The sequence below is a fragment of the Holophaga foetida DSM 6591 genome, assembly GCF_000242615.2.
Classification (GTDB): Bacteria; Acidobacteriota; Holophagae; order Holophagales; family Holophagaceae; genus Holophaga; species Holophaga foetida.
In genome coordinates this window covers 2,851,766-2,962,807 of the sequence record NZ_KI912268.1, presented here as the reverse complement: position 1 = coordinate 2,962,807, position 111,042 = coordinate 2,851,766, and the positions used below count along the sequence as shown (strand labels likewise).

The window sequence follows — 111,042 nt, the reverse complement described above, 5'->3', positions numbered from 1 at the left end:
ATGAGTCTATTCCAACTCCAATAGATTTTGGGTGCCCTTGAGGCGATTCTGTTCCAGGGGACCGTGGAACGATTACACTGGATGTTCCACACCGAGGTGCCCCCGTGAATCCCCTGCCCGCCAGATCAGCCATTCTTTTGCCGGAGTCCTGATATGACGGCAAAGATCCTGGTGCTGGCCAATCAGAAGGGGGGCGTGGGGAAGACCACCACGGCCATCAACCTGGCCGCATCCCTGGCCATGATGGAGAAGATGGTCCTCCTGGTGGACTTCGACCCCCAGGGGCACAGCACCACCGGCCTAGGCTTTCCCAAGCCCGATCGGCGGGCGGGTTCCTACGCCCTCATGAAGGGCGCCCCCGCCGAGGCCCTGATCCTGAGCACGGAAGTCCCCATGCTCCAGGTGATCCCCACGGGCAAGGATCTGGCCCAGCTGGAGTTCGAACTCTTCGAGATGCCCCAGCTCCAGGAACTGCGCAAGGCCCTGGAACCGGTCATGGAGCGCTTCGACTACATCCTCATCGACTCGCCCCCGGCCCTGGGCATGATCACCCTCAACGCCCTCACCGCCGCCGACGAGGTGCTGATCCCGATGCCCTGCGAGTTCTTCGCCCTGGACGGCCTGGCGGAACTCATGGAAACCATCCGACGCATCCAGGGCGGCCCCAACCCGGCCCTCAAGCTGGGGGGCATCATCCTGACCATGGCCGAAGAGCGCACCAACCTGGGTTCCGCCGTGGCCCACGAAGTCCGTCAGGCCTTTCCCGGCAAGGTCTTCCAGACCACCATCCCCCGCAACATCCGCCTGGCGGAAGCCCCCAGCCACGGCAAGCCCGTCGCCTTCTACGACCTCCGCTCCAAGGGAGCCCAGGCCTACCTGAACCTGGCCCGGGAAGCGGTGGGAGTGATGGAACCGACCCCAGCGAGAGAGAACTGATATGAACCTCAAGCGCCCCGCCCTCGGCCGAGGACTCACTTCCCTCATGAGCCAGATCAGCCCTGAGGACGCTCCCCAGCGGGAGCTGCCCATCGGCTCCCTGGTTCCCAACCGCCACCAGCCCCGCACCCACTTCGACGAGGAGGCCCTGGAGAACCTGGCCGCCAGCCTTTCGGTGCACGGCATGGTCCAGCCCATCGTGGCCCGCAAGGTGGGGAACCAGTACGAGATCATCGCCGGCGAACGCCGCTGGCGGGCCGCCCGCCGCGCGGGCCTGGCCATGGTCCCGGTGGTGCTCAAGGAGGTCGCGGACGACCGCCTGCTGGAGTTCGCCCTGGTGGAGAACATCCAGCGCCAAGAGCTGAATCCCATCGAGGAGGCCAAGGCCTACTGGCAGCTCGGCGAACACCTGCGCCTCACCCAGGAGCAGGTGGCGGACCGGGTGGGCAAGAGCCGTCCCCAGGTGGCCAACACTCTGCGGCTCCTCCGCCTTCCCTCCCCCATCCAGGACCACGTGGCCATGGGCAAGCTTTCCGCAGGTCACGCCAAGGTCCTCCTGGGCCTGGAGGATGCCCGGGTCCAGGAGCAGCTGGCCGAAGAAGTCATAAACAACCAATTGAGCGTCCGAGCCCTGGAGGCCCGCATCCTCCAGCTCACCCGAGCCCGGAAGATCAAGCGCAAGCATCCCCAGGCCCTCTTCCTCAAGGCCGCCTCCGAGGAACTGACCCAGGCCTGGGGCACCCGGGTGGAGATCAAGCCCAAGGGCAAGGGGGGTGCCCTCACCCTCCACTACGGCAGCGAGGCTGAGCTGGACCGCCTCTTCGAGGCCATGAAGCAGGGCCCCCGGAAGGGTTGAAGTCATGAACATCTACCAGAAGATCCAGAACGTCGAAGCCCGGGGCCACTGGGGCATCAAGCCCAGCCTGGCCAACCCGGTGGCTCTGCTCGAAGGGCTGGGCCACCCGGAGCGGGACTTCCCGGCGGTACTCATCGCGGGCACCAATGGCAAGGGCTCCACCGGGGCCTTCATGGCCAACGCCCTGAGGAGCGCGGGGCTCAAGGTGGGCTGGACGACCTCGCCCCACCTCGTCTCCCCCACGGAGCGCATCTGGCTCGACGGCGCCCCCATCACCCTGGAAGCCCTGGACCGCCTGCTGGATGAGGTCCTCGCCGTCGAGGCTCGGCTCGGGATCGAGGCCACCTACTTCGAGATCCTCATGGCCTGCGCCATCCTCGCCTTCCGGGAGGCCAAGGTGGACCTCGCCCTGGTGGAGGTGGGCATGGGAGGGCGCTGGGACGCCGCCAACGCCCTGGATCCTATCCTCTCCGTGCTCACCAACATCGCCCTGGAACACACCGCCTTCCTGGGGGATACCCGGGAGGCCATCGCCCGGGAGAAGCTCTGCACGGCCCGCACGGGCAGGCCCCTGGTGCTGGGCCCGACCCTGAGCCCCGACTGGATCCGCCCCCTCCTGGAGTGTGAGCCCCGGGTGTTCCAGGCATCAGGCCAGGGCGCCGATGCCATGGCCTGGGACCACAGCATCGTCCAGGGCCACCGCGTCGGCCTGGCGGGTCCTCACCAGCTCAGCAACCTCGGCACCGCCCTCTGTGCCCTGGAGCAACTCAAGACCCTCGGGTTCCAGCTTTCCAGCGAAGCCCTCTGGCGCGGCATCGAGACCACCCAGTGGCCCGGACGCTTCTGGCTGGTCCCGGGCCTTGACCGGGTCTGGATGGACGGAGCCCACAACCCCGACGGCGCCGCCGTGCTGGCCCGCCACGCCCGGGACTGCGGCATCAAGCCCCACCTCTACTTCGGATCCATGGGAGACAAGGACCTGGAGGGCGTGGCCAGGGAACTGCGCAGCATCCAGCCCCTCTCCGTCACCCTGGCCAAGGGCGAAAACGAGCGCTACGCGACAGCCGAGGCCCTGCGCGCCATCTGGGGCCAGGAGCTCCGGGTGCTGGACATCGAGACCCTGGGACAGGAGCTCCGACGCCCCTGCGAGGGCATCCGCCTAGTGACGGGCTCCCTCTACCTCATCGGAGACATCCTCCGCACCATGGGTATCGCCCCTTACGGTTCCCCCGCCGGAAACCGGTAAGGCCCCATGCGCTGGCCCTTCCTCCTCCCCCTGCTGCTGAGTCTGGCCTGCGCCGGTTCCCCCCTGCGGATTGCCTCCGTGGAGCGCTCGGGGGAGCCCCCTTACGACAGCGGCGATCGGCTCTACCGGGTAACCGGGGATGGATGGGAGGACCTCAAGGTCGGAGGCAATCTGGACCTCCGGCGTCCAGGGGATCGCCGCTCCCTCGGACGACTGGAGGTTGTCTCCGTGGGCAGGGGTTTTGTCCTGGCGAGGATGGCCGACCGGGGCGACACCTACCCCCTCGTGGGGGATCTGGCCGTCTCCCGGGATATCCGTCCCCAACCCCTGCCTGGCCTGCCTGACCTCGACCCCAATCCCCTGCCTGTCCTGGCCAGTCTGGCTCCCCAGGTGCCCCAGGCCAACCAGCTGCGGCTCCAGGAACCCATCTTCTTCATCAGGGGCCAGAGCGCCCTTTCCCCCGGGGGCGAGAAGAAGGTGGACAGCTGGGTCCAGGCCTACGGCAGGGACGGCCGCTGGTTCCTGCTCTACCCCGCCGACCCCCGCCAGACCGAGGAGTTGGTCCAGGCCCGCTGCCAGGCCCTGAAAGCCAAGCTGGGGCAACTGGGCATCCGTTCCGTGGAGATCCGCCGGGGCCCTTTTGAAAGCCATGAGAAGTACGATTTCGTCCGGGTTGGACGAGAGCCCTGACCTTCTGAACCCGGTTCGGCCAGCACTGGCCATGGAGGGGCGAAAGATTGCCTCACGCGGAGCCGCGGAGAAACGCGGAGGGAAGAAGCAGGCGCTCAGCGTCGCTGCCCCTCGGCGCATCGGGCATCTCCTTTATCAGCCCTCTCCGCGCCTCCCCGTGGGACTGTTTTTCGCAAGCGGCGACGCCCCTCCGGCATCCGGCAGTTCCCGCCGGTCGCCGATGACCCGGGCCGGAACCCCAGCGACAACGGCCCACTCGGGCACATCGTGGGTCACCACGGCACCCATGCCCACCACGGCATGGTCGCCGACTCGCACACCGTCCGTGATCCCGGCATTGGCGCCGATCCAGACGTCGGAGCCGATGACGATTCCGTGAGAACGCACGGGCTGGCGGTGGATCAGGCGGTCCGGCGCCAGCCCGTGATCGAAGGCGTAGAGCGTGGCTCCGGTGGCGATGCGGGTGTCGTCCCCAACCACCAGCCCCTTGGCCCCTCCATCAAGGCTCGCCCGGGCGTTGACCGAGACCCGCTTTCCCAGGGTGATGGGACCGTGCATGAAGACCTCCGCCGAGATGGCACAGCCCTCCCCGATCTCAATGCCCCTCCCCGGCTCTCCGAAGAGCCGGGCCTCGGGCGCCACGAAGGCCCCGGGTCCGATGCGGATGGTCTCCAGGGCCTGGAGGCGCTCCTGCACCTCGCGCTGCCAGGCCTCCGCCCACTCCCTGTGCCGGGGCTTCAGGGCGAAATAGAGCCAGGGCATCCAGGAGAGGCGAAGCTTGTGCTGGGCACGGAAATCATCAGGTGAGGGGGACACAGTTACTCCGTCAAGGCAACGACCGGCGAAGCGGAAACGGTCATTCCCTCTATCATCCCCTTTCAGGCCCAACGTCATAGATGGAACCCGATCCAAGCCCTGTCATCTAGGCGGCGCCCGCCGCAATCTCAACCTTTTCGCCGGGCCGGATGCCCGCAAGCCAGGTCCCGAGACGGTCCAGGATCCACGGCGGAATGGCACAGAACAGATCGCTTTCCCGGCAATCCTCAGTGAAGATATCCAGCCCCCCCTTGCCATCCATCACGGCAACGTAGAGGCAGCCGTTCCGGTGCCGGAAGGCAACGATCCTCTCCCAGGTACCGGGGCTCTGGCAGCTGGGGCAGGACGCCTTCTTCCCGCAGCTAGGATTTGTTGTCTTGAGGAACACGCATATCCCCTTCAAAGATTTCAATGAGATTTCCGCTGTTGTCATGGATGAACACACCAACCGTTCCCCATACCCTGGCGGTCATGACCACAGGAACCCCCATGTCTTCCAGTGACTTCCGGGCTTCCTCTGCATCGTTGACCGTGAGTGACAGGTGCTTGTTCCCGTGGGTCATGAGATCCGTGTTCGGAAGTTTCCGCCCCTCCGGCAGGGGATTCCCACCGATGGGCTCGAATACCTCCAGCACGAACCCCGGCCCTTCCATATGGGCGACCCGGACATCGACGCCAGGGATCGCTTGGCGGCAGATCAGCCGGAACCCCAACACCCTCCGGTACCATTCCACCGTCGCCTCCAGGTCGGGGACACTGATGGCGAAATGGTTCACACCTTTAGTTGCCAATGGCATCATTCGCTCCAATATATTAACATTTTATTTTTCAAACACGGCTTCTCAGGACATAAAGACCGTCGTGGAAGGTGTCGATGAAAATATTGCCCCTATTGTCAACAATAACGTCCTCCGTGGTCGCGATCCTCGGCCCCGGGTAGTGGCAGTCGAACTTGTAGGAGGTGGGGTCAGGCGGAATAAAATAGGCGATCTCCCGGGGCACGAAGGGGTCGCTGATGTCGTACACCCGGAGACCGGCGTGAAAGTAACAGCAGTAGAGCCGGTCGTTCCGGTCCTCCAGTGCTGGATGTTCGTGGGGCTCATGGATGTTGTGGGGGCCGAAGGGCCCGGGGCATCCGATGCCGCAGTCGTTGAAGTTGGGAAAGGGATAGTCGGCTGGCACTTCCGGATAGGGGAAGATCGAGATCAGGGTGGGGTCGGTGACATCGGAGACATCCACCATGCCGATGACATTCATGGGCTGGGCAACCCCCTTCACGACCTCCTTCGAGAAGCAGGGGAAGCGTTCCCCCTCATTCGTGAAGATGGCGTAGGGACGCTTCGAGAGGGGCATCACGGTATGGCAACGGGCACCGGATAGCTTCCCGCCCAGCGTCGGGTAGGTCTTGAGCTGGCCGACCAGCCTCGGGGTGCGGAGGTCTGAGATATCCAGGACGACCATGCCCGCACCGTTGTACCCACAGTATGCATGGCTGCCCTTCACCGAGGGTGGCCCGTGCATGCCGGCCCGGGAGAGGGGGAAGGGTTCGGGAAGCTGATCCTTCGCCCGGATACCGGCCTCCCACTGCTCGGGCATCCACCAACGCCCGACCTCCACGGGATGGGTGGGATCCGCCAGATCCAGGACACGGTAGATCATGTTGGAATAGCCGTCGCAGGTGGCCGAAAGGTGCGCGTAACGACCGCCACTGTAGTAGAAGCGATGGACCCCCAGACAGATGTTGTCGCAGGCCTGGGGCTCGCTGGCTATCCAGGTCGAGAGCAGCTTCGGGTTCTCGGGATCCGTCCTGACATCGTAGATCTGAAGACCGGCGATATAGGGATCATCGGCACCGATGCCGTGCAGGAAGGGGATGCCCGTGCCCAGGGCGCAGAGCATCAGGCCATCCGCCACCTGGATCTTGTTGGTGACCTGTCCCGACAGCTCCGGACCGGGCAGGAAGCGGACGAACCGGGGGGCAGCGGGATCCGTCACCTCCAGGATCGTCCAGCCGGAATGGCGGAAATGGGAGACGTAGAGGTAGTACCGCCCCTCCACCTCCTGCATGGCCATCTGGAAACCGGGCCTGTCCTGGAGGTCGTGGTAGCCGATCAGCTCCATGTTCTTGATGTAGTGTTTCCCAATGTTCATGGGGAAGTCCTTTCTTTAGGGGTCGTCGCAGCCTCAGCGGCAGTTCCCCGGGAGGCGCGTCCCCGCCATGCCTGCGTAGACCGCGAAGCGCTTGGTGACATCGAGCTGGGCCTGGAGTTCCATGCAGCCCTCGGGATTGGCCCGTTCCACGATCCGGTAGCGTTTCTCGTACGGGACGTAGTTGCTCAGGGCACCGGCAGCGCCGCCTTCGGACTGCATCTCCTCGACCAGGGGAACGGTATTCCAGCTGTTTTTCCGCCCCTGGGAGTTCCATTCATCAGAAAGTCCCCCCATGGTGGACGAGGGCGTAATGGGGTAGATCGCAATCACTTGGGCAATCGTTTCAGGCGTGGTTGAGAACGTCTCTTCCAGGGCACGAAAGACATTGGGCCCCACCCGGGTGCGAGGTGTGGGTGGGGCCCCTTTCCGCCGGGATTAGGCGACGGAACCGGCGGCTCTCCGGGCGCAGACCCGGGGAGCGCTCTCCCGGAGGAAAAGCCCGCAGAAGGTCATCAGAACGAGGCTGGCCACTCCCACATACATGGCCGCAGCGAGGCCGAAGCGATCGCCGACGAAGCCCACGATCGGAGGGGCCACGGCGATGCCGAAGAGCTCCCCGAAAGCCACGATGATGCCGATGGTCTTGGCAAGGTGCTCGCCGGACACGGAATCCGAGGGGATGACCTGCAGACAGATGGGAGCGTTGCCCCAGCAGGCCGTGCCCGTGACCAGGAGGATCAGGAAGAGCCCACCCATGGGAATGTTCGGGGTCGCAACCACGATCACGGTTCCGAGGATGCCGATGAGGGTGCCGATCACCGTGACCGGCTTGCGGCCGAAGTTGTCCGAGAGCTTGGAATTGAGGATGGCGCCCAGGCAACCGCCGAGACCCAGGGCCGAAAGCAGGAGCCCCGCAGCGTTCCCGGGGAGACCCTTGACCTTGGTCAGGAAGAGCAGCCCGAAGCTCAGCCAGGTCCACAGCCAGACCAGCCAGGTGGCGGAGAGCAGACCAGCCAGGACAATATTCCGATCCTTGAAAACCGAACTCCAGGGGGTCCGGGGCGTTCCCTGGTGACGGGCGTGGGCAAGGGGCTGGGCATCCCGCACCTTGGTGGAAATGACATAGGCCAGGATGATGCCCGGGATGATGGTCAGGTAGCAGGCCCACTGCCAGCCCCACCGGGAAGCAACCAGGGTGGCGTAAATCGGGGCGATGCAGGCACCGAACAGAGGGAAGGAGGAATTGTAGAGGCCCAGGGCGGTGCCCCGGCTCTCGTCCGGCGACTGCTCGGCGATCTGGGCCGCTCCACTGGTGTAGAAGGAACCCTCCGCAGCGCCGATCACGGAACGGATGCCGATCAAGGTCGCGAAATTCGTGGCGAAGCCCGTGAGGAAGGAGCTGATCGAGAAGATGATGACCGAAGGCAGGATCACCTTCTTGCGGCCGTACTTGTCCGAGAGCGCTCCGCCCAGGGAGGCCATGATGAGGTATAGCACGGACATGCAGGTCATGATGAGCCCAGCCTGGGCATAGGTCATCCCGAAATAGGGGATGACGAAGGGGAAGAGCATGGCGATCAGGAGGCGGTCCAGGGAGGCGAAGCCCCAGGCGAAGGTATAGGCCGCCACCAGCGTCCTGGTGGGATTCCAGAAGCCTTCTTGTTTCATATCATTGCTCCCAAAGCAAAGGGGGGTGGAGCGGGCAGGGGTGCCCCCTGCCCGCGACTCGGAGCACCTTGAGCGGAGAGGGGCCCGGATCAGCCGGGCTGGTAGACGTAATGGTTGAGGGGAACCTCGGTCCTGCTCACAGCCATCTCCCCGCCGACATTTTCGAGATCGACCCAGTAGGGATTGGCTGAGTCATCCCGGGAGGGGAAGTCCTCCCGGATATGCCAGCCCCGGGTCTCCTTGCGTTCCAGGGACGCCCGGAAGAACATCTCGGCGCAGAGCACCATGGCCTTGGTCTCGATGCAGGCGCTGAGGCTGTGTCCGTCGCTGGCCACCAGCTTGGGCAGTTCAGCCTTCAGTGCCAGGGTCTCCGCCAGGGCAGCCTTGAGGCGATCCTCCCGCTTGAGAGCCGAATTGGGAACCGGCGTCATGATGCACTGGATCTTCCAGGTCAGTTCGGCGGCGGTCACGCCCTGGGAGCGGTAAAGGGGCACCAGCATATCCTCTTGGAGCGCCTGGAGCTGAACCGGATCGATCTGGCCGGGCTTCTCTAGGCCGGTGACATAGTCGGCGGCGGCGGGTCCGGCATGGATGCCGTGATAGACGGCGGCGATGAGGCCGCTCCCACGGTTCCGCCCCGGAGGTGCTGGCACGGCACCGAAGATCTGGATGCCCCCGGCGCAAATGTCTCCGGATGCGAAGAGCCCCTTGATGTTGGTCATCCAGTTGTCATCGACATTCACGGGTCCGAATTCGCCGATGAATCCGGGGGCGACCTCCTTCATCTTGCTGGAGGTCTTGTAGCCGCCCATCTTGTTCTTCTCCCAAAGAAGATGCCACCACTTGTGGGCGAAGGGCCTGAACCAGTTGTCGGCGGCACGTCCCACCTCGGGCACGATGTTCATCCCCTGGGGGGTGGAGGGGTAGTCGTTCTTCTCGGTGTCCTCAAAGATGGGACCGTTGCCTGCCGCCACTTGCTTGTACATGCTGATCGACTGCGTTCCGCCCAGATCGGCCCCACCGAAGGTGTCCTTCAGGTTGCCATCCAGATCGGCGCGATCGTCCATGAACTCGCCCTTGGCGTTGAACATGGCGTTTTCGCTGCCGTAGGAAACCTGGAAGTGCTCCACGGAGATCATGTTCACGAAGCTGCCGAACTCGGCGCCCCGCATCCTCGCCCCCGCGCGCCAGGCCGTGGCAATGCCTTCGCCCCGGCTGCTGGACCACATCCGCATCACTCGCCAGTTCTGGTTGCCGTTGGCGAGAACGACCGCCTTGGCCTTGAAGACAAGGATTTCCGCGGTGACCAGATCGAAACCGATGGCACCGCAGACCTGATCGCCATCGGTCAGCAGATCGACGATGGCCACCTTCTCCATGAACTCCACGCCAGCCTGCCGGGCATGCTTCGCCATGGGGATCAGCATGTCCAGATCGACCACAAACATCTTCCAGGGAATGATCGGGTGGGCCTGGAAGGCATCATCCCGGGCCCGGAAGCTGACCCCCCAGGACTCCCACTTGTCCAGGGTCTTGACGGTGGAGTGGGCGTAGCGGCGCAGACGGTCCTGGTTGTTGAGGTAATCGCCGAGGTTCCGGGTGTGGTACTCGACGTAGGTTTCTTCGGCTCCCTCGGGGATGTACGAGATGTGGCCGCCGCCTTTGTTGGCCTTGCCCCCGAAACCGACGCAGGCCTTGTCCACGGCGAGGACCTTCAGGGCCGGATTCTTCTCCTTGGCCGTGATGGCTGCGGACAACCCGGAAATACCATGACCAACGATCAGAATGTCTGTGCTTATGACTTTCCCGAAATGTTCGATGCTGTTCATCTTGACTGCTCCTATCCCTACTTGTTTCCGTAACAAGAAGCCATGGGTTTCGCGTAATCGATGATGACCGTCAAGGCGCCCACCGGGCAGGAGACCTCGCAGTAGTTGCATTCCACGCAATCCTCGGGATAGGCCGCGTACGGCTGGCGCGTGGCTTTGTCGACTCTGAACACATCGTTCCAGCAAGACTTGAAGCACATGCCGCACTTGGTGCATAGAGTCGAATCTATTTTAATAAGATTCATATGGCCTCCGAAAATTTAAACCCAATTAACCAAAACAAAATTAAAGGCATAAACCACACACTAATGCATGCCAGTCAGGCATTGACATCTGCCTTGCCGTATTGCGAGACTCAGCCAAAGAGATGATTTTGACAGTCTTTTTTCATGATCTGATTTTGCGGATCCAAAGCAATAAGTTCACACCTATGCCATGCATAAATCTACTTCGCATAAAATTGAGTTATTATGCAAACATGTTATATTTCTCGGAAAACGGTCTTGGATAATCGGGTTGACTCAGTATGGGTACCAAGGGGATGAGACTCTATGATGCTTTGTCCAATAAAATTGATCATTCGTCTGGAGCTGAGATGGACCCCCTAGACGAGCTGCTGCAAGGCCTCCGCTTTTCCGCCAGTTTCTACCGGAGCTTTGACGTCCGGGCGCCCTGGTGCCTGGACATCCCGGTGCGGCAATGGACCAGCTTCCACTTCCAATCCCTGGGACAGTCCTGCCTCAAGCTGGGGGAGCAGCGCCTGACCCTCCGCACCGGCGACTTGGCCATCCTGCCCCATGGCCCCGCCCACACCTTTGCCGACAGCTTCGACACGCCCCCTCCCGGCCCTGGCGAGCCCTCCCTGGAGCACCAGGGTTCCGGCGCATCCCTCAAGGCCGAGGGGCCCGGCGAACGTTCCGTCCTGCTCTGCGGCGGCGCCAGGCTCGCCGGTCCCGCCGCTCGAATCCTCCTGGCCCAGTTGCCCTCAGCCATTGTGATCCGCCACCGGAAAGGGGAAGGTCTCTACTGGCTGCGCCCCATCGTGGAGGCAATCGATCTGGAGGCCCACCATCGCCAACCGGGCTCCAACACGGTCATCGCCCGCCTGGTCGACGTCCTGCTCATGCAGAGCGTCCGAGCCTGGATCGCCGCGGATCCGGAGAGGAGCGGATGGATCCGTGGCATGAGGGATCCCCAGATCGGTCGAAGCCTCGCTCTGATGCACGCCTCCCCCGAGAAGCCCTGGGACCTCAACAGTCTCTCGAAGGCCATTGGCATGTGCCGGGCCTCCTTCGCCGAGCGGTTCACTCTTCTCATCGGCAAGCCGCCCAAGGCCTACCTGACCCAGTTCCGGATGAACCTGGCCATCGAACTCCTCAAGAACGAACCCCTCACCGTGGCCCAGATCGCCGAGCAGCTGGGCTACGGAAGCGAGGCAGCCTTCAGCCGGGCCTATAAGCGGACCTTGGGCCTGGCTCCCCGCGCCCACCGGAAATCCCTTTAAAGGGTGCCTCCGGGCCCGGAGACGATACCCTTTGGCCGTTCCACGGTTCCGTGATTAAACAGAGGCATGGAACTCCTCATCACCAGCAAGGCCAATCCGCGATTCAAGCATCTCCGCTCGATCCTGGCGGCGTCGGGGGGTCGGCGCACCCACACGCTCCTGCTCGGGGCCAAGCTCATCGAGGCCTGGGAAGGGGTCCGCAACAGCCCGGCGGGCACCCGGATCCGCCCCCTCCAGTGGATACGGCTGGATGGGGCCGGGGAGCACCCCCTGGAGCGCCGCCACCCCCTGGACACCCTCACCCTTGCGGAACCCCTGATGCGGGAACTGGCGGACGCGGGCAGCCCTCCGGACCTGGCCCTGCTCGCGGAACTGGGACCCGAACCGACGGGCCCCCTGGCGGATCGGGTCATCGGGGCCTGGGGCATCCAGGACCCGGGCAACCTGGGGGCCATCCTCCGCAGCGCCGCCGCCTTCGGATTCCAGGAGGCCCTCCTGGGGCCCGGCTGCACCGATCCCTTCGCCCCCAAGGCCCTGCGGGGCTCCATGGGGGCGGCCTTCCTGATGCCCCTGCGCCGCATGGAGGCCCTGAGCCTCGACAGCGGGAAGTGGTTCGCCCTGGACGGCGGGCCCGGCGCCCTGCCCCTGGCGGAGGCCGACTTCCGCGGAGCTGTCCGACTCCTGGTCGGCAACGAGGGGCATGGCTGGCAGGGCGTGGCCCTGCCCGAGGCTGTGCGACGCCTCGCCATCCCCATCCAGGGGGTGGAGAGCCTCAACGCGGCCGTGGCCGCCGGTATCGCCTGCTTCGAGGTGGCCCGGAGAGGCCGGGCATGATCGCGCGGCACCTCTTGGAAGCCCTCGGCCTGGGGCTGCTCTTCGCCCTGGCCTTTGACCTGGCGGCTGTCCCGGCATTGGCCTTCCTGGAACCTCTGGTGGGCTTGCTCTTCCTGAGCCTCGTCTTCCGCAGCGTCTTCAGGGGAAGGCACTCCCTCTGGGGCTTCCTGGCCTTCCTGATCGGCTTCTGGGGCATCTTCCACTGGGTGCCCCAGACCCTGGCGATCAAGGGGCCCATGCCGATACCCATGGCCATCCTCGGGACCATGCTCCTGAACGCCTGGGAAGCCCTGGGCTTCTGGGGGGTGCTTCTCCTGGCCCGCTGGCTGGGGCAGCGCAGCGGTGCATGGGGAGCGGGTCTGGGAGCCGCCCTGGGAATCGCCCTATGGGAGTTGCTGGGATTCCACGTCTATCCCTTCACCTGGGGAACCCTCGTGGGCGGCCTGCCCATCCTGGTCCGGAGCGCCGCATTCCTGGGTTCCCACGGGCTGAGCGCCCTCCTCTGGGGAGCGGGAGCCATGGCGGGCCTCCTGTGGGCAGAGCGAAAGCCCAGGCCCTTCCTGCCCCCCCTGGCCCTGCTTGCGGGACTCCTGCTCCTGGGTCTGGCCTGGCCCCTGCTCCCGAAGGGGCCGGAGCACCACCTGGATGTGGTGATGATCCAGCCGAACTGGCCCGCCGGCCAGCCCTTCCGGGGCATGGAGGCCCGGCTCTGGGAGCGTAGCGACCGGGAACTCCAGCGTGCGGGCCTGCCTCGATCGGGCCGGACCACCCTGCTCCTCTGGCCCGAGAGTTCGGTAATGGGCCGGAACGATCTGGCCCCCAACCCCCGACTCCCGGAGGAGGCCCGTCGCCGCGGCATCGCCTGGCTCTACGGCACGGAGGGAGAGCGATTCAACCTCGTACGGGGGGAGGCCCCTGGGTCCCCCTCGTTCCTCCAGGCCAAGGTGGTCCCCATGCCCTTCGGGGAACGGATGCCCGGCCCCGAGGCCCTGCAGCGTTGGCTGGATGAGCGCATGGGATTCCTATCCCAGGAACCCGGCACCCTGGGCCCCCAGAGCAGCTTCGCCCTCCCGGGTCTGAAGGTCCACCCCCTGATCTGCAGCGAGGCCCTCATCCCTTGGCGGGTGCTGCGGGGTCTGGACCAGGCGGGGGGCGATGTACTGGCCAATCTCACCAACGACGGATGGTTCGAACGCAGCATCGCCACGGACCTCCACGGCGCCCAGATCCGACTCCGGGCAGTGGAAACGGGGCTGCCCCTCCTGCGGGCCACCCTCACGGGCAAGTCCGGAGTCTTCCGGGCCGACGGCAGTGGCGGGTTATGGGGAGAGCCCATGAGCGAGGCCGCCCACGCCTTCCCCCTGGACTGGCGCCCCGTGAAGGCCCCGGCCCGAAGCCCCCTTGTCCTGGTGGGAGAACTGCTGCTCCTTGCCCTTGCGACCCTCCTGGTAGGATGGCTGGTGAGGCGCTCATGAGCGAAGACATCACCCTGAACCTCTTGCCCCCCATCCTCGCGTCCGCCAGTCCCCGCCGGAGACACTGGATGAACGCCCTCGGCATCCCTTACGAATCCTGGGCCCCGGATGCGGATGAGACCCCCCTGCCGAACGAGGATCCCGAGGCCATGGTGTGCCGTCTTGCCTGCATGAAAGCCAAGATCGTATCGGCTGTGAATCCCGGACGCTGGGTCATCGCCGCCGATACCACCGTGGCAGTGGACCACCACGTCCTGGGCAAGCCCGTGGACGAGGAGGACGCCCAACGGATGCTGGGGCTGATCCAGGGCCGGAACCATGAGGTCCACACCGCCCTCTGCCTGATGCGGGACGAAGAGATCCACAGTTTTGTGGATACGGCCGAGGTCTTCATCCGCCCCCTCACACCGGAACAGATCACCTGGTACGCGAGCACCGGGGAACCCATGGACAAGGCCGGGGCCTATGCGGCCCAGGGGATCGCAGCCCTGTTCATCGAGCGAATCGAAGGCAGCTTTGCAACGGTGATGGGCTTCCCCGTGGAATCTTTCGGGGCACTCCTGCTGGAACTGGGGCTGACCCAGTCCTGGCTAGGTATGCCCAGATAATCCGGCCTCATCTGCTAGACTGCGGGCATGATTCCCCAGGCGACCCCCCAGCCCAGTGGTGAACTCCCATGAGCCGCGGATGGCACCTGGGTGGGGTCTGGTACAGCCACCTCATGAACCTCGTGGCCGATCCGGCAGGCGCTTCCTGGCATCTGGTTAAGCGGGGGGACGGCGGAGCCCGCTGCCTCCTCCAATACTGGGAGCCCGCCCCGCTCCAGCGGGAGCAGGACCAGATCAAGCATGAGCATCTCAGGCAGATCCAGGATGCTGGCGCCATGGATCCCCTGCGGACCCACTTCGGAGTGGAGGAGGGCCGGGTGTGGCTTCTCCAGGAACTCGAAGGGGAGTCCCTGGCCTCCCTGTGGCCAAACCTGTCCATGCCCCAGCGGAACGCCCTCCTGGCCAAGCTGGAGAACGGCCTCCGGTCCTCACCCTCTGGACGTTTCCTGCATCCCGAAACCATCGGTGTGGGGAGTGGACGCCTGACCCTTCCCAGGGTCCTGGGTCCGACCCCCCGCTCCCTTTCCGAACTGAAGGGGGTCCTGGAAGCCATCCCCTGCCAAGAGGCGGGCCCCCACCGCCCATGGGAGGCGCCTCCCGATCTGACCGCGGAAAGCCCCCTGCCGATCCGTGGACGGACCCAGGAGATGACCTACCTCAAGTCCCTGATGTTCGGCCTGAAGGCCGGCTCCACCCATGAGCGGGTGGTGGTGATCCAGGGGGAGGAGGGGCTTGGGAAGGAGCTTCTGGCCGCCTATGCCGCCGCCGCCGCCGAAACGGAGGGGATATGGGTCAACGGACTCGATGTGATGGGAGAGGAAGCCGCAGGGCACTTCCTGGGACGCCTCCTCCATAATCTGATCCAGGGCAGCGAAGCGGAGTTCTACGCCCAGCATCCGGATGTGGCGCGGAACCTGGCAGCGCGCGTGGAGAGCTTCGCATTCCTCCGCAGTGTTCGCAAACACAGGGGAGGACTCTCCCAGGTGGACCCTGCGGAACTGGCCGGGGCCCTCACCCTGCTGCAATTCGCCCAGGAGCGCCATCCCAGGCTCATCCTGCTCCGCGGCGTGGACCGGGCAGACAATGCCCTCCTGGGACTGCTCAAGGACCTGATCCGCAGCTCCCGCCTCCCCTGGCTCCTGGTGGTGAACAACGGGGGTCCCACCCGCACGGCCCGCCCCCTCCTCGGGCCCCTGAGCCAGGATCCCGATGTGGCCATCCTGAACCTCAAACGCCTGGAGGACCGGGATCTGAGAGCCACCCTGGAGGATATCCTCGGTCCCCACGACCTGTCGGAAGCCCTGGCCATGGACGTCTGCCTGGCCAGCCTCGGCAATGCGGGCATCCTGCGAAACCTCCTGGAGCGCGCCTTGCTGGAGGGTGCCCTGGTCTGGGAAGGGGGACGCTGGCGTCCGGTCCCCGGCAAGCCCATCTCCCTGGTCGCCCATCCAGACATGCTCTCGGAGATTCTCTCCGGCCGCTTCCGACGTCTCCCCCCGGCCGCCGCCCTCCTGGCCCGTCTCGTGGCCCTGGGGGACGATTCCGTGAGCCTCAGCGCCCTGGGCCGGGCCGTCGGCCTGGCGGGGGAGCCGCTGGAGGAGGCCCTTCAAGCCCTTCAGAACGGCAAGTTCGTGCAGATCCTGGATGGTCGGGCATCCCCCCTGAGCCCCCAGATCCGGGATCTGGCCATGGAGGGAATCCCGCCAGGCGAGATCAAGCGTCTCGCCCGGACCCTCCTGAAGGCCATCCAGGATGAATCCCGGGGACCCGTCCTCTCGGTGCGCCTCCAGTCCTACGCCTCCGATGCCCCGACCGCTCTGGCCAGGGTCATGGAGGCCATCGAACAGCCTCCCCCGGCCCCCGGAGAGGCGGAGGCCATCGTCCGGCAGACCCTCGCCCTGGGGCCCAGCCCAGCCCAGAAGGCCCGACTCTGGGAATTCCTGGCGGATTCCTGGACCCATTCCACCATCCGGGGGAGGGTCCACCCCGGCCAGCTCAAGGGCCGCTCCCCCTACGAATGGGCCCTGGAATCCCTGGATCAGGCCCTGGAGGAGGACAGCGAGGAGCTGGCCCCCCCGACCCAACGCGCCCGGACCTTGCGAAAGAAGGCCTTCCTGCAGCTCCGCCTCCGGCGCTTTGAACAGGCGGAGCATACGGCCCGGAAGGCCCAGAGCCTGCTCATGGACCACCTCTTCCACGAGGAGCAGACCCGCCTGCGGCTCGCCCTGGGGCGCGGCTATTTCTTCCGGGGACACGTATCCCAGGCCGCCCGCCACTTCGAGGAGGGCAAACGCCTCGTGGAACGTGTGGAGCAGCGAGAGAGCCACGCAGAGCGCGCCGGACTGCTGTTGGACCTGGGACGGATCCAGATGGAGCGCTGCCAGTTCCACGGAGCCCTCGGCTCCCTCCTGGGAGCTAGGCGCATCCTGGAGCACAGCCAAGACCACCGTCGCCTTGTGGGGGTGCTTCTGGCCCTGGGCCAGACCCACTTCGCCATGGGGCAGTCCCAGCCTGCCCACCGGTGCCTCTCCGAAGCCATGAACGCGGCTCTGGCCCAGGATGACCTGGAACTCATCGCCGACTGCCACCTGGCCCTGGGCATGATCGCCAGCGTGGAGCAGGATCTGGGCCGCGCCCTCTCCTGCCTGGAGCAGGCCATTGAGGGCTATGAGCAGCTGAGCGACCGGGGCCGCGCCGCTCGAGCCTCCCTCTGGAGAGCCCGCACCCTGGCCTGCCTCGGGGATCATCTCGAATCCGAGCACCTCCTGCTGGAACTGGCTTGCCCAGGGGAGCCCATGTCCGCCCATGAGGAAGGCGAACGCCTCTCCCTCCAGGCCGAGATCCTCGAATTCCGGGGGGCGTGGGGGAATGCCGCACGGGTCTATCAGGAAGCGGCGGATTGCCATCGGGGCTTCGGCCTGAGCTGGCGGGAGACCCTCGCCAGGGTCCGCCAGATCCAGGCTCTGGCCCAGGACCGCGCCCCGGACACCCCCGCCCGCTGGTCCGGCCTGGAGGCCCTGAGGGAGCCCGTCGCCAGCTCCGGTTCGCGCTGGCTGGACTTGGAATGGCACCACGCCCACGCCATCCTCCTCTCGGCCTCCAGCGACACTGCGGCCTCCGAGGCGTTGCGAGCCTGGGGTGAAGTCCTCGCCACCGCCCGGGAGCTGGGCCGCACCTCCCTGGTGCTGGAGGCCTGCACCCAGGGGGCATGCCTGCTCCTCAGGCGCGGAGAAGAGCTGGGAGCCCGCGCCAAGATACAGGAAGCCTGCTCCAGCTTCCAGGAACTCTGGTCCAGGGTGCCCGCGGCCTTCGGCCCCCACTTCCTGGGCCGTCCAGACCTGCATCATTTCCGCCTCGCGGTGGAATCCGTGGGCATGGACCTTCCTCAACACCTCCCCCCACCCGTGGGCCTTCAGACATGGGATCCAGCATGAGTTCTCCCTCCACCAACCGCGTACAGCTCACCATCCCCAAGCTGATCGAGAAGGTCCAAGCCGGGGAAAAGCTGGCCATGCTCACGGCCTATGACGCCGTCCACGCCCGATTGGCGGACGCCGCCGGGGTGGACATGATCCTTGTGGGCGATAGCGTGGGCAACGTCTGTCTGGGCTTCGACAACACCCTGCCGGTCTCCATGGCCATGATGAACCACCACCTGGAGGCCGTGGCCAGGACCCGTCCCAAGGCATTCCTGGTGGTGGATCTGCCCTACCTGAGCTACCACCTGGGGCTGGAGGATTCCATCCGCAACGCGGGAGGCTTTCTCCAGCGCGGCGCCCAGGCGGTGAAGCTGGAAGGGGGCGCCAACCGTGTTCAGGTCGTGAAGGCCCTGGTGGATGCAGAGATCCCGGTAATGGGGCACCTCGGGCTCACCCCCCAGTCCGTCCACGCCATGGGGGGCTACGCCGTCCAGGGCCGTGCCGGGCACGAGGCCATCCGGGTTGTGGAGGACGCCCTGAGGCTCCAGGATGCCGGCTGCTTCATGATCGTGCTCGAAGGCATCCCGGCGGACCTGGGCGCCCGGGTCACCCAGGAACTGGAGATCCCCACCATCGGAATCGGGGCCGGACCGGGATGCGATGGGCAGGTTCTGGTCTTTCACGATCTATTGGGACTACTCCCGGGCAAACCCGCCAAGTTCGTTCGCAAATACATGTCAGGCTATGAAGATTCCGTGAGCGCCATCGCCAGATGGGCAGAAGATGTGCGGGGGGGGGTGTTCCCAGATGCGCGGGAATCCTATATTCTTCCAGAGCCCGCCCGCAAGCTCCTCAACGAGTGGCACGCAGGGGAAGGCCGGAATTAGACCCAAGAATCGAGTCGTTTTATGCGCATTATTCGCACCATCCCCGAACTGCGGACCGCCCTCAAGGCGAGACGTGAAGGCGGCAATACCATCGGATTCGTCCCCACCATGGGCTTTCTGCACGAGGGGCACGCCTCGCTGATCCGCCAGTGCGCGGCACGCTGCGACTGCCCCGTGGTTTCGATCTTCGTCAATCCCACCCAGTTCGGCCCCGAGGAAGACTTCGCCCAGTACCCCAGGGACGCGGAGCGGGATCAGAACCTCTGTCTCAAACTGGGCGTGAAGATCCTCTTCATGCCCGAGCCCTCCGAGGTCTACCCCACCGGATTCAGCACGTTCGTGGAGCCCGGCAACCTGGGAAACGTCCTCTGCGGCGAGTTCCGGCCCGGCCACTTCCGGGGCGTGGCCACGGTGGTGACCAAGCTCTTCAACATGGTGCAGCCCAATCTGGCCTTCTTCGGCCAGAAGGATTTCCAGCAGGTGGCGGTCATCCGGCGCCTGGTCAAGGACCTGAACCTTCCCGTGGACATCATCGCCGCCCCCACCATCCGGGAGGCGGACGGCCTTGCCATGAGTTCCCGCAACACCTACCTGAGCCCCGAGAACCGCCAGCGAGCCCTCTGCATCAGCCGCGGCCTGCTGAAGGCCGAGGCGGCCTTCAGGGGGGGCACCCGGGATGCGGAGGCCCTTCTCGCCGCCGCCAAGACGGAACTGAATGAAATGGACGAGATCCACTACTGCGAACTGGTGGATGCCCTCACGCTGGAGCCCGTCAGCCGCGAGGTGAACCGTGCCGCCGTCCTGGCAGTGGCTGCCATGGTGGGCAGGACCCGACTCATCGACAATGTCCTGCTGTCCCCCTCCGCGGACACCTCCCACTTCATCAGCCACCTGGGCGATTGAAGCAGGTCTGCCGCCTTCCACGATCCACTGAGTCAACGCGGAGGGCGCAGAGCTTGAAAAGAGAGGGCGCGGAGGGAAGGCCCGCAAACGGGTGCGGCATCTGGAACGGCCCTTCGGGGCCATGGCTCCATGACTGACCTTGGCCCACCGTCAGCCCTACGTCCGGAGCTGCGCAGTGCGGCGAAGGCGGAGCCCATCGGGCTCTATCTCCACTATCCCTTCTGTCGGGCCCGCTGCGGCTATTGCTCCTTCTCCTCCACCCAGGATCGGCGACTTCAGGGGCCAGTCCTGGAGCGTATGCTCGGCGAAATCACGGAGTGGGGCCAAGCCCTGGCAAGGCCCGAGGTCGACACCCTCTACCTGGGGGGGGGCACCCCCTCCCTCCTAGAGGTGCCGGACCTGGAACGCCTGGGCGCCGCCCTGGGGAGTTCCTTCGATCTTTCCTCCCTGATGGAGGCCACCATCGAGGCCAACCCGGGCACCGCCGACCGCGCCTGGTTCCAGGGTGCCTGCAGGCTGGGCTGGGACCGTCTCAGCCTGGGCATCCAGACCCTGGACGACCTCCTGCTGGAACGACTGGGACGCATCCACTCCGCCGCCGAGGGCCTCCAGGCCATCGAGGATGCCCGCCAGGCCGGCTTCCAGCGGGTCAGCGCGGACCTCATGGTGGGGATCCCGGGGCAGGATCTGGGGCGCATCCTCACAGATGCCCGGACCTTGGTGGAAGCCGGGGTCGAGCACCTCTCCATCTACCTCCTGGACCTGGACAAGGACTGCATCCTGAAGGGGGATGTGGACGCCGGGCTCCTGCGCCTGCCCTCGGAGGACGAGGTGGCGGATGTCTTCGAAGCCCTCCAGGAGGAGTTGCCCCGTCTCGGCCTCCCCCCGTACGAGATCAGCAACTACGCCCGGCCCGGGTGCGAGTCCCGCCACAACTCCCGCTACTGGGAGAGGCGCCCCTACCTGGGCCTGGGCCCCAGTGCCGCCAGCCAGCTGGGACGCTACCGATGGACCGAGGCGGAATCCCCCAAGGCCTGGGCCCAGGGCGAGGGACTTTCGGAGTGCCAAGACCTGAGCCCCGAAGAGGCCCTGGCGGAAATCCCGCTCCTGGGCCTGCGCATGCACCGCGGAATCGACTGGGAAGCTCTCCGCCGCCAGGCAGATTCCCAGGGCCTCCTGCCGCTTGTGGAAGGCTGGGAGAAGGCCCTGGAGCCCTGCGTCAAGGCGGCCCTCCTGGAACGCCAGAACGCGATCCTCCGCCTGACGCCCAAGGGGATGCTGATGAGCAACGCGGTGCTGCAGCTCTTCGTGTGAGAAAAAGCGAGTGTGGTGCCCCGCCTTGGCGCCGGTCCCAGTTATTCAGGGCCACCACTCTGGTTCAGGGTGAGATCAGAGGTCCTTCACCCCAGGCCTTCGCCAAACCATTCATTTCAGCCGCCGAACGTCACCAGATTTGGTGGAGCCTGCCTCCTGGATTACTCTAAAACCAAGGCTCAGGCCTGACCCGAAGGGAAACTCATGGCATGGCTACATCTGGCGCTGGACTTCCTGCGCCGTTTAACAAACCCCGAAACGCTCAATCTGATGGCTGGCCAGATGGACGGCTGGCTCTATGTCGTGCTCTTCGCCATCATCTTCTGCGAAACGGGGCTGGTGGTCCTGCCCTTCCTGCCAGGGGACAGCCTGCTCTTTGCCATCGGTGCCCTGGGGGCCATCCCCGGAACCCCCCTCAACCTCTGGCTTCTGGGCCTGCTCCTGGTGGTGGCGGCGGTCCTGGGGGATGCCGTGAACTACTCCATCGGCGCCCGACTGGGCCCAGCGGTCTTCCACAACGAAGGCGGGCGATGGCTCAACAAGAAGCACCTGATGGCCGCACACGAGTTCTACGAGAAATACGGCGGCAAGACCATCATCCTCGCGCGCTTCGTGCCAATCGTCCGCACCTTCGCCCCCTTCGTGGCTGGCATCGGGAAGATGACCTACAGCCACTTCGCCCTCTACAACATCAGCGGGGCGATCCTCTGGGTGGGGCTGATCATGGCCGCGGGACGGATCTTCGGCGGCATCCCCTGGGTCAAGACCCACTTCGAATCTGTGCTGGTGGCCATCATCGTCATCTCGGTCCTGCCCGCGATCGTCGAGTATTTCAGGTCCCGGAGGAAGGCCCTGGCATGAGCGAAGACCTGGTCAGGAACCGCAAGGCCCTGCACGCCTACCACATCCTGGAGACCTGGGAGGCTGGCATCGCCCTCCAGGGCACAGAGGTCAAGTCCCTCCGGGAGGGCAAGGGACAGCTCCAGGACGCCTTCGTGGACATCTCCGGCACCGAGCTGTGGCTCAAGCAGTGCCATATCCAGCCCTACATCTTCGGCACCTATGCCAACCACGACCCCCTGCGCCCCCGCAAGCTCCTCTTGAACCGCGCCGAGATCACCCGCATCATCGCCAAGGCCACCCGCAAGGGCTTCACCATCGTCCCCTTGGCCATCTATCTGAATGCCAAGGGGATCATCAAGGTAAAGATCGCCTTGGCCGAGGGCAAGAGCCTGGGCGACAAGCGCGAAGCCCTCAAGGAGCGGGAGAGCAAGCGGGAGATGGACCGCATCCGGAAGGGCGACCGGGAATAGTCAAAAAGAGACTTCCACCACCAAGCAACCCCGCCGCGCGGGGTTGCTTGGTAAAGAGAAGGACCGAATGCGAATACGCGGCTTCAGGGGGCGATGTAAACCCAAGGGTTTACAGGGTAGACACCAAGTCAGGAAGAAAAGACCAAGAAAAGCGTTTCTTTCTTTTGCTTTTCCTTAGTGTCTTCGCGCCTTCGTGGTGGAATTTCTTTTCAGTTCGCAGCCTCCAGCGACCGTTCCAGGCTCTGCAGCATCCGCAACCGGGCGAAGGGTCCGGGCACCTGGGAGAGTTCCTGGGAGGAGCCATGCTGGATGACCCGGCCTTCCTCCAGGACCATCACCTGCTCGCAGAGGTCCGCCACGAAGACCCGATGGGTGGAGAGCACGAGGGTGGCCCGGCCCAGGAAGCCCCGCAGGTTCTCCAGGATGCGGCTCTCGGTCTCGGCATCCACGGCGCTAAGGGCATCGTCCATCAGGAGCAGTCTGGGCTTGCGCAGGAGGGCCCGGGCCAGGGCGGTGCGCTGACGCTCCCCGCCGCTCAGGACCACGCCCCGCTCACCGACCACGGTATCAAGCCCCTGGGGCAGGCGGTGGATCAGGTCGTCCAGGCACACCACCCGGGCGACCTCCCAGAGGTCCTCGTCGGTCGCCTCCGGGCGCCCGAAGGCCAGGTTCTCCCGGAGGGTGGTGGAGAAGAGAAAGGCCTCCTGGGGCACCCAGCCGAGCCCGGCCCAGTGCCAACGGAGCTTTCCTGCATCCAGGGCCTCCCCGTCCACCCGGATCTCGCCCTCCACGGGCTGGCGAAGCCCCGCGAGGAGTTGAAGGAGGATCGTCTTCCCGGAGCCGATGCCCCCCACGATGGCGAGACTGCCACCGGGAGGCAGATCCAGATCCAGGGGACCCAGGCCCCGGCCTGAATCGAAGCGCGAGACCAGGGCACGGCCCCGGAGCGCCAGGGGACTGGAGGGCAGTTCCTGAATCCCAGGCCCTGGAACCGGCGTTTCCGGGGAACTGAGAACGAAGTCAATCCGTTCCTGCCCCGCCTTGGCCCTCTGAAAGAGGTTGGCGGCCCAGCCCAGAGACATGATGGGCCAACCCAGGGCCACCAGATACCCCGAGAAGGCCGTGAGGTCACCGATGTGAAGGGTCTTCTGCAGCACCAGGTGGCCGCCATAGCCCACCAGGGCCAGGATGGAGATCCCGCCCATGATGCCAGCAACGGGACCGTAGGCACCCCAGAGCACCGTCTGGCGGATGCTGAGGCGGGCATGGTATTCGCTCAGTTCCTGGAATTCCCGCACTCGGTCATCCTCAAGGCCGAAGGCCTGGATCACGCGCTCACCGGAGATGGCCTCGTGGCTGAAGGTGTTGATCCTGGCGTTCACCACCTGCATCTTCTGCTGGAGGGAGTGGCTCCAGTGCCCAATGAGATAGAAGCCCCCAGCCAGGAAAGCGAAGGGAATGAGCACCGCCAAGGTGAGGCGGGGACTGGCGTGAAGCATGAGCCCCAGGGTGACCGGAAGCATGGAGACCGTAGCCAGAAAGCTCATGATCCCGGGCCCCGTGGCCATGCGCACCGTAGAGACATCGTCCCCGATGCGGCTCATGAGATCACCCACCTGCTGGCGCTCGAAGAAGGCGAAGGGGCGGGCCAGGAAGAAGGCATAGAGTTCCTCACGCTGTTCCCGCTCGATGGTCCGGGAGAGCCCGATGAGGATGTTGCGCATGAGGTAGCGCCCAACCCCGGCCGTCAGCGTGAAAATCAGCATCCACACCAGGGCCTGACGGGAGCGGGTCCACTGGCCCAGTTCGAGGGCCTTGACGGCCCGACCCGACCAGTAGGGGGTCCAGGAGGCGGCGACACTGCACAGGATGGTGGCCGCGAGGCCCAAGAGCAGGGTTCTACGGTGCGGCGAGAGCAGCTTCCACCACCAGGGACTTTTGATTGCCACGAACCGGACCTCCGGCTCCAGATTAGCCGGGCTGCCTCCATCTGCCGAGCAGGCCAGACCGTTAAAGGCATCCACATGGGATGCCGATAACCTAGACGCCATGGATATCACGGCCCTGGATCCCACTCGGACGGCCCCGGCGACGGGGACGGCGGGGGTGCGCACCCAGGGAACCCCCAAGCCAAACGACCCGAGCCAAGCCAGCTCTGGGAAGGGTGCGGACGCTGGGGAATCCTCAGATAGCGTAGAGCTCTCGCCCGAGGCCCAGGCCAAGGTCATCGAACTCAAGGCCAGGGACAAGGCGGTGAGAGCCCATGAGGCCGCGCACCTTTCTGCCGCCGGTGGCCTTGCCCAGGGCGGCGCCTCCTTCTCCTACGCGCAGGGCCCCGACAACAAGCGTTACGCAGTGGGGGGCGAAGTCTCCATCGACACCAGCCTGCCTGATGACCCCTCAGCCGCCATGGCCAAAGCCCGCCAGATTCGCGCCGCCGCCTTGGCCCCGGCCGATCCATCCCCCCAGGACCAGAAAGTCGCCGCCCAGGCCCTCGTCATGGAGAGTCAAGCCGCCGCCAAGCTGGCCCAGCTCAACCGGAGCCAAAGCGCCCAGGGCAGCAGTCCAGAAAAGCCGGGTTTGGATGTCGTGGCGTAGCCCACTGGTTGCCTTATCCTCTTCATCCCAGCTGATTCGTTTTTTCGGGGTCCGCCAGATGTTTGCCCAGCCCCTCGGGATGGGGTGTTGCCTGTGACAGACTCCATCCAAGCGCCTGCCCCATCGCTCACCCCGGACTCGATGCCACCATGCCCACCTCCCCCTCCCACCCAACCATCGGCCTTCTTCTTCTGACAGGCGGAAAGGGCGCCCGCATGGGTGAACCCAAGCATGCCATTGCCTTTCCCGGGGGTGGCTCCTGGTCGGGGCATCTGGTGGCAATTTTTGAGGAGGCTTTCCCGGGGGCAGCGGTCCGGGTCCTGGGGAATCCCGTGCCAGAGCGGCTGGAACTGCACGTGGTGGAGGATCCCCGGCAAGGCCCAGCAGTGGCCCTGAGGGCCTGGGCCCTGGCAGAGGAAGCGGAGATCGACTGGTGGTGGATCGCCGCCTGCGACCAGATGCACTGGTCCCCGGAGACTCTTCAGGCCTGGTTCCGGAGGGCCACCGGGGAGCGGATCTGGACCATGGGGCGCCACATGGACCACGTCCAATCCATGGGCAGCTGGATGCCGAACGAACTCCTCCCCGCCCTCAGGGAGCAGCAGGCCCACAGCCTCCGCGCCCTGATGGGCCAACTGCCCCACCGGATCCTGGACGTGGATGGGCCCGAATGGCTGGACCTGGACACGCCGGAGGAACGGAAGGCCTGGGAGGGAACGGGCAAGCCAAAGGTACCGGGAAACGGGAAAGCAATGCAGGGATGAAGCAATATTGACCTACAGCTTTTATCCTTTCGATCCTGTACATCCTGTTCAAAGATTTTCGACAGGGTTTACGGATGGCCAGGATAAAGAACGAGGCGTGGAGGCTCAGAAAATCCGCAGCATGGTCACGGTCCCCTGCACCGCTTTGGCGTCCGGCAGGTCGCTCTGGAGGCCAATGCCCAGGTCCAGACGGATGGTGGTGAAGTACCAGAAGCCCGGCAGATCCCCCGCCACCCCCAGGCCCGTAAAGCCGTAGTCCTGGTGGTCGTCCAGGTTGCGGAGGCGGGCATGGTCCAGGGAGAGGCTCAGGCGCAGGTTCGGCAGAGGGGGGAGGGTATAGCCCACCTTGACGTAGCGCAGGGACTCGGCGCTGATGGCGTCCCCACGGATGCCCGCAATGCGCACGTCCCCCCCGAAACCGCTGGCCGAAAGGGACTTGAAGCGGTCGAAGCCTCGCCCGGCGGCGTAGCCCCCGGCGAAGCTCACCCAGGAACGCCCCGCCAGGGCTAGGTCGTAGCCCAGGCCGCCCCCCCAGCGCCGGAATCCACCCTCATCGGGAACGGCCTGGGGGGCGCTAGCCAGGCCGTAGGTGCCCTCGGGACGGTGTCCAGCGCCGTAGTAACCCGAGGCGCGAAAACCCCGGAACTGCCACCGCAGCGTGCCCCTGGTCTCCAGCGTCCAGCCCGAGGGGGGAAGGGCGAAGCCGGAGCTCCGGTATTTCTCCTCCCCCTGCATGAAGTGGTCGTATTGGAAGCCCTCACGGGCCTCAACGCGGAAGCCCAGGCCCAGATCCCGGGCCAGCCCCAAACTCAAGACCCCGTACGTCCGGGCCACGCCCTCGCGATCCAGGAGCTCCCCGTCCCGCACCGGCCGTTCAGTGCGGGGAAGGAGCATGACCTGGGCCTGGGCCTCCAGATCGAAGCCCGCTGCGAGATTGGGTACCGCGACGGATCCGGCGTTGAAGACCCCGGCAGTGATCCCCGTAAGCTGAATGCCCCGGTCCAGAGCGTTGAAATCGAAATAGGCCAGGCCCCCGAGGGGCATCACTGGCATGGATTGACCCGGATCCATGAGAAGCACCAGCCCCAAACCCTTGCCCGAACTGCGGGGCTTCTCCTCGATCTTCCGCGTGCCATCGGGCTGATTGACGTAGTAGCGCAGGCCCTCGGCAGTCTGCTTGAGCATGGTGGCCTTGGAGCCACGGGCCTCCTCCCGGGCCTTCTCGAAGCCCGGATCCCCCACACGCACCTGGGAGTAGACAAGGTGGCGCTGGACCTGGGCCACGCCCCCGGGGGTGACCCAGCGCTCGAAGGTCTGAGTATCCATGACGCGCCACAGCCCCGGTGCGGGTTCACCGTAGGTGAGCACCCGGCGCTCGGACTTCACCATGCCAGGCAGCCCAGTGCGTTCGCTGCGCTCCACCAGAACCCGGCCTGTGGCCTCCTCCACCACCAGTTCCCCTTCGTAGAGCTGGGGATCCTTGTCCACCGGACGGAAGCGCACGCGGCGCCGATTCGGCCCCTCGGGCCCGGCATCCTCGTAGCGGTATCGCTCCGTCAAGACCAGGGCCACCGGAGCCGCGATGCTGGTGCGGCTCTCAACGATCGGGACCTGGAGCCCCTTGCTCAGCTTGGCTTTCACTCCGTTGAAACGGAGTTCCTTCTGCAGCAGTTCCTCCCCTTCCCCAGCCTTCTCGAAGCTGTGGAAGGCGAAACCCAGGTCCATCCCCATCCCCTGTTCCGCCTGGATATGGAGGTCCACCTCCAGGTGCCCCTCCTGGGTGCTCAGGGCGCTGCGGTCCCGAAGCTGGGTGGCCCGCATCAGGGCCATGAGGGCCGGGATGTCGTAGTCCTCCGCAGCGACGACAGCCACCTCGTGGCGGGAGCCGGGAGGCGGCGCGGATCTCCATTCCCCATCAACCCAGCACCAGCGAAGGGCTTTCCCGGTCCGGTCGCGGAGGGTCAGATCCCCCAGACCGCCCTCAACCTCAGCAAAGCCTGGGGGGATCACGGATGCCAGACGAGCGGCTGCCCCCCCGGCGGGAACCACCAGGCGTCCGCCATCCCCCAGGAGGGCGGAAGCCTCTGGGCCAGCCTCTCGGGGCAGCCACAGGAACCAGGGTCGCCCGGGGAACTGGGTCTGGGCCGCCGCCAGGGTTCGACGCCATTCGCCAGGTTCACCCCCCAAGGCATCAGGCCCCAGGAATCCGCCGTGGACGGCCCCCCAGGCGCTTTCCGCCATGATGGCAGGAGCCCCCGGATCGTAGGCCAGGTAGAGGGTCTGACCGGGGTTCTGGGCCCGGAGGGCTTGGCTGGCAGCCAGGAGCAGGGGCAGACGGTCGGCGTTCCGGGGCAGCAGGATACGGACGGAAGGGGCGGCCTTCAGCCCCGCAATACGCGCACCCCAGACCTGCCGGAGCTGCTCGACCCTGGCGACATCCCTGGCATCCCCGGGAACCAGTGCCGCCGCCGCCGCATCCCTGAGGTCCAGGAGGATTGGTGTATCCAGGCCCACCTGGATGGGAGGCTGGGCGCCGAGGCTCAATACCAGGGCAGGGATCAGGGCTGCGGAACGAAGGCGCATGAAGGTTCCATCCGGTCTCATCCTCTCAGTCTACGAGGCTCAGGCCTTTGCGGTTATCCTCAACATTCACTCTTCTGCAAGGTTCCATGAGGTTCACGGTCACCTACACCACCCCCAACGGCGAAGTCCTCAAGCGAGACTTTGACGGTGGCACCGCCGATGAGATCCGGCATCGGGTCCAGGGGGAGGGAAACTTCCCCCTGGAGGTGCGCCGGGCGGCCCTGGACTTCCGCCGCCGCCGGACCCTGAACGCCGAACCCCTGATCCTCTTCAACCAGGAACTCCTGGCGCTTCTCAAGGCGGGCATCCCCCTGCTCCAGGCCCTGGAACTCCTGGTGGGGCATGGCAAGGACGCCCTGCTGCGCAGCTCTCTGGACCAGGTGGTGGAGGGCCTCAAGGAGGGCCTGGCATTCTCCGAAGCCCTGGAGCGGGCTGGCACCTTCCCGGCGGTCTACCGGGCCAATGTGGTGGCTGGCGAACGCAGCGGCACCCTTCCCGAGGTCATCGCCCGCTGGCTGGCCTTCCAGAAGTTCGCCCAGCAGAGTCGGCGGCGGATCGTGGAAGCCATGATCTACCCGAGCTTCCTCTGCTTCGTGCTCCTCATCGCCCTGGTGGTGATCTTCAACGTCGTGCTCCCCAAGTTCGCGGAGGTCTACGAGGGCAGTGGGATAGACATGCCCAAGGCCACCCAGCTCCTGCTGACCTTTGGGAAGGTGATGCGCGAGACGGTCTACATGCAGGTCGTGGTCCTGGTGGTCGCTGTGCTGGCCCTGCGGTGGCTCTTCGGCACCGACGCGGGGCGGCGGACCTGGGAGAAGATCCTTCTGAACATCCCCAAACTCGGGCACCTCTATCGGATGTACCACTCCTCGGTCTTCACCCGCACCCTCGGCGTGCTGCTTTCCGGCGGCATGCCGGTGCTCCAGGCCGTGGAGGTCATCCAGCGCACCTCCGCCAGCGAGCGGATGAAGCAGCGCCTCCTCAACGTGGCTGAGCGTATCCGGGCGGGCACTGCCCTCCATGTCTCCCTGGACCAGTCCAAGCTCCTGGACCCCCTGGCGGTGGAGATGTGCCGGGTGGGCGAGCAGAGCTCGGCCCTGCCCGAGATGCTGGACCACGTGGCCGACTTCTTCGACCAAGAGGTGGAAAAGGCCACCACCGCCGTCACCAGCCTCATCGGCCCAGCCCTCATCCTCTTCATGGGCATCATGGTGCTGGGACTCCTGGTGGCGGTCTACGTGCCCCTCTTCAACGCCGGAAACATGGTGAAGTAGGCTTTCCACGAGGGGCACCGCCAACCGACCGGAACCCCCGGTGAACCGCTCGGGAGCTCAGGTAAACCGCTCAGCCTTCGCGATTGTGGCCAGCGCCAACGCTTGGCCATACTTGGCGAAGGCAACATCACTATTATCAACATATTGAGAATTAAACAGTAAGCCATCGCAAAGAACGGCAAGGGTTGTGGGTGGGTGGGACTGCCTCCGCCTCAGGCCGGACGACGGGCGCCCCCCAAAGGGAGGCGCCCGTCCTGTTCAGCCATGCCATCCCAGAAGGAGATCATCATGAAACGCCCCCTCTCGCTCCTTGGAGCCCTGGGCCTCGCCACGGGCGGATTCGCCGCCGCGCCGGAATACGCTCCAGGACTGAAGTTCAGCGGCTTCCTGAACTACCGGTATGAATACACCGAAAACCCTCGCCTCGCCCTCGAAGACGATATGCGCAGCGCCCCTTCGGCCTACGGCAGCGCCAATATCGACGCCAAGAGCAACACCCGCCTGAACCTCTTCCTCTTCGTGGACAACCAGTTCGACGGCCGGACCCGCTTCCATGCCACCCTGGGTGGCGAGCACCTCTCGGGACGGACGACCAAGACCAACCTGGAGGTCAAGGAGGCCTACCTGGCCACCAAGTTTGGCCCTGCCGAGGCCGCCCTGGGCCGTTTCCTGCCCACCGATGTCCCCATGGGCAGCGCCCCCTACATGGACGGACTCCGGGTCTTTGTGGGCAACGACCGGGTCTCCGGAGTGGCCTATGTCACCAAGTTCGGCAACGCCTTCAGCACCCAGACCTACAACCAGTCCGTCTATGACGCCCTGGTGGCCGCCAATCCGGGGCTGGAAGTCCTGGACATGGTCGGCAAGATGCTTTACAGCACCACCGATGGCCCCAACCTCCACATGACCTTCGTCAACGCGGCCCTCAAGGTCAAGCCCCTGCCGGGCCTGACCCTCGGGGTGGGCTACTTCGCCGATGTCACCAGTGCGGAGGACATTCGGACCTACAAGACCACCACCTTCAGCGCCGAATACAAGCACATCCGCAACAACGTCCCCTGGTTCACGGTCTCGGGCGAGTATGGCCGGAACACCGGCGGCGGCGCCAGGGGCCTGAACACCGATCTGGTCGCCCACACGAGCGAAAGCCCCACCGCCTATCAGGCGAAGCTGAAGCTCCTGGGCGCCCACCCCTTCATGCCGGGCACCGGCGGCTTCCACGTCCAGTACCGCAAGGCCGAGTCCGGCTACGACATCCTGGGCATGGCCAGCCCCGAGACCTGGAACACCCCCTTCAACTGGAGCTCGCCTTCCGGCGGCGGCATGGCCGAAAACCACAAGGGCATCGAGATCGGAGCCGAGCTCACCGTCCTCCCCCGCACGGTCCTCAAGGCCGCCTATGGTTTCATGAAGAGCGACAGCGTTGACACCGTGGCCGCCAGGCTCATCCACCCGGTAGGCGGGACCATCAGCCTTGAGGCCCCCAGCACCGACAAGGAGAACTACTTCACCGCTTCCGTGTTCTACCTCTTCTAGGCAGGAACAGCCTGCGGACGATCCAAGCCAGGCCCCGGGGCCTGGCTTTTCCGTACCCGATCATCCACTCAGCGGACCGTTCGGGCCCCCAGGTGAACCGCTCGGAACGGCCGCTTATGCTCAACTCCGCCGCCCTCCATAGTGGTTTCCGGAGGCAACACCATGATCAAGCAGCTGATTCTTCCCCTTTTCGCCATTACCCTTTCCGCCGCCCAGCCCGCCGCCTGGAACTTCGAGACGGAGACCCCCACCCTGGAGCAGGGCTGGACCGCCACCACCGACCAGATCGTCGCAGGCTCCTCCTTCGTCCAGGTCCAGGCCGAGGCCGAGGCTGGAAACGGCAACACCGCCCTGCGCATCCACGGCGAGGCACGCAAGAACAACAGCAGCCCCGTGAAGGAAGTCCTGCCCTTCGCCGGCGCCATCCACTACTTCAGCGCCACCCCCTTCCGCCCCGCCGACTTCACCCAGGCCAGGACCCTGAGCTTCCGGGCCAAGGGCGCAGGCAGCATGGAAGTGGCCCTCTTCCACAAGGCCACCGGCGTCGCCCCCAGCAGCAAGACCGTGAAGCTGGGCGCCGAATGGAAGGAATACCGCTTCGAGCTCTCCTCCTTCAACGTGGACAAGGCTCAGCTCACGGCCATCGCCTTTGGCAAGACCAGCCAGGGCACCCTGGACATCCTGGTGGATGACATCCGGATCCAGTAGCCATAAAGGCACACGAAAGCACCTGCGCAGGGCGGCGGTGATGGGAAGCAGAGGGGCGCTCGTGCCTCAGCCCATCACCGCTCCACGTTTTCCATGACAATGCCTTTTCCCCAAAGAGCAGGATAATACCTGATGCGCGCCCCCGACGCCCTCCGCCAACTCAAGGCCCGGCTCATGAGCCCCTACGCCTGGATCGCCGTGGCGACCTTCGGGGGCATGAACGCCCTCCTGTCCGCCTTCGTAGAGCAGCTAGCCCCCAACCAGTCGCTTTACGGACACATTATGAGCTGGGTGGGCCGGACCGTGGGCGCCATCGGGTACGGTTTCCTCTCGCCCCTCCCCTGGCAGTGGACCGGGGACGACCGGGAGGTCTGCGGCCACTTCCGGGGGAGCCTTCAGGCCATCCTCTTCGGCGCGGCCCTGTATGCCCTGACCGGGGCGCTGGACCTCTCCCTGGCGCCCCACTTCTCACCAGGAGGCCACACCACCCAGATCTGGAATTTGCCCCGGTCGACCTTCCTCATCCAGATCCTCCTCATGGCCCTGGTGGGCCTCTTCATCACCCGTGGCGAGATGCGGGACCGGGAAAGGATCCTGGCCATGAGCGAGCTGCGAGAGGCCAAGTGGGTCCTGCTCCGGGAGCAGATGAGCCCCCATGTTCTATTCAACACCCTCAACACCCTGGCGGAACTGGCCCGACGGGACCCCGCTGCCACGGAGGAGGCCCTCCTGGACCTCTCGGAGATGTTCGAGCGGATGCTGGCCCTGGGGGACCGCACGATGGTGACCCTCGGCGAGGAGCTGGACATCCTCCGGCGCTACCTCGCCATCCAGGGTCTGCGACTGGGGGAGCGCCTCAGGGTGGAATGGCATTGCCCCGCCAACCTGGACAGCCACCGCCTCCCCCCCCTCCTCCTCCAGCCCCTGGTGGAGAATGCCCTGAAGCATGGCATCGCCAGCCATCCGGATGGCGGCACCCTGCGCATCGATGTGAGCCAGCAGAGGAAGGGACTGAAGGTGACCATCGGGAATACCGGACGCCCCCCGGGGAACCGCCGCCCCGGCGCCACCGGCCTCCGCAATCTGCAAGAGCGTCTACGCTTGGCCTACCGGGGACGCGCCCGCTTCAGCCTGGTACGGAGCGGTGAGTGGACCCTTGCCACCCTTGAACTTCCGGAGGAGCCATGGACCTGAAAGCAGCCCTGAAGGTAGTCCTGGCGGACGATGAGCCCATGGCCCGCGCACGCCTCTCGCGCCTCCTCTCGGAGGCGGGCTGCGAAGTCGTGGCGGAGTTCGGCGAGGGCAGCACCCTCCTGGATTACCTAGCCCAGCGGCCCAGGCTGGACGCATTGTTCCTGGACATCCAGATGCCCGGTCCCTCGGGACTGGAGGTGGCGGCGGAACTGCCCTTCCCGCTCCCCGTGGTATTCGTGACCGCCTTCCGGGAGCACTCCCTGGACGCCTTCGAACTTGACGCCGCTGACTACCTGCTCAAGCCCGTGCGGGCGGAGCGCCTTGCCCGCACCCTGGACCGCCTGCGGGAGGGACTGATCCAGCCCCAGGGAGGCAGTCGGGAGGCCACCCAGGTCCCCCAGCGGGTCGTCATCCGGGCCGGAGAGGGCCTGATCTTCCTGGACCTCAGGAAGGTCACCCACTTCGAGGTGGAGGAGGGCGCGGTCTGGGCCTGGAGCGGGAGTCAACGCTTTGCGACCCAGTGGAAGACCCTCCACGAGGTGGAGGAGAGCTTCCCAGAAGCCCTCCTCTTCCGTATCCAGCGCCACCTCCTGGTACGCCCCGAATGCATCACCGGTCTGCGCCCCCTCCCGGGCAACCGCGCCATGGCCCGCATCGGCGAACAAGAACTGGAGGTCAGCCGCACCGCCACCGCTCTGCTGAAGCAGACCCTCGGCATCAAGGGGGAGTTCGGGAAACGGGAGTGATAAACTATTATTCAACCACCAGGGTGCCAACCTTGAGGGTCAGTTCGTGCTCCCCGGTGCTGTCCAGGTAGATCGAGGTCTTGCCGGAAGTGGCGGCGAGGCTGGCCGCACCAGCGGTGGCCCCGGAAACCGGGCTGAGGGCCACGGAGAAGAGAGGCTTGCTGGCGGTCAGGGCCTGGGTGCCAGTCTTCTGGTAGGCGCCCACCTGGAGGTCGGAGCCAGACAAGCGGCTCTTGAAGAGCTGCACGCCGGTGGTCGGCCCCTGGGTGAAGTCGAGGGCACTGCCTTCCAGGGCGTAGGCGTCCGTTGCACCGCTCGGCTGGACCCACTCCGTGCGCGCCGCATTGCAGCTCAGGAACACCGTGGCCCCCTGCACGGCGGTCCCGGTGGGGCCGTAGACACGGAGCAGTAGGGTGCTGCTGCCATTGGTGGCGGAATCCACCTCCACCCGCCAGTCGGAGCTGGTGGCCGAGGCATTGTTGGTATAGGTAAGCACAGGACCGGAACTGGAACTGGAGCCACCCCCGCCGCCGCAGGCGACGAGAAGAGCCAGGGGGAGGGAGGCGGCAAGGAGGAGTGCAGGGGCTCGCATCGGATCTCTCCCTAGTCCAGGTTGTTGAAGAGAAGGGTGGCATCGGACTCATCGATGGTGCCGTCGCCGTTCAGGTCGTATTCGGGCTGGAATCCGGAGGCATCAGTGGCCCTCGAGGTTCCGAAATACCGCGCAAGCCGCGCCAGATCGCTGAGATCGACGCTGCCATCCACGTTCAGATCGTAGGTGATCACCGTGAAGTCCAACGAGGACTGGGAGACCCCGGCGGGGGTCGTGACGCTTATCTTGCCCGTGACGGCCCCGATGGGCACCGTGGCCGTAATCTGAGTGGCGCTGTTCACTGTGAAAGTGGCCGCAACCCCGCCGAAGGTCACCGAGGTGGCCCCCGTGAAGGCAGTGCCGGTGAGGGTCACGGACGCGCCCTCCAGGGCGGAAGTCGGGGTGAAGCTCTCCAGGTTGGCAATCGACGTCGTCGAAGACAGGTTCACGATGCTCACGGAAAGGAGCGCCATGGATGAATACGAGCCCCCCCAGGTCATGGTGTGATCGCTCTCGTCCCAGGTGTCATGGATGTAGACCAGGTTGGAGGAGGAGTCGTTATATCCGACTCCCACCACCGTGTGCCCCTCGAGGTTGAGCATCACGGGACGACCGGCGTCGATCTCCGCCTTGTACTGGGCGTAGGAGAAGCCCCCGGTGATCTGGTTGTCAGTCGGCTGGTTGTAGCACTCGGTGCAGATGTAGCCCCTGGCCTCATAGAAGCGCTTCCTCCCCAGGGTCCCATCCGGCAGCGAATAGTAGGCCATAACATCGCAGGTCAGGCGATCCGCCGACCCAGAGTAGTTGTAGAACGTCGTGGAACCATCCGTGTTGTCGAAGGCGGACTGGCTGGTCTTCATGTAGTCCCCGATGGCATCGCTCCAGGCGTGCTGGGTCCAGGCCCCGGTGATGTAGGGATCGTCCGCCGCACTGTCGTACAGGACCCAGTAGTCGTCGATGGTGCCCTTGGTGGTCCGGCCATCCACACCATTGTGGGAGGCGATCAGGGGATTGTTCGGATAGGTGTCCCCATTCGTATCGACCCAGGTCGCCCAGGAGCTGTCCGTCAGGGGCATGACGCCGGAGTTCGCGGGACCGGTGTACATGTTCGGGAAGCCGTTCCGATCGTAGTATCCGGCGATCATGGCCCCGGACACCGCCGAGCATCCGAGCTCCCAGGTGAAGGCGGGCACCGTCAGTGCATTGATGCCTGCGGCGGAGTTGGGGGTGGGCAGCGAAACAGCCTGGCGCTGGACCTCGAAGCCGCTCGGCGGGGCGGGCGGGCCGCTGATGAGGACCTCTTTGATGATCTTCCCATCGGAAGCGGTGAGCGTGTTGACCGTGCAGTATACGTTCAGCTTCTTCGTCCCGCTCCTCTGAAGACCATTCACGGGGGAATCGCAGAACCCGAAACAGGGGGACAGCGCGAGCCCCAGGATCAGGGGCAGACTTTTCCGGATTTCCGCAATGGGCACTGTGGGCATGACGTCCTCCCGCTTCAGGGGGTGCAAGGGCTGCAATTGTGAGACGGCATACCATCCCATTTTAAGTAAGGGCAAGGAGCCCATGGATCGGCAAGCAGCAAGGCCCATCTGTTTATTTGACGTGCCGAGCGTGCCATTCCCAGGGTGGGGCAGACTGGCACACCCTTTCCGTCTACCCTGTTCATGAGATGTCTTTCGCTTTCTCCATCCCCATCCAGTGCGTGGCCTTCTGGTCTGAAGAGCCCCTCTTTCTCGATAATTATGTTCAATTTATCAACATAGCCCATGGCGCCCCGGATGTGGCCTTCGTGGAGCCCATGACGCGCCGCCGCCTCGGCAGGCTGGCCCGGGCCCTGATCCACTGCGCGGCCCGGGTGGCCCCTCCCCGGGAGCACCGGATGGTCTTCGCCTCCCGACACGGGGACTGCGAGCGCACCCAGGGCTTGATGAAGGAGGTAGCCGAAGGCGTATCCCTTTCCCCCGCAAGCTTCTCGCTCTCGGTCCATAACGCCACCGCAGGCCAGTGGTCCCTCATGAAAGGCAACCAGGGCCCCTGCTCGGCCCTGGCCGCGGGGCCCGACACCTTTGCCATGGGGCTCCTGGAGGCCGCCATGGCGGCAGAGCAGGCGCCGGACCAGGCGGTGCTCTACGCCTTCGGCGAGGATGAGCTGCCCCAGGTCCACCACCCCTTCGTGAAGGATCTCCCGCCACGCCACGCCACTGCCTTCCTGGTGGACGCCAAGGCCAGCTGCCGACTGGAGCTGAGCCTGAACCCGGAGCGCCGGAACCCGGAACCCGCCACCCAGCTCTCCATTGAAATGGTGCGGGCCCTGGCCGAAGGGCGCGACGTAAGCTGGTGCGGCCCGAGGGGCACCTGGAGCCTCCATGCCTCGTAGCCTCAGGCACCTCGGGAAGATCCTGGCCAGCGCTGTCCTCTTCACCTGCCTGGGGGTAGGCGGCGTGCTCTTCAGCCTCACGGTATGCCCGGCCCTCAGGCTCATGCCGGGCACCCCGGAAACCAAGCGACGGAGGGCCACCCGCCTCATCCGTGGGAGTTTCAGGCTCTTCGTCTGGGGACTGGAGGGCTCCGGCATCCTCAAGGTCCTGCCGGAGGATCTGCCCGATACGACCATGGGCGAAGGGGCCATCATCATCGCCAACCACCCCTCGTACCTGGACATCGTGGTGCTCCTGGCCCTCCTGCCCAATGCCGTCTGCGTGGTGAAGGAAGCCGTCTGGAACAACCCCTTTTTCGGCAGCGTGGTTCGCACCGCGGGCTTCATCCCCATCCGGGATGTGGAATCGGTGCTGGAGGCATCCATCCACGCCCTGGAGCAGGGGCTTCCCCTCGTGATCTTCCCCGAGGGCACCCGCACCCCGCTGGGCACCCCCCCACACTTCCACCGGGGCGCCGCCGCCCTCGCCCTCCAGACAGGGAAGCCGCTCCACCCCCTGCTCATCACCGTAAGCCCCCCGCTCTTGGAAAAAGGCGACCGCTGGTATCATGTTCCAGTGCCCACCTGCCGCTTCCGCGTCTGCGGACGAGTGCCCATGGCCTTTGAGTCAGATGGGACCCCACTCCCCCAGCGGGCCAGGGAAGCCACTCAACAACTCGAAGCCTTCTACCAGCGAGAACTCCATGGCCTCTGCCATCACACCCCATGACGTCAAGGTCTTCATCATCGAGGCCCTCGCCCTGGAGGACATCCAGCCCGAGGACATCCAGGATGATGCCCCCCTCTTCGGCGATGGCCTGGGCCTGGATTCCATTGACGCCCTGGAACTGGCCATCGCCCTGCGCAGGAGCTTCGATGTCCAGCTGGCCGAGGATGCCTCGCTGAAGGAACACCTCAGCAGCATTCGGGCCCTCACGGATTCCCTCAATACCCTTACCCAGCGCTGATGCCCGGAGCACCCATGACCTACAGCAAAGAAGAGATCTACGCCAAGCTTACGAGCGTGCTGGCGGAAACCTTCCAGATCCATGCCGAGAGCATCACCCCCGAGTCCAATCTCTTCAATGACCTCGGCCTGGACAGCATCGATGCCGTGGAACTGGCCATCCAGCTCCAGGGCTACACCAAGCGCCGCATGAAGGCCGAGGAGTTCAAGCAGGTCCAGACGGTCCAGGACGTGGTGGACACCATCCACAAGATGCTTCAGGAAGCCTGATTGAAAGCCCTGGAAGGCCTCTTCGCCCGGGATCTCGCCACCCTGGCGGCCCTCACGCCCGAAGGTGCGGCGTCCCTTGGCGACCTGGCCCGCCGGGCCGCTGGCGTCGCCCGCCTGGCGACTTCCGGGGGGCGCTGGCTCCTGGCCTGTGAGGATGCCTTCCGCTTCGCCGCAGGCCTGCTGGGGCTGGCCCAGGCCGGATGCACCATCGTCCTGCCCCCCAATCTCCTGCCGGGCACCCTGGAGGCCCTGGCCCCCGGAACCCAGGGGATCCTGCGGGACGGGGACATCCAGCCAGCCCCCGAGCCCACCCGGGCGCCCATCCCCGACACGGGCCTGGAATTCTGGACCTCCGGGAGCACCGGGACGCCCAAGCGCGTCCTGCGGCGCTTCTCGGAGGTCGTCCGGGAGATCCCGATCCTGGAGGGCATCCTCGGGGGCAGCTCTCCCGGGGCTCTGGTCCTGGGCACGGTTCCCCACCACCACTTCTACGGCCTCCTCTTCCGCATCCTCTGGCCCCTGGGCAGCGGCCGCCCCTTCGCCGCAGAGACCTGCGGGGATCCGGACCGCTACGCAGCGGTGCTCATGAAGGAGCAGGCGCCCATCCTGATCTCCAGCCCCGCCCATCTGGCACGCCTCCCGGAGCTGGTGGACCTGGATGGCTTCGGAACCCACCCCGCGGTCATCTTCTCCTCCGGGGGGCCCCTGCGGCGGGAGGATGCCCTCCGCTGGCGGCGCTGGGTGCCCAACGGAATCCTGGAGATCTACGGAAGCACCGAGAGCGGTGGCGTGGCCTGGCGCAACCCCGCACCGGAACCCGGCTCCGACTGGTGGACACCCTTCTCCGATACGGTCGTGAGCCTGGAGCCCGATGGGGCCCTCCACCTGCGTTCGCCACGCCTTGAGTCCGGCGGGATGCGCATGGAGGACGCGGCCACCCTCCGGGAGGATGCCCGATTCCAGCTCCTGGGGCGCCTGGACCGGGTGGTCAAGGTGGAGGAGAAGCGCGTCTCCCTGGTGGAGCTGGAGGCCGCCCTGGAGGCCCACCCCGCCGTGCGCCGGGCAGCCGTGACGCTCCTGCCGGGGCGCCGGAGCGTTCTGGGGGCCGCCCTGGTCCTGGCCCCCGGCGAAGACAGCTCCCGACCCGAGTCCCGCCTGGAACTCGGTCGGCGCCTGCGCCAGCATCTGGCCCTCCGCTTCGATCCCGCCGCCCTCCCCCGCCGCTGGCGCTTCCTGGACCAGCTCCCTTTCGATGACCGGGGCAAGCTCCGGGCCCAGGATCTGGCGGCCCTTTTCGAAACCTGCGAAGAGGCCCTGCCATGATGCCCCTACCCTCAGCCCTGGAAGCCCTCGCCCCCGGCCACTACCGCTTCCAGGTGGAAGCCGACCACCACGTCTTCCAGGGCCACTTCCCCAAGGAACCCATCGTTCCCGGCCTGGCCCAGGTGGACTGGGCCATCCAGCTGGGCGAACGGGACTACGGCCCCCTGGGGGCCTTCACGGGCATCAGCAACCTCAAGTTCCAGCGGATCATCGTGCCGGACGAAGCCATCGAGCTGCGGCTGACGCCCAACCCTGTCAAGCACACCCTCGCCTTCGAGTTCCAGGGCGCCGACGGGCGCAAATCCTCCGGAACCCTCACCTTCGAGAGCCGCCCATGAAGTCCTACCTCCGCTCCGAGATCACCCTGGAAGTGCCCTTCCACGACGTGGATTCCATGGGCATCGTGTGGCACGGCCACTACGTCAAGTACCTGGAGATCGCCCGCACGGCCCTGATCCGCAGCATCGGCCTGGACATCCCCCAGATGGAGGCCGTGGGAAGCGTCTGGCCCATCGTCTCCTGCGAGATGAAATACGTGCGCCCCCTTCGCTACGGCCAGAGCTTCCGGGTGCGGGTGGACCTGCTGGAGCACCAGAACCGCATCAAGATGGGCTACCTGCTCACCGACGCGGCCAGCGGCGAGGTGCTGAACCGCGCCACCACGGTCCAGGTGGCCGTGAAGGCCGACACCGGGGAACTGATCTTCGAAACGCCCTCGGGCCTCTTCGACCACCTGGAACTCCAGGACCTGCCATGAGACGCCTCGCCCTCGTGGTCCTGGCCGCCCCTCTGGCCGCCCAGACCGCAGATGCCCTCACGGCCCACCTGCGAAATACCCCCCTCCTCCACGCGGACTTCACCCAGACCCGCCACCTCAAGGCCCTCACCCGCCCCCTGGTTGCCAGGGGCACCGTGGTGGTGGACCGTCAGCGGGGGATCATCTGGCAGGTTCTCAGGCCCCTGAACCTCACCTACGTGGTGACCCCCCAGGGGGTCCTGGAGGTGGGGCCCGATGGCCGAAGGAAGACCCAGACCACCAAGGACGCCCCCATGGTGGCCCAGATGGGACGGATCATGCAGGCCCTCGCCGAAGGGCGCTGGAGTGTGCTGGAGGACTACTTCACCCTCAAGGCCCAGGGCACCCCGGGGCGCTGGGAGATCCGCCTGAGCCCCAAGCCCGTGGCGGCCTCCTTCATCAAGTCTGTGGTGGTGAAGGGCGGCAGGGTACTGGAGCGCTTCCAGATCGAGGAGCCCGGCGGGGACCACTCCGAGGTGGTCTTCGGCGCACCCAGACTCGATCAGCCCCTGAGCGAGGCCGAGGCCCGCCTCCTGAACCTGAAGTGATGCGCCTCCGGGGCTGGATCTGGATCCTGGTGCTGGCTCTCCTGGGCAGCTTTGCCGCCCTGCGGATGCGCAGCGGCCACGCCATCGAAACGGACCTCCTGGCCATGCTCCCGGCGACGGAGCGCAACCCGGTGGCCGAGGATGCGGTGCGGAGCCTGGCCCAGGCCAGCGGAAACCGGGCCATCTTCCTGGTGGGGGGTGCCGAGCCGGAGCGCAGCAAGGCGGCGGCCCTGACCCTGGCCAAAGACCTGGAAGCCTCCCAGGCCTTCCCCCAGGTGCAGGGGACCCTCAAGGATGTGGATCCCGGTGTGGTGCCACGCTTCTACACCCCCTACCGCTTCGGCCTCCCGCCCCAGGAAGCCACCCCGGATGACCCGGAGGCCCTGCTCGAGCATCTCCAGGCCCGCCTGGCCTCGCCCCAGACCGCCTCCTTCGGGCTGGGGCTGGCCCAGGATCCCCTGGGGCAGATGGAGGGATTCCTCGCCCAGCTCCCCCTCAATTCCAGCCGCATGCAGATCCAGGACGATCTCCTGGTGCTCCAGGGCAAGGACGGGCTCTACGTCCTCTGCACCGCCGCCCTGAGCGGTTCCGCCTTCGACCCCAAGGTCCAGGAGAGCACCCGGCTGGCGGTCGAAAAGGCCGAGAAGCACCTAGCCCAGGCCTTCCCAGAGGTGAAGCTCCTGCGGACCGGGGCCGTCTTCTACGCCATCGACGCCCGCACCCGAGCCGAGCGCGAGATGCACCTGATCTCCGGGATCAGCCTGGTCTGCATCTTCCTCCTCCACCTCCTGGTCTTCCGCAGCCTGCGCCACCTCCTCCTGGGCCTTGCCAGCATCGGGGCGGGGCTGGTGACCGCCGCCGCCGTATCGCTGATCTTCTTCGACAAGCTCTACCTCCTCACCCTGGTCTGCGGGGCCAGCGTCCTGGGGGATGCGGTGGACTACTCCTTCCTCTACTTCGCCAACCACTTGGCCTACAGCGGCGAGGGGGGACCGCCCCCTCGCCAGGTTCGCTCTTCGTCCCCCCTCGCGCTCCCCCACGCGGTGTCCGAGCCAAGCCCGGACACCGCGTCTGCCGGGAACACATGGGAGCCCTGGGCCGCCCTGCGCCGGATCCGCAAGCCCCTGGTCCACGGCTTCCTGACCACCATGCTGGGCTACCTGGCCCTCATGCTGGCCCCCTTCCCGGGGCTCCGGCAGATCGCCCTCTTCTCCATGGTGGGCCTCCTGGGGGCCTTCATCACCCTCTTCTGCATCCTGCCGAACTTCCTGGCGGAACCGGCCCATCCCCGTCCACACATCCTGAAGGGCATCCGTGGGCTCATGGCCCGGGCCCAGTCCCTGGCCCAGAGCAGGCGGGTTCCCCTCACCCTGGCGGCCCTGGCCCTGGTCCTGGGGGGGCTCGCCCTGCGGGGCCGCATCCATGACGATGTCCAGGGCTTCATCCGCCCCTCCGCCCGCCTCCTGGCGGAGGAAACCCGGATCAGGGAACTGACGGGCTTCTCCAACCAGGGGATCTTCTACCTGGTGGAGGGGACCGATGAGGCCGAGACCCTGGCCCGGGAGGAGGCCCTGGTGGCCCGCCTGCAGCCCATGATCAGCCAGGGCGAGCTGGACAGCCTACAAGCCGTTTCCAGCTTCGTGCCCTCCCCCCAGCGCCAAAGGAGTGAACTGGAGGCCCGTCGACGCAGGGCCCCGGCCCTGGAAAGCGCCCTGAAGCAGCTGGGCATGCGACCCGAGGCCATCCAGACACTACGCCAGGACCTCGCCAAGAACCGCCTGCTCACGGTGGAGGACTGGCTCCAGGCCCCCTTCTCGACCCCCTTCCGGCACCTCTGGATGGGAAAGACCAATCAGGGCACGGCCGCACTGGTGGTGCCCATGGGGACGGCGGAAGGCCCCCGGCTGCGGGAAGTCGCCCAGGGGCTCCCCGGCGTGGTCCTGGTGGACAAGGCCGCCAGCGTCTCCACCATGCTGGCCAAGGATCGCCGCATGGCCACCTGGAGCCTCGGGGGCGCCCTGTTCCTGGTCTGGGGGCTCCTGGCTCTCTGGTACGGGCCCCGGGCCGGCTTCTGGCTCATCGCCCCCCCCCTGGTGGGCATCCTCCTGGCCCTGGCGGGCACGGCCCTTGTCGGGGCTCCCCTCAACCTCTTCAGCGTCCTGGGGCTCTTCCTGGTGCTGGGCTGGGGGGTGGACTACACGGTCTTCCTCCGGGGATGCCAAGGCAGGGACGGCGCGGGCGTCCTGGGCGTGACCCTCGCGGCCTTCCTCACCCTGGTCTCCTACGGACTGCTGGCATTCAGCCACACACCAGCCCTGAAGGGCTTCGGCATCGTGCTGGGCTGGGGCGTCCTGGGGACCTACCTCACCAGCTTCCTCAGCCTGCGGAGCCGCCCATGAAACGCCTCCTGCTCCCCCTCGCCCTGCTCCTCTGCCTGGCTTGCGCCTCCGGCGACAGAATCCGTCTGGGTTGGGACGCCTCCTACCGCTTCGCCCCCACGGGTCCAACCTTCTTCGCCAACCAGCTGGTGGTCGTCACCCTACCCGACGCTTCGGAGCAGAGCTTCCTGTGCACCGTGGAAGCCAAGCCCGACAGCCTTGCGGCGGTGGCCTCCACCCCCCTGGGGCAGACCCTCTTCACGAGCACCCTCAGGAAAGGCGTCGTCTCCACAGAGGCCCACCTGCCCCTGCCCGCCAAGGCCAAACCTGAAATGCTCCTCGCGGCAATCCAACTGGCGGAGTGGCCTGTCGAGGAACTCCGGAAAGGGCTGAGCGGCGATCTGGAGCTGAAGGAGGAGGGCCCCCTCCGCACCCTGCTCAAGCACGGAAGCCCCTTCCTCCTCATCCGCCGAGAGCAAGTGCCGAAGGGCGCGAGGAGTGTCGAAGCCCCGGATTACCGCGTGAAGGTCATGATCATCCCCCTGGAAGAAGCCCCATGAGCCGTCAGCCCGTCTTCCTCTCCAGCCTGGGACTGGTCAACGCCCTGGGCCTGGGCAAGGCGGCAGTCGCCGATGGGCTCTTCCGGGGCGAGACCGGCGGCCTGCGCCTGGAGGAGGGCTGGATGCCGAAGGGCCCCGCCCGCGTAGGCCGGGTGTATGCGCCCCTCCCGGAGCTCCCCCCCGGCTTCGCTGCCGATGCCAGCCGCAGCAGCCGCCTGCTCCTGGCGGCCCTTGGGGAGATCAGGGACGACCTGGAGCGCGAACTGCGCCTCCATGGCCGGGGCCGCATCGGCGTGGTCCTGGGCAGCAGCACCTCGGGCATGGGCGAAGGCGAAAGGGCCGTGGCCCAGTTCATGGAGCAGGGAAGCCTCCCTCCGGAATTCCACTACCGCCAGCAGGAGATCGGCCGCCCCGCCCCCTTTCTGGCGGAATACCTGGGACTCGAAGGCCCCGCCATCACCCTCTCCACCGCCTGCACCTCCAGCGGCCGGGCCATGGCCACGGCCCGGAACCTCCTCCTATGCGGTCACTGCGATGCCGTGGTGGTGGGGGGCGTGGACGCCCTCTCGAAGGTCACGGTGAACGGCTTCACCGCCCTGGAATCCACCTCCCAGGACCTGTGCAACCCCATGAGCCGGAACCGGAAGGGCATCAACATCGGCGAAGGGGCAGCCCTCTTCATCCTGCGCCGGGAAGCCTCGGAGATCGCCCTCCTGGGCATTGGTGAGAGCTGCGACGCCTACCACGTCTCCTCCCCCGACCCCACGGGCGAAGGCGTGGTGCGGGCCATGGGCATGGCCCTGGGTCAGGCCGGGCTCACGAGCAGGACCCCGCTCTACCTGAACCTCCACGCCACCGCCACCCCCAAGAACGATGAGATGGAGGCCCGGGCCGTGGCCAGGGTCTTCCCGGAAGGCATCCCCTGCAGCGGCACCAAGCCCATGACGGGGCATACCCTGGGAGCCGCCGCCGCCACCGAACTGGCCTTCTGCTGGATGGCCCTTCAGGATGCGTGGAATCCGAAGGGGCTCCTTCCCCCTCACCTCTGGGACGGCCAGCAGGACGAAAACCTGCCCGCCCTGGATCTGGTGCAGCCCGGACGTCAAATGGGCGCGGTCCGGACCTGCCTCTCCAATTCCATGGCCTTCGGCGGCAACAACATCAGCCTGGTGCTGGGCAGAAGTATTGATAAATAAACAATAACACAAAGGCTGCGGAGCCTTCCGCTTTCCCGATTACCGACATTGCTCAGCCTAAAAAGACATGAGCTGGGATACAACGGATAAAAGGGATGAAAAACGGCTAACAGAAGGGTTGGCGCTCTGGCCAGGTTCAGGAAGGGAAAGGGGGCGGAGGCACGTTTGCGTGCCATAGCCCCCTTTCCCTTCCTGAACGCGTGCGGCTTTGCCGCGCGCCCCCGCAAAGCGGGGCGGGCCAGAGCGCCTCTGTGGACCATCGTTGCCCGCTAACTGCTTTATCCTGTTCATCTCTTTCATCCCAGCTGGCTTTTCCTTTTTATGCCAAGAGTCCTCCCATCCCCTCGGTCCTGGCTGGAGCAGGCCGATAACCGGGTCTGCTTTTGCAACGGGTCCCGTTTCCCGGCGGGGGCGTGAACGGCTATAATTTTGCAAGCTGTGGTCACGTGAATCTCGAGGTTTCCAGTGCCTTGTTTGTCTGAGGGAGGGCGGATGGGAGCCGCATCAAGAGGTGGACATTCGCAGATCGGGGAGAGCCCCCTGGCGGATGCTACGGCCTTCGTTCCCCACCGCGCTCCCATGCTCCTCCTGGACGGCATCCGCTCCACCAGCGACACCGAAAGCCGTGCCTGGGTCCGGGTGGACCCCAAGGCCTGGTACGCCGACGTCCAGGGAGCCATGCCCGCCTGGTACGGCATCGAGCTCATGGCCCAGACCGTCGCGGCCTACAGCGGCGCCGTCAAACGGAGGCAGGGCAAGCCTCCGGTCAAAGGCTACCTGCTGGGCGCCCGGACCTACACCTCCACCCTCCCGGCCTTCCCCGCCGGGTCAATCCTGGAGATCCAGGGGGTCTACCACTACTCGGACGACAGCGGCCTCTGGGCCTTTGACTGCACGATCACCATCCAGGACCTCCCCGTCGCCACAGCCATGCTGAAAGTGTTTGAAGAAAAATGACCCAGGACCCCAGACCACGCCGCGTTCTCGTGACAGGTGCCAGCGGGCGCCTCGGAAGGGCCATCGCCCTCCGGTTGGCCCAGGACGGCTTCCATGTCACCGTCCACTGCCGCAGCCGCGTCCAGGAGGCCCAATCTGTTTGCGAGGAGATCGCCTCCAAAGGCGGTTCCGCCGATCTCCTGGCCTTCGACCTCACGGATCGGGAGCGGACCCGGGAGATCCTGGAGGCCCATGTGGAGGCCCACGGCGGCTTCTACGGCATTGTCAGCAACGCGGGCATCACCCGGGACAACGCCTTCCCGGCCCTCAGCGGCGACGACTGGGACTCGGTCCTGGATACCAGCCTCAACGGATTCTTCAATGTGGTCCATCCCCTGACCCTGCCCATGATCCGCCTTCGCAAAGGGGGGCGCATCGTGGTCATCTCCTCCGTCAGCGGCGTCATCGGCAACCGAGGGCAGGTCAACTACAGCGCGGCCAAGGCCGGACTCATCGGGGCCGCCAAGGCCCTGGCGGTGGAGCTGGCCAGCCGCGCCATCACCGTGAACGCCGTCGCCCCGGGGCTCATCGAGTCCGAGATGATCGATCAGGTGGTGCTGGACCACGCCCTCCAGGCCATCCCCATGAAGCGGGTGGGCCAGCCCGCCGAGGTGGCGGACCTGGTGGGCTTCCTCTTCTCGGATTCCGCCAGCTACATCACCCGCCAGGTCATCGGCGTCAACGGGGGGCTGGTTTGAACCGCCGGGTCGTCATCACCGGCATGGGCGGCCTCAGCGCCCTGGGCTCGAGCTTCGCTGAGATCAGCGAGGCCATCCGGGCCAAGCGCAGCGGCGTTCGCTACATGCCGGAATGGGATGCCTACGAGGACATCCAGACCCGCCTGGGCGCTCCCATTGACGATCTGCAAGTGCCTTCCCACTACCCCCGCAAGATGGTGCGCTCCATGGGGCGGGTGGCCCTCCTGGGGGTCCGGGCCTCGGAATTGGCCCTGAAGGATGCGGGTCTCCTGGAGGATGCCTCCATCCAGGACGGACGCATGGGGGTGGCCTACGGTTCCTCCTCCGGAAGCCTGGAGCCCATGCTGGCCCTCGCCAGGGGCACCGCAGAAGGTGGCACCTTCCGGGGCATCAGCGCCACGGGCTACATCCAGGCCATGAGCCACACCGCCGCCGTCAACATCGGCCTCTTCTTCGGGCTCACGGGCCGGGTCATCCCCACCAGCAGCGCCTGCACCTCCGGCAGCCAGGCCATCGGCTACGCCTTCGAATCCATCCGCTACGGTCGCCAGGACATGATGCTGGTGGGGGGCTCGGACGAGCTTTCCTTCTGCAGCGCCGCGGTCTTCGACAACCTCTACGCCACCAGCCTGAAGAACGAGGCCCCCAGCACCACCCCGGCCCCCTTCGACCGGGACCGGGACGGCCTGGTGGTGGGCGAGGGCGGCTGCACCCTGATCCTGGAGGAGCGGGAGCAGGCCCTGGCCCGGGGTGCGACGATCTACGCCGAAATCCTGGGCTTCGCCACCACCTCCGACGGGGCCCACGTCACCTCCCCCCAGATGGAGAACATGGCCCGCACCATGCGGCTGGCACTCCGGGACGCCGGGCTCCCGCCCGAGGCCATCGGGTGGGTCAACGCCCACGGCACGGCCACCGAGGCCGGAGATATCGCCGAAAGCCAGGCCACCCTTGCCACCTTCCGGCGGGCCCTGCCCATCACCTCTCTCAAGGGGCACTTCGGCCACACCCTCGGGGCCTGCGGCAGCACCGAGGCCTGGCTGGGCATCGAGATGCTGCGCCAGGGCTGGGTCGCTCCGACCCTGAACCTCGTGAACCCCGACCCCCGGTGCGGAGAGCTGGACTACATCATGGGCGAGCCCCGACCCCTCGCCATCGACACCTTCATGACCAACAACTTCGCCTTCGGCGGGATCAACACCTCACTGGTCATCCGGGTGGAGTGAGGAGAAGCGGAGAGAAACAGAAACTCACGCGGAGGCGCGGGGAGCGCGGAGAAACAGACACCGGATTCAGCGGGCCTTCCGATCCACCTCCGCACCCTCCGCGTCTCCGCGTGAGACCATCTACTCCTGGTCCCCTCCAAACCTCACAGGTCATCCGGCGAAGGTGAGGATCCGCGAGGGCTCCAGGGATCCGTCATTTTAAAGCACCCCGCATCGCCTCGACCGCCTCGATGACCGACTCCACCGGCATGCCTCCCAGGTCGATCCTCCCCTTATGCCTCACCAGCAGAGTGTTCCCGGGGGGTAGATAGACTGCCGGATCGGCGGTGGAGAAGAGGGCCACCAACGGGCAGCCCAGACCTGCGGCGAGGTGCATGGGGCCACTGTCCCCGCTGATCAGGAGGTCCACCGAGGAAAGCAGCCCGGCCAGTTCCAACGGAGTGGTCGGAGGGGCCAGTTCGGAGTCCTTCCCGACAATCCCCTCCGCGATCTCCCTTTCTCCCGGGCCCCAGAGAACGATGATTTCCGCGTCGTAACATTCCCGCAGGTGGACCGCCACGGCCCGGAACCGTTCCGCCGGCCACCGCTTCTTCGAATCCCCGGCACCTGGGTTGATGGCGATGCGGCGAGCCTGGCCCGGCTGACGCTGCCGAGAGGCGGCGAGATGGCCAGCCAGCTGGTAGGAGCGGTCCTCCCCTTGGCCACCCACCAGGCGGGCGGCCTCCAAGCATCGGTCGGACTGGTGGACCCATTCGCGGGATGGCGTCAGGATCGCCCTCTCTCGGCGCGGGTGGCTTCCCGCCACGACTACGCCCGGCATCCGGTCCAGAAAGCGCCGGACATCTCCGCCCCCCCCGAAATCCAGCACCACGTCCCAACCCCGCCTCGCAAGAGCGTCCAGGTCCCGGATACGCTTGAACCAGCCGCGGAGCCCTTTCCAGTTCCTCCGATGCACCGGGATGAGTTCATCGATATGGGAGGGATCCTGGAAAAGCCCAGCCCACTGTGCATGACACGAGAATGCCAAATGGGCCTGGGGCAGCCCTTTCCGGAGGGCCCGCAAGGCAGGCGTGCACATGATGGTGTCACCCAGGAGTCCCCAGGAGACGACCAGGATTCTCTGTTTTGCAGATCCGTCAATTCCCATAGATACTGAAGTTTAGCCGATATTCTCCACGCATGGGATCCGAGCGGCATAAACGGCAACGGGAACCCGGGGATACCATCCAGTCCGTTCACCACTCATCCCTCCCGCCTGCTTCCGCAGGATCAGGCAGACCACAGGCACGCACCTGGATGCTCCGCTTCCTCATCGTCCCCTCCAACAACAGCCTCTCCCATCTGGGCAAGGCCCTGGCTCTGGAGGAGGCCTTGGTACGCCGGGGCCACAAGGTGCTGGTAGCGGTGGGCGAGGCCCATGCCCCCCGCCTGAGGGCCATGGGCCGCCGCGCCGCCGTCCTCCCGGACATCCAGGAGGCCGATGGCGGCGGCTTCCCCACCCCGGCCTGGTTCCGCAACCCGGAGCACATCCGGGCCTGCGTCCTGGCGGAGCGCCAGCTCCTGCGGGAGTTCCGCCCGGACCGCGCCCTGGGGATCTTCCGCTTCACCCTGGGGCTCTCGGCGCGGATGGAGGGCATCCCCTGCGACAGCCTGATCTGCGCCTGCATGCTTCCCGAATCCCCGGAGGTGCTTGGCTTCGCGGCGGATGAGCCCGGCCTGGAGGAACAGCGGGCCATGCTCCAGACCTTCTACCGCTACGCGGGATCCCGCCTGAGCCGCAGCCTGGGGCTGGAGCCGCTGGCGGACATCCGCTCCCTGCTGCATGGCGAGCGCACCTTCCTCTGGGATGTGCCGGAGTTCGCGCCCCTGCCTGAGCTTCCCCAGGTGAAACGGGTGGGCCCCCTTTCCTGGAGGGGATGGCCCCCTTCGCCCCTCGACCTGGAGGCCCTCCGGAAGGGCCCCGAGCCCCTGGCGGTCCTCTCCTTCGGGACCTGCGTGGGGAGTGCCGAAGTCGCGGAGCAGGTCATCGGCGCCCTGCGCCGCCTGGGCTACCGGGTGCTGGTGGCGGCGGGCGGACAGGAGGCCCTGTTGGAGGGCCCCCCTGATCCCGGCGTGATACGCGCCGCCATGGCACCCATGCACCAGATTCTTCCCATGGCCAGCCTCATGGTCTGCCACGGGGGGCAGATGACGGTCTTCGAAGCCCTCGGGCACCGGGTGCCGGTCCTCGTGATCCCCTTCCAGCCAGAACAGGCCCAGAACGGCGTGGCCCTGGAGCGCATCGGCTGCGGCGGACGCCTGGTGCCGCCGACCCCCTACGTCTTCTCCCAGGGCGTCTACCTGAGAGCCCTCGGCGGACTGGGACCGAAGGGCCTGGAGCGGGCCATCCGGGAGCGCCTGGAGACCCCCGGCCTGGCAGGATCCCTGGCGCGCTTCCAGGGCATCCTGGCCAGCAGCCCAGGCGTGGCGGGGATCTGCGAGGGCCTGGAGGGCCCTCCATGACCCGGGGCGTCCTCCTCATCCACGGCTACTCCGGGTCCACCGGGCACCTGGCCCCCCTGGCCCAGGCCCTCCGCCAAACCCTGCCAGCGGACATCCAGGTGATCCTGCCCGCCCTGCCGGGACACGGCGCCACAGCCCCACCGCCCTTCGACCGGGAGGCCTTCCGGGCGGCCATCCGGGCCGCTGCAGCCCCCTTCGATCAGCTCGCCGTGGTGGGGCACTCCACCGGAGGCACCCTGGCCCTGGACGCAGGACTGAATCCCCGGCTCCTGGTGCTGGCCGCCACGCCCAGAAGCCTTGGTATCGAGGATGCCGCCCGATGGGAGGCCCACCGCCAGGGCCAGGCCCCCCTCCCCTTCCTGGGGGTGGCCCGCATGGTGCGCCTCATCCAGGAGATGGGACGCCTCCCCCTGGAGGGCCCCACCCTGAGCCTTCAGGGGGATGCCGACGGACTGGTGGATCCCCTCACCCGGTGGGAGGGCCCCGGATTGCGCCGGGTGCTCGTACCCGAAGGCCCCCATGACCTCTTCCGGGGCGCGGGCGCGACCTTCGCCATCGACGTGGTCCTGCGGGCGGTGCGAGCTGCCCTGGGGGATAGCCCCCTGGACCGCAATCCCAGCTCCCTGGAACTGGCCGGGCAGGCGCCGGAACTGCCCCTGGAGCCCGCCTGGGAACCCCTCTTCGCCAATATCGAGATCACCACCCGCTGCCACCTGGCCTGCCCCCACTGCGCCAGGACCCGGGACACGCGCCCAGGCGAGGACATGCCCCTGGCGCGCTTCGAGCGGATCCTGGACCTCCTGCCCAGCGCCCGACGCATCACCCTGGTGGGCCTGGGGGAGACGCTCCTGCACCCTAAGGCGGAAGCCATGGTCACCGCCGCCAAGCTCCGGCACCGCCATGTGGGTCTGGTGACCAGTGGCCAGTTCCTGAGCCAGGGAAAAGCCACCGCCCTGGTGGAGGCGGGACTGGACGCCATCGCCTTCAGCCTGGACGCCGTGGAGCCCGGACTGGTCCAGCGGGTGCGGCCCGGCTCGGAGCTCCCGACCATCCTGGCCAACATCCGAGCCTTCGGCACCTTGGCGCCCGGGGTCTCACGGGCCGTCTTTTCCGCCGTCTCCCTGGACACCGCTCCGCACCTCGAATCCCTGGCGGAGGCGGTCACCCAGCTCGGGGTGCAGGCCTGGATGCTCTCGGATCTCAACTTCACCGCCAACCGGGACCGGGCCCTCTGGGGGCACATGGACGACACGCTGCGCCAGACCATCGCCAGGGCCATCAAAAAGGCATTCTCTAGGGGCATACCGGCCCTCACGGTGCGGGGCCTGGAGGCCCTGGACCTGTCCAGCACCTATCGGCAGCACCTCCTCATCCCCCCCAACCAGCTCTTCGAACGGGCGACGCGGCACACCCACTGCCACTCCCCCTGGCAGACCCTCCCCATCGCCGTGGACGGCACCCTCACCCTCTGCGACTGCCAGCCCGAAGCACGGATCGGCAACCTGCTGACGGACCCCTTCACCCCCCTGTGGCAAAAGGGCTGGGCCGAGCACCGGAGAAGGATGCTGGAGGATGGGCCGGAGGTGTGTCTGGGCTGCCCAAGGTTCTGATGCCCCTTTGCCATCACATAAAGATTCAATAGCAACTTCCACCACCAAGCAACCCCGCGCGGCGGGGTTGCTTGGTGGTGGAATTTACTCTTTATTTCGAATGCGTATAATGGGCGACTACAGAGCCTTTTCCAACGCCTTGGCACGCTCTCCGGGAGCGGGATGACTGGAGAAAACGCTCTTGTCATTCCCGAACATCGTCTGGAGCTTGCGAAGGGCGCTGACGGCGGCCTTGGGGTCGTAGCTGTTAGCAGTCATGAACTTCAGCGCGAACATGTCGGCATCGAGTTCCTGTGACTGGGAGAACTGGCTGTGCACCAGCTTCTCCGCAAGGTCTCCGAGGGCCGACTCCGACAGCGCGCCAGCCGCCTGATTGCCGCTGGCCGCTGCCCCCTTGCGGGCGGCAGAGGTCGCATAGGCCGTCTGCAGAGCCTTCTTGCTGTGCCCGAGGCTCACATGCCCGATCTCATGCCCGATCACATAGCGGATTTCATCGTCCGTCATCACGTTCATCAGCCCGGCAAAGACCCGCACCGTACCGTCTGCCATAGCGAAAGCATTCACATCCTTGACGAGGTAGACCTTGATATCCAGGTCCAGGCTCTTGTCCACCTTCATCCCCTTCGTGATCCGGGCGAGCCGGACCCCGTATTTGTCCTTGGGGGAGGCCACCTCGTTCAGCTTGTCGTATTCCGTCTTGGCTGCAGATGCGACGGCTTTGACATCCTGGTCGGACATGCTCACCGACTTGACAGCATCCGCCCCGGCGCCGACCATCTTCCCGAAATCGATCGCAAAGGCCCCCTGAGTAGCAAAAAGGACCCATGCGATCGTGACAGAAGCCGTCCAGTTCATGATTATCTCCTATATTGAATACGCCCCCCGAGAACAGAGGGGAAAGCGTCACGTTTGAACTTATGAGCTAGCGCCCGGGATAGAACACCGCACCCGCAGATGGCTTCAATTATTACATGAATTATTTCATAAATCAACCACCTTGAAGCAAAGTGACGCCAAGGGCATTCACGGCATACTGGGTCACCCCCCCCCTGGAGGCCTTTCTATGAGATGTGCGCTCCCAGCCCTGTCGCTGCTGCTCTTTACGGGCTGCATGGCTCCGCAACTGGACACCAAGACCGCCCTCACCTGGCTGGACTCCGCCGATCAGGCACCCGCCATCGATGTCGGGGGCCACTGGGAGAGCGTCAGACCCTTCATGGCGGGGGGCTGGGGTAGCGGCGATTGGGTCCAGTCAGGGGCCAGGGTCATGGGTTCCCTGGGGCTCTACAACGTGGAGGGGCGGGTCTCCGGACGGAAGCTCTATCTGGTGCTGAGTTCCATGCGGAGGGTCCACTACACGGCAGTCCTGGAACCTGCGGCGGATGGCTCCCTCCAAGGCCTGGCCACGGGAAAAGCCTTGCCGGATTCCCCGGAGTCCAGGACGGCGGAGCACTGCCCCATGGCCTTGCAACGGAGCCAGGGTGAAGTTCAGGCCAACCAGAAGCCATAATTCAGCAGGAACAACCAACCGCCGACCCGCGTGGGCCTGGCATCTGATCGGAGAGACCCATGTCCAAATTACGTGCGAAACGGAGCAGGACCTGGATTGCGGCGCTGGGCGCCCTGCTCATCCTCACCGGCTCCTTCGGCTGTGTCGTAGGCCAGAAGATCGACCTGACCTACACCCCGGACACCACCTTCACTCCTGGCCAGGCCCAGCCCTTGACCGTGGCCGTTGCGGACCTCCGCCCCCATGTGAAGAACAGAGAGAAATCCCCGGCCTACCTGGGGCGGCTGCGCGGCGGTTTCGGTAATCCCTGGGACGTGACCACGGAGGGGGATGTCCCCCTCGATCAGCTCTTCCGCGTGGGCCTGATGGCCGACCTGGAGGCCATGGGCTTCAAAGCCCATGAACCCCAGGGCCCCAAGACCGTGAAGGTGGAGATCCTGGATTACGATGTCGATGGCATGATCAATGGCGCCTTCAGGTACGAGATCAAGGTCCGGGTCCTGGATGGCACCGGTGCGCAACTCTTCGAAAACACCCTCAAAGAGGACCGCGCCATCAGCGGCAGCTTCTGGACAGGAGCCAAGGGAGCCCTCCAGAAGAACGTCCCCCTCATCCACGCCGAAGTCATCCGCAAGATCACCCGGGAGAAGAGCTTCCTGGAGGCGATCCAGTAGGGCTCAACCCCACCAGCTCATTGGGTGAAGCCCTCGAAGGTGTTCACCCGATGACGCCACTCCGCTTGGCTCTGGGCTTCGCCTTGGTGCCGGGGGCTTTCTTGACCGGGGCGGCCTTTCTCGGGGAATCCGATGCGGTTTTGGGCTTCTTCACGGCCCTTTTCGGCACCGCCTTGGCTTCGACAGAAGCCGCCGCCTTCGCCCTGGGCCCGGGCTTCTTCCGGGCCTGGGCCTTGGGTTTCGCGCTGGGTACGGCCTCCGCCATCTCCAGCCCGAAGAGCTCCGCCAGATCATCCCCTTCCAGCACCAGATCACTGGGGGCGGGTGCCCCCAGGGGCATATCGCTGGCGGCGTGGGCCAGGAGTTCTGCGGGGTCCACCCCCCTGAGCAGAAAGAGCAACTCGGGCTTCTCGTCCAGGCGGGCACCGACGCCGTAGAGCGTTGCCGCCACGTGCTTGCACATGTCCGCCCAATCGGGGCAGGAACAGGAGAGTTCGATCTCGGCCGGGGAGGGGAAGAGTCCCTTGCCCTCCTCGCAGACCCGCTCCATGACCCCCTTGGAGAAGCGCCCCTGGAGCAGTTCCACCAGGGAATCGATGGCGCCGGAGCAGTCCTCGCAGAGCTTCTGCCACCGGGCTTGGGGCAGGGGATCGATGGTGATGGCCACCCGGTAGATGGAAGAGCCGCTGACCCGGGCCTCGATCTTCCCCCGCAGGATCTGGAGGTCCACAACGGAACCGTTCCGCACATAGGTCCGCCCCCGGGGCAGACGGTTCGAGTAGTCACTGTACCGTTCCAGGTTCTCGCACCAGGCCTTGCCCCAGAAGGTCGAGGCGATGCTGCGCCCCTCGATCCTCACGGGGGAGATCACCTGCCCCTTCTTGGCCAGCCTCTCCATCTGGCGCTGGGCCTTGGCGCGACGTTCGGCCACGGGCACGTATGGGGGATATCCATAGGACATGGTTCAGCCCTCCAGGGCGGCGTTGAGGTCGAGGGATACAAGGCGCAGGAGTTCATCATCCCGCATCTCCGTGAGGTTCAGCTCGGCACCGCCCTCCAGGAGCTCCTGGCTGAGCTGACGCTTGGACTCGATGAGGGCGTCGATCTTCTCCTCCACGGTGCCCCGACAGATGAACTTGTGGACCAGGACATTGCGGGTCTGGCCGATGCGGAAGGCGCGGTCCGTGGCCTGGTTCTCCACCGAGGGGTTCCACCATCGGTCGAAGTGGATGACGTGGGAGGCCGCCGTGAGGTTCAGCCCTGAGCCCCCGGCCTTGATGGAGAGGACGAAGAAGGGCACGGTCTCGTCCTCCTGGAAGCGTGCCACCAGATCCTTGCGCTTCTTCACCTCGGTCTCGCCGTGGAGCACCAGCCCCTTCCGCCCGAAAACCCCCGCCAGGAAGGCGGCCAGGGGTTCCGTGGCCTCCTTGAACTGGGTGAAGACCAGCACCTTCTCCTGGCGCTCGGCGATCTCCTCGCAGAGCTCCCGCAGGCGGGCGAACTTGCCGCTGCCTTTCTCATCCCAGGCCTGCCCCCCGACCCACTGGGCACTGTGGTTGCAGATCTGCTTGAAGCGCATGAGGTAGGCCAGCACCAGGCCGCGCCGCTCCATACCCTCGGCGCTCTCCAGACGCTGGACCATCTCCGTTACGGCCTGCTGGTAGAGGGCCGCCTGGGAGCGGCTCAGGCCGCAGTAGGCCTTGAGTTCGGTCTTGTCGGGAAGATCGGAGATCACGGACTTGTCGGTTTTGAGACGGCGCAGGATGTACGGGCGCACCAGATTCCGCAGGGGTGCATAGGTCTGGCGCCTGGCCAGATCCTTCGAATAGGCGGTGAAGGCCTTGGCGTGGCCCAGGAGGCCCGGATTGATGAAGTCGAAGATGGACCAGAGATCCCCGAGACGGTTCTCCACAGGGGTTCCCGTGAGGGCGATGCGGGCGCGGGCCCGGAGCTGCTTCACGGCCCGGGTCTGCTTGGCTCCGGGGTTCTTGATGGCCTGAGCTTCATCCAGGATGGCCAAGTTCCATGCGGTTTCCGACATCCAGGGAATCCGCAGCAGGGTTCCGTAGCTGGTGATGACGAGATCCAGGCTCTCCAGATCCTCGGGACGATTCTTCAAGGGGGTGGCGCTGAGGGCAGACGGGGTCGTCGGGCTTGGCCCGGACACCCCGTGGGGAGCACGAGGGGGACGCAGAGTGAGCTTTGCGAGCGGGCGGTCCCCTTCGTTCAGAACTGACGGGTGGATGATCCGCACCGCGAGGCTCGGCGCGAAGCGTTCCAGCTCCGAAGCCCAGTTGGCCAGGAGGGAGGCCGGGGCCACCAGGAGGCTGGGACCGCGCTGTTTGAGGCTGAGCAGCAGGGCGATGATCTGGATGGTCTTCCCCAGCCCCATGTCGTCCGCCAGGCAGGCCCCCAGGCCCAGGCTGGAAAGGAGGTGAAGCCAGCGCAGGCCCGCCTGCTGGTAGGGGCGGAGGGTGCCCTTCAAGGCTGGGCCGGGGTCGATGGCCGCCAGGCTTTCCGGGGAGCGAAGGCCCTTCAGGAGCTCCTCCAGCCAGGGGCCGGCGGTGATCCGGGACCAGTCGGCGGCCTCCTCCATGGCCTCGGCCTTGCCAATGGCCGCCCCCGACAGCATCCGCATGGCCTCCGCGAAGCTCAGACCGCCCTTGACGGCCAGACACTGGGCCTCTTGGAATCGGGCCATGGTGCGTTCCAGACGTTCGGGGTCCACCTCCACCCACTGCCCCCGGATCAAGGCCAGGCCCTGGGTGGCCTTCAGGAGCTCCTGGACCTCGGTTTCGGTGAGTTCCTCGCCATCCAGGCTGAGGGCCAGGCTGAAGTCCAGCATCGCCGCCAATCCGAAGGCGGAGGGGGCCTTGGTACCCACACTGGCGCTGACCTGGGGCCGCGAGGGTCGCCCCGCCTTCCAGGTCGCAGGCATCCGCACCACCACCCCGGCGTGCTCCAGGTGCGGCACATCCCCCAGGAACCGGAAGGCCTGGGCCGGAGTCCAGCGCAGGGGATGGAAGATCTCGCCCCCATCCACCATCCGCTTCAGCCAGGGGCACCGCTCCGCCGCCCGCTGCACGGGCACCAGCAGGGAAAGGAGTCGATCCTTGTTCGAGGCTCCGGCGTAATCCCGGAGGGCCTGCCCCAGGGGAAGGTGCTGAACCTTGCCCGTGCTTGAAAACTGCCCGGTATAGGTGGCCAGAAAGGCGAAGGGGTGGTCCTCATCCTTGCGGTTCTCGGCAAGGTTGAAGTTCACGCGCCCCACCCGGTTCCAGGCGGGATTGAGGGACTTCAGGAAGTCCTGGAGAGAGGTCCGGGAGGCGGAGTGGAGGGCATGGAAGGCCCGATCCATCTCCCCCCAGAGGGCGGCCAGCACCTCGACGGAGAGGTACTCGCCCCCGGGCATGGGGGGCGCGGTAAGCAGGATGGAGGGGAGATCCTCCGGTGGCGCAAGCCTGGGAGGCGCCTCCTCACCCTCGGGCCGCAGACAGAGGGCGGCCACGTAGCGGGCCCCGAAGTCCCGCCAATAGGCGAGCACCGGGGGCAGCAGCGATCCGATCTCCCGGGCCCCCAGGAGGAAGAGCCCGGCACCGCTCCCCACCTCGAAGTCGCCATGCAGACTCGCAGCCAGGGATGCATCCAGCCCCTCCTCCGGAGCCCCAGGGTGCAGGTGCCCTCGGGGGCTAAGCCAGAGGCTCATCGGAAGCTCACAGATCCGCAGCCTTCACCCGGCTCCTCCACCAGGAGCCTGATCCCCCCATGCCCCTGGGTGCCCAGAAGGATGCTTGCGGCCGCCACATCGAAGCCGATCGCCGCAGGCCCATGGCCGTAGACCTGGGGGAAGCTCCCTCCGGTGGGCAGGGTCGATTCCTCTACCAAGCCAAGCTCAACCTGGCAGAGTTCCGCCCGAGCCCCCTCCGGGGCCCTGGTCAGCAGGAAGAAGGCGGCGCCCTCACCGGGCACCAGAGAGGTTCCGTGATTCTTGAGCCAGGCGTAGCCCATGACCTCGGAGAGCTCCTCCACGCAGCCCACCAGCACCTGGGTCGCCCGGCCCTCCTCCAGCCAGAGCTTGGCGGTGAAGAGGGCGGCGAGCACCGAGAGGCGCCCCTGGGAGAGGGTGACGCAGGGGCCATCGGCCCCCAGGAGGATGGCGAGGTGGGCGGCGGCGGCGTTGTGGAGGGAGTTGGCGAAGTGGATGGGGGAGGCGCAGGCATCCCCCGACTCGAAGAAGCTGTCCAGGAGGCCCAGGGTCGATCCCGTGGCCCCCTGGCCGCTGGCCAGGATGAGGCCTGTGCCCTGCAGCCCACCGGGAGTCTGCCCCCCATCCTCCAGGGCCAGGCAGGCCCCCAGGAGAGCCATGCGGGCGAAGCCGTCCACCCGGCGCAGGGCGCGCTTGGGAACGTAGTTGTCCAGGGGAGCGGTATCCGCCCGGTAGGCGGGGAGCTCCACCATCCCCTGGCCCGTGGGCACGGCAAGGCTCCGGGGCGCCACTGCCCCGGCGGCGAGGGCGACCTCCAGGGCAACCCGGCCGCAGCCGAAGCCCCCCACCACGCCGATGCCATGGATCCAGACACTCATGAGGGCGCTCCGAACACCAGGGCGGCGTTATTCCCGCCGAAGGCCAGGGAGGTGGAAAGGGCGGCCCGCCCCTTCACGGCCTGCACCGCTTCAGAAGGACTGCTGCCGATCTCCGGGTCCGGCATGGCGAAGCCCGCGCTGCCGGGGATCCACCCGGCCTCCAGGGAGGCCACGGTGAAGGCCGCCTCGACGGCCCCGGCGGCCCCCAGGGTGTGCCCCGTATGCCCCTTGGTGGAGAAGTAGGGCACCCCGGGCAGGAGATCCGCCAGGACGCGCCCCTCCACCCGATCGTTGTCCGGCGTGCCGGTGCCGTGGGCATTCACGAAGGCCAGTTCCGCCCCGGCCACACCGGCCCGGCCAAGGGCATCCTGGATGGCCCGGCGCAGCCCGGCCCCCTCGGGGTGGGGGGCGGTCTGGTGGTGGGCATCGCAGGCTGCGCTGTAGCCCAGGACCCGCGCCCGCGCTCGGCCGCCCCGGCGCCGGAGGCTCTCCTCGGATTCCAGAACCAGCACCGCCGCGCCTTCGCCCAGATTGAGGCCCTTGCGGTCCCGGTCGAAGGGACGGCAGGGCTCGGGGTCCACGATCTTGAGGGCGATGAAGCCGTTGAGGGTGATGCGGCTCAGTTCATCCGTCCCCCCCGCCAGCACGATGTCGCAGAGCCCAGCCTCGATCCAGGAGGCCCCGAGCCCGATGGCATCGGTGCCGGAGGAGCACGCGTTCACGACCACCTGGCAGGGGCCCTTCAATCCGAAGGTCCTGGCCAGCACCGCCGCCGGGTTGTTCCGGAAGACCCGCTCCAGGGGGGCGAGATCCGGATCCTCACCGTTCCTGAAGGCCTTACAGAAGGGCTCGTCGCTGAGAGCGCAGCCCACGGTGGTGCCCACGCAGACGCCAATCCTGCATATACTTATTATCGATTCATTTATTCCAGCATCCCCCAGGGCCTCCCGCGCCGCCGCCAGGAGAAGGGCGCTGGTGCGCAGGAGCTCGGGGGGATGGCCGAAGTCTGGCACCTCGAAAACCGGGTAGGGCACGGCGTGGCTGGTGTGGATGCGCACCGGGGGCACCGGATGCCGCAGACCGGAGCGCAGGCCCTCCATGCAATCCGGCAGCGTGCCTCCGGCGGCGCAGAGGCAGCCCAGGCCCGAGACCGCGGCCTTCATGCAGCCCGGTTCCGGTCGATGTACTCCGCCAGGGCGCGCACCGAGGCGAAGGCGGCCCGGCTCTCCTGCATGTCCTTGATCTCCACCCCGAAGTGCTTCTGGACCAGGATCACCAGCTCCACAGCATCCAGGGAGTCCAGGCCTACCCCCTCCACAAAGAGGGGCATGTCGTCCTCGAAGGCTTCGAGTTCCAGATCCTCCAGATTGAGTTCGGTCTTGATCAGGCGCTTCAGGGCTTCCGTGGTTTCCATCTCAGGCTCCGGCACGATCTCTTCGTTCAGGCGTCGGGGCCCACATATCGAAGAAGTTGAAGAAATGATAAGGGAAGTCCCGGGTGAATGCCTCCAGGGACGCGGCAAAGACCTGGACGTACGGGCGGAAGTTCCCGCTGCGTCGGCCCAGGCCAGGGGGAACCCGGATGACATCGGCCACCCGCAGTTCGTACCGGTTCATGCCCGGTTTGTAGGGGAAGGCCACGACGATGGGCGCCCCCGTGAGGGAAGCCAGCTTGAAGGGGCCGTAGGGCAGCTCCACGGGGGCCCCCAGGAAGTCCGCCTCCACCGTGGGGCTGGTGTCCCCCAGGACCCGATCCCCCATGACGCAGAGCACCTCCCCCCGCTGGAGGATCTGCAGCATCTCCAGGGAGCCCCCCAGGAAGGTGTCGGGATCCAGCACCCGGAAAGGGGCGGGGCCTTCGCCGTGCTCGAAGTACTGGCGATCCACATCCCCGGGGTTCCGGTGCATGACCACCGTGACCGGGGCCTCCACGATCTTCAGGTTTGCCATGCCCAGCTGCCAGGCCCCCACATGGGCCGTCACCAGGATGAGCCCCTTCCCTTCGGCCAGGATGCCGTTGAGGGTCTCCCGCCCCGAGAAGGCGGTCTCCAGGGCCCCCGGCCCCAGAATCCCCACCGCCGCCCGATCCACCAGCACCCGGGCCAGCTCCCTGCTGAGACGCCAGGCGTCCACCGGGCGGGCATGCCCGAAGCGATGGGAGAGGTAGGGACGGCACTTGGCCCGCACCGAGGGCTTGGCCAGGACGTAGTAGAGGCTCACCAGATCGGCCATCCAGTAGGCGGGCCTCCGCCCCAGGTGCCGGATCAGACCATAGAAGAAGCGGTGCTGCCATGCGGCCCCCAGGCTCCGGCCTGTCCAGGCTGGGGCCTTCATGAGCTCTCCTGGATCCGCTCCGTCCTGCGGGTGAAGGCCAGGAAGCCCCTGAGGCCCCCCAGGAAGCGGAGCCAGCTGTCCGGCGACTTCCAGAGCATAGTGACGTAGCCCCACAGCACCTTGGGGCGCCGGAAGTGCCCCTCGTAGAAGTCCCGGAAGAGCTGCTCCAGGCGCTCCCGGGTCATGCCCTTGGTGACGAACTGGAAGTGCATGCAGTCCATCTTCGCCCAGTCCTCCTCGAACTCGCCCTCCTCGTGGATGGTCTCGTAGAGCGGCGAGCCCGGGAAGGGCGTGAACTTGGCCAGATTGAAGTCGTCGATGGGCAGGGAGAAGACGTAGTCCATGCTGCGCCGGATGCTCTGCTCGGTCTCCCCGGGCAGACCGATCATGAGGAGCCCCTTGGTGCGGATCCCCGCGGCCTTGATCATGCGGATGCGCCCGGCGAGCATGTCCAGGTCCGGGTTCTGGCGGTGGTGCGAGAGCAGCTCCTGGTCCCCGGACTCGATGCCCAGGCTCATCATCCAGCAGCCCGCCTTCTTCATGTGGCGCACCAGGGTCTCGTCGATATGCTCGGCCCGCACGGCGCAGTTGAAGGACATGCCCAGGGGCTCCTTCAGGAGGCGGTCGCAGAGGGCCTCGACCCGGCCCCGGTGGAAGGTGAACTGGTCGTCGTAGAAGTTGATGTGGCGGATGCCGAAGCGGGTGCGCAGGAAGCGCATGTGCTCGTAGAGGTACTCCGCCGAGTTGTAGCGGAAGCTGCGCCCGAAAACCGAGCGGTCGCAGTAGGAGCAGGCGTAGGGGCAGCCCCGGCTGGAGATGCAGCTGGTGTTGGGGGTGGAGGGGTAGTTGAAGATCGGGAGCTTGTAGGCCCCGGGGAAGCCCTCCAGCTTGTCGTAGGCGGGAAAGGGCAGGCTGTCCAACTCCAGGCCCTTGGGGCGGTAGCCGGTGAAGAGGGGAAGGGCATCCTTCTGCCGCAGGATGAGCCCCTGGACCGCCTCGGCCCCCTCGCCGCCGCAGGCCATCAGTTCGTGGATGGTCTCCTCGCCCTCGCCCACCACCACGAAGTCCACGGCGTCGTAGTCCTCCAGGATCCGTCCCTTGAGGGCCGAGACATGGGGACCGCCAAAGACCGTGCGCACACCGGGCAGGACCGTCCTGGCCAGCTTCGCCAGCCGAACGCCGTCCAGGAAGCTCGAGGTGGTGCAGCTGAAGCCGATGAAGGCGGGCTGTTCCGTGCGCAGGAACTCGGCAATGAGGCTGTCGGAGTCGGGCCGGGCGAAGCAGTCGATCAGGGTGGCGGCGATCCCCCGCTGTTCCAGGTAGGCGGCCAAGCTGGCGATCCCCAGGGGGGGCATGAGGTTGGCCAGCCGGGAGACATCGCGGTTTGCGGCCTCGGCGCTGTACCCCAGGGGGTGCACCAGTAGGATCTTGCGGGGATTCAGCATGGGGATTCCGTCAAAGCGTCTTTTCGGGGGCGGTCATAGCGAATGAGGGTGGGCCAGAGGATGCCCTTGTAGCCCATGCGCTGGAGGATCACCATCTGCTGCCGGGACTTCTCCGGCGGGAAGACGCGGTCCCGCTTGCCGCGGAAGCCTGCCTCGAGCATGGCATTCATGGTAGCGGCATCCAGGCGGGGGGACTGGTAGTAGCAGGGATTCTGGGGGCTGTGCTCCGACCCCACCAGCCCCTCCTCCAGGGCCCGGCGGCGGATGGCGGTGCCCGGGAAGATGCAGATCCCGGAATAGGCGAAGACGACGGTATGGCGGAGCTTCTCCAGATTGGCCAGGCCCTCCCTCACCGTGGCCTCGGTCTCCCCGGGGCCCCCGAACATGACGAAGTGGGCGCAGGGCAGCCGCTCCCCCACGAAGGCCTCGTTCACCGCCACCACCTCGTCGAAGGTGAAGCCCTTGTTCAGGGCCGCCAGGGTCAGGTCCGTGCTGGCGTCGGTTCCCAACTCAGCGGCGAAGAGCCCCGCCCGCTTCATCAAGGCCACCTCCGGGCGACCGAGCCCCTGGGGGCGGATGTAGCAGGACCAGGCGATCCGGAGCTCCCGCCGCAGGATCTCCTCCACCACCTGGAGGTAGTGGCCCTCCCGATCATTGAAGACGCTGTCCGTGAAGAAGACCTGGGGAGCGTCATGCTCCTTCTGGAGCCGCTCCAGGTCCTCCCCCACCTCCCGGGGATCCCGGAAGCGGTATTCCCGGCCCTCCAGGGCCGGGTAGCTGCAGTAGGCGCACGCGAAGGGGCAGCCCCGCTTGGTCTGGAGGTTCACCAGGCCCGAACGCTCCGTGTAGAAGCGCACCAGATCTGGGGCGAAGAGGGGGGAGGCCATCCGTCCAGGGCCCACCCGGCGCCGGATGCGTTCCCCGGGCCTTCCTGCCACCAGGTCAGTCAGGAGCTCCACCATCTGGACCTCTCCCTCTCCCACCACACCGTAGTCCGCCCCGGTGAAGTCGAGGAGTTCCTCGGGCATCAGGGAGAAGGCCGCCCCTCCGAGGACAACCGGGGCCTGGGTGCAGGCCTTCACCAGGGCCACCATGTCGCGCACCAGTTCAGGGTAGTGGGTGGGCGTCAGGGAGTCGCAGTTGTCCAGGTTGCGCATGGACAGACCCACGAAATCCGGGGCGAAGGCCACGAGAGCTTCCCTCAGGCGGGCCCGGTCCGCCCCGACCGCCAGGAGATCGAACTGCTCCACGTGGTGTCCCGCAGCATGGAGCGCCGAGGCCACGCAGGCCATTCCCAGGGGATAGACGGGATAGGGCTCTGTCGCCAAGTTGGTAGAGAGCAGCCAGACCCTGCTCACAAGGCCAGCCCTCTGACCGGAACGAAGGGGGACCGCCCGTTCGCAAGGCTCACTCTCCATCCCCCCTCGTGCTCCCCCACGTGATGCCTGGGCCAAGCCCAGGCATCACGTCCATAGATACATTTCACGTCAGCTCCGATGCCTCTCAGCATAGCGGCCTACTGGCCCTGCATCCTAGTTTGACAAGCCATTCCCCTCGCCTTCATCATCCCGGGATGATCCTTCCACTCTCCATCGCCCACCTCGTCGCGCTGGGTGTCTTCAAGCTCGTCATCCTCCTGCTCTTCATCTCCCCCCCTTGGGCGGCCCTGCCCCTGGGGCTGTACGTGCTGCTCTGCGCCTTTGCGCCCCTCTTCCCCCGCTTCGGCTTCTTTCTCCCCATCCTGAGCCGGGGTTCCCGGAAGCAGCCCAGGGTGGGCCTCAGCTTCGATGACGGCCCGGATCCCGAGGTGACCCCCAGGGTCCTGGACCTGCTGGACCACTACGGCGTCAAGGCCGCCTTCTTCCTGATCGGGGAGAAGGCGCAGGCCCACCCGGAGCTGGTGAAGGAGATCCTGCGCCGGGGCCACGAGGTGGGAAACCACTCCTGGCATCACTTCCCCTTCCTCATGCTGAAGGGTCGCAAGACCCTGCGTCAGGAGATCACCAAGGGCCAGGAGATCCTCAAGACCTTCGGGATCCTGCCCGTGGCCTTCCGTCCCCCGGTGGGGGTCACCAGCCCAGCGCTCTGGCGCATCCTCATCGAGGAGGGGATGTTCTGCCTCAACTTCAGCTGCCGGGCCGGAGACATGGGGAACCGGCGGATCCGCGACCTGAAGGAGCGCGTGCTGGCCAAGGTGCGCCCGGGGGATCTGATCCTGCTCCACGATGTGCGCCCGCCCGAGGGTGGGATCGAATACCTCCTGCAGGAGTTCACGGCCATCCTTGGGGGACTGAAGGCCAGGGGACTGGAAGTTGTCCCCGTGTCCACCCTGGTGGGGCGGCAGATCATGAAGCGGGACGTCGTGAGCGGCACCGCCGCCGAGACCTTCTATGACGACCTGGCGGCCACCTACGACCACGAGCAGTTCGAGACCGGGGTTTCCCTGGCCCGCCGCACCGAACAGGCCCTCTTCGAGGCCCGGCTCCCAGCCCTGCTCAGCGGTCGGGAGCGGGTGCTGGAGATCGGGGCGGGCACCGGCATCTTCACCCTGCCCATCGCCGCGAAGTCGCGGGAGGTACTGGCGGTGGACATATCCCGCAATATGCTGAACCTGCTGGAGGCCAAGACCCGGACAGCCGATGTCCACAACATCAGCACCCTGGCGGCCAATGTGGAAGAGACCCCCCTCCAAGGGCCCTTCGATCTCGTCTGCGCCTTCTCGGCCCTGGAGTATATGCAGGATCTCCCGGCCCTCATCAAGCGCCTGGGGCCCCAGATGGCCCCCGGGGGCAGGATCTACCTCCTCACTGCCCGCCGCTCCCTCTTCCGCTTCTTCACCCAGATCGGCAACGCCCTGCGCCAGGGCCTGTGGCTCCGGGCCCGGAGCCGCCGTGAGATGACCCGGATGCTGGAGGCGGCGGGCTTCGAGGTGGTCTCGATCAGGGGACACCTCCTGCGCTGCTTCATCTCGGGAGGCATGCTCCTGGAGGTGGAGGCGCGGTGGCCGGACGCCGGGGAAGCTGGCAGGGATTGAAATGACGGAGTTTTCCAGCGGCAATATCTCCGTGCATCCCCGTCCATCCCCGGCTGAAAGGCCGTTGGCCGGGGATGGACGGGGATGCACGGGGAGAAAAGAAGACCCTATCGAGCCCTCAGTCCTCCTGGTCATCCCGGTCTACAACCACGCCCGCACGCTGCGGGGTGTGGTGGAAGCTGCGCTGGGTGAGGGTTTCCCCGTGCTGGTGGTGGATGACGGCAGCACGGACGCTCCGCTGGAGACCCTGCGGGGCCTGGATGTGCGCAGCCATCGGCTGGAGCCCAACCAGGGCAAGGGCGCCGCGCTGCTGGCCGCCGCTGGGATCGCCGAGGAGTTAGGCTTCGAGGCCATCCTGACCCTGGACGCCGATGGCCAGCACGATCCTCGCGAAGCCCACCGGCTGGTGGCCACGGCCTCGGACTGGCCCTGCCTCGTCCTGGGAATCCGGGCCATGGAGGGACCCGAGGTGCCCGGGTCCAGCCGCTTCGGCCGCGCCTTCTCCAACTTCTGGGTCCACCTGGAGTGCGGCCTGAAACTCCGGGACACCCAGAGCGGCTACCGCCTCTATCCGGTGGCCCTCCTCCGGAACACCCGCTTCCTCACCCGGCGCTATACCTTCGAGATCGAAGCCCTGGTGCGGGGGGCCTGGGCGGGCCTGCCGGTCCTGGAGGCGCCCATCTCGGTGAGCTACCGGGACCGCATCACCCACTTCCGGATGTTCAAGGACAACCTCCGGCTCACGGGCCTGCACAGCTTCCTGATCACGCGCTCGCTCCTGGGCTGGCCTGCGCGGAAGCTGCGGGAGCCGAAGCCCGAAGTGGCCCTCTGGGAAACCCTGCGCCACCCCATGACCCTGCTGCGGCGACTGGCCACGGAACACGCCTCGCCCATGGAGCTGGCCACCGCCATCGGCCTGGGGGTCTTCATCGGGGCCCTGCCCATCATCCCCTTCGGCATCGCCCTCATCCTCTACGTCCACCACCGCCTGCACCTCAACAAGCTGGCGGGGGTCGCCGCCAGCAATGTCTGCGTCGCCCCATTCGTCCCCTTCCTTTGTGTGGAGGTGGGCTATTTCATGAGGCATGGGAGGTGGCTGACGGACTTCTCACCCCAGGCACTCCTGAACGAGATCCACCTCCGCATCCTGGACTGGGCGCTGGGGTCCCTGGTCGTGGGACCGGTCCTGGGGCTGGTATTGGCGGTACCGGCCTATTTCATCGTGAAGGCGTGGCGGAGATAGGAAGGGGCAATATCGAAGCGGCCTTACTTCCAAGTAATGACATACAACATGTTACATGACTATTTTTAATTTATTAAAATCCTATTTTATCCTGCCTATTCTGTTCAAAGATTTTCAACAGGATGTGCACGAATGGACAGGATAAAGCAGTCAGCGGACAATGACAGCCCGCAGAGGTGCTTTGCCCCCAGCTCATGTCCTTTTCATCTACGGCCCCTAATTCTTGAGTAGCTCAACGCACTCGTTCCACCCGAACTCCCGTGCGTAATCCATGGCGGTCATCCCCTTGCTGTCCTGTACCCCGCGGTCGGCCCCCTGCTTGACGAACAGTTCCACCAGCCTTGGCTGCCCGTAGTAGGCCGCAAGGATCAAGGGTGTCGCGCCAACCGGACAGGCTCCGAACTTCTGCACACTCTTGACGTTGAGCGCAGCCCCCCTTTCCAGCAGCCATTCGGCAGCCCGGAGGTGGTTGTTGTAGACCGCCCAGTGGAGGGCCGTCCATCCCCAGCGGTCCACGTCCGTGGCCTTTTCCCCGGCATCCACGCAAGCCTGCATCTTGACGAGATCACCATCCGCGGAAGCGGTGGAGAGATTGTCCCCGGCCTGCACGCCGAAGCCGCAGGAGAGGAGCAGGCCGATTGCAAGCGGGCGGAGCAGACACATGGGAACTCCATGGAAAAGGGTCTGTCACACCATAAAACGGAGTGCCCCGGGGGGCCAAATCGTAATTTATGGGGTTCCCGGTGAGGTCCGTATGGATTCCAGCACTCGATCCAGAGGCCGGACCATGTGACGTTTCATATCCACCAGGATGGCGCGGCGGATGGCTGGGATGTGGACCAGGGCCCTCAGGAGGGTGGTCTTCAGTCGCGCCCCCCATTCCTTCTGGGGGAAATCATAGAAGTGGTGGGCCTTGTAGTAGCGGTGATCCGCCACGAAGGGGAAGCGCAGCTTGCCCCAGATCTCGTCCCTGAAGACCTTGGCGCCCCCGACACCGGCGAAGGTCCGGGGGGCCTGGTAGCCGACCTGGTGGCATTCCACCGCGCACTCCGCCGCCCCACGGATGGCCCGGTCGATGGCCGCCGTGTCCCGGGGCTCGTCCGTCACTAGCGCGGCCAGATTCCCCCCGCTGAACTCCTCCATGGTGGAAATGATCTGCCGCAGGTTGGCGTGCGCTGACAGCGGGCCGGACACGAGATAGACCACCTGCTTGCCCACGGCGTTGGGCTGGTGGGTGTCCAGGAAGCGGCGGTCGATGAAGGTCTTGGCCCGGGCGGACCAGTAGCGGTCCCGGATGCCGTAGGCCCACACCACGATATCGGCCCGGCGCAGCTTTTCCCGGTAGACGGCCTGGACTCCATCGCTGTCCCCGTAGGTACAGCGATTGTCCAATCCGCATTGGATGCAGCCCTGGCAGCCCCCCTTCATGGGGAGGGCGTTGAGATCCACCAGTTCGGAGTCGCCGCCGAACAGCTCCCCGAAGCGTTCCGCCATGGCGCGGATCCCGCTTCCGGGGGCACCGTCCGTGACAATCAGGGCCCTCAGCCCCCGGGGATCCACCCGGGCTGGTCCGGCCTGGGGAGCATAGACGTAGTCCCAATCGGGGCGCGGCGCGGTCTCACGGCGGGGGAGTTCTCCGCTGGCGGCCCGCCGGAAGGCCAGGCGCCCGAAGGCCTCCAGGCGGTTCCGTTCCGAGGCCTTCACAAGATCGTCCATGCCGGCGGAATAGACGCCGCACACCCCCATGCCCCAGTCCTCGGCCATGCCACGCACATATTCCAGGGCCGTATGGTCGTGCCAGTGGATGGAGGTGGCCAGGAGCAGGGCGGGCTTGCCCGCGAAGGCTGAGCTCAGGGCACGCTCCTCCACCAGTTCAAAGAAGCGCTTGTAGGCGGCGTGAACCAGGCAGACGTACAGAGGGAAGGCGAAGACCACCAGATCTGCTTCCCGGACCTTGGCGATCAGTTCGCCAAGGTTCTTCTCCAGGCTGCGAACGCTGGCGGCCACATAGACTTCCTCGAAGCGGTGCTCCGGAAACCTCATGCCCAGGAAACGGGTGTAGCGGAGGGTGATGCTGGCCTCTCCCTTGGGGCTTCCGCCCAGTACGAGGATCTTCACGATGGCTCCTTTCCTCAGTTCCGCCGCAAGGCGTGTCCGACGAACTCCAGAGACTGGGCCATGAAGGTCGCGGGGTCGAATAGCTTGATGCCGGAGTCTCCCTGGGCCTGCCTCACCGCCCCCATCACGGCGCTGGAGTACGTGGCCAGGAGGGCGGCCACCAGCTCGGGATCCAGGTCGGGGCGCAGGCTGCCGTCAGCAATCCCTCGGCGGATCGCCTCTGTCATCGCCCCGTGCATGCGCCGATGGGCCTCTCCCATCTCCTGGAAGCCCCGGGTCTCGGCGGCCATGCACCCCACCAGCGCCCGGCCTTCCGCCAGGACCCGGAAGCTGGCAGGGTGCTCCTGGGCAAAACGCTCGAAGGCGAGGCCCATGCCGGCGATCTCTTCGAATCCGCTTCCGCAGCCCTGGGTGGCTCCATGGAAACAGTCCGCGAGGCCCTCCAGGGCCTGGGCCATGACCCCGCACCAGAGCTCCTCCTTGGAGGCGAAGTAGCCGTACACCGTCCGCTTGGTGAAGCCGGAGGCCTTGGCCACCTGGTCCATGGTGGCGCCCGCAAAGCCCAGCTCAGCAAAGCGTTCCCGGGCCGCCACCAGAATGTGGTTCCGGCGGCCTTCGCGTTCCTGGGTCTTGAGGTTTTTATCCAACGCGGTCTCCGAGCTTCAGGCTGGTATCAATTTCAGGCCAGCAGCCTTGGCTTTTTTGAGGAGGGCATGGGGGATGGCATCCGAGGTCCTAGAGCCCGGTCGGGTGATGGAAGCAAGGGTGCTATAGCCAGCGGTGCGAAGAACCTCTTTGATGGCCCGGATGGCACCTCGGCTCTGCGGGAAGATGATGTTGAAGGGCCAGGGCGTGGTGCACGCCGTGATGATCAAGGCCCGCTTCCCCTTCTGTCTCGGGATCGGGATCCCCCTGAGGCTCTCCCCCATGAATACCGGAACCGTTCGGTCGAAAAGCACCTTCAAAGGCCCACTCATGTTCCCCCAGCAGGTAGGGGTGCCGACAACCAGAGCGTCGGCCTCCCGGATTCTGGCGGCCAGAAGGTGGGCGTCGTCTTCAGGCAGGATGCAGGTTCCCTTTCCCCGGCAAGCCATGCAGCCCGTGCAGAATTTCATATTCAGTGTGGGCACATCGACCCACTGAATATCGGCTCTAAGGTCTTCCACTACAGCCCCGAGGAGCTTGGCGACCATACCCCCTGCCCTTGGACTTCCGTTGAGCACCAATACCTTCACCCGTTCCTCCCTGCGAAACAGCCACCAGGGTTATACCCATAGTGGTTGAAGTATACCGTAAGTATACGCTCCACAAGGAACGACGCAATCTTTCCGGGAATGCTGCGGGTGCGCACCGATGGTCAGGGCCAGCAGCCGACTGACGAATTCGGCTACTTGAGGGTCTTCGCGAGACCCTCGATCTTGGCGCGCGAGTAGAAGCAGCAGATGCCCCGCTTGGAGTCCGGCTGAAGGTCGGCGGCCTTGACGGCCTCCTTGAGCTTCTTCTCGGGCAGGCCCAGTTCCTTGGCCCAGTTGGTGATGCTGCGAAGGTCTTCGGTGGTCATGAGCGCTCCAAAGTGCACACTGCTTTGTGGATATGGCCTTGGATGCGCCCTTCCCCCGAAGTGTTCCCGGGCTCACAGTTTGAGCGGACCAACCCCATGAAACGTTTAGTGGCCCAAGAGTCGTCGATCAGGCGAGGCAGACCCCAGTGGCCGAGGTAGGGGCGGAGTGGGAGTCGCTGGGGTGACCCGCACGGTCACCCAGGCCCAACCGGGGACAGCCTCGTGGCGGAAGCACGCGGGTTCAAACCTGGATGCCATGATCCAGTTTTGGATCTCCTGTTGCCGGGACTGGAGGGAGGGGAATTGGGAGTCAGGCAGGCTCGGACTTCCAGAGGGGTGGCCATGGGAGCCTACTTCGCAGGAGGGGTCTTGGGGCGCATGGGGACACCGGCCATGGGCGGCTCCGGCTTGGGCTCCTTTTCCTGCCCGGGGTTCCCAGGGGTGGGAGGCTGCGCGGGAGGCGGGCCGGGACTGCGGGGAGCCTGCGGCTTGCCCCTGAGGCGGCTGGGCTTCCTGGGGGCGGACTGGGCTTTGGGGGTCTTGGCCTTCTCCTGGGCTTGCTCTGCGGCCAGAGGGCAGCCCAGGAGGGCCGCCGCCAGGGCCAGCCCGGCAGCCATCTGGGGGTATCCGGGCTCCACAGGCGCCTGATGGGCCTGGAGTGTGGGCTTGGGGGTCATGCGTCCTCCCTTCCGGCCACTGGGGCGTAGAATTTCTGTATGAAGCTGGGGTTGCGCTCTGCATAGAGCCTTTCAGCCACCCGGTCCGCCAAGGGGATGATCCGCCGCTCGTGCTCACAAAGAATGGCTGGGGGCTGGTGAAGGTTGCCCGTGGCTCGCCAGTTGGTGCATCCGCACCAGCGGAAACAGCGCAATTTCAGGGTGCAGTCCCCACAGGGCAATTGAGGCTTGGCCTGGCAGAGGACCCGGCATCGAGCCTTGGGATCCAGCCCCCTCCAGACATCACCGATGGCCTGTTGCCCATCGTCGGCGCCCACGAACTGCAAGCAAGGATAGAGCCGCCCGCTGGGGCCGATGGCCAGGATCTGGTCCCCCAGATCGCAGCAGGCCGACCGGGCGGTGCCCCCGGAGGTCCAGGTGAGGATGTGGTCGTCCAGGAAGGAGAGGTGATAGGCCTGGCCCGCCCGATGGTCCCGGATGTAATGCTCGGCCACCTGATGGTACTGGGCCTCAAGGATATCCAGGGACTCCAAGGACCATGCTCCTGCATAGTCCAGTCCCATGGAGAGGTCCCGGAAACCCAGGCTCAGCAGGGATGCCACGGAATCGGCGAGCCTCCCGGCGGTCTGGGGTGTGATCACAGAGCTGACCTGGGCCTTCGGGTGGTGTGCCAGGAGCTTCGGCACCCAGCGGAGCACCTCGGCGTAGGAACCCTGGCCCTGGGGGGTCTTCCGGTGAGTGTCGTGGGCTTCCTGGTCTCCGTCGAGACTGAGGTAGACCTCGACGTCTTCCGCCTGGAAGTGGTCCAGGAGAGCTTCGCTCAGGTGGGTGCCATTGGTGGTGATGGCGATATGGGTCCGTGGGGTGTCCCAGCTGCGGCACACCCGCACGATCTCCCGGACCAGATCCGGGAAGAGCAAGGGCTCTCCGCCAATGAGGGTGAGGGCCAGGGTGCCCTGGGCACGGGCCTTCAGGAAGGCCAGGCTCTGGTGCAGGGTGTCCGGCCCGATCGGGGCCTTTGGGCATTGCGAGGCGTAGCAGTAGCTGCAGGCAAGATTGCAGGATCCGCTCAGGAAGAGGGCGGCCTTCATGGAAAAAACCGGTTCATACGGATAGCGCGGGGCATAAAGAAGGATAGCAACGATTGATGGTTGCGAGTAGGACATACCCCGGCAGCCGGGGGTTCCCCCGAAGCTGACACCTTATTTCAAGTACGGCTTCAGGTACTGCCCCGTCACGCTCCCCTTGGCCTTGGCGATCTCCTCCGGGCTTCCCTGGGCGATGACCCGGCCACCCTCGCCGCCACCTTCGGGGCCCAGGTCCAGGATCCAGTCGGCGGTCTTGATGACATCCAGGTTGTGCTCGATGACGATGACGGTATTGCCGGTCTCCACCAGGCGGTTGATGACCTCCAGGAGCTTCTGGATGTCTTTGAGGTGCAGGCCGGTGGTGGGCTCGTCCAGGATGTAGACAGTCTTCCCGGTGGCGCGCTTGCTCAGTTCCTTGCCCAGCTTGACCCGCTGGGCCTCGCCACCCGAGAGGGTGGTGGCGCTCTGGCCCAGGCGGACGTACCCCAACCCCACGTCCGACAGGGTCTGGAGCTTGTTGGCCAGCTTGGGAAGCGGGCCGAAGAGCTGGAGGGCCTCCTCCACGGTCATCTCCAGCACGTCCGAGATGCTCTTGCCCTTGTAGTGGATCTCCAGGGTCTCGCGGTTGTAGCGCTTGCCCTTGCACTGCTCGCAGGTGACGTAGACATCCGGGAGGAAGTGCATCTCGATCTTGATGACACCGTCGCCCTCGCACTTCTCGCAACGCCCGCCCCGGACATTGAAGCTGAAGCGCCCCGCTGTGTAGCCCCGGGCCTTGCTCTCCGGGAGCTGGCTGAAGAGCTCCCTCAGGGGCGTGAAGAGCCCGGTGTAGGTGGCGGGGTTGCTGCGGGGGGTGCGCCCGATGGGGGCCTGGTCGATGTCGATGACCTTGTCGATGGCCTCCAAGCCCTTGATGGACTTGTGCTTGCCCACGACATGGGCCCCCTGGTGGAGCTGGTTGGCCAGGGCCTTGTAAAGGATCTCGTTCACCAGGGTGCTCTTGCCGCTGCCCGAGACCCCGGTGACGCAGGTGAAGATTCCCACCGGGAACTTCGCGTTCACATCCTTGAGGTTGTTCTCCGTGGCCCCCAGGACCTCCAGATGGCCCCGTTCCGCCTTCCGGCGCTTGCGGGGCACGGGGATCTTGTCGCGGCCTGAGAGAAAATGGCCAGTTATGGATGCCTGGTTTTCAGCCACTTCCGCAGGCGTGCCCTGGGCCACGATCCAGCCCCCGTGCTCCCCGGCACCGGGCCCCATGTCGATGAGGTGGTCCGCCTCCTGCATGGTTTCCAGGTCGTGCTCCACCACCAGGACGCTGTTGCCAAGGTCCCGCATCTCCTTGAGGGTGTTGAGAAGCTTGTGGTTGTCCCGCTGGTGGAGCCCGATGCTGGGCTCGTCCAGGACATAGAGGACCCCCTGGAGCTTGCTGCCGATCTGGGTGGCCAGGCGGATGCGCTGGCCCTCGCCACCGGACAGGGTGGCAGCGCTGCGGTCCAGGGTCAGGTAGCCCAGACCCACATCATCCAGGAATCCCAGGCGTTCCTTGATCTCCTTGAGGATCTTCTCGGAGATCACGGCATCCCGGCCCTCCAGGGCCAGATTCTCGAACCACTGGCGGGAATCCCGCACACTCTTCTGCACCACGGAGGCGATGTGCTCGCCCCCCACGAAGACGCTGAGCACCTCAGGCTTGAGGCGAAGCCCCCCGCAGGTCTCGCAGGGGATGACCCGCATGGATTCCTCCATCTCGGCGCGGATCTCCTCGCTGGTTGTCTCCCGGTAGCGGCGCTCCAGGTTGCCGATGATGCCCTCGTAGTGGTGCGTGAACTCGTAGCGGCTCTTGCGGCTCTCGTAGGTGAAGCGCATCGCCTTGCGGGTGCCGTGGAGGACAATCTGGCGCACCTCCTCATCCATGTCCTTCCAGGGGGTGTCCAGGTCGAAGTGCATGGCCCTGGCGAGCTGGTCCATCATCTGGGCTCGCCAGCCGTCGTCCTTGACGCTCTTCCACCCCGAGGCCTGGATGGCGCCCTGGTTGATGCTCAACTCGGGATTGGGGACGATCAGTTCCTCGGCGAACTGGCGCTTGAAGCCCAGGCCGTCGCAGGTGGGGCAGGCCCCGAAGGGGGAGTTGAAGGAGAAACTGCGGGGTTCGAGGTCCGGAAGGCCCAGACCGAAGCGGGTGCATTTGACGTTGTTGCAGGCCAGCTTGGAGGAGAGAAGTTTTTCGGTCCCATCAATTTCCAGTAGGGCCGAACCCTCCGCCAGGTTGCAGGCGATCTCCAGGCTGTCCGCCAGGCGGCTCTGGATGGAGGGGCTCACCTTGAGACGGTCGATGACCACCTCGATGGTGTGCTTCTTCTGCTTGTCCAGGTCCGGCAGGCCCTCGGTGAGATCCAGCATCTCGCCGTTCACCCGGGCCCGGATGTAGCCCCGCTTCATGAGGTCCTGGAGCATCTTCTTGTACTCTCCCTTCCGGGCCCGCACCACCGGGGCCAGGATCTGCACCCGGCTGCCCTCGGGGTTGGCCAGGATCAGGTCCGCCATCTCCTGGATGGTCTGGCTGGCGATGGGCTGGCCGCAGGCCATGCAGATGGGCTTGCCCGTGCGGGCGTAGAGGAGTCGCAGGTAGTCGTAGATCTCCGTCACCGTGGCCACTGTGGAGCGGGGATTCCGGCTGGTGGTCTTCTGCTCGATGGAGATGGCCGGGGAGAGCCCCTCGATGCTGTCCACATCGGGCTTCTCCATTTGGTCCAGGAACATCCGGGCATAGGCCGAGAGGCTTTCCACATAGCGCCGCTGTCCCTCGGCATAGAGGGTATCGAAGGCCAGGGAGGATTTGCCGCTCCCGGAGAGCCCCGTGATCACCACCAGCTGATTGCGGGGGATCCGGAGATCGATGTTCTTGAGGTTGTGCTGCCGAGCGCCCCTGATGTTGATGAATTCCATGGCTTCCTCACCCGATCCCCATTGGATGCCATCGGAGGCGGGGGCGCGTTTCGCTTAAATTCTGCCCCCACCCATCCCATCCCGCAAGCCATGAGCACAGGAAAGGAGGGCAATCGCGAGCGCAGCGAGCAGGCGGTCCCCCCTTTCATGGCAGATAAAGAAGCTATCCAGGAGCGAGGTGCTTGGGGCGGCACGACGCGGACGATCAGTTCACCTGGATGGAATACAGGCAGAAATCATTGGTGCCGAGGTTCTCTACCCGGATGACCGACAGCCCCGCAGGGATGGAGACACTCAGGGTGGTGGTGTCCGCGAGTACCAGCGGGTTGTGGGCGGGGATCGCCAGCTCACCCTGCTTCACCCCGTTCAGCCATACGGCCACAGTGGTGCCGTAGTAGCTGGCAACCCGGAGGCTCAGGCTGCCCGTGAAGGCCGCATCCGCGTGGAAGGGGTAGGCCACCCACTCGTTTTCCTCATTGCCCGCCACGGTGTCGAGCCCGCCCACCGGCTTCACATAGTCAAAGCCCGTGCGGATCTGGTAGCCATTCGCCTGCCAGTCAACCGCGATCATGGACCCGGGCAGGGCCTGACCCAGGGTGACGCTGGCCCGGGTCGCACCCTTGAGGGCATCCAGGGCCCGGAGCTTGGGGGTGTCGGCATTGGTGATGTCCGGGGTGAACTCCCACTGGGCGGCCCCCACCAGGGTGTAGTAGACCAGCAGGTCCCCACCCTGGGCCGACCAGGCGGCGTGGGTGGTCTCAACCATGTCCAGCATGCGGGAATCGGCGTTGATGGCCTGGGCTTCCGCATCCGAGTAGCTGTCCAGACTGGGGCCCCCCTCATAGGCGACCCGCTTGATCCCCTGGTTTTTGGTCCAGAGCGCATCAACGCCCATGCCCTTCACGTTGACGGTGGAGGGATAGTTCCCCGAGGCGAAGAAGCCGTCCAGGTCCGAGTGGGCCGTGGGCTCGCTGTTGACCCCGTAGTATCCCGAGCCCCCGGCGCCGTAGAGGTAGGACGCCACGGTGCGCTGGGGCGATAGGGTCTTCCCATAGGCCTCCAGCCAGTTGAGGGGCAGGGAGAGGGTGTTGTTGGTGTTGCCCTGCTGGGTCATGAGGAGGGGGCGGACCCGGTTCATCATGGAGGCATCCCCGTAGACCTCCCGGAAGATGTCGCTGATGGCGGCCATGCGATAGGCGGGGTAGATGTAGAGCCACTGGTACTGCCCGGACCCGCTGGGGGCCAGCGACCTGACCGGGTGGGTGGAGGGCAGGGACAGCACGATGTCGTGAATGACGTGGAAGCACTGGAAACCACCGGCGTAGTTCCAGATCTCGTTGGCGTACTCGAGGTACAGGCGGCGGTTGGAGTCCAGGGGCGGATAGACGGGGCTGGCCTGGGTGCTGGTGTAGGGGTTGGTACCATCGGTGCCGTAGCGGCAGGCCAGGGCAATCTTGCGCACGTAGTTGTCGTCGGCGGCCACAGGGATGTTCAGCCAGAAGTCCGCTCCCAGCGTGTTGCAGAGCTGGATCTGATGTTCCAGAGCGACCCCGGGGGAACTGCTGCTGGCGCTCCAGTCCTCCCCACCCGGGCCCGTGTAGGCCTCCCCAGCCTTGTAGAAGTGGAGGGGCGTCCGGCGCTGGGACCAGGTCTGGGTGAGGTTTACATTGGTACTCGTCCAGTCCATCATCCGCACCACATCCACCTTGCCCAGGGCCGTGAGGAAGGGAGTGGTGAAGACGGCGCTGCCATCGGAGGCATAGCCGGGCCGATAGAGGTGCAGGTCCGTGAAGCCGGTGTTGGTGGCGCTGGTGGCGGTCCGCTTGGTGTCGGTGAGCTTGAGACCACCGGAGCCGCCGGAGCTGCTGCTGATGGTGACATCCGCCGTGGTCGTATTGGTCGCGCTGTCATAGACCTTGTTGGTCACGGCTCCGCCGGACCACATCACCGCCACATCCGCCTGCCCCTTGAAGGTGAGCTTGTAGGTCCCGTTGATCTGAGCGGGTGTCCCCGTCCAGAAGACCGTGGAGGCATCTGTCGTGGGCCAGCCCAGGGCGTCCGCGGGAGCCGCAGTGGTCCATGCCGAGTCGTTCCACTTCCGGGCGTGCTTGGCCACATCCACAAAGGCGGAGCTGTCGTCCCAGTCGTTCAGGAACCAGGTGTTCATCCCGAGGTGGTTCTTGGTGGCATCGTCCTCGGGGAGCACCGGCAACGCTGTCGATGGCGTGGCTGGAGAGGTGGACGACGCACCCCCACCGCAGGCCAGGGCAAGAAGGAGGCCGCACCCAGCGAGCCCCTTCGATAGTGCAGCCACAAGACTCATGTCGACCTCCGTCCAACAGTGAAGAGATGAGACTTCGAGAATGATTGGGGCAGCACTATATGATAAATAATTAATCAAAAGAGGCGACCAAAGGCCACTGGGACAGCGAAGTCTAGGGCAGCACCCATGGCCAAGCAAGCCCCATGGAAATAATGAATGTATCACTCCAGGTTTTCATCCACCATGACACTGTAATGAAAAACCGAGATACCACGGAAAGCCCCGTAGGACCGCAGACGAGCTGAGGCATCCAGCAATTCCCGGCGGATGCGCGCTTCGGACTGCCCATGGAAGCTCGTGTGTTTCTCGTCGCTGGGAGCGAAGTTCACGGCGATCACCACAGGTTTGCCGATATGGCTGGCGTAGGCCAGTTCCCCCTCGGCGCCGCTGACCAGCCGCTGGGCCGTGTCCCGGTAGTCCATCAGCACCGCCCCATCGGCGGCATCCAGGATCCATTCGTTCAAAGGGCGGGTGCGTCCCCGCCGCCGCACCTGCACCCGATCGAACCAGAAGGGGGTGCAGGCCTGGAGGCGGAGCCGACCCCCCAGCGCCTCCCGGAGCTTCTCGAAGAGGTCGAGATACTGGTTGGCCACCGCCTGGGGATCCGCCTTCCACCGGGGAAGCAGGTAGGGTTCGACATCGAACTGGATGGCCTCGGGGGCAGGCCTGCCCTGGCGCTCCAGGCCTTCAGCAAAAGCGCGGGCTTCCCGGGCCACCCGAAGAGCTTCGCCATGGCCCGGCTCCAGGGCCCAGGCGGAGCGCCCGGCCAGCAGCGTAACGGACACACCGGCCTCCCGGGCAAGGGAGATGAAGGCCCCCAGGGCCTCCGGGCACTCGCGGACCAGATGGGCGCTCTGGAGGTAGACCTGATCGAGCTTCCACTGGCGCGAGAAGGTCAGGAAGCCCCGCATGGCCTGGGGATCCCGAACCACATCGGAATAGACGTAGACCCCTGAGACATCCGGAATAGGCCCCTCTGGAAGGTGCGAAGGAGCTCGGCAGGCCAGGAGGCAAAGGAGGGCCAGGGCCGCGATCGCCAGGGCTTTCCGCATATCCACCCCCCATCGACTACAATTCAACCTTAACCATGAGTCCAAATGCCCGCCGCATCCTTCTCGCCCTGATCACCCTGGTCCTCGCCTACTGGGGGCTTTTCGTGCTGGAGGCGCCAACGGCTTCGACCCGGGAGCAGGCGCGGGCCCATGGGCTCCAGGAGGAGAGCCAGGCCCTCTTCCGGGCGGGGAACTTCACCGGGGCCCTGCCCCCCACCCAGCGCCTCCACCAGGAGTTCCCGGACAATCACATCTACATCGAGCGCCTGGCCAGGATCCAGAACCGACTTGGGAATTTCCGGGAGGAGGCCGCCCTCTGGGAGAAATACATGGTCGTAGCCCCCTCCCCCGGGGATGCCTGCCCAGCCATCGGCGTAGCCTACGAGAACCTGGGGCTGATCCCGGAGGCCGTCCACGCCTACGAACGCTGCCAGGCCCTTGAGCCGAAGAATCCCGACATGGCCATCCACCTCGCCCGCGCCTACGAGGCCGCAGGGGATCGAGGCAAGGCCAAGGCCTGGTACGCGAAGTGGATGGTGAGCAACCCGGGCTACCCCGACTTCAAGATCGGCTTCGCCCGCCTGGAGTTCTTCTACGGCAGTACGGAGAAGGCCCGCACCCTGATCCAGGAGGTGCTCGCCCAGTCTCCCGAAAACGCTGATGCCCTCCTGGTCTACGGAATGATCCTCCGCAGCCTCGGGGATGGCGCCAAGGCCAGGGAGGTCCTGGAGAAGGGCCTTCGGCGCAAGCCCAACTACACGGACTTCTACATCGTGCTGGGGGGGATTGCAGAGCATGAGGACCGCACCAGGGACGCCATCGCCTACTACACCAGGGCCCTGGAACTGAGTCCCAACAAGGTGGATGTCGCCAAGCGCCTCCAGAAACTCAAGAGGGGGACGTCCTGATGCGCCGCTCTATCTGGACCCTCTCCAGGCTGATCTTCCACCTCTTCATGCTGCTCTCGGCCGCCTACGCCCTGATCGCCTATATTCCCTTCACCTACCAGGAAATCATCCGAGGCCATCTCGTACCCTGGCTCCTGGTCTTCGCGCGCTGGCACGGGGGGATCTTCTGGCTCGTGCTGTTCCTGGCATGGCTGTCCGGGGAGCACACGCGCCCTGCCCGAATCTTTTTCGCCGTCCACATCCTTGCGGGACTGGCCCTGGCCCTGCACCCCCTGCTCCCTGGACTGGGGAACCAAGTCTTCAGCTTCGGGATCAGCCTGGCCTTCCTGGGGTCTTCCCTCTGGTTGAGCATCCTGGATCTGGGGCTGGTCCTGCCCGGCGTCGCCCTGGAACTGCCCGAGGAGGACGAGACCGAGAGGCTGTTCCTGGCCAGCCTGCTGGCCGGAGGCTATACCTGGGCCCTCTTCCTGCTCCTTTCCCGCCACTGGGGCCCCCTGCCTGGAACGGCCTGGAACCTGGGGGCGCACCTGCTGGTCTTCCTCCTGGCGGGTGTCGTGTTCACGCTCTTCCGATCCATCGGGCGGGCCTCCCGTCGCCCCGGCCCCAGGGAACTGGCCCTCCTGATGACGCTCGGGATCCTGGGGCTGGCCTGGCTTGTCTATGAGCTGATCTACGCATCCATGGCTTTCCAGGGCCTCCAGGCCGGGATCCACGCCCTCCTGCTGGCGGGGGTGGCGGGGATATTCTGGATGGCCCTGAGCCTTCGCCCAGGCGTCACCGGAGATCCGCTGGCCATCCTGCTGCGCCCTCTCCAGGGTTTCATGGGGAAGGGGCGCTGGTCCCGGATCCTCTGGGGATTACTGGTTTCCATCGTCATTCTTGGACTCTCCAGGAAGGCCCAGGTCTTCGACTGGAACTTCCTCTTCCAGAAGCTGCTGGTGATCCTGGCCTGGACTCTGGCCTTCGCGGGCTGCCACCACCTCGTCCCGCGCGGCCCCCGGAACCGGGGGCGCCTCCTCTTCGGTTCCACCCTGCTGCTCCTGGTGATCCTCCGCCTCCCGGCCTGGACACCCTGGGGCCCAGGCCTCGAGTCCGCCCTGGAGCTTCACTCCGGATCCAATGTCTCCACCAAGCTGCTGCGGGAACTGCTCACGCAGGGATACACCAGCCAGGGTTCCATCTACAAAATCCTGCAGGTCAACAGCAACATCTCCCAGGCCGTGCGCACAGACCCCGTCGACGTGAACCACGTGGACAAGCTCGCCCCCACCACCGCCTGGCGCCCCCACATCTTCATCGTCGTCATCGACAGCCTGAGGCCGGACTACCTGGGGATCTACAACCGGAAGGTGGGCTTCACGCCGGGGATCGACGCCTTCGCCCGCGAGAGCGTGGTGATGCGGAATGCCTTCACCCGCTACGGCGCCACGGGGCTCGCGGAACCCTCCATCTGGACCGGCGGCATGCTGCTCCACAAGCAGTATGTGACCCCCTTCCACCCCATGAACGCCCTCCAGAAGCTGATCGGAATCGACGGCTACCAGGCCTATGTCTCCGACGATGCCATCCTGGACATCGTGGTCAAACCAGGCCCTTCCATCCGTCACATGGATGTGAAAACGGGCACCTTGAATCTCCGACTGGAGCGCAGTCTCACGGAACTCCAGGGGCATCTCAGGGAAGCCAGGCAGGCGCCGGTCTTCGCCTATCTGCAGCCCCAGGATCTCCATGTCTCCGTGATCAACCGGGAGGGGACGCCAGCGGGAGAGGCCTTCCCGGGTTTCTATGTTCCCTATGCCAGCCGGGTGAAGCGCCTGGACGAAGCCTTCGGCCGCTTCATCCAGTTCCTCAAGGACCAGGGCATCTACGAGGACAGCGTAGTGGTCCTCACCTCGGACCACGGCGATTCCCTGGGCGAGGACGGACGCTTCGGCCACGCCTACACCCTCTATCCGGAGATCGTCCGGATTCCGCTCCTGATCCACCTGCCAAAGCGGTTGCATGGCCTCTGGCACGATCCGGAGCAGTTCGCCTTCAATTCGGATGTCACCCCCAGCCTCTACTACCTGCTGGGACACCGCCCCGTGAAGCCCAGCCCCATCATGGGTCGCCCCCTCTTCCTGGAATCGGCCGCAGAGGCCCAGGCCTATCGCCAGGAGCACTTCCTGCTGGCATCCAGCTACGGCGCGGTCTTCGGCATCCTGGACCAGGGGCGGAAGAGCCTCTACATCTCGGACGGAGTGAACTTTGCCGACCACCTCTACACCCTGGGGGATCACCCGGCAAGAAAGGCTCTGGGCGCTGCGGACAAGGCCAAGTATGACAAGCTGATCCTCGAACAGATCCAGGTCGTCAACACCTACTATCGATTCACCCCTCCCCGCTAGGACTCCCATGCCCCGGTTCGCCCTCGCCCTCCTTCCCGCCCTGCTTGTGGTGGGCAGCGCCCTGCCCGCCCAGGAAAGCTCGGATGAACTCTTTCTCAAGGCCCGCAAGCTCAGTTCGGAACGCCACCGGGACGAGGCCAGGGCGCTCTGCCGCAGGGCCCTCCAGCGCAGCCCGGACTACCACGACATCCGGATCTTCATGGCCCGGACCTATGCATGGGACGGCCACTACGACGAGGCCCGCACAGAGCTGCGCTACGTGCTGGAGCGGAACCCCGAGAACCTGGATGCCCGGGAGGCCCTCCTGGATGTGGAGTCATGGTCCGACCACCCCCAGAAGGGACTGGAGATCTGCGAAGAGGGCCTGCGGATCCTGCCCGGCCAGCCCAAGCTGCTGTACCGGCGAGCCAGGTTCCAGAGGAACCTGGGGCAGTACGAGTCCGCCCTGAAGTCCAGCGCCCAGGCCCTCCAGGCGGACCCTGACTTCCACCAGGCCCGGCTCCTGAGGGACGATCTCATCGAACTCAACCAGCGTTCCAAGATCGCCCTCGACTATACCTACGAACACTTTGACAAGACCTTCGATGCCCCCTGGCACCTCACGGCCCTGAGTCTGGGGCACCGCTTCGACTTCGGCTCCGTCACCGCCAGAGTGAGCCAAGGCTGGCGCTACGGGGAGACCGGCACCCAGTACGAGGTGGACGCGTATCCCAAATGGAAGCCCGGCACTTATTTCTACCTCAATGCGGGGGGCTCCAGCGCCCCCATCTTCCCGAAGTACCGCTGCGGCGCCGAGATCTATCACAACTTCCCGGCGGGCATCGAAGGCTCCCTGGGGTTCCGGCGCCTGAGCTTCGATGCGTCCAACGTCACCATCTACACCGGCTCCATCGGGAAGTATTACCGAGACTACCTCTTCACGCTCCGGACCTACCTCACCCCCAGCGCCATCGGCTCCTCCCTCTCCGGAAGCCTCGCGGCCCGGCGCTATTTCAGTGATCCCGACACCTACCTCACCCTCACCCTGGGCACCGGCGTATCCCCGGACCAGAGCTCCCCCTCGGCGGAAATCCTGCGCCTGAAGTCCCGGAAGGCCTCCCTGGGCGGGCAGACCAGGATGGGAAGGTCCTGGGTGACTTCGGCCTCCGTGGGGTTCGAGGATCAGGAGATCGCCGCAGGCACGACGCGCGGGCACTTCACGGCCACCCTGGGCCTGGAGTACCGGTTCTAGCAAAGATGTAAAATGCAGATGGAACCACGAAGGTTCCCAACGGGAGATGGATGGCGATCGGAACAGGCAAGAACTGGCCAGAGGGCACCAAGATCCTGGTGGTGGAGGATTCCGCGCCCACGGCCCACCTCTTCAGCGCCCGGCTGAAGATGGAGGGCATCGAGGTCCTGACCGCCAGGAATGGCCTGGAGGCCCTGGAAATTCTGGGGCAGGAGCCCATTTCCCTCGTGGTGACGGATCTCATGATGCCCGGCATGGACGGCTACCGCCTGGTGCACGAGATACGCCAGCTTGCCCCGCCCCTGGCGTCCATCCCCATCATCGTGGTCTCCTCCAACCAGCGAGAATCCGAGCAGGTGCGCTGTTTCGAAGCCGGAGCGGACGAGTACATGACCAAACCGGTGTCACTCCCGCTTCTGGTGGAACGCCTCTACCGCCTCCTGCGACGCAGTGCCCAGGGCGCATGAACCTGCCCCTGCTTCCCCTTGAGCAGTCAGCCCTGCTGGGCTGCCTGGTATGGGGCACCCTCGCCCTGGCCGCCCTGCTACTGCTACTGGTCCTTCTGAGTGCGGGGGTCCAGGCCTGGGCCGATCGGATCAATCAGCGGCGGATCTCGCTCTTCCAGATCTGGGAGGAAGCCCTCCCCAACTACCTCTACCTTCGCCAGGACCAGGAAGAGGCCTTTGGCCGGGTCGAGCCCCGGGATCGGGAATTCTTCCAGGCCTTCCTGCTGCGCTACCGCAACACCCTGGGGGGCGAGGACGGCAAGCGAATGCAGGCCCTGTACCGGACGCTGGAGCTGGATGAGGACCTGCCCCATCGCCTCGCTCACCGGAACCCAGTCACCCGGGCGCGTGCCGCCATGGAGACCGCAACCTACGGATGCCTGGAACACCTCCCGCTCGTGGAGAGGCTGCTCTGGGATCCCAAGCCCTTCGTGGCCTTCGCTGCGGCCCGGGCCCTCGGGGCCCTCCACAGGATCGAGTATGCCCCCCAGGTCTTTGCCTGGGTGCTGCGCCAGGAGGACTATCAACAGGATCGTCTCCTGGAACTCCTGGAGGACTTCGGCCCGGAGCTCCTGCGATGGCTGGAGACGACCCTCGGCCCCATCGGGGAGAACCCCACCCCCTGGCGCCTCTACGCCCTCCTTGCCGCCGGGATGAGGGATGAAGAGGCCCTGCCTATCCTGCGCCGCCTGCTCAGGGTGCCCGAAGTGGAGCTCCAGGCCGCCGTCCTCCGGGCCATGGGGGCCCTGGGGGACCTCTCGGTCTGGGAGGAGATTCGCCCATTCTTCCGGGCCCAGGCTCCAGCCCTGCGGCTTCATGCCGCCCGGGCCGCGGGACTCCTGGGACAGCTGCCTGCAGTGGACGCCTTGCTGGAGCAGCTGGCGGACCCCGTCTACGAGGTGAGGCGCGAGGCCAGTACCGCCCTGATGGCCCTCGGCAACCTGGGCTGGGAGGCCCTGGTGTGGGTTGCCGCCGATGACAGCGCCGACCGCTTCGCCCGGGACATGGCCGTGGAACGCCTGGATTGGGGACGCCCGTGAGCCCGACGACGGAAACCCTCCTCATCGCCATCCAGTGGGGCATCCTGCTCTACTTCCTGCTCCTCCATGGCATCCAGTTTCTCCTGATCCTGAAGGCCTTCTTCGCCATCCGGAACTACCAGGGGCGCACCGATGCCGATCCCCTGGACAACCTCTTCGAGACCACCCACGCCCTGCCCATCACCCTGGTCTGCCCCGCCTACAACGAGAGCGCAGGCGTGGTGGCCAGCGTCTCCAGCCTGATCAGCCTGCGCTATCCGGAATTCCAGGTGGTGGTGGTCAACGATGGCTCCACAGACGACACCGTGGCCCAGCTGGTGGCTGCCTTCCGCATGAAACCCACCAAGCGGGTCATCCGCCAGCTCATCCCCACCCAGGAGGTCCGGACGGTCTACGAAAGCCCCTACGTGCGCAACCTGGTGGTGGTGGACAAGGAGAACGGAGGCAAGGCCGACGCCCTGAACTGCGGCATCAACATGGCCCGCTACCACCTGGTCTGCTGCATGGATGCCGATAGCCTCCTGGAGCCCGACGCCCTCCTGAGGGTGGTCCGCCCCTTCCTGGATGAGCCCAACACCGCGGCATGCGGGGGGGTGATCCGGCCCCTCAATGGATGCCGGGTCACCTCCATGGGCATCCGGGGCATCTTCATGCCGGACTCCTGGCTGGCCCGCTTCCAGGTGGTGGAGTACCTCCGGGCCTTCCTCTTCGGGCGCATGGGGCTCTCCAGCCTGGGGGCCCTCTTCATCGTCTCCGGAGCCTTCGGGCTCTTCCGGAAGGACATCCTGGTCCGCTCCGGTGGCTTCTGCACCGACATCGTCGGCGAGGATTTCGAGATGGTGGTGCGCCTCCACCACCTGATGCTGGACGAGAAGAAGCCCTACCACATCAGCCTGGTGCCCGATCCCATCTGCTGGACCGAGGCGCCGGAAGACTTCAAGCCCCTCCGGCGCCAACGCAGCCGCTGGCAGCGGGGCCTGATGGAGACTCTCTGGATGCATCGCCGCATGTGGTTCTCCCCCAGATACGGCAGGATCGGCCTCTTCTCCATGCCCTACTTCCTGCTCTTTGAAGCCCTGGCTCCCTGGGTGGAAGTCCTGGGCTACGGAATCGCCCTCTGGGCCGTCTGGAGCCACACCATAAGCACCCCCTTCGCCCTCCTCTTCCTGTGGATGTCACTGCTTCTGGGGATCTTCAACTCCGTGGTGGCGGTGGTGCTCCAGGAGATCACCCTGCACCGCTACCAGGGACTTGGGGCATGGGGTCGCCTGCTCCTGACCGCCATCCTCGAGAACTTTGGCTACCGCCAGCTGACCCTCTTCTGGCGTCTCCAGGGCAGCTTGGACTTCGTCCGCGGCAAGCGGAACTGGGGAAGAATGGACCGCTACGGGCTGAAAGGAAAGGACGAGGCGAAAACCCCATCGGCACTATGATGGTCCCCATGCACCCTCTTGAGCTTTCCCTCCTCTTGCATCAGGCCCTGGAGACCCGGGCAGGGCGACTGTTGGAACTGACGGGCCCGGACGACTGGTGGGAGAGCATCGAGGCCCTTCATGATGCCCGGGTGGCTTCGCGACGGCTCCGGGCCGTCCTCCGCCTCCTGGACCCTGGGCTCTATCCCGGGCTCAAGCGCCAGCAGAAACGCCTTGAGGATTTCACGGAGATCCTGGGGACCGTGCGGGAACTCGATGTCCATAACCAGATCCTCGAAGAGCTGGGACCTGAGCTTCCAGGCCCCCATGGATGGGCCGCCCTGGAGCACGTTCTGGAACGGGTGGACACCCGTCGGTCCAAGGCGAGGAAGCGCCTGCCCGCCCGGATCAAGGAACTGGAACTGGCCAAGATCGCCATCCTCCTCCCCGCTCCAGAGATGCCCTACCCCTTCCACGCCCTGGAGCCACACGAGGCGGCCTGGGCTCTCCTCAAGCCCCACACGGAGGCCATCGGCGATCTGGTGCCGGAGCAGCAGCGGGAGGAGAACCCGACGGCCCTCCACCAGCTCCGCATCCACGCCAAGAAGCTCCGTTATACCCTGGAGATCCTGTCCCCAGTCTTTATCCGGGAGCCCCAGGCCCCCCTCAAGGAGCTGAGGGCCCTCCAGACCGTCCTCGGGGACCACCACGACTTTGCAGTGCTGGAATCCGACCTGCAGGCGCTCCAGGAGGGCCTGGAACACCGGGCCCGCCGGGTGCTCTCCGAGGGGCTCCAGGAGATCCTGCACCACCTTTCCCAGGAGAGGGCCACCCATTACGATCGATTCCGGGAGATCGCGGACCTCTACGCCCCCCCAGGCTTCAGCCGGGAGTTGCACCGCCGCCTCGGGCTGCCCGGGGATCCGGCATGACCCATCGCGTCCTCGCCTGGATCAAGAGTCTCCACGCGAAACTCTTCCTTCTGACGGCCCTGGTGACCAGTGTCGTCACCATCCTTGTGGCGGCCTCCATCATCAACAACAGCCGCAAGGAGATGCTCCTCTACACCAAGCGCCTGGCAATCCAGAGCGGGCTGGCGGTGGAGTCCGAGATCCAGCAGCGCTGGGACCTGGATTTGCGAGATTTCAAGGATCCCGAGGCCCTGGGCGAGTTCCTCCAGACCCTTTCCGGAGAGGACCGGGTCATCTTCCAGATCGATGTCTTCAAGCGGGTGGGGGACAAGAAGGTGGCCCTGGTCACCTCCTCGGTGGCGGAAGAATCTGTGGATGCGGGAACCCAGCTGGGCAGCTATCTGTCCCTGCAATCCCCCCAGCCGGAGCTGGTGGACCTCAACACCGGCAACCAGGCCTGGAAGGTCTACCTCCCCATCCGCTCCCCCAGGGGCCACAAGGGGAACCTCGGCATCATCCGGGTCTATTGCGACCTTGAACACTGGGAATCCCTCTGGGCGAAGAATCTGCGTCGCACCTACACCATCCTCCCCTTCATCCTCATAGGGGAGTTCGTCCTCCTCTGGGTGGTACTCGGCATTGTGGTCAGCGACCCGGTGCGAGCCATCACGGCAGCCATGGCGCGTCTGCAGCAGGGGCACCCCGACGCCAAGGCCGAGATCCAGAGAGCCGATGAGCTGGGGCAGATCGCCGAGAGCTTCAACACCATGGCTGCGGAACTTCGGAGAGCCACGAACGAGAAGGAGTTCCTGATTGAGGAGATCCGGGGCCTCAATACCCATCTCCAGGACCGCATTGATCTGGCCCTGGCCGAGCTCCAGGCCAAGAATCAGGAGCTGGAGCAGCTGGTGGAGCGCAATACCGTTCTTCGGGATGAACTTGGGCAGCAGGAGCGGATGGCAGTGGCTGGGCAGCTCACGGCGGCCTTCGCCCATGAGGTGGGCACTCCCCTGAACCTGGTGAACGCCCACCTCCAGCTCCTTCACAGCCAGACGGATCTGCCGGAGCGGACCAGGGAGCGCCTGAATCTGATCCAGTCCCAGATCGAGCGGGTGGGCAACATCGTGCGGCGTCTGCTGGGGCTGGTCAGGCGTCCCCAACTCCAGCAGGAGGCCGTCTCCCTGAACACCTTGCTGGCGGAACTCCACCGCCTGTGGATACCCACCTTCTCGACCCGCCACATCACCTTCGCGTCGGACATTCCCGAGGACTGCACCCTATGGGTGGACCAGAAGCAGATGGAACAGCTCTTCATCAACCTGGTCAACAACGCCATGGATGCCATGCCCTCTGGTGGCCTGATCAAGGCCAGCGCCCATTCCCTTCCCGAGAGTTCCCGCTGGCAGGTGACCCTGGAGGACAACGGCTCCGGCATCCCCGAGGAACTCCTTCCCATGGTCTTCCGCCCCATGTTCACCACCAAGCCCGAGGGCAAGGGCACGGGCCTGGGGCTCTCGATCTGCCGGGAGATCATCCGGGTCCACGGCGGTGAGATCACCACCGAGCCCCGGGAGGGCGGCGGTACGCGGATGCTCTTCACCCTGCCAGCGATGCCGAGACTTTAGCCCAGAGGGCCTGGACAGGCACAGCCCAGAGCCCCGCCCCGAAGGGCAGGATGTCCCGCCCGGCGTAGAGGACGATGCCGCATTTCAGGCGCTCCCCCACCGAGTCCCGGAACATCCGGAGGGCCTTGAAATCCTTCTCCGAAACGGTCGAGGCTGCCTTGACCTCCAGGCCCACCAACTCCCGCCTCCGATTCTCCATGACGAGGTCCACCTCGAGCCCGGTGCTCGTCCTCATGTGGAAGAGGCTCGGCCGGGCCTTCGACCAGGCGGCCATCTTCACGAGTTCCATGACCACGAAGTTTTCCAGTACGGGACCCCAGGAACTCGGGTTTCGGACCATCCCTTCGTGATCCAGGCCCAGGAGGTGGGCAAGCAATCCGGAATCGTTGAAATAGAGCTTCGGGGTCTTGGCCAGACGCTTTCCCAGGTTCTCGAACCAGGGGGGCAGCTGGACCAGAAGGAAAAGGGTCTCGAGCAGGGTCAGATAACGCTTCAAGGTCACCTGATTGAGTCCCAGGCTTCGGCCCAGGTCGGCAACGTTCATGGGGCTCCCAGCCCTCGTCGCGACGGACTGGAGGAGTCGGGGAAGATGAGCCACCCCCTCGATGGCCGCAAGGTCCCGCACATCCCGCTGGATCAGCGTCGTCAGATAGGCCTCGAACCAGCGAGCACGAAACGGCCAGCCCGACGGTTCCGATCGACGGATGCCTTGATGGGCAGCAGAAGCTCCGGGGCGCGCTGCACCTCATCCAGCACCGCACGCTCCCCGAGGGAGGCCACGAATCCCTCCGGATCCGCCTTGGCCGCTGAAAGCACCCCCAAGTCATCGAAAGTGCGGAAGTCGACACCCCCCTCCAGCGTCTGGACCAAGGTGCTCTTGCCTGTCTGACGGGCCCCGGCCAGGAAGATCACAGGCGTGTCCCCCATGGCGTCGCAAAGCTTAGAGGAAAGGGCTCTGGCATACATGTTTGAAAATCTAACACCTAATGTTGGATTTTCAAACATCGCATGCTGATTCTCCAATCCAGGCGTCTGGACCTTACATCCCCACCAGTTCCACGCCCTCCAGGGTCTCGCCCAGGCAGCGTTCTCCAATCTCCTTCAGCCGGGATCCGGCGTCCGTCAGGAGGATCTTCAGGGGACCGCGGGCGCTGGCGGTACGGAAGCCCAGGGAGCCCTGGAGGAGGCGGTCCACGCTCCTGGCGGTGACCTCGCCGCTATCGATCCAGGTGGTGTCGGGCCGGACCCGCATGAGGGAGGGCAGGAGCAGAGGGTAGTGGGTGCAGCCCAGGATGAGGGTCTTCACCTCGAAGGGGAGCTGGTTCAGGTAGCGACGGCAGACGCTGTCTGTGATGGGGTCGTCCAGCCAGCCCTCCTCCGCCAGGGAGACCAGAAGGGGGCAGGCCAGGCTGTGGATGACCGCATCGGGCCGACGACGCCGGATGGCCGTATCGTATGCCCCGCTCTGGACCGTGGCCAGGGTGCCGATGACACCGATGGGCCCTGAAACCTTTGCTGCGGCCTCGGCCCCCGGTTCGATCACCCCAAGAACCGGACAGGGACTCGCGACCTGGAGAGCCCCCAGCCCCAGGGCAGAGGCCGTGTTGCAGGCGATGACCAGGAGCTTGGGATCGAAGCGCTGGAGGATTTCCCCAGCCTGGATGGCATACTTGGCCACGGTTTCCGGGGACTTGCTGCCGTAGGGCACCCGGGCAGTGTCCCCCAGGTAGACGATGGATTCCCCAGGCAGGAGGCGCCGGAGCGCCCGCACCACCGTCAGCCCGCCCACGCCGGAGTCGAAGACACCGATGGGGCGATCGGCCCGGTTCATGACATCCGCTCCGCCAGGATGGCCACCCAGGCACCCTCCTGAAGGACCTTCTTCGGCTGGAAGCCCTGGGATACCAGGCTCACCAGAGCCTCGTCCTGCTGCTCGGCCAGGATGCCCGAGGCCACCAGCCAGGAGCCGGGCCGGGTGATCTCGGCCATCCGGGGCAGGAGCTCCTGGATGGTGATCAGGAGGATGTTGGCCAGGAGGCCGCTGTAGGGACCATTGACCCTCGGGTTGTCCAGCAGGCCCACGAAGCTGTCATAGGGTTTGCGCCCCTGGAGCACGCCCTGGTTGAGCTCCACGAGCTCCTCCATGGCCGGACCGCAATCGGGGTCGGCATCAAAGGCGGTGAGTTCCTTGGCCCCCAGCAGGAAGGCCGTGAGGGCCAGGATACCGGTGCCCGCGCCAATATCCAGAATGGGACCTTCCAGGCGCCCAGCCTCCGCCAGCTCCTCCAGCTGTTCCATGCAGAGCCGGGTGGTTTCATGCCCCCCGGTACCAAAGGCCAGTCCCGGATTCACGACGATGGGCGTGCGGCCCGCAGGAGCGGGAGCCTCGTCCCAGAGGGGCTTGATGTAGAAGGTCTTGCCAACCTCGAAGGACCCGAAGCCCTCCCGGCTCTTTTCGAGCCAGTCCTCGTCCGCAAAGGTCTCGGCCTCCAGGAGCAGCACCCCTTCAAAGGCCTTCAGGCCCTCGGCACTGGGCACCTCCAGGTGTGGCGGGAAGTAGGCATAGAAGGTGAAGGGCGCGTCCACCTCGCGGTAGTAGGCGCTGGCCCCCTGATCGTCCAGCCAGGCGCAGAGGGCATCCTCGGCGGCAACGGGCACCTCGAGGCGCCATCTCGTATGAAGCGTGTTCTCTACCATGGGTCTAAGGTTATCACCTGGCGAGGAGCATGCTGACGGCCATCACCGCCATGCCCGAAACCACCCCGCTGATGGCGTAGTGGTGCTCGCCGTACTCCCGGGCCGTGGGAAGCAGTTCGTCCAGCGAAATGAAGACCATGACCCCGGCAATTCCGGCAAAAACGAGACCGAAGAGGGTTTCACTGAGATAGGGGGCCAGGAGGAGGTACCCGAGGAGGGCCCCGATGGGCTCGGCCACGCCGGAGAGGAAGGAGTAGGCGAAGGCCTTCCTGCGGTTCCCGGTGGCAAAGTAGATAGGGACGGAAACGGCGATGCCTTCAGGAATGTTGTGGACAGCCACCGCCACGGCGATGAACACCCCCAGGGCGGGATCATTGAGGGCCGAGAAGAGGGTGGCCATCCCCTCCGGGAAGTTGTGGATGCCCACCGCGAGCCCGGTCATGAGCCCGGTCTTCAGCAGCTTGTGCCGCGCGGGATCCGCCGCCATCTCAGTGGCGGTGTGAACCTCGTGGGGGTTGATGACATGGGGCACCAGGCGGTCGATGACCGCAATGAGGAGCATCCCGCCGAAAAAGGCCCCCGCCGCCAGCCAGCCCCCGCCACGCACACCCCACACATGCACTAGGCGATGCTGGGCATCCACCAGCAACTCCACCATGGAGATGTAGATCATGACCCCTGCGGAAAAGCCCAGGGCCACCGAGAGGAAGCGTGTATTGGTGCGCTTGGCGAAGATCCCCAGGAGGCTCCCCACCCCGGTGCTCAAACCGGCCAGGGCACAAAGCCCGAATGCAAACCAGAAGGCCGGATGCATTCGGCTCACCCCCTTCGGTAGATCGCCTGGATCTCGCCCACGAAGACCCGGTGGTAGTCCTTGAGGGGGTAGAGCGCCTCGATGGAGGGGTCCAGGAAGCCCGCTGGATCCAGGTCCTGGTGGTAGAGCTTCCGGCACTGGATCACCAGTTCCGCCTGCTCGAAGGTCGTGCCGCCCTCCTCAGTGGAGACAGGCGTGAAGCCGCTCTTGCGGGTCTTGTCCACATGGCGCCCGGACTCGCTGCCGAAGATGCTGTGGGCATCCCGGTGCTCAGGGGCCAGGAAGGAGAGGGTGAAGAGTTCGTGCTTCTCCACGAACTCCAGGGTGTAGCGGGTGGGCCGGATATAGATGGTGGCCACGTTCTTCTGCCACAGCACCCCGAGCCCGCCCCAGCTGGCGGTCATGGCGTTGTGGGCCTCTGGGGTACCGGCGGTGATGAGCATCCACTGGTGTCCGATCAGGCTGAAGGGATTCTCATGGAAGTGTTCGACTCCGCATTTGGTGAAACCCTGCATATCAATCCTCCTCAGTGGCACTCAACTCTACATCCTCCAGATCCAGGCGCTTCATCTTCTCCAGGAAGGTCGTGCGCTTGAGGCCCAGGAGTTCGGCAGCCCGCTTCTTGTTCCCCCGGGTGATCTGGAGGCTCTGGAGCATCAGCTTCTTCTCCATCTCCGAGACCACCTGGTTGAGGTCCAGGCCGTCCGGCGGCAACTCCAGACTCGAGGGAGCCGCCTGGGGAGTCGTGAAGAGACCGGTGGCCGGGGATGCCACGGAGATCTCCGGAAGGCAGTCCCCCATGCGCTCAGCCAGGAAGGCGAAGTCCTCCCGGGTGAGCACGGGGCGCTGACCGGAGAGCACGATGGCCCGTTCCACAGCGTTCTCCAGCTGGCGCACATTGCCGGGCCAGGGGAGGGCCATGAGGAGCGGGTCCACCGAGGGATGGAGGGCCTTGGGATAGAGCCCGTGCTGCCGGGCCTTGCGATTGAGGAAGTGCTGGGCCAGGAAGGGGACCTCGTCCCGGCGCTGGCGCAGGGGCGGAAGGGCGATGGGCACCACCTCCAGCCGGTAGAAGAGGTCCTCCCGGAAGGAGCCGTCCTGCACCTTCTTCCAGAGGTCCTGGTTGGTGGCCACCACCACCCGCAGGTCCACCTTGATGGGGCCCCCGCCCCCCAGGGGCTGGACCTCCCACTCCTGGAGCACCCGCAAAAGCCGCACCTGGGCCGCCAGGGGCATGGTGCCCACTTCATCCAGGAAGATGGTCCCGCCATGGGCCTCCCGGAACGTAGCCGTTCAGCCCCCTCCGCATGGAGGGGGTTTCTGATTCCACGGGGACCGCATCAGGCTGTGAAATCCGGTGCGGCGATTCCGACGAGGCTGGCCTTCATGGCCTGAGTCAGCCACTCCAGCAGGTCCACGCCGCGCTTCCGGGCCGTGCCTGCCAGGGTCAGCATGCGCTCCACAAAGCGGGCGCCATGCTCGCTCTCCACCCCCAGGCTCACCTTCCGCCACAGCACCGCCTTGCGGATCGCCCTCTCGGCTTCATTGTTGGTCGGCACCACCCCTTCATGGGTCAGGTAGGTCCAGAGTCGATCCCATTGCCGGAGCAGATCGTTGGCTGTCCCCCGTGCTTTCTTGGTGGTATCGGGGTGCTTCGCCAGGATCTCGAACCGCTCCCGCATCTCCGCCTGGATCGACTGTGTCCCCTTGGCCAGTTCCTCCCGACTGATTTCCTCTTGCTCACACTGGTGCCACAGATGGAAAGCCTTGTCGCTGGCCAGCTTCAGCATGCAGCCCTGGGTTCCCGTCTCACCCTTGCTCTCCAACATCCCCTGCACGTCACGTCGAATGTGGCTGTGGCAGAGCTGGTGCTTGGCCTTGAGGAACTTCTCGTAGGGCTTCCATCGGTCGCGCTGGATGATGCCCGGGTAGTCCTCGCCGAGGATGTCCTTGGCCTGCGCTTGGCCCCGTCCTGGCAGAAGTCGGAAGGCTTCGGCCTCCGCCGTTGCGGCGACCCAGAGCCACATCCGATCCTCTCCGCAGCGACCGAACCCCGTTTCATCGGCGTGCACCACTGGGGAGGCCTTCACCTCTTCGTGGATCGCTCTGGCAGTCGGGGCCACAGCCTCGCTCACCGACTTGCAGCAGGCCGCCACGGAACCCAGGGACATCCGCACGCCAAAGACGGATCGGTGCATCACCATGATCTCCCGCTTGGTCAGCCGGAAGCGCCCCGAGAGCACCCCGGTGAGCGCCTGGAGACGGGGGCCGAAAGCACCCTTTGGGGTCCCCACCGGCGCAGCCGCGCGGGTGACATGCCCGCACCGGGGGCAAGCTTTGGACCACTGCCTCAGCTCCGTGATGAAGGCCCGGAACGCTGGCGACTCGCAGAACTGCCGGATGATGGCATCCCGCCGGGGGGCCTGCTCCAGGGATTCCCCGCAACGCTCGCAGGCCTCGGGATCGGCGTCCTTCACCTCATCCACCTCCTCGGGCGGAACCTGCTCCCGGGTCTTTCCGGCGTGACCCGGCTGACCGCCGCGCTTCCGTCCACTCGGATCTACCGGTGGCTTGCGCTTCCTACCCATGTCCGAACTGGGGGGCTTGGAGCTGTTGCCGGAGTTCTGGGTGATGCGCGCCTCCAGATCCGCCACGCGCCCCAAAAGCTGTTCCACCATTGCCTTTAGGGCCTGGTTTTCAGAGATCAGCTGACGCTCGTTCTCGCTCATTCCATGAGCATGGCCACCCTGAACGAAAAGTACAACCTAATGGCTCATATGGACTGAATTTGTAAGCGTCCATCCCCCTGCGGGGGCTGAACGCTTACCCCGGAACTTGCCCGGGGTGTCCTTGCGGGCATCGGTGAAGGCCCCCTTGGTGTAGCCGAAGAGCTCGGATTCCAGCAGGTTCTCAGGGATCGCCCCACAGTGGACCGGCACGAAGGGCTGGTCAGCCTCGTTGCTCATGCGGTGGATGGCCCGGGCGATGACTTCCTTGCCGGTGCCGCTCTCGCCCGTCAGGAGCACCGTGGCCCGGGTGGCTGCGGCGGCCCGGGCCTTGGCCAGGACATCCTGCATGGCGGCGCTGATGCCCACCAGCCCCAGCCCCAGGGCCTGGCTGGCGGTGAGGGGGGCCTGGGGCAGGGCCAGGGGACGGAGCCCCGGCATGGGAGGGTCCTCCCGCAGGGGACTCCAGCGCACCGAGCCCAGGGCTGACCAGGCCGCCAGGGCTTCGGGGGACAAGAGAGTGGAGCGCAGGAGCAGAATCGGCAGGGCCCCCACCTCGGCCACCACCCGGACCAAGGCCGGAGGAGGTTCGGGAGCCTCGGCGCTGATGGCCCAGAGATCCGCCTCCACCGGCGGCAAGGCCGGCGTGGCGCCCTTGTCCAGACTCACTCCCCAGACCGCAGCCCAGCGCTGCTCCAGCCCACGGGTGGGCTCGCCTAGAGTGGACCAATGGAGGCGGGGCAGTGTGTTCATCCAAACCTTTGTAAGGGTTAGAAACAGCCTAGAACCAAACAGCTAGGCTTCAAAGTCAAAAAGTTGACGCCCGGACAGACCCAAGGATTCCCTGCCCCATGCGAGACTTATCCATTCAACCCGATCCGAGGTTTCCCCATGTCCCGCCTCAAAGCCCTCGCCCTCGCCACCTCCCTGCCCCTGGCAGCCCAGACCTGGGATCTCCGCCTGGAGGTCCCCTTCCCCAAGGGGCAGAACCTGCCCCAGACCATGATCTCCGGCAGCGGCGAGCTGGTCCGCGGCGACCTGGACACCGGACATGGCCTCATCTTCAGCGCCAGCCACCGCCTGATCCGGGTCGGCCCCATCCTCAAGCTGGAGTGGGGGACCGAGTTCTCCCACTGGCGAGCCGATGGCCAGCTCCTCAATGGCACCGAGCTCTCCTCCACCCAGCTCCGCCAGACCGGCCTGGGCCTGGGACTCAACGCCCAGTTCTGGCTGCCCTTCACAGGCCTCGCAGGTGAACTGGGGGCCATCGAGCGGGTCCAGCACTACCGCTTCGAAGCCGCGGGCGTGAAGCAGACCGAAACCCTGGCTCGGCCCTGGCTGCGGGTGGGCCTGCGCTATCGCCTCCCCCTGCCCCTCGATCCCTACATTGCCGCCAGCTACCAGCAGCCCATCACCAAGGACCATCCCGTCAAGCTCCAGAGCACCGGGGAGCTCCAGGACTACCTGAAGGCCCAGGGCAGCGGTCAGGAATTCGAGCGCATGTGGACCTTCGGGCTGGGGGTCATGTTCTGATGCGGAAGCGTAAGCAATAGACCAAAACGCAAAAACGACTTCCACCACGAAGGCACAAAGACACCAAGGACTCACCAAGGGTTCACTGGCGCTCAATGATTGAGCCCGGGGCGAGTGTGAAAGCCGGCTCCCACGGCGAAGCACGATTTACTGGACACTCAGGCCGCCCCGCGACGCAGGGGCGCATGGTGGCCGTGCGCGTTCCGGGAGGGATAGGCGGCTATGGCACGCTCGCGTGCCTTCGCCGCCTATCCCTCCCGGAACCAAGCCCGAGTGTCCTGGTTGGCACATCAGGCTTTTCTTCGTGAAACTTGGTGCCCTTGGTGCCTTCGTGGTGGAATTTATGCCTTTTTTTGCGAATGTTTACGAGGCATCGCCTCAGATGGCGCCCTTCATCTCTGCGTAGATCTGCGGCAGGAAGGAGGCCAGGTTGGTGTACTCGTAGACGTTGTGGGTGGCCAAGCCCTGGGCGGCCTCGGAGGGAACCTTGATGAAGGGGGGAAGCTTGCACTTGGGCTTCCGGTCGGCCACCTGGTAGCCCATCCAGAAGCGGGAGCGGAACTCGATGCCATCCTCGGTCTCCCGGATGAAGTGGCACATCATCGCCGGAGCCCAGGGGCGGAGGAAGAAGGCCCCAGCGGGGCGGCTCTTGCCATTGGCGGCCACCAGGGTGCCCACCGCCGGCGCCTTGAAGCGAGCCATATCGAAGCCGAAGTCATCGGGGGTCAGGAAGGAGATCCTGATGTCCTCGGGCCCGTTGCCCACATCCTCCACCACATGATGCGTGACGCCCTGAAACCGCTTGACCATGGGGGTGGCGGGATCCAGCACCCGGGCCCGCTCGGTGGGATCGGGGATGGTGGCGGCGTAGTGCCCGGCGGGCCACCAGATCTTGTAGCGGAGATCCTCCAGGGCATGCCAGGCGAACCACCAGTTGATCATGTCGAGGGTGACCCCGGGCATCTTCGTGTGGTTGGCCACGTAGCCCGAGCCGTTGGGCATGATGCACCATCCGGACTCCACCTCGTGGTAGCCCGGATTCAGCAGGTCGTTCATGTTTTCGGGCTTCAGGGCCTTGGAGGGGTCCATGGGCTTGCCCATGAGCGCCACCTGGGCCGGATCCGGAGTGGCGGGCACCCGGCTGAAGTACTTGGCATAGGGCTTGGCCTGTTCTTCAGGCGTCAGGTCGATGGATCGCACGGTACCCTCCGGTTAGTCTATGGACTAAGTATGCCTCCATTGTGTCACAGGTGCTTCCGGAAAGAGCTCCCATTCGGAAGTAGCAGCCTAAGCCCCCATTTTCGTCCTTTGTTCGCCTGGATACGGTAGCCTGATCCCATGCTCTCATCCCTTCGTATCCAGAACCTAGCCCTGGTGGAAGATCTCTCGCTGGAACTGGAGGGAGGTTTCACCGTGCTGACAGGCGAGACGGGCGCCGGGAAGTCCCTCCTGGTGGACGCCCTGGCCTTGCTCCTGGGGGCCCGGGGGGACGGCGACCTGGTGCGCGCAGGTACGGAGCGGGCCACGGTGGAGGCGGTGGTGGATGGGGCCTTCGAAGCCTGGAACACCTTCCTCCGGGAGCGGGGTCTGCCGGAGGAGCAGCCGGTGGTACTGCGCCGGGAAGTGGGCACCAACAACCGCTCCCGAGCCTGGATCAACGGAGCCAGCGCCAGCCTGGGGGACCTCAAGGAAGCTGGGCGCATCTGGATGCGCCTGACCAGCCAGCACGACCATCAATCCTTGATGTCAGAAGAGCGCCATCTGGCCCTCCTGGACGAGGTGCTGGGGATACACCCGGACCTGTCCACGGAAGTGGAGGCGGTGCGGGAAGCGGAGACCCGCCTCAAGGCCCGACGCCGAAGCGAATCAGAACGGGAGCGCCGCCTGGAATGGCTGGCCGAGCAGATCGCGGACCTGGACAAGCTGGCCCCCAAGCCCGGCGAGTGGGCCCAGCTCCGGGCCGAGCGGGAGCCTCTGCGCCACGCCGCCCAGCTGGAACAGGCCTTCCGGGAATCGGCCGAGACCCTGAGGGAGGCCCTGCCCCTTCTGGAGACTGCGGGCCGGGCCCTGGCACGCTCCGTGGCGGTGCTCCCGGACGCCCAGCGGGACCTGGACCGCCTGCGCTCAGCCCTCCTGGAAATCGAGGATCTTCAGGCCCTGAGCCAGGACCAGGCCATCCGCTGGAGCCGCGAGGGGGTCGAGCGCATTGAGGCCCTGGAGGCCCGCCTGGCCCAGTTCGAGAAACTGGCCCGCCGCCACCGCTGCGAACCCGAGGACCTGGCCCCGCGCCTCCTGGACCTCAAGACCGAACAGAAGGAACTGCTGGGGGGCTCCAGCTCCATCCAGGAACTGGAGCAGCACCTGGCCAAGGCCGCCGAGGCCTACCTTGCCGTCGCCGAAACCCTCCATCTGAGCCGGGCCACCCTGGTGCCAAAACTGGAGAAGGAGGTCCATGCCAGGCTAAAACGTCTGGGCATGGCGGGCACACGCCTTCAGCTCCGACTCTCCATCGCCGAGGAGGGCGCCAGCCCGGCCCTCCACCAGGGGCGGCCCGTCAAGGTCTCCCCCGCCGGGTTCTCGGCCCTGGCCATCTGGGCCGAGACCAACGTGGGTGAGGGTTTCAAGCCCATGGCCCGCATCGCCTCCGGGGGCGAGCTGAGCCGCCTCATGCTGGCCCTGCTGGGGGCTGGCACCGCCCTGGGCAAGGGCACCGAAGAGCCTCTGACCCTGGTGCTGGACGAAGTCGACGCCGGCCTCGGAGGCGAGACCGCCCTGGCGGTGGGCGCCGCCATCCAGGAGTTGGCGGGCGTCCACCAGGTCCTCGCCGTCACCCATCTGGCGCAGGTGGCCGCCAAGGCCCACCACCATGGCTTCCTCTCCAAAGAAACCCGGCAGGGCCGCACCCGCAGCGGCCTGGAGTGGCTGGAGCGCGAACCCAGGATCCGTGAACTGGCCCGCCTCCTCTCCGGCCATCCCGACCGCCCCGAGGCCCTGGCCCACGCCAGGAGCCTGGCGACCCAGGACTGGGCGTAGGGCCCCGGACACCCTGCCAGGGAACAGGAACGGTGGAAGGGTGATGAACTGCCGTCAAAACAAGCTGACAAGGCTGTACACATAGATTACGTGTAACTGCGAGGACGCAGACGCTATGGCTGACGGCGCTTTGGTCTCAGGAGGACTGCATCCGGGGTTCCACCCGGTTGCGGCCCGACCGCTTCCCCACGTAGAGCATGGCATCGGCGGTCTCGCAAAGGGCATCCGCCGTCATCGATGAGTCCAGGCTGGCGATGCCCGCGGAGAAGGTGACGTGAAACGGCTTGTCCGCCGCCATGAAGCCCAGGCCCGCAAAGGCCTCCCGTACCCCGTTGATCACCTGGAAGGCGTCGCCCAGAGAGGTTTCCGGAAGGATGATGCCGAACTCCTCGCCGCCGTAGCGACCCACGATATCGGTGCGCCGGAGGCGGCGCTTCAGGAGAAAGGCCAGGGCCTGGATCACCATATCCCCGGTGGCATGGCCATAGCTGTCGTTGACGGCCTTGAAGTGGTCGATGTCCAGCATCGCGAAGCAGAGGTGGCTGCCGCTACGCTCGGTCCGCAGGACCTCCTCGGCCAGTCGCCCTTTGAGGGAGCTGTGGTTCAACAATCCCGTGAGGCTGTCCTGGCGCGCCAGGCTGCGCAGAAGCCGCGTGCGTTCCGCCCGGATCCGCACACTGCTGAGCAGGAATTCCGGAGCGATGCCCTTGGTCAGGAAATCGTCGGCCCCCTTCCGCATGGCGCTGAGCTGCTTGGCCTGGTCGGTTTCCGAGGAGAGGTAAACGATCGGCAGGTCCAGGTAGGCGCGCCCCATCCGGATGAGGGCAGCCAGATCCGGCCCATCGCACCCCGGCATGTAGAGATCCATCAGGATCAGGTCCGGCTGGAAGAGGGCCAGGGCATCGAAGACCTTCAGGGGCTCGGTCACAAGCTCCACGACCATGCCTCCGGACTCCAGGATCCGCCGCAGGTAGTAGGCCTGGGTCGGGGAATCCTCCACGACGAGGATCCGATGCGGGGCCGGGGTCACCGGGTGGGTGAGATGCTCCAGGGACTCCGCCAGTTCAGGAAAGTCCGGGGGCTTGGGGAAGAGCGCGTTGCACCCGGCCTGGACGGCCTGGAGGCGAAGCTCGACGTTCCATCCGTGGCTCAGGGCGATCATGGGGACCGTGAAGGGGCGGCACCGGCGAAGCTCGTCGAGCCGGACCTGGGATGGCTGGCCGTCGGCGAGGTCCAGATCCACAAGGAGGGCGTCCACCGTCTCCGAATAGAGCAGGCGGAGCAGCTCCTCGGTGTCAACGGCCCGGAAGAATCGGAATCCGTAGGCCCCGAGGCCTTGGGACAGGAGTTCCTCAAGGGGGGTGATCCCTTCAAGGTAGATCACGTTGCTCGTATGCTTTTCCTTCATTCCCGGCCCAGCGGCAGAGGTGCCTGGCAAAGTATACCTTTGCCCCTGGCGGACCACGGGAAACGGAATGCATCCGACCAAAGAATTCAGTCAAGCACTGCTGGCAAAACCCCTGGCTCACCCGTAGCCTGTTCAGGTGAACACGATGCGCACGAAACCCATGGGGAACACCCATGAGCTCTGATCGGATGGCCCTGCGGGCCTTCCGCCATCTGGTGGCGGAGCTGTTCGGTCTGGAGTTCACACCCGCGTCGCTTGCCGAGCTGCAAGCCGCGCTGCGCTTGGGGCTGGAGGCGCACCGCCTCAAGACTTTGGAAGCCCTTTTCCACCGACTGGAAGGCGAGGACCCTGCAGGGGAGGCCTGGCGTCCGGTAAGGGAGCGGCTCACCGTCGGCGAAACCTTCTTTTTCCGCGACGCAGCCCAGCTTGAAACCATCAGAGCCCAGGTGTTCCTCCCCATCGCCGCCCAGGAGCGCCCCCGGCGCATTCGTCTGTGGAGCGCCGGGTGTTCCACGGGAGAAGAGGCCTACAGCTTGGCGATCATGGCCCTGGACATCTTCCCCGAAGCCCAGGGATGGCAGGTCGAGGTCCTGGGAACGGACATCCACGAGGGGAGCCTGAGCCAGGCGAAGCGCGGCCTATACCGGGAGTGGTCCTTCCGGGGGGTGCCACCGGGATTCCGGGAACAGTGGTTCCACGAATCCAGGGGGCACTGGCACCTCCAGCCCGCCATCCGCCATCACGTCCAGTTCAAGCTGCACAACCTCGTCCAGGACCCCTTCGAGCCCCTGACGGAGGAGGGCTTTGATCTCATCCTCTGCCGCAACGTCTTCATCTACTTCCCGCTTCCCCAAAGACTCCGGATAGCCCAGGCATTCCTGAAGGCGCTTCGCCCGAACGGAGCTCTGGTTCTGGGGCACAGCGAGCTGGGTCACGATGTCGCGGGCCTTTTCCGGGTCGAGAAGCACCCGGACTCGATCATGATCCGTGCAGAAGGCCATGAAGCCCCTGCTCCAGCGCTCCAACCTGCCCCCCAACCCTGTGCACACGCTGTTGGGATGAAACCTCGCCTGCCGTCCACCGCGAAACACCACCCGCCCAAGCCCCGCAACCTCCTCAAAGAAGCCTCGGACGCCATGGCCGCCGGCGAGCATGGCCGGGCGCTGAAAATCTCCCAGTCCCTGGTGAGCGCCGCCCCTCGCCAGGAAGAGGCCGTTCGTCTGAACGTCCAATCCCTGGCAAACCTGGGCAAGCTGGCGGAGGCCCAGACCATGCTCACTGAAAGCCTGTCCCGCAACCCTTTGAGCGTTCCCCTGAACTACCTGCGTTCCCTGCTGGCTTCGGAGCAGGGGCAGACGGCGGAAACCCTGAAGTCGCTCGATCGCGTTCTCTACCTCGAACCCGATCACGTGGCGGCGCGCATGGATCGCGCCCATCTCTTCGAAGTCTGGAACCGCATCCCAGATGCCCTCAAGGATCTGGACCGGGCCATCGAAATCCTGGGGCGGATGGAGGGCCAGGACCCGGTGCCGGATCTGGAACCCTTCGGATGCGAAGAAGTGCTCACCCGCTGCAGGGAGTTGCGGGAAAGATGTAGACAGGCTGGCAACGGGAGGGCAGCGTTTTGACAGATTCCAGCGAACGCGATGTCCAGGCTTGGCCTGAACACCAGGTCGGGGGGACGCGGGGTGAGCCCCGCGAGCGACCCGTTCCCTTCGCCTGCAGCAGCTTTCTGGGCTTCAGTCTGTCGGGCCGCCGCCACGCCGTCCCCATGGAGGCCGTGTCGGAGCTTCTCTACCTGCCCTTGCTGCAACCCACGGAAGGGAACACCGGAGCCCTGCTCGGCTATTCCAACCTCAGGGGAGAGTCCATCCCGGTCCTGGACCTGGCCCTTCTCCTGGGCCTGCCCGAGCGCAGAATCAGCTCCGGGGATGTGCTTCTGGTCTTCTCTTCCAAGGGCGGATTGCGGGGCCTGATGGCGGAGGAGGTCGAGGATCTCCTTGAGTTCGATGAGGCTGAGCTGCGGAAGCCCAAGGAGGATCCCGGGGCAGAGGACCGCCCCCCCTTCGTCCGCGCCCTGGCGCGCAAAGGCGAACGGCTCTACCACCTTCTGGATCTTGAAGCCCTGGAGGCGGCGGCCAGGACCCAGGACAAGGATGACCGGTACGATGCCCTTTTCGGAGGGTTGGATCCCCAGGTCGAAGCGCGTCTGCGCCAGCGGGCTTCGGAGGCCCTGGAGCTTCGGAACCTTGACGAAAACCTTGGCCATGCCTGCATGGAGATCCTCCTCGGGGGCGAAGCCTTTGCGATCCCCCTCAAGCAGATCCGCCAGATCATGCACTTCCCCCCCATCTTCCCCGTGCCCGGCACTCCCGCAGCCATCCTGGGTCTCGCAAGCTATCGGGGGGAACCCCTGGTCGTCGCCGACATCCGGCCCCTTCTGGGCATCCCCCAGGCGAGCCTGATGCCCGACGCCCGGCTGCTGGTGATCCAGGACGGTGCCGGCAGCCTTGGGATATACGCCGAGGCGGCCGGGAATGTGGTGGACATCGTTCACGAACGCCTTCGCCCCCACCCCATCCAGGATGGGCAGCGATTGCTGGAAGGCGAGTGGCTGGAAGGGGATCGGCTGTCGAGCCTCATCAGTCTCCAGGCACTGCTGGAACACCCTGGCCTTTCGATCCGCGATTCCGAATTCTCCTGAAGGAGCCCCCATGTCCTGGTCCCTATCCCGGAAGCTATACACTGCGCTGGCCTTTGTCGGCCTGTTGCTGCTGACCAGCGGCGGGTACGTGCATCGTCAGGTCTCCGCCCTGGCGGAGATCAACAGCAAGGTTGATCGGCTCGACAACCTCATGCGCAAGGCGGATTTGCAGCTCTTCTACCAGGCGGCCACCCTGAACGCCAACCGGGCACAGGCCCTCGAAGCGAGCGAAAGGGCCCGGAACGCCTACAGGGAGTACGTCGAGAAGGAGCAACAGCTCCACGAAGAGGTCAAGGCCATCATGGCCCAGACAGGTTCGGATATCGGGCCCTACGAGCAGTGGCACTCCCGTTTCGAGCGCTACAAGCGGGAGGTCTCCGAGCCCTTCTGGCAGGGCTTCGCCAATGGCGGGAAGGGGAAGCTGAACAATGATTTCTATATCCACGAAGAGCTCCTGCCCCCCTTCAACGCCTTCGCGGAGCATCAGCACACCATCCAGAAAGGCCTCGCAAGCGAAGCTGCCCGCCTGCGGACCTCCACCCAGATGGCCACCATCCTCTCCACCCTCATCACCCTGCTGATTGGGGGATCAGTGTTCCTCCTGACCCTCCGCAAGGCCAGTCAGGAAATGGGGGACGCCGTCAACGCCACCGCCACGAGCACGACCCAGATCGCGGCCGCCCTCACCGAACATGAACAGATCATATCAGAACAATCCTCTTCCCTGACCGAAATCGTCAGCACCGTCCACGAGCTCACCGCCACGGGCGGACAGGCCTCGGAAAGTGGAGAAGCGGTCTCCCAGCGGGCCAGCCTCTCCCTGGCCGCCGTCCGCCAGTGGGGGGACAACCTCAAGGGCAATGTGGAAGAGATGGGCACCCTGAAGGTGACGGTGGATGCCATCGCCAAGCAGATCCAGGACCTCTCGGAGCAGACCAGTCAGATTGGCACCATCCTCGGCACGGTTTCCGAGATCGCAGGACAGACCAACCTCCTTGCGCTGAATGCTGCCGTGGAGGCCGCCCGCGCCGGAGAGCATGGTCGAGGCTTCGCAGTGGTCGCCTCGGAGATCCGGAAGCTGGCCGATCAGAGCAAGCACGCCCTGGAGCGGATCGGCACAATGGTCTCCCAGATCCAGAGGGCCACCAATACCACCGTGATGACGGCCGAAGAGGGGAGCAAGCGCGTCGATATCACGATCCGGGTGGCCCAGGAGTCCATCGGGAACGCCGATGGCATCGTGGACGCGCTGGAGGAGGCCGTCCAGAACACCCAGCAGATCGTCCTGAATCTCCGCCAGCAGGCCATCGGGGTGCGCCAGGTGAACGAGGCCATCGCCAACATCCACGCCGGTGCGAAGGAGAGTGTGAACGGCATGAGCCAGATCCGGGCAGGCGTCCGCCAACTCCAGGTCATGGGGGACAACCTCCGTCGAATGATCTAGCGGGAATAAGCCGATGACTGCGATCCCTCCCGATATGCGCCCCCTTTTCTCTGCGGAGTGTGAGGACTACCTCGCGCTCCTCACGGAGGGATTCCTGGCCCTTGAAGTGAATCCCGGCCAAGCGGAATGGGTGGATCGCATGTTCCGCGCAGCCCACAGCCTCAAGGGCACGGCACGGGTCATGGGATGCATGGATCTCGCCCAGGCCGCCCATGCCCTGGAGGATGTGCTGAGCAGGCTCAGGGAGGGGAGGATTGCCCTGGGGCTGACACACTTCGACCATCTTTCCAGGGCCATGGATGGCTTTGGGCAACTCCTGCACGCAACCCTGGAGGAGCAGGAGACGGCGCCCCTGGCGGCGGAACTGGAATCCTGGGTGAGGGGATGCCTGGAAGCCGTCCCTGAGCCCTCTGAAGCTGCAGACGTTCCAGAGACCAGGCCAGCAGCCCCCCTTCTGGGAACGAGCCCCGTCGGCATTCCAGCAGAGAGCTCCCATGCCCCCCTGGAGGTGCTCCGGGTTCCTGTCCCCAAGCTGGATGCGCTTCTCAACCAGGTGGGTGAGCTGCTGGTAGCCCGCCAGCGCCAGACGATCCATGCCGAGGAGGCCGCGGAACTCCGGGATTTCCTGGAAGAGACCCTGCGCCGCATCTCCCAGGACAAGGAAGAGGCAGGAAGGATTGTCCAGCGGGCCAATCGATTGGCCCAGGCCCTCGCCGAAGAGGCCGCCCTTTCTGAGCGCAGTTTCGAAGCCCTGGAAGCAGCCGTGCTCCGGACCCGCATGGTCCCCCTGAGCACCCTCTTCGAGCCCGCTGCCAAGTGGGTCAGGGATATGGCCAGTGCCATGGGGAAACAGGCCCGCCTGGAGACGGCGGGCGGAGAGATCGAGCTGGACAAGCGCCTCGCCGAGGGTCTGCGGGATCCCCTCCTCCACCTGATCCGGAATGCCCTGGACCACGGCATCGAGCTGCCAGATGCAAGGCGCCTGGGCGGGAAACCCGAGCAGGGCCTGCTCCGGCTTTCCGCGAGCCAGGAGCGGAACGGTATCCTGCTGCGGGTGGAAGACGACGGCAGGGGGGTGGACCTCGCAATGATCCGCGAAGTCGGTGAGCAGCAGGGCCTGCTCGATGGCACCTTCGACGGCCAGGAGGACCTGCTCCGCCTGCTCTTCCGCCCCGGCTTCAGCACCCGGAAGGAAGCCTCGGAGTTCAGCGGACGCGGAGTGGGCCTGGATGTTGTCGCCACGGAAGTGGCGGACCTCAAGGGGGACCTCCAGCTCTTCAGCAAGCCTGGGCTGGGCACCCAGATCCACCTGTGGCTGCCCCAGAGCCTGGCGAGCACCCGGGTGCTCCAGGTCTCCGCTTCAGGGGTCACGCTCGGGTTGCCGTCCGTCTCCGTCCGGGCCTGCCTCAAGGTCTCCCCCGGCGAACGCCAGCTGCTGGAGGGCCGACCGGCCCTGCTCTTCGAAGGGAAGCCGATCCTGATGGTCTCTGCGGGAGGCATCCTGGGCCGACCAGCGAGAACCCAGGAGCTGTCCTACGTGGTCGTCCTGGAAGCCGCCGGAGACCAGGTCGCCTTGGGGGTCGACGAACTGGTGGGTGAATTCGAGGTGCTGGAGAAGCCCCTGCCCATGCGGCTGAAAGGGCTGAAGTCCTTCCATGGCGCCAGCCTCATGGGGGACGGCCGGATCCTGCTGCTCGCAGATCCCATCCACCTGGTCCGTCTGGCCCGGTCTTCATGGCTGGGCAAAGCGGCCACCCTTGAAGACCCATCAGAGATCCAACGGCCACGGACCATCCTCCTGGCCGATGACAGCCTGACCACCCGGGTCCAGTTGCGCCGCATCCTCGAAGCGGCCGGGTACAAGGTCCAGCCGGCCGTGGACGGACTGGATGCCTGGGGGCGGCTCGGCACCCAGGCCTTCGATGCGGTGGTCAGCGATGTCCAGATGCCGGGGCTTGATGGCTACCAGCTCACCGAGAGGATCCGGTCCTCGCCAACCCTGGCCCGCCTGCCCGTGGTGCTCGTCACCACCCTGGCCAGCGAAGAGGATCGCCGCAGGGGTCTGGATGCGGGCGCCAACGCCTACCTCTCCAAGGGCAGCTTTGACCAGGAACAACTGCTGGAAAGCCTCCGGAATCTGATATGAGACCCGTGACCCGTGTCTACTTCGCTGAAGACAGTCCCACCGTGGCCCGTGTGCTCCAGAGCCTGCTGGAGGGTGCGCCGGACCTGGCTTCGGCAGGCATCGGAGCGGATGGCCTGCAGGCCCGGGCCGACCTGGAGCGTCTCCGGCCGGATATCCTCGTCACCGACCTGAACATGCCTGGCATGGATGGCTTCCAGCTCATCCAGTGGGTCATGGAGAACCAGCCCATCCCCATCGTGGTCCTGAGTGATGCCCTGGACGCCGGAGACCGGGAGATGGCCATGAAGTGCCTGGGCCTGGGGGCCATGGAGGCGCGGGCCAAGCCAAGGGCCGGTTCGCCCGCAGAACTCTCCGAGAGCCGGGAGGCCTTCCAGGGCCTCCTGCGGGCCCTGAAGCATGTGAAGCCCATTTCCCGACGGTCCGTCTCTGATGCACGCACTCCGGCTCCGCTCATACTCCCGCGCAGCTCCTCCCCGGATCTACTGGCGATTGGCGCAAGCACCGGCGGCCCTCCGGTCATCCTGAGCATCCTGAAGGCCCTGGGCAAAGGCTTCCCGCTTCCGATCCTGCTGTCCATCCACATGGAAAAGGGGTTCATGCGGGACTTTGGAAACAGCCTCTCCCGAACCACGGGATGGGCCGTCAAATCCGGTGCGGAGGGTGAGATCCCCCGCCCAGGGGTCCTCTACCTGCCCGAGGAGGGCCAGCATCTCATTCTGGACTCCTCGGCCCACCTGGCTTCGGTGATGCCGCTTGCCGAGGACCATCTGGTCCCCTCTGTGGATCGGCTCTTCCACAGCCTGGCCGGGAATGCGGGCAGGCAGACCTGCGCCCTGCTCCTCACGGGCATGGGACGGGACGGGGCTCAAGGCCTGAAGGCGATCCGGAACGCCGGAGGGCTCACCTTCGCCCAGGATGAGGACAGCTGTGTCGTCTACGGCATGCCCAAGGCGGCGGCGGATCTGGGGGCAGCCCAGGCGATGATGAACCCACTGGAAATGGTCGCCGCGTTGAAACGCATCGTCGGTCCTCGGGAAAGAAGCGCGCCGTGAGGATACTGGAAGCCGACGACAGCCATGTGGCCCGCATCAAGACGCTCCAGGGGATCCTCCCCATCTGCGTGCACTGTCGTACCAATTTGCCGTCAAACGTAGCGAAATCCACACTGGGATGCGACGGCAAATCATGAACCCAGCAGCCTTCGCCGACAGTTATATATTTTAATCATTTTATCCTAAAGGCTGATGAACTGCCGTATAGACTGCTTGAGTGCGCTACCTCGAACCCCTCTACCGCCCCCCCAGCGAAGCCGAGTCCTTCATCCTCCAGGCCACCCACGGGTGCTCCTGGAACGCCTGCGCCTTCTGCGCCATGTACCGGGGCCGCCCCTTCCAGGTGAGGCCCCTGGAGGAGCTGCTGGAAGAGATCGCGGAGTCCAGCACCTTCGCCGACGAGGTGCGACACGTCTTCGTAGCCGACGGCGATGCCCTGGTCATGCCCATGGGGCACTGGGAGCCCATCCTGGAGGCCCTGAGGGAGGCCTTCCCCCGACTCCGGCGGGTGGGCACCTACGCCACCGCCCGCAACATCCTGGAGAAGACGCCGGAGGAGTTGCGGCGTTTGCGGGAACGGGGCCTGTCCCTGCTCTACATCGGCCCCGAATCCGGGGACGACGAGACCCTGCGGCGCATCGGCAAGGGCAGCAGCGCCGGGGAGCACCTGGAGGCGGCCCGGAAGGCCAGGGCCGCAGGCATGGACCAATCCCTGATGTTCCTTCTCGGCATCGGGGGCCAGGAGCGCAGCCTGGAGCACGCCCGAGCCTCGGCCCGGCTGGCCACCGCCATGGATCCCAAGTACCTATCCACCCTGACCCTGACGGTGATCCCGGACACCCCCATCACGCGACAGAGCCGCTTCGAGCTGCCCTCCGTGCCCGAGCTCCTGTGGGAACTGCGCTGCTTTGTGGAAGAGGTAGCCCCCACCTCGGCCATCTTCCGCTCCAACCACGCCTCCAACTACCTCCCCATCGCTGGACGCCTGCCCCGGGACAGGGGTTCCATCCTGGCCACCATCGACGGGGCCCTGGAGGGGCGCGTGGGGCTGAGGCCCAAGTGGGCGAGGGGGCTATGACCACTCGCAGAGGAGGAGTGATACACTGACGTAAAAATCCAAGGAAATTCCCATGTATATCCTCGTATCAAGGCTCATTCTGCTATCAGCGACCCTTGGCCTAGTTGGCTGTTCTTCCTCTTCGACGGCAGCGATCAACGTGCGCGATGCTCGGATTTCGTCGAACCTGGCAGCCTCGCCCGCGAGCCCGGGCACCGCGGATGGCGTCACGCTGAGTTTCAGCCTCCAGAACACCGACCGGGAAGTCGCCATGACCGGTGTCCCCTACCAGGTGGTCCGCACCAATCTGGCAGGCCAGACCACGATATTGCGGACCACGACGCTCAACCTGGCGACCCTGACCTGCACCGACCGCAACCCAGGTGACGCCGTATCCCCCATCGCCCGCGCCGTCTTCCTTTCTGTCCGCGACGCCGAGATCCCCGAGGCCTCCCGAGAAAATAACGAGGTTGAGTTGGTGATCCCTGAGGCATGAAGACCTCCCCTCCCCGGAGGCCTGCCCTCTAAGTCACACCCAATTACCCTGGAATTCATGGCCCCGATAGCATCCGATGGTTCCAATGAACCGCCGAATCCAATCCGGAGGCCCGCATGCATTCCCATCAACGTTTTGCCCTCGCCCCGGCCCTCGCCCTGGCCACCCTTATCGGCTGCGGCGGAGGCAGTTCCTCCCACTCCGCCGGACAGGCCACCTTTGCGGTGATGAGCGACACCCACCTCCACGACGCCACAACCCTGGGGGCCAGCGGCACGGCCTTCGATGAATACCTCGCCAATGATCGAAAGATGATCGCCCAGAGTGAGGAGATCCTCGATGCCGCCCTCACGGATGTGAAAACCCAGAAACCGGACTTCATGATGATCAGCGGGGACCTCACCAAGGACGGTGAGCAGGTCAACCACTTCCTCATGGCCTACAAGCAGTGAGCATTTCGTCGGTGGGGCGTGGGCGAGGCTGCCTCAGGTAGACGGAGCCCCCACCGATGAAATGCGGTGTTGAACAAGCCCGGAGCGGCGGGGGAGTTGGGCGAGGGCTATGGGGAAATCGCGCCTGCTGATCCACTTTTGGGGACGCCAGGTCCCCTGTCGCCCAGGGATTGCTGACTGCTGAGCCCGACAGTCCCGGCAGGGGCTTGGACCGAGTTGGCGTCATAGCAGGGCTTCGCCGTCCCGCCGTGGTGGAGGTCGTGGTGCAGGTGATGGATAGCTGAGAGGCTGACAGTCATGGCATCACCGCCGGGGGTGCCCTGGAGGCTTCACTCATCAGCGGTCGCCAGAGGATCAGACCACCACAATGAGGGCAGCGTTGCCCCGTGCCTTCGGCTGGACACGCCTCGGCTCTGGGTTTCGGAGCAGGCAGCAGGGCCCTGGCCTGTTCCAGCAGACCTCCACCCTGGGCCGAGGCGTAGAGGCCAAAGTGCCGGATCTTATGGAAGCCATCCGGAAGGACATGCTGGACAAAGCGGCGCAGGAACTCGATGGGGTGGAGGGTGACGGTCTGCTGGCCCCGGGTGCGGAAGGTGACATGCCCCGGCCCACGTCGATCAGCCGGGAATTGGCGATACCCACCCGGTGGGTGTAGCGCCCCAGGTAGCTCAGCACATGCTGGGAACGCCGGAAGGGGGCTTTCGCATAGACGACCCAGGACTTGTGGCGGGCGAGGGTGGCCATGAGGGCATTGAAGCCCTGATCTGGCAGGATGCCCTTCCGGCGGAGTCCTCGCAGGGCATCCAGCATCTTTCCCCGCAGCAGCTTGCCCATGGCCTTCACCGGGAACAGGTAGTCCTTTCTGGCGTGGACGAACCGGCTCCCATCCAGCGAAAGCCCGCCCGCCGTGGCCAGCACGTGGACATGGGGGTGGAAGCG

General features: G+C 65.7%; 101 protein-coding genes and 3 pseudogenes. 59 read left to right on the top strand and 45 right to left on the bottom strand.

Features of this window, described 5'->3' with window-relative positions:
* The first annotated feature begins 153 nt into the window (after positions 1-153).
* The 4 genes from HOLFODRAFT_RS0213275 to HOLFODRAFT_RS0213260 are packed head-to-tail and all read left to right on the top strand — an operon-like array spanning position 154 to position 3,728.
* Positions 154-936: a ParA family protein gene (locus HOLFODRAFT_RS0213275; protein WP_005036080.1), complete on the top strand. Its 783-nt coding sequence runs from the start codon at positions 154-156 to the stop codon at positions 934-936.
* Position 937: 1 nt separating this feature from the next.
* Positions 938-1,792 carry a ParB/RepB/Spo0J family partition protein gene (locus tag HOLFODRAFT_RS0213270; protein ID WP_005036077.1) on the top strand — a complete coding sequence of 285 codons (855 nt, stop codon included), beginning with the start codon at positions 938-940 and terminating at the stop codon, positions 1,790-1,792.
* A gap of 4 nt (positions 1,793-1,796) precedes the next feature.
* A complete protein-coding gene (locus HOLFODRAFT_RS21270) occupies positions 1,797-3,038 on the top strand; it encodes a bifunctional folylpolyglutamate synthase/dihydrofolate synthase (RefSeq protein WP_005036075.1) in 1,242 nt (413 codons plus the stop codon).
* A gap of 6 nt (positions 3,039-3,044) precedes the next feature.
* Positions 3,045-3,728, top strand: a complete 684-nt coding sequence (locus tag HOLFODRAFT_RS0213260) for a hypothetical protein (RefSeq protein WP_005036074.1) — start codon at positions 3,045-3,047, stop codon at positions 3,726-3,728.
* Positions 3,729-3,863: 135 nt separating this feature from the next.
* Here HOLFODRAFT_RS0213260 and HOLFODRAFT_RS25560 read toward each other — a convergent pair whose 3' ends face one another.
* From HOLFODRAFT_RS25560 to HOLFODRAFT_RS21260, 8 genes and pseudogenes are all read right to left on the bottom strand, one after another.
* Positions 3,864-4,490, bottom strand: coding sequence for an acyltransferase (locus HOLFODRAFT_RS25560; protein ID WP_052572615.1), 627 nt, complete (start codon positions 4,488-4,490; stop codon positions 3,864-3,866).
* A gap of 160 nt (positions 4,491-4,650) precedes the next feature.
* The gene (locus HOLFODRAFT_RS24580; RefSeq protein ID WP_005036072.1) at positions 4,651-4,932 is read right to left on the bottom strand and encodes a hypothetical protein; all 282 of its coding nucleotides are present in this window, start codon (positions 4,930-4,932) and stop codon (positions 4,651-4,653) included.
* Positions 4,907-5,341: a VOC family protein gene (locus HOLFODRAFT_RS21265; RefSeq protein WP_005036071.1), complete on the bottom strand. Its 435-nt coding sequence runs from the start codon at positions 5,339-5,341 to the stop codon at positions 4,907-4,909. The genes HOLFODRAFT_RS24580 and HOLFODRAFT_RS21265 overlap by 26 nt, the downstream gene beginning before the upstream one ends.
* 31 nt (positions 5,342-5,372) lie before the next feature.
* Positions 5,373-6,695 (bottom strand): LVIVD repeat-containing protein, encoded by a 1,323-nt coding sequence (locus HOLFODRAFT_RS0213240; protein WP_005036070.1) that lies wholly within the window; start codon positions 6,693-6,695, stop codon positions 5,373-5,375.
* Between the two features lie 186 nt (positions 6,696-6,881).
* Positions 6,882-7,067 (bottom strand): annotated as a pseudogene (locus HOLFODRAFT_RS25820) (hypothetical protein); the annotation flags it as partial.
* Positions 7,068-7,130: 63 nt separating this feature from the next.
* Positions 7,131-8,363, bottom strand: a complete 1,233-nt coding sequence (locus tag HOLFODRAFT_RS0213230) for an MFS transporter (protein WP_005036067.1) — start codon at positions 8,361-8,363, stop codon at positions 7,131-7,133.
* Between the two features lie 89 nt (positions 8,364-8,452).
* Complete coding sequence (locus HOLFODRAFT_RS0213225) at positions 8,453-10,192, bottom strand: FAD-dependent oxidoreductase (protein WP_005036066.1); 1,740 nt, start codon at positions 10,190-10,192, stop codon at positions 8,453-8,455.
* A 17-nt stretch (positions 10,193-10,209) separates the two neighbouring features.
* Positions 10,210-10,437, bottom strand: a complete 228-nt coding sequence (locus HOLFODRAFT_RS21260) for a 4Fe-4S dicluster domain-containing protein (protein WP_005036064.1) — start codon at positions 10,435-10,437, stop codon at positions 10,210-10,212.
* Positions 10,438-10,787: 350 nt separating this feature from the next.
* Between HOLFODRAFT_RS21260 and HOLFODRAFT_RS0213215 the strand changes: the two genes are divergently transcribed.
* The 10 genes from HOLFODRAFT_RS0213215 to smpB all read left to right on the top strand — a co-directional run bounded on the left by HOLFODRAFT_RS0213215 (position 10,788) and on the right by smpB (position 22,449).
* On the top strand, positions 10,788-11,696 hold the full coding sequence (locus HOLFODRAFT_RS0213215) for an AraC family transcriptional regulator (RefSeq protein ID WP_005036062.1): 909 nt from the start codon (positions 10,788-10,790) through the stop codon (positions 11,694-11,696).
* Positions 11,697-11,762: 66 nt separating this feature from the next.
* Positions 11,763-12,530, top strand: a complete 768-nt coding sequence (locus tag HOLFODRAFT_RS23320) for a TrmH family RNA methyltransferase (RefSeq protein ID WP_005036060.1) — start codon at positions 11,763-11,765, stop codon at positions 12,528-12,530.
* Positions 12,527-14,005 (top strand): apolipoprotein N-acyltransferase, encoded by a 1,479-nt coding sequence (gene lnt, locus HOLFODRAFT_RS0213205; protein WP_005036059.1) that lies wholly within the window; start codon positions 12,527-12,529, stop codon positions 14,003-14,005. The genes HOLFODRAFT_RS23320 and lnt overlap by 4 nt, the downstream gene beginning before the upstream one ends.
* Positions 14,002-14,613, top strand: coding sequence for a Maf family protein (locus HOLFODRAFT_RS0213200; RefSeq protein WP_005036058.1), 612 nt, complete (start codon positions 14,002-14,004; stop codon positions 14,611-14,613). The genes lnt and HOLFODRAFT_RS0213200 overlap by 4 nt, the downstream gene beginning before the upstream one ends.
* A gap of 68 nt (positions 14,614-14,681) precedes the next feature.
* On the top strand, positions 14,682-18,047 hold the full coding sequence (locus HOLFODRAFT_RS0213195; protein WP_005036057.1) for an ATP-binding protein: 3,366 nt from the start codon (positions 14,682-14,684) through the stop codon (positions 18,045-18,047).
* The gene (gene panB, locus HOLFODRAFT_RS0213190) at positions 18,044-18,919 is read left to right on the top strand and encodes a 3-methyl-2-oxobutanoate hydroxymethyltransferase (RefSeq protein ID WP_005036056.1); all 876 of its coding nucleotides are present in this window, start codon (positions 18,044-18,046) and stop codon (positions 18,917-18,919) included. Before HOLFODRAFT_RS0213195 ends, panB begins: the two co-directional genes overlap by 4 nt.
* A 21-nt stretch (positions 18,920-18,940) precedes the next feature.
* Positions 18,941-19,822, top strand: a complete 882-nt coding sequence (gene panC, locus HOLFODRAFT_RS0213185) for a pantoate--beta-alanine ligase (RefSeq protein ID WP_005036055.1) — start codon at positions 18,941-18,943, stop codon at positions 19,820-19,822.
* 129 nt (positions 19,823-19,951) lie between these two features.
* Positions 19,952-21,136 carry a radical SAM family heme chaperone HemW gene (gene hemW, locus HOLFODRAFT_RS0213180; RefSeq protein ID WP_005036053.1) on the top strand — a complete coding sequence of 395 codons (1,185 nt, stop codon included), beginning with the start codon at positions 19,952-19,954 and terminating at the stop codon, positions 21,134-21,136.
* A 204-nt stretch (positions 21,137-21,340) separates the two neighbouring features.
* The gene (locus HOLFODRAFT_RS0213175) at positions 21,341-21,997 is read left to right on the top strand and encodes a DedA family protein (protein WP_005036051.1); all 657 of its coding nucleotides are present in this window, start codon (positions 21,341-21,343) and stop codon (positions 21,995-21,997) included.
* Positions 21,994-22,449: an SsrA-binding protein SmpB gene (gene smpB / locus HOLFODRAFT_RS0213170; RefSeq protein ID WP_005036049.1), complete on the top strand. Its 456-nt coding sequence runs from the start codon at positions 21,994-21,996 to the stop codon at positions 22,447-22,449. The genes HOLFODRAFT_RS0213175 and smpB overlap by 4 nt, the downstream gene beginning before the upstream one ends.
* A gap of 209 nt (positions 22,450-22,658) precedes the next feature.
* Here smpB and HOLFODRAFT_RS0213165 read toward each other — a convergent pair whose 3' ends face one another.
* Positions 22,659-24,398: an ABC transporter ATP-binding protein gene (locus tag HOLFODRAFT_RS0213165; protein WP_005036048.1), complete on the bottom strand. Its 1,740-nt coding sequence runs from the start codon at positions 24,396-24,398 to the stop codon at positions 22,659-22,661.
* Positions 24,399-24,498: 100 nt separating this feature from the next.
* Between HOLFODRAFT_RS0213165 and HOLFODRAFT_RS23315 the strand changes: the two genes are divergently transcribed.
* A complete protein-coding gene (locus HOLFODRAFT_RS23315) occupies positions 24,499-25,047 on the top strand; it encodes a putative metalloprotease CJM1_0395 family protein (RefSeq protein ID WP_005036047.1) in 549 nt (182 codons plus the stop codon).
* 149 nt (positions 25,048-25,196) lie between these two features.
* Positions 25,197-25,811, top strand: coding sequence for a molybdenum cofactor guanylyltransferase (gene mobA / locus HOLFODRAFT_RS0213155; protein ID WP_026939308.1), 615 nt, complete (start codon positions 25,197-25,199; stop codon positions 25,809-25,811).
* 105 nt (positions 25,812-25,916) lie between these two features.
* Here mobA and HOLFODRAFT_RS0213150 read toward each other — a convergent pair whose 3' ends face one another.
* Positions 25,917-28,394 carry a hypothetical protein gene (locus HOLFODRAFT_RS0213150; RefSeq protein ID WP_005036045.1) on the bottom strand — a complete coding sequence of 826 codons (2,478 nt, stop codon included), beginning with the start codon at positions 28,392-28,394 and terminating at the stop codon, positions 25,917-25,919.
* Positions 28,395-28,480: 86 nt separating this feature from the next.
* Here HOLFODRAFT_RS0213150 and HOLFODRAFT_RS0213145 point away from each other — a divergent pair, with 86 nt between their 5' ends.
* The 5 genes from HOLFODRAFT_RS0213145 (at position 28,481) to HOLFODRAFT_RS0213125 (ending at position 33,852) form a co-directional block, all read left to right on the top strand.
* Entirely contained in the window at positions 28,481-29,668 is a 1,188-nt protein-coding gene (locus HOLFODRAFT_RS0213145) for a type II secretion system F family protein (protein WP_005036044.1), read from the top strand.
* A gap of 288 nt (positions 29,669-29,956) precedes the next feature.
* On the top strand, positions 29,957-31,204 hold the full coding sequence (locus HOLFODRAFT_RS0213140; protein WP_005036043.1) for a hypothetical protein: 1,248 nt from the start codon (positions 29,957-29,959) through the stop codon (positions 31,202-31,204).
* Between the two features lie 162 nt (positions 31,205-31,366).
* Complete coding sequence (locus HOLFODRAFT_RS21245; RefSeq protein ID WP_005036041.1) at positions 31,367-31,912, top strand: hypothetical protein; 546 nt, start codon at positions 31,367-31,369, stop codon at positions 31,910-31,912.
* 132 nt (positions 31,913-32,044) lie between these two features.
* Positions 32,045-33,106 (top strand): sensor histidine kinase, encoded by a 1,062-nt coding sequence (locus HOLFODRAFT_RS25555; protein WP_005036039.1) that lies wholly within the window; start codon positions 32,045-32,047, stop codon positions 33,104-33,106.
* The gene (locus HOLFODRAFT_RS0213125) at positions 33,097-33,852 is read left to right on the top strand and encodes a LytR/AlgR family response regulator transcription factor (RefSeq protein WP_005036038.1); all 756 of its coding nucleotides are present in this window, start codon (positions 33,097-33,099) and stop codon (positions 33,850-33,852) included. The genes HOLFODRAFT_RS25555 and HOLFODRAFT_RS0213125 overlap by 10 nt, the downstream gene beginning before the upstream one ends.
* 7 nt (positions 33,853-33,859) lie before the next feature.
* Here the strand turns inward: HOLFODRAFT_RS0213125 and HOLFODRAFT_RS0213120 are convergent, their stop codons facing one another.
* Together HOLFODRAFT_RS0213120 and HOLFODRAFT_RS0213115 are read right to left on the bottom strand one after the other, a co-directional pair.
* On the bottom strand, positions 33,860-34,444 hold the full coding sequence (locus tag HOLFODRAFT_RS0213120) for a hypothetical protein (RefSeq protein WP_005036037.1): 585 nt from the start codon (positions 34,442-34,444) through the stop codon (positions 33,860-33,862).
* Between the two features lie 11 nt (positions 34,445-34,455).
* Complete coding sequence (locus HOLFODRAFT_RS0213115; RefSeq protein WP_005036036.1) at positions 34,456-35,928, bottom strand: dockerin type I domain-containing protein; 1,473 nt, start codon at positions 35,926-35,928, stop codon at positions 34,456-34,458.
* 188 nt (positions 35,929-36,116) lie between these two features.
* Here HOLFODRAFT_RS0213115 and HOLFODRAFT_RS23305 point away from each other — a divergent pair, with 188 nt between their 5' ends.
* The 14 genes from HOLFODRAFT_RS23305 (at position 36,117) to HOLFODRAFT_RS0213050 (ending at position 47,821) form a co-directional block, all read left to right on the top strand.
* Complete coding sequence (locus tag HOLFODRAFT_RS23305; RefSeq protein WP_005036035.1) at positions 36,117-36,824, top strand: beta-ketoacyl synthase chain length factor; 708 nt, start codon at positions 36,117-36,119, stop codon at positions 36,822-36,824.
* Positions 36,814-37,593, top strand: a complete 780-nt coding sequence (locus HOLFODRAFT_RS21230; protein ID WP_005036034.1) for a lysophospholipid acyltransferase family protein — start codon at positions 36,814-36,816, stop codon at positions 37,591-37,593. Before HOLFODRAFT_RS23305 ends, HOLFODRAFT_RS21230 begins: the two co-directional genes overlap by 11 nt.
* Positions 37,568-37,831, top strand: coding sequence for a phosphopantetheine-binding protein (locus HOLFODRAFT_RS0213100; RefSeq protein WP_005036033.1), 264 nt, complete (start codon positions 37,568-37,570; stop codon positions 37,829-37,831). The genes HOLFODRAFT_RS21230 and HOLFODRAFT_RS0213100 overlap by 26 nt, the downstream gene beginning before the upstream one ends.
* A 14-nt stretch (positions 37,832-37,845) precedes the next feature.
* A complete protein-coding gene (locus tag HOLFODRAFT_RS0213095; RefSeq protein ID WP_005036032.1) occupies positions 37,846-38,100 on the top strand; it encodes an acyl carrier protein in 255 nt (84 codons plus the stop codon).
* A complete protein-coding gene (locus HOLFODRAFT_RS21225; RefSeq protein ID WP_005036031.1) occupies positions 38,101-39,423 on the top strand; it encodes an AMP-binding protein in 1,323 nt (440 codons plus the stop codon).
* Complete coding sequence (locus tag HOLFODRAFT_RS21220; protein WP_005036029.1) at positions 39,420-39,761, top strand: ApeI family dehydratase; 342 nt, start codon at positions 39,420-39,422, stop codon at positions 39,759-39,761. Before HOLFODRAFT_RS21225 ends, HOLFODRAFT_RS21220 begins: the two co-directional genes overlap by 4 nt.
* On the top strand, positions 39,758-40,180 hold the full coding sequence (locus HOLFODRAFT_RS0213085; protein ID WP_005036028.1) for an acyl-CoA thioesterase: 423 nt from the start codon (positions 39,758-39,760) through the stop codon (positions 40,178-40,180). Before HOLFODRAFT_RS21220 ends, HOLFODRAFT_RS0213085 begins: the two co-directional genes overlap by 4 nt.
* Positions 40,177-40,767: a LolA family protein gene (locus HOLFODRAFT_RS21215; protein WP_005036026.1), complete on the top strand. Its 591-nt coding sequence runs from the start codon at positions 40,177-40,179 to the stop codon at positions 40,765-40,767. Before HOLFODRAFT_RS0213085 ends, HOLFODRAFT_RS21215 begins: the two co-directional genes overlap by 4 nt.
* On the top strand, positions 40,767-43,166 hold the full coding sequence (locus HOLFODRAFT_RS25550; protein WP_005036024.1) for an MMPL family transporter: 2,400 nt from the start codon (positions 40,767-40,769) through the stop codon (positions 43,164-43,166). Before HOLFODRAFT_RS21215 ends, HOLFODRAFT_RS25550 begins: the two co-directional genes overlap by 1 nt.
* Complete coding sequence (locus tag HOLFODRAFT_RS0213070; RefSeq protein ID WP_005036023.1) at positions 43,163-43,705, top strand: DUF3261 domain-containing protein; 543 nt, start codon at positions 43,163-43,165, stop codon at positions 43,703-43,705. The genes HOLFODRAFT_RS25550 and HOLFODRAFT_RS0213070 overlap by 4 nt, the downstream gene beginning before the upstream one ends.
* Positions 43,702-44,901, top strand: coding sequence for a beta-ketoacyl-[acyl-carrier-protein] synthase family protein (locus HOLFODRAFT_RS0213065; RefSeq protein ID WP_005036022.1), 1,200 nt, complete (start codon positions 43,702-43,704; stop codon positions 44,899-44,901). Before HOLFODRAFT_RS0213070 ends, HOLFODRAFT_RS0213065 begins: the two co-directional genes overlap by 4 nt.
* Positions 44,902-45,393: 492 nt before the next feature.
* The gene (locus tag HOLFODRAFT_RS21205) at positions 45,394-45,858 is read left to right on the top strand and encodes a hotdog family protein (protein WP_005036021.1); all 465 of its coding nucleotides are present in this window, start codon (positions 45,394-45,396) and stop codon (positions 45,856-45,858) included.
* Positions 45,855-46,595 (top strand): 3-oxoacyl-ACP reductase FabG, encoded by a 741-nt coding sequence (gene fabG / locus HOLFODRAFT_RS0213055; RefSeq protein WP_005036020.1) that lies wholly within the window; start codon positions 45,855-45,857, stop codon positions 46,593-46,595. The genes HOLFODRAFT_RS21205 and fabG overlap by 4 nt, the downstream gene beginning before the upstream one ends.
* The gene (locus HOLFODRAFT_RS0213050) at positions 46,592-47,821 is read left to right on the top strand and encodes a beta-ketoacyl-ACP synthase (protein WP_005036019.1); all 1,230 of its coding nucleotides are present in this window, start codon (positions 46,592-46,594) and stop codon (positions 47,819-47,821) included. The genes fabG and HOLFODRAFT_RS0213050 overlap by 4 nt, the downstream gene beginning before the upstream one ends.
* A gap of 193 nt (positions 47,822-48,014) precedes the next feature.
* Here HOLFODRAFT_RS0213050 and HOLFODRAFT_RS0213045 read toward each other — a convergent pair whose 3' ends face one another.
* The gene (locus HOLFODRAFT_RS0213045) at positions 48,015-48,899 is read right to left on the bottom strand and encodes a glycosyltransferase family 9 protein (protein WP_148300450.1); all 885 of its coding nucleotides are present in this window, start codon (positions 48,897-48,899) and stop codon (positions 48,015-48,017) included.
* A 218-nt stretch (positions 48,900-49,117) separates the two neighbouring features.
* Here HOLFODRAFT_RS0213045 and HOLFODRAFT_RS0213040 point away from each other — a divergent pair, with 218 nt between their 5' ends.
* Together HOLFODRAFT_RS0213040 and HOLFODRAFT_RS0213035 are read left to right on the top strand one after the other, a co-directional pair.
* Entirely contained in the window at positions 49,118-50,323 is a 1,206-nt protein-coding gene (locus HOLFODRAFT_RS0213040; RefSeq protein WP_005036017.1) for a glycosyltransferase, read from the top strand.
* Positions 50,320-51,933: an alpha/beta fold hydrolase gene (locus HOLFODRAFT_RS0213035; RefSeq protein WP_005036015.1), complete on the top strand. Its 1,614-nt coding sequence runs from the start codon at positions 50,320-50,322 to the stop codon at positions 51,931-51,933. The genes HOLFODRAFT_RS0213040 and HOLFODRAFT_RS0213035 overlap by 4 nt, the downstream gene beginning before the upstream one ends.
* A 117-nt stretch (positions 51,934-52,050) precedes the next feature.
* On the opposite strand, the gene HOLFODRAFT_RS0213030 is transcribed toward HOLFODRAFT_RS0213035, so the two are convergent.
* Positions 52,051-52,788 (bottom strand): M48 family metalloprotease, encoded by a 738-nt coding sequence (locus HOLFODRAFT_RS0213030; RefSeq protein ID WP_005036014.1) that lies wholly within the window; start codon positions 52,786-52,788, stop codon positions 52,051-52,053.
* A gap of 208 nt (positions 52,789-52,996) precedes the next feature.
* Between HOLFODRAFT_RS0213030 and HOLFODRAFT_RS0213025 the strand changes: the two genes are divergently transcribed.
* On the top strand, positions 52,997-53,443 hold the full coding sequence (locus tag HOLFODRAFT_RS0213025) for a hypothetical protein (protein WP_005036010.1): 447 nt from the start codon (positions 52,997-52,999) through the stop codon (positions 53,441-53,443).
* Between the two features lie 59 nt (positions 53,444-53,502).
* Entirely contained in the window at positions 53,503-54,117 is a 615-nt protein-coding gene (locus HOLFODRAFT_RS23300) for a YajG family lipoprotein (protein ID WP_005036009.1), read from the top strand.
* A 43-nt stretch (positions 54,118-54,160) separates the two neighbouring features.
* On the opposite strand, the gene HOLFODRAFT_RS0213015 is transcribed toward HOLFODRAFT_RS23300, so the two are convergent.
* Genes HOLFODRAFT_RS0213015 through HOLFODRAFT_RS0212980 form a run of 8 tightly spaced genes read right to left on the bottom strand, consistent with a single transcriptional unit; the run spans position 54,161 to position 63,897 of the window.
* Positions 54,161-55,078 carry an SWIM zinc finger family protein gene (locus tag HOLFODRAFT_RS0213015; protein WP_005036008.1) on the bottom strand — a complete coding sequence of 306 codons (918 nt, stop codon included), beginning with the start codon at positions 55,076-55,078 and terminating at the stop codon, positions 54,161-54,163.
* Between the two features lie 3 nt (positions 55,079-55,081).
* Positions 55,082-57,823 (bottom strand): DEAD/DEAH box helicase, encoded by a 2,742-nt coding sequence (locus HOLFODRAFT_RS0213010; protein WP_005036007.1) that lies wholly within the window; start codon positions 57,821-57,823, stop codon positions 55,082-55,084.
* Positions 57,820-58,701, bottom strand: coding sequence for a beta-ketoacyl synthase chain length factor (locus HOLFODRAFT_RS21195; RefSeq protein WP_005036006.1), 882 nt, complete (start codon positions 58,699-58,701; stop codon positions 57,820-57,822). The genes HOLFODRAFT_RS0213010 and HOLFODRAFT_RS21195 overlap by 4 nt, the downstream gene beginning before the upstream one ends.
* Positions 58,698-59,864: a beta-ketoacyl-[acyl-carrier-protein] synthase family protein gene (locus HOLFODRAFT_RS0213000; RefSeq protein WP_005036005.1), complete on the bottom strand. Its 1,167-nt coding sequence runs from the start codon at positions 59,862-59,864 to the stop codon at positions 58,698-58,700. Before HOLFODRAFT_RS0213000 ends, HOLFODRAFT_RS21195 begins: the two co-directional genes overlap by 4 nt.
* On the bottom strand, positions 59,861-60,115 hold the full coding sequence (locus tag HOLFODRAFT_RS0212995) for a phosphopantetheine-binding protein (RefSeq protein WP_005036004.1): 255 nt from the start codon (positions 60,113-60,115) through the stop codon (positions 59,861-59,863). The genes HOLFODRAFT_RS0213000 and HOLFODRAFT_RS0212995 overlap by 4 nt, the downstream gene beginning before the upstream one ends.
* A 1-nt stretch (position 60,116) precedes the next feature.
* On the bottom strand, positions 60,117-61,034 hold the full coding sequence (locus tag HOLFODRAFT_RS21190; RefSeq protein WP_005036002.1) for an LpxL/LpxP family acyltransferase: 918 nt from the start codon (positions 61,032-61,034) through the stop codon (positions 60,117-60,119).
* Positions 61,031-62,479: a B12-binding domain-containing radical SAM protein gene (locus tag HOLFODRAFT_RS0212985; protein WP_005036000.1), complete on the bottom strand. Its 1,449-nt coding sequence runs from the start codon at positions 62,477-62,479 to the stop codon at positions 61,031-61,033. Before HOLFODRAFT_RS0212985 ends, HOLFODRAFT_RS21190 begins: the two co-directional genes overlap by 4 nt.
* Positions 62,473-63,897 (bottom strand): lipid biosynthesis B12-binding/radical SAM protein, encoded by a 1,425-nt coding sequence (locus HOLFODRAFT_RS0212980; RefSeq protein ID WP_211237962.1) that lies wholly within the window; start codon positions 63,895-63,897, stop codon positions 62,473-62,475. Before HOLFODRAFT_RS0212980 ends, HOLFODRAFT_RS0212985 begins: the two co-directional genes overlap by 7 nt.
* Before the next feature lie 155 nt (positions 63,898-64,052).
* On the opposite strand from HOLFODRAFT_RS0212980, the gene HOLFODRAFT_RS0212975 reads away from it, so the two are divergent.
* Complete coding sequence (locus tag HOLFODRAFT_RS0212975; RefSeq protein WP_005035997.1) at positions 64,053-65,513, top strand: polysaccharide deacetylase family protein; 1,461 nt, start codon at positions 64,053-64,055, stop codon at positions 65,511-65,513.
* A 1-nt stretch (position 65,514) separates the two neighbouring features.
* Complete coding sequence (locus HOLFODRAFT_RS0212970) at positions 65,515-66,756, top strand: DUF2062 domain-containing protein (protein WP_005035995.1); 1,242 nt, start codon at positions 65,515-65,517, stop codon at positions 66,754-66,756.
* A gap of 216 nt (positions 66,757-66,972) precedes the next feature.
* Here HOLFODRAFT_RS0212970 and HOLFODRAFT_RS0212965 read toward each other — a convergent pair whose 3' ends face one another.
* From HOLFODRAFT_RS0212965 to HOLFODRAFT_RS0212920, 10 genes are all read right to left on the bottom strand, one after another.
* Positions 66,973-67,419: an ankyrin repeat domain-containing protein gene (locus tag HOLFODRAFT_RS0212965; protein ID WP_005035994.1), complete on the bottom strand. Its 447-nt coding sequence runs from the start codon at positions 67,417-67,419 to the stop codon at positions 66,973-66,975.
* Positions 67,420-67,485: 66 nt separating this feature from the next.
* The gene (locus tag HOLFODRAFT_RS0212960) at positions 67,486-68,874 is read right to left on the bottom strand and encodes an NAD(P)H-dependent oxidoreductase (protein ID WP_005035993.1); all 1,389 of its coding nucleotides are present in this window, start codon (positions 68,872-68,874) and stop codon (positions 67,486-67,488) included.
* Between the two features lie 14 nt (positions 68,875-68,888).
* Positions 68,889-69,521 carry a TetR/AcrR family transcriptional regulator gene (locus HOLFODRAFT_RS0212955; RefSeq protein WP_005035991.1) on the bottom strand — a complete coding sequence of 211 codons (633 nt, stop codon included), beginning with the start codon at positions 69,519-69,521 and terminating at the stop codon, positions 68,889-68,891.
* 15 nt (positions 69,522-69,536) lie between these two features.
* Positions 69,537-70,109: a flavodoxin family protein gene (locus tag HOLFODRAFT_RS0212950; RefSeq protein WP_026939304.1), complete on the bottom strand. Its 573-nt coding sequence runs from the start codon at positions 70,107-70,109 to the stop codon at positions 69,537-69,539.
* Positions 70,110-70,261: 152 nt separating this feature from the next.
* A complete protein-coding gene (locus HOLFODRAFT_RS24565) occupies positions 70,262-70,435 on the bottom strand; it encodes a DUF3606 domain-containing protein (RefSeq protein ID WP_005035989.1) in 174 nt (57 codons plus the stop codon).
* A gap of 350 nt (positions 70,436-70,785) precedes the next feature.
* Positions 70,786-71,112 (bottom strand): hypothetical protein, encoded by a 327-nt coding sequence (locus tag HOLFODRAFT_RS0212940; RefSeq protein ID WP_005035988.1) that lies wholly within the window; start codon positions 71,110-71,112, stop codon positions 70,786-70,788.
* The gene (locus tag HOLFODRAFT_RS0212935; RefSeq protein WP_005035987.1) at positions 71,109-72,203 is read right to left on the bottom strand and encodes a radical SAM protein; all 1,095 of its coding nucleotides are present in this window, start codon (positions 72,201-72,203) and stop codon (positions 71,109-71,111) included. Before HOLFODRAFT_RS0212935 ends, HOLFODRAFT_RS0212940 begins: the two co-directional genes overlap by 4 nt.
* Before the next feature lie 111 nt (positions 72,204-72,314).
* Positions 72,315-75,146: an excinuclease ABC subunit UvrA gene (gene uvrA / locus HOLFODRAFT_RS0212930; RefSeq protein WP_005035986.1), complete on the bottom strand. Its 2,832-nt coding sequence runs from the start codon at positions 75,144-75,146 to the stop codon at positions 72,315-72,317.
* Between the two features lie 205 nt (positions 75,147-75,351).
* A complete protein-coding gene (locus tag HOLFODRAFT_RS0212925; RefSeq protein ID WP_005035985.1) occupies positions 75,352-77,469 on the bottom strand; it encodes a hypothetical protein in 2,118 nt (705 codons plus the stop codon).
* A gap of 161 nt (positions 77,470-77,630) precedes the next feature.
* The gene (locus HOLFODRAFT_RS0212920; RefSeq protein ID WP_005035984.1) at positions 77,631-78,521 is read right to left on the bottom strand and encodes a hypothetical protein; all 891 of its coding nucleotides are present in this window, start codon (positions 78,519-78,521) and stop codon (positions 77,631-77,633) included.
* Between the two features lie 35 nt (positions 78,522-78,556).
* Between HOLFODRAFT_RS0212920 and HOLFODRAFT_RS0212915 the strand changes: the two genes are divergently transcribed.
* The 8 genes from HOLFODRAFT_RS0212915 to HOLFODRAFT_RS0212880 are packed head-to-tail and all read left to right on the top strand — an operon-like array spanning position 78,557 to position 88,541.
* The gene (locus HOLFODRAFT_RS0212915; protein WP_005035983.1) at positions 78,557-79,429 is read left to right on the top strand and encodes a tetratricopeptide repeat protein; all 873 of its coding nucleotides are present in this window, start codon (positions 78,557-78,559) and stop codon (positions 79,427-79,429) included.
* Complete coding sequence (locus HOLFODRAFT_RS0212910) at positions 79,429-81,816, top strand: sulfatase-like hydrolase/transferase (RefSeq protein WP_005035982.1); 2,388 nt, start codon at positions 79,429-79,431, stop codon at positions 81,814-81,816. Before HOLFODRAFT_RS0212915 ends, HOLFODRAFT_RS0212910 begins: the two co-directional genes overlap by 1 nt.
* A gap of 7 nt (positions 81,817-81,823) precedes the next feature.
* Complete coding sequence (locus HOLFODRAFT_RS21185; RefSeq protein ID WP_005035981.1) at positions 81,824-83,047, top strand: YaiO family outer membrane beta-barrel protein; 1,224 nt, start codon at positions 81,824-81,826, stop codon at positions 83,045-83,047.
* Between the two features lie 50 nt (positions 83,048-83,097).
* Positions 83,098-83,514, top strand: coding sequence for a response regulator transcription factor (locus tag HOLFODRAFT_RS21180; protein WP_005035980.1), 417 nt, complete (start codon positions 83,098-83,100; stop codon positions 83,512-83,514).
* Positions 83,511-84,593, top strand: coding sequence for a HEAT repeat domain-containing protein (locus HOLFODRAFT_RS0212895; RefSeq protein ID WP_005035978.1), 1,083 nt, complete (start codon positions 83,511-83,513; stop codon positions 84,591-84,593). Before HOLFODRAFT_RS21180 ends, HOLFODRAFT_RS0212895 begins: the two co-directional genes overlap by 4 nt.
* Entirely contained in the window at positions 84,590-86,026 is a 1,437-nt protein-coding gene (locus HOLFODRAFT_RS0212890; RefSeq protein WP_005035976.1) for a glycosyltransferase family 2 protein, read from the top strand. The genes HOLFODRAFT_RS0212895 and HOLFODRAFT_RS0212890 overlap by 4 nt, the downstream gene beginning before the upstream one ends.
* Before the next feature lie 8 nt (positions 86,027-86,034).
* Positions 86,035-86,937, top strand: a complete 903-nt coding sequence (locus HOLFODRAFT_RS0212885) for a CHAD domain-containing protein (protein WP_158412959.1) — start codon at positions 86,035-86,037, stop codon at positions 86,935-86,937.
* On the top strand, positions 86,934-88,541 hold the full coding sequence (locus HOLFODRAFT_RS0212880) for a sensor histidine kinase (RefSeq protein ID WP_005035974.1): 1,608 nt from the start codon (positions 86,934-86,936) through the stop codon (positions 88,539-88,541). Before HOLFODRAFT_RS0212885 ends, HOLFODRAFT_RS0212880 begins: the two co-directional genes overlap by 4 nt.
* On the opposite strand, the gene HOLFODRAFT_RS25110 is transcribed toward HOLFODRAFT_RS0212880, so the two are convergent.
* From HOLFODRAFT_RS25110 to HOLFODRAFT_RS25535, 10 genes and pseudogenes are all read right to left on the bottom strand, one after another.
* Positions 88,513-89,139, bottom strand: coding sequence for an ATP-binding protein (locus HOLFODRAFT_RS25110; RefSeq protein WP_211237961.1), 627 nt, complete (start codon positions 89,137-89,139; stop codon positions 88,513-88,515). The two genes, HOLFODRAFT_RS0212880 and HOLFODRAFT_RS25110, sit on opposite strands and share 29 nt — an antisense overlap.
* A 47-nt stretch (positions 89,140-89,186) precedes the next feature.
* Positions 89,187-89,468, bottom strand: coding sequence for an AAA family ATPase (locus HOLFODRAFT_RS25105; RefSeq protein WP_211237960.1), 282 nt, complete (start codon positions 89,466-89,468; stop codon positions 89,187-89,189).
* A gap of 112 nt (positions 89,469-89,580) precedes the next feature.
* On the bottom strand, positions 89,581-90,372 hold the full coding sequence (gene murI / locus HOLFODRAFT_RS0212870; RefSeq protein WP_005035970.1) for a glutamate racemase: 792 nt from the start codon (positions 90,370-90,372) through the stop codon (positions 89,581-89,583).
* Positions 90,369-91,238, bottom strand: coding sequence for a 50S ribosomal protein L11 methyltransferase (locus HOLFODRAFT_RS0212865; protein ID WP_005035967.1), 870 nt, complete (start codon positions 91,236-91,238; stop codon positions 90,369-90,371). Before HOLFODRAFT_RS0212865 ends, murI begins: the two co-directional genes overlap by 4 nt.
* A 13-nt stretch (positions 91,239-91,251) precedes the next feature.
* The gene (gene zupT, locus HOLFODRAFT_RS0212860) at positions 91,252-92,052 is read right to left on the bottom strand and encodes a zinc transporter ZupT (RefSeq protein ID WP_005035965.1); all 801 of its coding nucleotides are present in this window, start codon (positions 92,050-92,052) and stop codon (positions 91,252-91,254) included.
* 5 nt (positions 92,053-92,057) lie between these two features.
* Positions 92,058-92,567: a flavin reductase family protein gene (locus tag HOLFODRAFT_RS0212855; protein ID WP_005035964.1), complete on the bottom strand. Its 510-nt coding sequence runs from the start codon at positions 92,565-92,567 to the stop codon at positions 92,058-92,060.
* 1 nt (position 92,568) lies between these two features.
* Positions 92,569-92,724, bottom strand: coding sequence for a helix-turn-helix domain-containing protein (locus HOLFODRAFT_RS25545; protein WP_280113207.1), 156 nt, complete (start codon positions 92,722-92,724; stop codon positions 92,569-92,571).
* Positions 92,725-92,883: 159 nt separating this feature from the next.
* A pseudogene (locus HOLFODRAFT_RS25885) lies at positions 92,884-93,327 on the bottom strand (sigma 54-interacting transcriptional regulator); the annotation flags it as partial.
* A gap of 65 nt (positions 93,328-93,392) precedes the next feature.
* Positions 93,393-94,781: an IS66 family transposase gene (tnpC, locus tag HOLFODRAFT_RS0212845; protein ID WP_005031572.1), complete on the bottom strand. Its 1,389-nt coding sequence runs from the start codon at positions 94,779-94,781 to the stop codon at positions 93,393-93,395.
* A 36-nt stretch (positions 94,782-94,817) separates the two neighbouring features.
* Positions 94,818-95,531, bottom strand: coding sequence for a sigma 54-interacting transcriptional regulator (locus HOLFODRAFT_RS25535; RefSeq protein WP_005035962.1), 714 nt, complete (start codon positions 95,529-95,531; stop codon positions 94,818-94,820).
* A gap of 138 nt (positions 95,532-95,669) precedes the next feature.
* Here HOLFODRAFT_RS25535 and HOLFODRAFT_RS0212835 point away from each other — a divergent pair, with 138 nt between their 5' ends.
* Complete coding sequence (locus HOLFODRAFT_RS0212835; protein ID WP_005035960.1) at positions 95,670-96,311, top strand: hypothetical protein; 642 nt, start codon at positions 95,670-95,672, stop codon at positions 96,309-96,311.
* A 378-nt stretch (positions 96,312-96,689) separates the two neighbouring features.
* Here the strand turns inward: HOLFODRAFT_RS0212835 and HOLFODRAFT_RS0212830 are convergent, their stop codons facing one another.
* Positions 96,690-97,511 carry a DAPG hydrolase family protein gene (locus tag HOLFODRAFT_RS0212830; protein WP_005035957.1) on the bottom strand — a complete coding sequence of 274 codons (822 nt, stop codon included), beginning with the start codon at positions 97,509-97,511 and terminating at the stop codon, positions 96,690-96,692.
* Between the two features lie 138 nt (positions 97,512-97,649).
* Between HOLFODRAFT_RS0212830 and HOLFODRAFT_RS0212825 the strand changes: the two genes are divergently transcribed.
* Positions 97,650-99,344 carry a DNA repair protein RecN gene (locus tag HOLFODRAFT_RS0212825; RefSeq protein WP_005035955.1) on the top strand — a complete coding sequence of 565 codons (1,695 nt, stop codon included), beginning with the start codon at positions 97,650-97,652 and terminating at the stop codon, positions 99,342-99,344.
* 136 nt (positions 99,345-99,480) lie between these two features.
* Here HOLFODRAFT_RS0212825 and HOLFODRAFT_RS21160 read toward each other — a convergent pair whose 3' ends face one another.
* A complete protein-coding gene (locus HOLFODRAFT_RS21160; RefSeq protein ID WP_005035954.1) occupies positions 99,481-100,752 on the bottom strand; it encodes a diguanylate cyclase in 1,272 nt (423 codons plus the stop codon).
* A gap of 173 nt (positions 100,753-100,925) precedes the next feature.
* On the opposite strand from HOLFODRAFT_RS21160, the gene HOLFODRAFT_RS23285 reads away from it, so the two are divergent.
* The 8 genes from HOLFODRAFT_RS23285 (at position 100,926) to HOLFODRAFT_RS0212775 (ending at position 110,103) form a co-directional block, all read left to right on the top strand.
* On the top strand, positions 100,926-102,380 hold the full coding sequence (locus HOLFODRAFT_RS23285; protein ID WP_005035952.1) for a CheR family methyltransferase: 1,455 nt from the start codon (positions 100,926-100,928) through the stop codon (positions 102,378-102,380).
* Positions 102,377-103,456 carry a chemotaxis protein CheW gene (locus HOLFODRAFT_RS0212810; protein ID WP_005035950.1) on the top strand — a complete coding sequence of 360 codons (1,080 nt, stop codon included), beginning with the start codon at positions 102,377-102,379 and terminating at the stop codon, positions 103,454-103,456. The genes HOLFODRAFT_RS23285 and HOLFODRAFT_RS0212810 overlap by 4 nt, the downstream gene beginning before the upstream one ends.
* 10 nt (positions 103,457-103,466) lie before the next feature.
* Complete coding sequence (locus HOLFODRAFT_RS23280; RefSeq protein ID WP_005035949.1) at positions 103,467-104,900, top strand: methyl-accepting chemotaxis protein; 1,434 nt, start codon at positions 103,467-103,469, stop codon at positions 104,898-104,900.
* Positions 104,901-104,913: 13 nt separating this feature from the next.
* On the top strand, positions 104,914-107,046 hold the full coding sequence (locus tag HOLFODRAFT_RS0212800; RefSeq protein ID WP_005035947.1) for a hybrid sensor histidine kinase/response regulator: 2,133 nt from the start codon (positions 104,914-104,916) through the stop codon (positions 107,044-107,046).
* Entirely contained in the window at positions 107,043-108,098 is a 1,056-nt protein-coding gene (locus HOLFODRAFT_RS23275) for a chemotaxis protein CheB (protein ID WP_005035946.1), read from the top strand. The genes HOLFODRAFT_RS0212800 and HOLFODRAFT_RS23275 overlap by 4 nt, the downstream gene beginning before the upstream one ends.
* A 217-nt stretch (positions 108,099-108,315) precedes the next feature.
* A complete protein-coding gene (locus tag HOLFODRAFT_RS0212790) occupies positions 108,316-109,176 on the top strand; it encodes a radical SAM protein (protein WP_005035945.1) in 861 nt (286 codons plus the stop codon).
* A gap of 139 nt (positions 109,177-109,315) precedes the next feature.
* Positions 109,316-109,651 (top strand): hypothetical protein, encoded by a 336-nt coding sequence (locus HOLFODRAFT_RS0212780; RefSeq protein ID WP_148300448.1) that lies wholly within the window; start codon positions 109,316-109,318, stop codon positions 109,649-109,651.
* Positions 109,652-109,767: 116 nt separating this feature from the next.
* Positions 109,768-110,103: a metallophosphoesterase family protein gene (locus HOLFODRAFT_RS0212775; RefSeq protein ID WP_005035942.1), complete on the top strand. Its 336-nt coding sequence runs from the start codon at positions 109,768-109,770 to the stop codon at positions 110,101-110,103.
* Between the two features lie 295 nt (positions 110,104-110,398).
* Here the strand turns inward: HOLFODRAFT_RS0212775 and HOLFODRAFT_RS21140 are convergent.
* Positions 110,399-111,042, bottom strand: a pseudogene (locus HOLFODRAFT_RS21140) (IS91 family transposase); the annotation flags it as partial.

Coding starts and splice junctions, on each gene's coding strand:
- HOLFODRAFT_RS0213275 (WP_005036080.1), top strand. CDS start 154: ATGACGGCAAAGATCCTGGTGCTGGCCAATCAGAAGGGGGGCGTGGGG.
- HOLFODRAFT_RS0213270 (WP_005036077.1), top strand. CDS start 938: ATGAACCTCAAGCGCCCCGCCCTCGGCCGAGGACTCACTTCCCTCATG.
- HOLFODRAFT_RS21270 (WP_005036075.1), top strand. CDS start 1,797: ATGAACATCTACCAGAAGATCCAGAACGTCGAAGCCCGGGGCCACTGG.
- HOLFODRAFT_RS0213260 (WP_005036074.1), top strand. CDS start 3,045: ATGCGCTGGCCCTTCCTCCTCCCCCTGCTGCTGAGTCTGGCCTGCGCC.
- HOLFODRAFT_RS25560 (WP_052572615.1), bottom strand. CDS start 4,490: ATGCCCTGGCTCTATTTCGCCCTGAAGCCCCGGCACAGGGAGTGGGCG.
- HOLFODRAFT_RS21265 (WP_005036071.1), bottom strand. CDS start 5,341: ATGCCATTGGCAACTAAAGGTGTGAACCATTTCGCCATCAGTGTCCCC.
- HOLFODRAFT_RS0213240 (WP_005036070.1), bottom strand. CDS start 6,695: ATGAACATTGGGAAACACTACATCAAGAACATGGAGCTGATCGGCTAC.
- HOLFODRAFT_RS0213230 (WP_005036067.1), bottom strand. CDS start 8,363: ATGAAACAAGAAGGCTTCTGGAATCCCACCAGGACGCTGGTGGCGGCC.
- HOLFODRAFT_RS0213225 (WP_005036066.1), bottom strand. CDS start 10,192: ATGAACAGCATCGAACATTTCGGGAAAGTCATAAGCACAGACATTCTG.
- HOLFODRAFT_RS21260 (WP_005036064.1), bottom strand. CDS start 10,437: ATGAATCTTATTAAAATAGATTCGACTCTATGCACCAAGTGCGGCATG.
- HOLFODRAFT_RS0213215 (WP_005036062.1), top strand. CDS start 10,788: ATGGACCCCCTAGACGAGCTGCTGCAAGGCCTCCGCTTTTCCGCCAGT.
- HOLFODRAFT_RS23320 (WP_005036060.1), top strand. CDS start 11,763: ATGGAACTCCTCATCACCAGCAAGGCCAATCCGCGATTCAAGCATCTC.
- lnt (WP_005036059.1), top strand. CDS start 12,527: ATGATCGCGCGGCACCTCTTGGAAGCCCTCGGCCTGGGGCTGCTCTTC.
- HOLFODRAFT_RS0213200 (WP_005036058.1), top strand. CDS start 14,002: ATGAGCGAAGACATCACCCTGAACCTCTTGCCCCCCATCCTCGCGTCC.
- HOLFODRAFT_RS0213195 (WP_005036057.1), top strand. CDS start 14,682: ATGAGCCGCGGATGGCACCTGGGTGGGGTCTGGTACAGCCACCTCATG.
- panB (WP_005036056.1), top strand. CDS start 18,044: ATGAGTTCTCCCTCCACCAACCGCGTACAGCTCACCATCCCCAAGCTG.
- panC (WP_005036055.1), top strand. CDS start 18,941: ATGCGCATTATTCGCACCATCCCCGAACTGCGGACCGCCCTCAAGGCG.
- hemW (WP_005036053.1), top strand. CDS start 19,952: ATGACTGACCTTGGCCCACCGTCAGCCCTACGTCCGGAGCTGCGCAGT.
- HOLFODRAFT_RS0213175 (WP_005036051.1), top strand. CDS start 21,341: ATGGCATGGCTACATCTGGCGCTGGACTTCCTGCGCCGTTTAACAAAC.
- smpB (WP_005036049.1), top strand. CDS start 21,994: ATGAGCGAAGACCTGGTCAGGAACCGCAAGGCCCTGCACGCCTACCAC.
- HOLFODRAFT_RS23315 (WP_005036047.1), top strand. CDS start 24,499: ATGGATATCACGGCCCTGGATCCCACTCGGACGGCCCCGGCGACGGGG.
- mobA (WP_026939308.1), top strand. CDS start 25,197: ATGCCCACCTCCCCCTCCCACCCAACCATCGGCCTTCTTCTTCTGACA.
- HOLFODRAFT_RS0213150 (WP_005036045.1), bottom strand. CDS start 28,394: ATGCGCCTTCGTTCCGCAGCCCTGATCCCTGCCCTGGTATTGAGCCTC.
- HOLFODRAFT_RS0213145 (WP_005036044.1), top strand. CDS start 28,481: ATGAGGTTCACGGTCACCTACACCACCCCCAACGGCGAAGTCCTCAAG.
- HOLFODRAFT_RS0213140 (WP_005036043.1), top strand. CDS start 29,957: ATGAAACGCCCCCTCTCGCTCCTTGGAGCCCTGGGCCTCGCCACGGGC.
- HOLFODRAFT_RS21245 (WP_005036041.1), top strand. CDS start 31,367: ATGATCAAGCAGCTGATTCTTCCCCTTTTCGCCATTACCCTTTCCGCC.
- HOLFODRAFT_RS25555 (WP_005036039.1), top strand. CDS start 32,045: ATGCGCGCCCCCGACGCCCTCCGCCAACTCAAGGCCCGGCTCATGAGC.
- HOLFODRAFT_RS0213125 (WP_005036038.1), top strand. CDS start 33,097: ATGGACCTGAAAGCAGCCCTGAAGGTAGTCCTGGCGGACGATGAGCCC.
- HOLFODRAFT_RS0213120 (WP_005036037.1), bottom strand. CDS start 34,444: ATGCGAGCCCCTGCACTCCTCCTTGCCGCCTCCCTCCCCCTGGCTCTT.
- HOLFODRAFT_RS0213115 (WP_005036036.1), bottom strand. CDS start 35,928: ATGCCCACAGTGCCCATTGCGGAAATCCGGAAAAGTCTGCCCCTGATC.
- HOLFODRAFT_RS23305 (WP_005036035.1), top strand. CDS start 36,117: ATGTCTTTCGCTTTCTCCATCCCCATCCAGTGCGTGGCCTTCTGGTCT.
- HOLFODRAFT_RS21230 (WP_005036034.1), top strand. CDS start 36,814: ATGCCTCGTAGCCTCAGGCACCTCGGGAAGATCCTGGCCAGCGCTGTC.
- HOLFODRAFT_RS0213100 (WP_005036033.1), top strand. CDS start 37,568: ATGGCCTCTGCCATCACACCCCATGACGTCAAGGTCTTCATCATCGAG.
- HOLFODRAFT_RS0213095 (WP_005036032.1), top strand. CDS start 37,846: ATGACCTACAGCAAAGAAGAGATCTACGCCAAGCTTACGAGCGTGCTG.
- HOLFODRAFT_RS21220 (WP_005036029.1), top strand. CDS start 39,420: ATGATGCCCCTACCCTCAGCCCTGGAAGCCCTCGCCCCCGGCCACTAC.
- HOLFODRAFT_RS0213085 (WP_005036028.1), top strand. CDS start 39,758: ATGAAGTCCTACCTCCGCTCCGAGATCACCCTGGAAGTGCCCTTCCAC.
- HOLFODRAFT_RS21215 (WP_005036026.1), top strand. CDS start 40,177: ATGAGACGCCTCGCCCTCGTGGTCCTGGCCGCCCCTCTGGCCGCCCAG.
- HOLFODRAFT_RS25550 (WP_005036024.1), top strand. CDS start 40,767: ATGCGCCTCCGGGGCTGGATCTGGATCCTGGTGCTGGCTCTCCTGGGC.
- HOLFODRAFT_RS0213070 (WP_005036023.1), top strand. CDS start 43,163: ATGAAACGCCTCCTGCTCCCCCTCGCCCTGCTCCTCTGCCTGGCTTGC.
- HOLFODRAFT_RS0213065 (WP_005036022.1), top strand. CDS start 43,702: ATGAGCCGTCAGCCCGTCTTCCTCTCCAGCCTGGGACTGGTCAACGCC.
- HOLFODRAFT_RS21205 (WP_005036021.1), top strand. CDS start 45,394: ATGGGAGCCGCATCAAGAGGTGGACATTCGCAGATCGGGGAGAGCCCC.
- fabG (WP_005036020.1), top strand. CDS start 45,855: ATGACCCAGGACCCCAGACCACGCCGCGTTCTCGTGACAGGTGCCAGC.
- HOLFODRAFT_RS0213045 (WP_148300450.1), bottom strand. CDS start 48,899: ATGTGCACGCCTGCCTTGCGGGCCCTCCGGAAAGGGCTGCCCCAGGCC.
- HOLFODRAFT_RS0213040 (WP_005036017.1), top strand. CDS start 49,118: ATGCTCCGCTTCCTCATCGTCCCCTCCAACAACAGCCTCTCCCATCTG.
- HOLFODRAFT_RS0213035 (WP_005036015.1), top strand. CDS start 50,320: ATGACCCGGGGCGTCCTCCTCATCCACGGCTACTCCGGGTCCACCGGG.
- HOLFODRAFT_RS0213030 (WP_005036014.1), bottom strand. CDS start 52,788: ATGAACTGGACGGCTTCTGTCACGATCGCATGGGTCCTTTTTGCTACT.
- HOLFODRAFT_RS0213025 (WP_005036010.1), top strand. CDS start 52,997: ATGAGATGTGCGCTCCCAGCCCTGTCGCTGCTGCTCTTTACGGGCTGC.
- HOLFODRAFT_RS23300 (WP_005036009.1), top strand. CDS start 53,503: ATGTCCAAATTACGTGCGAAACGGAGCAGGACCTGGATTGCGGCGCTG.
- HOLFODRAFT_RS0213015 (WP_005036008.1), bottom strand. CDS start 55,078: ATGTCCTATGGATATCCCCCATACGTGCCCGTGGCCGAACGTCGCGCC.
- HOLFODRAFT_RS0213010 (WP_005036007.1), bottom strand. CDS start 57,823: ATGAGCCTCTGGCTTAGCCCCCGAGGGCACCTGCACCCTGGGGCTCCG.
- HOLFODRAFT_RS21195 (WP_005036006.1), bottom strand. CDS start 58,701: ATGAGTGTCTGGATCCATGGCATCGGCGTGGTGGGGGGCTTCGGCTGC.
- HOLFODRAFT_RS0213000 (WP_005036005.1), bottom strand. CDS start 59,864: ATGAAGGCCGCGGTCTCGGGCCTGGGCTGCCTCTGCGCCGCCGGAGGC.
- HOLFODRAFT_RS0212995 (WP_005036004.1), bottom strand. CDS start 60,115: ATGGAAACCACGGAAGCCCTGAAGCGCCTGATCAAGACCGAACTCAAT.
- HOLFODRAFT_RS21190 (WP_005036002.1), bottom strand. CDS start 61,034: ATGAAGGCCCCAGCCTGGACAGGCCGGAGCCTGGGGGCCGCATGGCAG.
- HOLFODRAFT_RS0212985 (WP_005036000.1), bottom strand. CDS start 62,479: ATGCTGAATCCCCGCAAGATCCTACTGGTGCACCCCCTGGGGTACAGC.
- HOLFODRAFT_RS0212980 (WP_211237962.1), bottom strand. CDS start 63,897: ATGGAGAGTGAGCCTTGCGAACGGGCGGTCCCCCTTCGTTCCGGTCAG.
- HOLFODRAFT_RS0212975 (WP_005035997.1), top strand. CDS start 64,053: ATGATCCTTCCACTCTCCATCGCCCACCTCGTCGCGCTGGGTGTCTTC.
- HOLFODRAFT_RS0212970 (WP_005035995.1), top strand. CDS start 65,515: ATGACGGAGTTTTCCAGCGGCAATATCTCCGTGCATCCCCGTCCATCC.
- HOLFODRAFT_RS0212965 (WP_005035994.1), bottom strand. CDS start 67,419: ATGTGTCTGCTCCGCCCGCTTGCAATCGGCCTGCTCCTCTCCTGCGGC.
- HOLFODRAFT_RS24565 (WP_005035989.1), bottom strand. CDS start 70,435: ATGACCACCGAAGACCTTCGCAGCATCACCAACTGGGCCAAGGAACTG.
- HOLFODRAFT_RS0212940 (WP_005035988.1), bottom strand. CDS start 71,112: ATGACCCCCAAGCCCACACTCCAGGCCCATCAGGCGCCTGTGGAGCCC.
- HOLFODRAFT_RS0212935 (WP_005035987.1), bottom strand. CDS start 72,203: ATGAAGGCCGCCCTCTTCCTGAGCGGATCCTGCAATCTTGCCTGCAGC.
- uvrA (WP_005035986.1), bottom strand. CDS start 75,146: ATGGAATTCATCAACATCAGGGGCGCTCGGCAGCACAACCTCAAGAAC.
- HOLFODRAFT_RS0212925 (WP_005035985.1), bottom strand. CDS start 77,469: ATGAGTCTTGTGGCTGCACTATCGAAGGGGCTCGCTGGGTGCGGCCTC.
- HOLFODRAFT_RS0212920 (WP_005035984.1), bottom strand. CDS start 78,521: ATGCGGAAAGCCCTGGCGATCGCGGCCCTGGCCCTCCTTTGCCTCCTG.
- HOLFODRAFT_RS0212915 (WP_005035983.1), top strand. CDS start 78,557: ATGAGTCCAAATGCCCGCCGCATCCTTCTCGCCCTGATCACCCTGGTC.
- HOLFODRAFT_RS0212910 (WP_005035982.1), top strand. CDS start 79,429: ATGCGCCGCTCTATCTGGACCCTCTCCAGGCTGATCTTCCACCTCTTC.
- HOLFODRAFT_RS21185 (WP_005035981.1), top strand. CDS start 81,824: ATGCCCCGGTTCGCCCTCGCCCTCCTTCCCGCCCTGCTTGTGGTGGGC.
- HOLFODRAFT_RS21180 (WP_005035980.1), top strand. CDS start 83,098: ATGGCGATCGGAACAGGCAAGAACTGGCCAGAGGGCACCAAGATCCTG.
- HOLFODRAFT_RS0212895 (WP_005035978.1), top strand. CDS start 83,511: ATGAACCTGCCCCTGCTTCCCCTTGAGCAGTCAGCCCTGCTGGGCTGC.
- HOLFODRAFT_RS0212885 (WP_158412959.1), top strand. CDS start 86,035: ATGCACCCTCTTGAGCTTTCCCTCCTCTTGCATCAGGCCCTGGAGACC.
- HOLFODRAFT_RS0212880 (WP_005035974.1), top strand. CDS start 86,934: ATGACCCATCGCGTCCTCGCCTGGATCAAGAGTCTCCACGCGAAACTC.
- HOLFODRAFT_RS25105 (WP_211237960.1), bottom strand. CDS start 89,468: ATGGGGGACACGCCTGTGATCTTCCTGGCCGGGGCCCGTCAGACAGGC.
- murI (WP_005035970.1), bottom strand. CDS start 90,372: ATGAACCGGGCCGATCGCCCCATCGGTGTCTTCGACTCCGGCGTGGGC.
- HOLFODRAFT_RS0212865 (WP_005035967.1), bottom strand. CDS start 91,238: ATGGTAGAGAACACGCTTCATACGAGATGGCGCCTCGAGGTGCCCGTT.
- zupT (WP_005035965.1), bottom strand. CDS start 92,052: ATGCATCCGGCCTTCTGGTTTGCATTCGGGCTTTGTGCCCTGGCCGGT.
- HOLFODRAFT_RS0212855 (WP_005035964.1), bottom strand. CDS start 92,567: ATGCAGGGTTTCACCAAATGCGGAGTCGAACACTTCCATGAGAATCCC.
- HOLFODRAFT_RS25545 (WP_280113207.1), bottom strand. CDS start 92,724: ATGGAGAAGAAGCTGATGCTCCAGAGCCTCCAGATCACCCGGGGGAAC.
- tnpC (WP_005031572.1), bottom strand. CDS start 94,781: ATGAGCGAGAACGAGCGTCAGCTGATCTCTGAAAACCAGGCCCTAAAG.
- HOLFODRAFT_RS25535 (WP_005035962.1), bottom strand. CDS start 95,531: ATGAACACACTGCCCCGCCTCCATTGGTCCACTCTAGGCGAGCCCACC.
- HOLFODRAFT_RS0212835 (WP_005035960.1), top strand. CDS start 95,670: ATGTCCCGCCTCAAAGCCCTCGCCCTCGCCACCTCCCTGCCCCTGGCA.
- HOLFODRAFT_RS0212825 (WP_005035955.1), top strand. CDS start 97,650: ATGCTCTCATCCCTTCGTATCCAGAACCTAGCCCTGGTGGAAGATCTC.
- HOLFODRAFT_RS21160 (WP_005035954.1), bottom strand. CDS start 100,752: ATGAAGGAAAAGCATACGAGCAACGTGATCTACCTTGAAGGGATCACC.
- HOLFODRAFT_RS23285 (WP_005035952.1), top strand. CDS start 100,926: ATGAGCTCTGATCGGATGGCCCTGCGGGCCTTCCGCCATCTGGTGGCG.
- HOLFODRAFT_RS23280 (WP_005035949.1), top strand. CDS start 103,467: ATGTCCTGGTCCCTATCCCGGAAGCTATACACTGCGCTGGCCTTTGTC.
- HOLFODRAFT_RS0212800 (WP_005035947.1), top strand. CDS start 104,914: ATGACTGCGATCCCTCCCGATATGCGCCCCCTTTTCTCTGCGGAGTGT.
- HOLFODRAFT_RS23275 (WP_005035946.1), top strand. CDS start 107,043: ATGAGACCCGTGACCCGTGTCTACTTCGCTGAAGACAGTCCCACCGTG.
- HOLFODRAFT_RS0212775 (WP_005035942.1), top strand. CDS start 109,768: ATGCATTCCCATCAACGTTTTGCCCTCGCCCCGGCCCTCGCCCTGGCC.